Below are 115,343 nucleotides of genomic sequence, written 5' to 3'. Positions count from 1 at the left end.
CCTCCGAACGCGGTCAGAATTCCTTTCGCGACTTTCATTCCGCGAAGGTCTTCAGGGCTTGTTTCGCGACGAACGAGGATCAACTGCTTGTCGTTGTCTTCGTTGTATTGAGCTTCCGCATCGGATGCGTGGAAGACAATCTGCCCGGAAGCAGCACCTGGACCGGCGTTGATACCTTTGGCGAGGAGTCGCGATTCTTTTTCGGCATCTGCTTTCGCAGTTGGATCGAAAATTGGCTGGAGCAACTGGTTCAAATCGTCAGCAGGAATTCGACGTTTTTGAAGAGCGGTCTTCGCATCGATGAGGCCTTCGTTGACCAGATCGACAGCGATTCGCACAGCTGCGAAACCGGTTCGTTTGGCGTTTCGAGTCTGGAGCATCCAGACTTTGCCTTTTTGAACCGTGAACTCGATGTCCTGGACGTCTTTGTAGTGATTTTCCAGCTTCTTGCCGATTTCGTTCAGCTCGGCGTATGCAGCAGGAGCGTCTTTTTCGAGCGATTCTTCAACACGCTTTGGAGTTCGTGTTCCCGCAACGACGTCTTCCCCTTGTGCGTTGATGAGGTAGTCACCGCAGAAGCCAGGAGTTCCGTCGGAGCAGTTTCGGGTCAGACCAACACCGGTCGCACAATCGTCACCGAGGTTTCCGAAGACCATCGCCTGAACGTTGGTCGCGGTTCCCCAGCTGTGAGGAATTCCGTACTGGCGACGATAAACGACAGCTCGGTCGTTTGACCAGCTTCCGAAGACGGCGCTGATGCAGCCTCGAAGTTGTTCCATCGGGTCAGTTGGGAACTCGATGCCAGCGTGCTTTTTGATCACAGCTTTGAAGTCAGCCACGATCTGCTTGAGCTGATCGACTGAAAGGTCTTTTTCGTGCTCAACTCCGGTCGCTTCACGGGCTTTGTCGAGAATGTCTTCGAAGTGGTCGGGATCGTTTTTGCTTTCTGGCTTCAATCCCAGCACGACGTCGCCGTACATCTGAATGAATCGGCGGTAGCTGTCCCAAGCGAAGTGCTCATTGCCGGACTGCTTGATGAGAGCAGCAACTGTCTCTTCGTTGAGTCCGATGTTGAGGACGGTGTCCATCATTCCCGGCATCGATTCGCGAGCACCGGATCGGCATGAGAGTAGGAGAGGATTTTCAGCATCTCCGAACTTCGCGCCCATCACTTCTTCGGTGTTTTTCAGGCCTTCGAAAAGTTGGTCTTCGAGGCCAGCCGGATAGGTCTTGTTGTTGTCTGTGTAGTAGTTACAGACTTCAGTGGTGATCGTGAAACCGGCAGGAACCGGAAGTCCGATCTTGTTCATTTCCGCCAGGTTTGCCCCTTTTCCACCCAGAAGATTTTTCTGTGTGGCATCGCCTTCTGCTTTTCCACCACCGAAGGTGTAGACGTACTTCGACATATGACCTATTTCCTCGTTCGTTGAATGGCTCACGCCTGCGTTCTTAAAACGACTGCGTTTACATTGATAGCCTGACGACGATCATGTCGCAGACTGTGATCCAGAGCATTTCGTATCACAGAAAGGGGCACACTAGCAGTCCCCCACATTGACTTCAAGCGATGGCGTGCCGCAGGAGTTGGAGCTTCCCCGGCATGCGACCTCTTTCGATGATCGCTGTCAGGCAATTCGTTGTCACAACAGAAGACTTACGAATGTTTGAAACTATCGCCGATTCCATCGAATCAGCGTGCCGTACGCTTACTTCTTCTTATCTGCCTCGACCTGATCAACGGTGAACGGCTCTCGGACGACCGGGCGTTCGACCATTCCGGATCGGATCAGGCTCACTGGAACGCGACGGCGGACGACTTTTCCGTCTTCGATGACGCGAATCCGCTGCAGGTTCTTTTTGAACTTACGTCGGGTGATTCCGGTTGTTTTACGTCCGTTACCACCGAGGTACTTTGCTTTACCACGCTGTGACAGACTATTTCCAAGCGCAGGCTTGTTCTCACCGTAAGCCTTGTGCTTCTTTGCAAGTTTTGCCCGTTTGTTTTTCTTCAATGTGCTCATGGCAACAGCCTTGTCGACTTAAAAAGTCCAATGTCCGCGTGAAATTTCGAGCCCGAAATAGTAGTCGGTTCGACTCCTGAGTTCAATTCGACGTCGGAAAAATCTCTGTCACGGTGTCCGAAATCAGGTTCGTGGAGTGTAAAGCGTTACTGAAAAGTGGTTTACGCCACTTCGGCAGGTTGTGCGAGGTGGAACTCGGTCGCGGTTTCGAACATTTTCGCCGCCCGCAACAGCCGGACTTCCTCGTACGCCGGAGCGAGGAGTTGCATTCCGACCGGAAGGCCCGCGGTTGTGTGGCCAGCCGGAATTGAAATTCCAGGGATGCCAGCCAGGTTGGCTCCAATGGTGTAAATGTCGTTGAGGTACATCTGAAGCGGACTGTCCGAAAGTTCGCCGATCCGGAAAGCAGGGGTTGGACTTGTGGGCGACAGGATGACGTCTGCTTTCTCGAACGCCTGCTGATAATCCTGAGCAATCAGTCGTCGGATTTTCAGTGCCTTCAGGTAGTAAGCGTCGTAGTACCCGGACGAAAGTGCGTAGGCTCCAATCATGATTCGACGTTTCACTTCCGGACCAAAACCCTCTCCGCGCGAAGCTTCGTACATTTCGGTCAGGTTTTCGAAGCTCTCTGCTCGGTGCCCGTAGTGAACTCCGTCGTATCGAGACAAATTGCTCGACGCTTCTGATGGGGCGATGATGTAGTAGGCAGCCACACCATATTTGGCGTGCTTCATCTCGAGTTCGACGATTTCCGCACCAAGGTCTTTGTAAGTCTGAATCGCGTTGTTGATCGCGGTTTGGACTTCTGGGTCAAGCCCCTCTGCATAGTGCTCGGGGACAATCCCGATTCGCAATTTCTCAATCGGAGACAATTCCGATGCGCTCAGTGAGGGGAACTCGACATTCACTGACGTTGAATCCCGGTCGTCGTGTCCCCAAACTGCTTGCAGCAGTGCAGCTGCATCATCGACTGACCGAGCGAACGGGCCGATTTGGTCGAGTGAGCTGGCAAACGCAACGAGACCGTATCGTGAGACGCGGCCATATGTCGGCTTCATTCCGACAATTCCGCACAAGGAAGCTGGTTGCCGAATCGATCCGCCGGTGTCTGAACCGAGTGCAATGGGGGCCATCCGGGCTGCGACTGCCGCTGCCGATCCGCCACTCGATCCTCCCGGGGCGTAGTCTGTGTTCCATGGATTTCGGGTCAGTTGAATCGCTGAGTTTTCGCAGGAGGAACCCATCGCGAATTCATCAAGATTGGTTCGTCCGAGCGGAATGGCTCCCGCATCGAGGAGTTTCTGCACAGCTGTCGATGTGTAGAGAGAGCGAAAACCGGACAGCATTTTGCTCGCGCAGGAAGTCATCTCACCCTGGATGCACAAGTTGTCCTTGATCGCGACAGGAATGCCAGCGAGCGGTCCGAGCGACTCTCCGTTCTGACGCTTCTCATCGATCTGATCGGCCAGTTTCAGGGCTGACTCGTCGAATGTCTCGAGAAATGCTCCGACTTGCTCATTTTGCTGAGCGATCGCGTCGAGGTGGGCTTGAACGATCTGTCGACTTGTCGCTTCGCCGCTGGTCATGAGCGACTGAAGTTGTGCGACGTTTTGTGTGTGAATCACTGATCAAGCTCCTTCGAGAATCTGTGGAACGAGAAAGTATTTTCCGTCGGTGCTCGGAGCGTTGCTCAAGGCATCTTGTCGATCGATGGATTTCTGCAACTTGTCTGTTCGGAAGACGTTCGTCAGCTCCGCAGTGTGAGCCATCGGAGCGACGTTCTCGGTGTCGACCTCATTCAACTGTTCCACGTAGCTGAGGATGTTTCCGAGTTGGTCGACGAACAGCTCTTCTTCCTGTGGAGTGAGCTTCAGTCTCGCCAGCTTGGCGACTTTTCGGACGTCTTCAATTGTCAGTTGCATCGTCGTTGTTCCGGTCGAGAACTCGGTGTCTGCAGCGAACTTCTGTCGCTTGGATTTTGAGAGGAGGGCGAGACCCTCGGTCCGAATTCTAATGACCCGACATAAAAAAACGACCGACGTCCTCAAAGACATCGGTCGTTGTATGTAAATTCGACGTTGAAGAACGTCGCGGTGTTCATCCTCTGGCTTGAGGAGTCACACTTCAATGAGCTTGTTCACATCAACACAAAGACAATTTTGGTGATTCAAAGCGAATCAGCTTCAATTCACCGATCGGTGTTGCGGTCCCAGTGTTGGAAATATCCAGTCAAATTCGAGCAGCCGATTACGGTGACCTGCCTCAGTTTGTTCGATCAGAACTTCGAGGCGATCAGCTGCGAAAGATCATGTGTCACTCGTTTCTGTCATCTGGCGAGCATCGAGATTTGTCAATCCCATGGCTGTGACAGAAACTGCCATTACTGAAGTCCAGCGACTAGCGAATTCGATCCAGTTCAAGGTCTTTCTGGCGCATCTCGTCGAGAATAATCGGGTGCCATTCTTCTTCCCGTTCTTGTTCGGGAAGGTAGTTTTGACGAGCCCACGTTCGTAGACGAATCTCTTCAATGGGGTCAACCATGGTTTCGGGATCGTCGAGCAGGATCGCAGCGTTCATGACTTCTACTCCAGATCTGGAATGGATCCAAAAGGGGGACGACTTCGTGTCGAGTGAACATTTTGGAAAAGATCGCACCGCCTCTATGCGGATTTATGCTTCAATCGTTGAAGCTATCGTCATTTCGACGTCACATCAAGCAATTCTGTGATGTTTTTTGCCAATTCCGGGAATTCCCGCACAGCATCAGCAGCGAGCGTTTCCTAAACTGAGCGGCTTCCCATTTTTGACTGATTGGAAGAACTCTTGCGACGTGCGGAGCCCGAGCTTCTTATTGCTGGATCGGGTAAGAATCTTCATAATGAAGCCTTCTTGCCATCGCATCAGTTGAACTGGCGTTGAATCTCCCAGAGCGAATTTCCCGAGATGTCGTATCGTCGTTTTAAGAAACTGCTCGGAGAAACCAGCCTCGAACGAAAATGTCGGTTGATGTTCGCTGGAGCTCTGCTGCTGCTGATTGGAGCCAGCTTCTGGGTTTATGCTCGGCTCAATCAACGAGTCGTTGAAGAACAGCAACGTGATTTGGCGCAAGTTCTGATTGCTCAAAACCTCACCGTCACCCATTGGGAAAAGACGCAGTCACTCATCGATCCCGAAACGATCGAAATCGTCACCGACCTGAGCCGCACCCTCAAGCCAGACGACCTCGCTGAGGAGAAGTGGAGGTTCATTCCCCAGGATTACGAAAACTCCGACGCGACTCGCCGCCCGACGGAGACCTACGATCACGACGCTCTCAAAAAGCTCCTGTACGGCGGAGAGAAATACTGGGTGTACGTCGATCCCGAAGAGCAGTCGTATCACTACTACGAGCCGATCATTGCGAAAGAAAACTGTCTGCTTTGCCACCGGGATCGCCAGTTCGAGCCGCAGATTTCTGAACTCGACGAAATGATGGGCATGGCTCGGATCACTTTCGATCTGAAGAAGACCCAACATGATATCGACCGCAACAACGCGATCCTGACTGTGATGGCGATCGTCACTGCAGTGCTGGGAATGGGAATCGCCTATCTCATCGTCCGGTATGTGATCGTGAAGCCGGTCATGCACCTCAAGGACGTCAGCGATGCCATCGCTCAAGGAGAACTCGATCAACGGGCTGATATTCAAACCGGAGACGAATTCCAGGAGTTGAGCCACGCGTTCAACCGGATGCTGAGGCACCTCGTTTCGACTCAGGAAGAACTCCGTCAAACCAATGTCAGCATGGATCATAAAGTCGACGAACTCGCGCAAGCGAACTTGCGACTGCATGATATGAACCAGATCAAGAACGAGTTCCTCGCGACGATGAGCCACGAGCTGAGAACTCCGCTCAACAGTATTCTCGGCTTCAGCGACGTATTGACGGTTTCGGAGAATCTGACCGACAAGCAGAAGAAGTACCTGCGAAACATTCAGTCTTCGGGCAAGAACCTGCTGGTGCTGATCAACGATATCCTCGATCTGGCAAAGATGGACGCCGGACGGATGGAAGTTCACTCCGTTGAATTTTCGATGGTCGATCTTGTCGAAAGACAGGTCCTCTCGATGAAGCCGCTGGCGGAAAAGAAAAACATCGACCTGAGTTGGGAGATCGACGAAAACTTTCCCATCCTCAATCAGGATGCAGGAAAGATCGAGCAAATTCTCTCGAACCTGCTTTCGAACGCAGTCAAATTTACTCCGGAAGGGGGGCGCATTCGTGTCGATGTTTCAACATTTGACGAAGACCTGTTCGATCTCGTCGTCGCCGACAGCGGAATTGGAATCCCGCTCGAAGATCAAAGCATCATCTTCGAGAAGTTTCGTCAGGGACGGAGCCAGGTTGGAAGCGACTTGACGACACGCGAATTCGAAGGAACCGGCCTCGGACTCTCAATCGTCAAAGAGCTGTGCCGTTTGTTGGGAGGACAGGTTCTTCTCGAAAGCGAATTCGGAAAAGGCAGCACGTTTACCGTCCGCCTGCCGCTCAACTTCGTGTGCCTCAATCCACAAATCCCCAGCAACGGAATGTCGTCGATGCACTCTTCGAGCAGCTTTTCCCAAACACTGGGACGATCACGAGCAACTTAGACGATTCTCTCCGTTTCTGGCTTCTAATCAGAACATCTTTCTCCCGGCGGAATTCGTGTTTGCTTCCAAGCCTTGGCTGCAAAAACTGGGCGATCACCTTGAACTTCTCGCCGAGATTCACGCACGCGTTCTTCGCGAGTCGAAACCTTGTGGATTCGGTTCACTCGAAACGCTGGATTGACCGCGATCCGTTTGCTATCCTCCGCCCACATTCGCCCAAAATACTTCCTCCCTTCGCTGGACACGAAGTATTCTAAGAAGACAAAAGCCGAAGTGGCGGAACTGGCAGACGCGCTGGATTCAAAATCCAGTGTCCCCAAAGGACGTGTGGGTTCGAGTCCCACCTTCGGCATTATGAAAACTTTGGATGGTGTCCATCCAAAGTTTTTTCTTTGCGCCGAGTCGAGTTTAAGTCGCCCGGAAGACGGTGGTCTTCGATCTGCAAGGTCCGGAAGCCCTTTTCAAAACTGTTTTGCGATCGCTTCTAAAACTCGCCGAGGATTTCGTTGCCGTTGCGGGTACCGAGTGCCCACCAGACGTCCATGCCGATCGATTCGTTGATGAATCGAACGGCTCCGTCGCCCATGAGTGCGTTGACTCCGCCGGGGTGGTAGCTGCCTGGGGTGGCCATGTTCATTCCGTAGCCTTCTCCGCCGTAGAGGTGGCAGTTGCGGTCATTGATTGGCATTGTGTGCAGGTAGTGGTTAGCGGCGAATGTCCAGCCTGAGATCCAGCTTCTTCCCTGGACGATGGAGTAAGTGGGGTCCGGGTAGTCGACGCTTCCGCAGTACTGAACCCAGAAGGAGAGCGAGCGGGCTGAGCCGGTGTTGGAGCCACAGTAGGAGAGGGCGTTGACTGGGGAATTTCCCGTTCTGAACTCGATACCAAAGGGGCCTTGTGTCGTTGCGAGGCTGTTGATGAGCCGTTCTGAAACGGCCGTTGTGTTAGATAGTCCGTCGGTCACGCTGCTGAACGAAGTTCGTGGGCGGTTCCAACGTTGAGGAAACTTCGGGTTCATCATGCCGATGAATCCGTTCTGCTGTTGAAGCGGAGGAAGTTCGCCAGTGGGGCCGGTCGTTAACTCGGGCCAACCGGAATTGGCTGTGTAGCTTCCCGGAGCTGCGCCAACGGTTCCGAAAGATTCCGAAGGGCCAACCGGATCGGACGGGCAGAGAAAGCTTGTGATTGTCGTCGAAGCTGCCTGTGCATTCGGGTGAGTGTTGGAGATCGAAAGGCGAGCGTAATCGGCAGGCACTGATTGATCGCATGTGTCCATCATTCCAACATTGAAGTCGATTGCACCGTAGACGGTCGTTTGGTCCATCTGCGGCAAGATCAATGAAAGCCAGCTGTAAAAACCATTGCCGCAACTCGATCCATTCAGTTTGCTTCCAGTCGAACTGAACGGAAGTGTCTGATGAATATCGTGGTAATTGTGCAGGGCGAGGCCGATTTGCTTGAGATTGTTGCGGCACTGCGTTCTGCGCGCAGCTTCTCGCGCCTGCTGAACGGCGGGCAGAAGCAGCGCGATCAGGATGGCAATGACCGCAATCACAACTAGAAGTTCGATCAACGTGAACCCGCGTCGTTGGAAGAATTGGCCAGGTGCAGTGCTCTGTGAGGGGGACATTTCGTCGCTCCATGAACGGAATCTTTAGCTTGAACTCTGTTCAACAATACGAAATAAGAATTTTAATTGCAAATCGATTGCATGTGGTCAGGGTTGGGGATATCGTCCTGAAATGCACAAGGTGTGCAAAAGTGGGTGTTGTGTTCATGTTTTTGAGAGAGAACAAATGAGAGTGACGATTGGGAAACTTTTTGCGGGTGTCTTGGCTGGTCTCGTCTGGACAACTAGCGCGTCAGCCGGCTTGGTTGAGTACAGCGCGGGGCATTCCGATATCGGCGTCGAATACGTCGATCATGGCGATCACGGACACCTGCACCTTCACTACCACTTTGGTGGCGATGCTGTGCTTGATGGGGCTACAACGGGAGGCGGAGAATACGGACTCGATGAAGCTTACATTCGCGTCAGTGACAGCCTGATGGTCTCCGGTGCACCGCTCAATAGTGTCGGTCTCGGTGCTGGTTCTGGCGACGCCTGGGTTCTTCCGCAAAACAATGTTGCAGGTGTCCCGTTCGTCGGGTTGGCCACGGAAGAAGTTCCAGCGAACTTCGGTAATGTGAAGTTCAGCCTCGAAGGTGTTACCGGGCCAGGTGAATTCTCACTTTGGCAGTCCAATGGCCTCGGCGGTTTCGACATCTTTATGTCTTCGTTCCTCAATGGAATTGACGCTGGTGATCAGGTGACACTTCCTTCGCTGGCGCATTCCCACTTCAACTTCGGTTTTTCAGCAGCTGGGATGTACTACGTCGACATCCGCGCAGAATCGGTCAATGATCCATCTCTGTACGATGTTGGAACTCTGATCTTCGCCGTTGGCGATTCAACATTCCCTCCAGTGACAAATCCTGTTCCAGAACCAGGCAGCCTCGTGCTGATGGGAATTGGAACTCTTGGGTTCTGCGGTTCACGACTGAAGCGACGTAACAAGCAGGCTGACGCTGCTGCTTAATGTACGTTCGCGACCTGGTGCAAAGAGTCAAAAAACTCTGGTGGGAAGGATTCCCCCAGAGTTTTTTTCATTGAGCGATGAGTCTCTGTCTGGCGATCGATCAGGCTTCGGTGAAGAAATCGATCTTTCCGCTTTTGACATCGTAAAGAGCCCCGACAACCATCGCCTGTCCCGATTGGACAGCTTTTCGAATCGGCTCGCTGCGAGCAACGATTTCGTCAGCGGTTTTCAGGACGTTTCTTCTGGCGACTTCATCAACGAATGATTCTTTCGAAGTGTTATCGAGTCGGTTGAATTTTGTCGCTTCCTCGCGTGACACGCTTTGATCAATTTCCTCAAGAACTGAATTGAGATGTGGACATCCCGTGGCTGCCATGACGTCTTGCTCGTTGGCCAGAAACTGAACGGAAGAGGTCACTGCTCCGCAGCGGGTATGCCCCAGAACAACAACAAGTTTGACGCCGGAGACAGCGACTCCATATTCGATGCTGCCCAGTGTTTTTGTTCCGATCACATTCCCTGCGACGCGGACACTGAAGATATCACCAATACCGACATCGAAAACAATTTCGGCAGGGACGCGGGAGTCGATGCAACTGAGGATCACAGCGAGTGGATTTTGACCAGTGGAGGTCGCATTGACTTGGCGGCCGAGATCGCGTGACAGACGACGTCCTGACTGAAATCGTTCGTTGCCTTCCTGCAGAATCTTGAGAACTTGATCGGGCGTGATGCGGTCCTGTAATTCGCGAGATGAATAATCGGCGAATTGAATGTCGTCCTCAAGCAGATACTTATCACGGAAACCGCGAAGGCTCACAGTCAAACCGCGGACTGGGGCCTTATTGTCTTTGAAGTCGCGGATCAGGCCGAGAATATCCGGGTCGATGTAATCTGACTGGCTGGCATCTATGAGAATGTTTGAGCCTCGCGGCGCTTCGTCGAAAACATTCTGCAGGGCTGCGCGATTCAAGAAGCTGACCTGATTGGCGAGTTCGATCATCATCACCTGTCCGTCGAGGTGGGTTTCGACGACCCTGCGAATTGGTCGACGCAGATTGCTGTTGAGAATGAAGAGAATGCTGACGAAGAGTCCGACCAGAATCCCAATCAACAGGTCGGTGAATACGATCGCCAGAATCGTCACGATGAACGGGATGAGCTGGTAGCGACCGTCAGCCCACATTTGTTTAAAGACTGTTGGACTGGCCAGCTTGAATCCTGTCACCAGCAGAATGGCGGCCAGTGCAGCCAAGGGGATCTTGTTGAGATAGGTCGGAAAGAACGCCACACAAACGAGCAACAGGAACCCATGGAAGATTGCCGAGAGCTTGGACTTGGCTCCGGTATTCACATTGACTGAGCTGCGAACAATCACCGAAGTCACTGGCAATCCGCCGATCAAAGAAGAGCAGACGTTTCCGACTCCTTGTGCGACGAGTTCGCGACTCGGGGGAGAATTTCTTCCCTCTCGATCGAGTTTATCGACTGCTTCGAGGTTCAATAGAGTCTCGAGTGAGGCGACGATCGCCAGCGTAACACCGCCGATGTAAATGGCTGGATCAGCCCACTTGGAGAAATCAGGGAACCGCAGGAAGTTCCAGAGATCAGATGGAGTTTCCGCGACGGGAATTTGGACGAGGTGGCTGGGATCAATCGCCCACGGTTTGCCGAGTCGCTGCATGAAGAGATGAATGGCGACTCCGATGACGACAACGATCAGCGGAGCGGGAACTCCGGTTTTCTTGAGTGGTTTCGTTCGCTCCCAAATGACGAGAATCGCAATCGAGAGCAGGCCGATGATTGTGGCCCCGTAGTGAATTTCTCCTGAAAAGAGTGTGGAGAATTCCGAGAAGGTGTTGTGATCGTCGGGTTGCTGAAAGGACATCTCTCCTTCGGGATCGGAGTCGTGCCCGAAGACGTGTGGAATCTGCTTGAGGATCAGCAGCACTCCGATCGCGGCCAGCAGGCCTTTGATCACGCTGGTCGGAAAGAAGGCCGAAAGCGCTCCGGCTTTCGCGATCCCGAGGCCGATCTGCAGAATGCCTCCAATCAGGAGAGCGAGCAGAAAGGCGTCAAAGCTTCCGAGTGAGTTGATTTGCGCCACGACAATCGCGGCCAACCCAGCAGCGGGGCCACTCACGCTCGTATGTGATCCGCTCAGCGTACCAACGATGAGCCCACCGATGATCCCGGCAAGTAGCCCGGAGAAAAGCGGAGCCCCGGATGCGAGGGCGATTCCCAAGCAAAGAGGTAATGCCACCAGGAAGACGACAACGCCTGCCGTCAAGTCTTTGGTTAAACCTGCCGGCGAAAGCGCAGACGTTTCGGAATTGGGCATTGTGAATCTCATTCCTCTCGGACATCTGTCGCGACGCAGTGAAGTGAATACTTCGCGGAAAAGCGTACGACACAATGTCTACCAGAACTGAATTGCGAGTCGTTCGTGATTCAGGGCTTCTTGAAGTGAGAAGTCAGTCGCTTCAAATTGTCTCTGAGTTTGTTCGCCTCCGTAGTCTGTCTGCTTTGTTCAGAGGGGACCGATCACATCTCCTTATCGATCGGGCTAAGTTCTTCAACGTTAAGTTTACGTTCTCTTTAGGGGCGAGTGTAGACCGGAGCTTTCCAGTCTTTCGGGAGTCTGCCTTGCGGCCGGACTCCGTATGCTCCGTCCGGGATGGGATGATCTTCCGGTTGAAGGATTGGAAGATCGTCTGGCAGGTGTTTGATTTTGAAGTCCTTGTATTGAATCTTCATCGCTGGCCCAACGTGAACTTGGACGGCCAAAACTCCTTCGAGGGCACGCCCCGATTCATCGAGGTCAATAAGGTCGGCGGTTTTGACTCCGTCAATCCAGTGCTGATGATGATTGCCTTCAACGAGCACCCGGTAGTCATGCCACTCGTCCGGGGCAAACGTTTGGACAGGCATTTTCTCGATCACCCAAGGTTGACCTTCGGAATCGATGATCACTTTTTCCCCGGTGTGCGAAAGGATGCGTCGCCCCTTCTCTTCGTAAAGCATCCCGTTGTATTCAGGGATGTTGGCCACAACATCGCACTGATAGCCGGTCACAATATCGAGACCCAGGTCCGGACGAGATGTGCCTCGATACTGGATTCCGCTGTTGCCTCCGGCAGTCACCTTCACTTTGACTCGCAGGTCGAAGTTGCGAATCGTTGAATCTTTCCAGGTGATGAAGCGATTCATTTTGAGCGAACCGTCTGTGACTCCAGTCAATGCTCCATCTTCTACGGACCAATACGCATCGTCCCCAGTCCAGCCGCGAAGCGACTTTCCGTCAAAGACTGAGACGAAGCCATCTTTGTCGATACGAGCTCCGACCTCTGCCGAAGCTTCCGGATGCGGGACAGTTGACGGGGCGAAGTGTTTCAGGGGATCGAGTTCGCCTCCGTAGGCTTTCACGTATTCGTCTGTTTGAGCCCGGAGTTCTTTGAGTGTCTCCTGATGCTGTGGATCGTCAGCAAGGTTGCGGAGTTCGTCGGGATCGCTCTTTAAATCGTGGAGGAATTCTTTCCCGCCATGATCGAAGTATCTCGCATACTTGAAGCGATCGCTGCGAACGCCTTCGAACGCTGGAATTCGCGAACGGACAGCAAAGTGTTCGTGAAAAGAATTCGTCCGCCAGTCTGCGGGTGTCTCATCACCAACGATTGGTGCCAAGCTGTGACCTTGGTAGGTCGCGGGAATCTCAACACCTGCCCAAGACAAAAACGTTGGGGTCAGGTCGACATTCAGAGCGATTGCTGAAGTCGTTTGCCCCTTGTGTTCGGCGGAGACTCTTGGGTCGGAGATGATCAGTGGAACACGCAGTGCGTTGTCGTAATGGGACCACTTCCCGGCCAGTCCCCGGTTCCCCATGTAGTAGCCGTTGTCGGCGGAGTAAACGATGATGGTATTGTCTGCTAAGCCAGCTTCTTCGAGTGCTTTCTGAAATCTCCCGATGGCCCCATCGATGCCGCTGACCATGCGATAGTAAGCTCTCATGTTCGTTTGATATTTGAGGTCAGTATTCCATCTCCAGAAAAAACGCTCGCGGTTAATCGTTGTTTGAAGGAAGTCGGGAAGGGCGTCGAAGATGGCGGGGTCACTGAGTCGAGGTGCCGGAATGGTGACGTCATCGTACATACCGTCGACCGCTCGTGGCCATGGGAAGTGACCGATTCCCGGGCGTCGGTCGGAGTCTTCCGCGTGACAGGCGTTGAACCACATATTCAGTGCGAAAGGTTTTCCTTCAGGCTGTGATTTGATGAACTCGATGCCACGATCGACGATGACTTCAGTTTCGTGACGAAGGCTGCCATCGGGTTGCTTCTTGTAAAACGGATTGCGTCCGATCGCTTCAAAGTCGTCGAAGTGATCCTGCGGGCGATAGCCTTGCGGCATCTTTGCATGCCACTTTCCGAAGTACCCGGTGCGGTAGCCATTGGCTCGCAGCAGGTCGGAATAGAGAGTTTGAGCGACATCCGCGCGAGTCGATTCGGGATCGCTGGGCGTTCCGTAGCTGCGACCGACTTGACCGGTGAGGATCGTCGTTCGACTCACCCAGCAGATCGCCTGACTGACGAACGCGTTTTCGAAACGAGTTCCCTGTTGTGCGAGCCGATCGATGTTGGGAGTGTGAACAATCTCGTTTCCATAACAACCGAGCGTGCTGATTGTTTGATCATCTGTGAAGAAGAAAACAATGTTCGGCCGGTCATCCGCTAGTAGCGACCCGCTGAAGATGAGGAGCCAGGTTCCCAGACAAAGTAGCGACTTCATAGAATGATCCACGATTTTTCAGCAACAACATGAGAAACGCAAACAACTTATAAACGACGAGTTGTGTGACGTTCAATGATGACAGTGCGGAAAAGGTACTTGGATTCAAGCACGCGACTTAGAAAGCTCGTTGTTGAAGTTGTCTGTGCAGTCGTTGAAATTCGCTATGATGATTTTCGTTGTGTTTGCCGGTGCAAACTTGCGAAGGCATTTCCGTTTCTGCCCAAGAACTGAATCCATGAAAACGAAACTGCGAAGTCAAAGAGCCTGTCAGGCGTGTGTTTTATTGATCGGTCTCAGCTTCGTTGCCTGTACGATCTCGGTTGATCAGGCCGTTGCGGAAGAATTCAATCCGGCAATGCTCACTCCGCAGAGTTGGGTCTACACAAAGCCTCTCGTCACTCCCGAAAAACGTGATGACGAACCGAGTCGTGCTCAGAAGGATCCCACCATTGTTTTTCACGATGGAGCGTGGCACCTGTTCATGACGGTCAAACTCCCGGGCCGGTCGGCGATTGAATACTGTTCTTTCTCGGATTGGAACGACGCTGATTCCGCCGAGCGGACGTTGATCGACGTCAGTGACAGCGACTACTTTTGCGCAGCTCAGGTGTTCTACTTTCGGCCGCACAAGTTGTGGTATCTCATCTATCAGGATGCGAATCCCTCGGGAAACAAGATGAGAGTGGCTTACTCGACGACCCGCGAGATCAACGATCCACACTCCTGGACGAAGTCAAAAGCAGCACTCGATGGTGGGCCTGATGATCCACGACAGGTGGGTGGACTCGATTACTGGATCATCTGCGATGACACACACGCCTATCTTTTCTTCACAAGTTTAAATGGCAAGATGTGGCGGATGAAGACAAGTCTTGAGGAGTTTCCAAACGGATTCAACGACTGCCAACTGGCTCTTGAAGCACAGATTTTCGAAGCCAGCCACACCTACCGCATCGATGGGACGAATCAATTCCTCACGCTCATCGAAGAGAACGGGCGTCGATACTTCAAAGCTTACCTTGCTGACCGGCTCGATGGAGAATGGACTCCGCTTGCCGATTCTGCGGACCATCCTTTTGCGAGTTGGAAGAACATTCGACCAGCCGACGGCGTAGCTGCCTGGACGGACAACGTCAGTCACGGGGAACTCGTTCGCCTCACAAATGACGAGACATTGACGATCGATCCGAACAACCTGCAATTCGTCTTTCAAGGAATGTTCGACCGTGACAAGAACTTGAAAGGGTACGGTGACTTCAACTGGAAAATCGGAATTCTGACCCCGGACACCGATCGTCAATAAGTCTTGTTTCTCAAGCTTTCGGAGTGTCCGGTGAAGAAGTGGAGTTGTAAATCACCGGCATCTTTCCTTTCCAAGTTTGCCAAAGGTCATCGTCTTCGATCAGTTCAGCCATGAAGTTCGCAACGTTGATCCGACTGGTTTTCCCGGCATCGAAGATCGCACTTCGAATGGGCGATGCGTGAAGCGAGTAGGGGCTGACGTTCGCTTCGTCGATCAAGGTGTCTGGTCGAACGACGACCCACTCGAGTTGGTTGTTCGAATGACCGATCGCCGATCTCAAAAACTCAGCAGCGTCTTCGTTGTCTGCATGAGGAGGGATGACGTATCGCAGCAATCCCACGATGCAAAGCTGCGCGAACGAAACTTTCTCATTGAGGTCTCGATTGCGATTTCCAGTCGTGTTCATCAACACAAACTTGAACGTCCGTTCCGGCTTGGTGTTCTGAACTGCTGAGCAGACTCGTCGCGCTGCCTCGGTGACCAGTCGATACGGAGGACCGAAAATCCCTCGTAGCGAGAGATTGTGTCCCAGGCAAGAAGTAGCGGCATCACAATCTGAAATGAGTTCTTCAAGCGTCGTTTCATCGAGATCAAGGACGCTCGCTTCTGTCAGAGTAAGGTTCTCATTCTGGACGAGTTCATTGGGCAGACTCGTGATTGATCGCACGACGGCGTGTACTTCGTGCCCTTTTTCAAGAAGCTGAATGAGGAGCTGTTTTCCAGTCGCTCCTGTTCCTCCCAACACCAAAACTTTCATCAGCGATCCTGCTGTGCGAGTGCGAACGTCGAGTTCGCAGTTTTCTTGAAGAACTGAGCCTCGACCATGAGGCTCAGGCCGCTGTATCTTGATCGGAGTTGGCTGCCAGCATCAACCCATGAGTGCTGTGGAAAATCAACTCCCTCGAAGACCTTCACAACTCTTAACACTTCTCAAGGCAAAGCATGCAATCGAAACGGTCTCTCTTCCTTTTGGGCTGTTTCATTGTGGTGGTCGTCTTTGTCAGTTTCTTTCTCCTCTCCCAAACTGCGGATATTCGTTCTGCGATGTTGTCTGCTCGTTGTAACGAGCGAATGCGTCTGGCCTACGCTTCGCTTGCAGATTTCGTGGAACGCACCGGTGATCTTCCGAGGGATGAAGAAGGCAACTTCTCGCCTGAGTTGTTGATTTGCCAAGCTGAGAACGCGGACGGCTGCCTGACTAAAAGTGACTGCACTTGCTCGCTAGCTCCCGGCGAATCTGAACCGTTCGAGGGAATCTTGTGGAATCGCCACCTGGATATGGAGAGCTTTCGACCATCACAAGCGGGTCAACTGAAACCGAAAGATGTTGTTGTTATCTGTCACGACATCCAGCCCACACACTTCATGAATCGATGGGTACCCGGAAGTCCTGGACGATGGTCGTTCGTCATGGGCGATGGAAGTCTGCACACAGTGATTTGTCCTGTCGACGAGTACGAAGATTGGATTAACGAGTCGTTTGTGAAGGGCAACCCACGGTTTCCTGAGCAACTCGACACATCAATCCAATAGCCACAGCGATGAAGAAATCGTCATTCGTTTCACTGTTGAGCTTGCTTGAGTTGCGAAGCCGAAGTCGACAAAGATTGGCCCGCATGATCGCCATTCGATTTGTGAACTCCGCAAGAAGTCTCGTGCTGATTGTTGTAGTTTTGACAAATTGGTTCTAGAAACGTAGTTAGGAACTGTCTAGAAACGAGGATACGCATTCTTCCTTGAACAGATCAGATTGGGAACTCCTTCGATATTTCAGAAACCGAGAGGTTCAAGTAACTGTCGTTGAAGAGAAAGCTGTGTGTTCGTTTCTCTTTCCTATCACACTCCATTCTTGTCCATCGTTAGCGGTCAGTTCTGACTGTCACGAACTGACTGACAGCGATCATCACTTCTGTCATCTTCAAAAGAGGCATTCTCATGAGACTGATAACGCGTTCTGCGTTGACACTGTCGCTGGTGCTGAGTTGCGGGCTGTTCGCTCAGGCACAGGACAAACCTAACTTTCTGGTCATCTTTGGTGATGACATCGGCCAGTCCAACATCTCCGCTTACACGAGAGGGTTGGTGGGTTATCAAACTCCCAACATCGATCGGATCGCCAAAGAAGGGATGCTCTTCACCGATTACTACGCAGAGCAGAGCTGCACAGCTGGACGATCGACATTCATTACTGGGCAGTGTACCTATCGCACAGGGCTCTCCAAAGTTGGTCTTCCGGGGGCGGATCTTGGTCTTCAGAAAGAAGATCCAACCATCGCTGAACTGCTGAAGCCACACGGTTACGCAACCGGCCAGTTCGGAAAAAATCATCTCGGAGACAAGGACGAATTTCTTCCTAGCAATCATGGTTTTGATGAGTTTCTCGGCAACCTGTATCACCTCAATGCTGAGGAAGAACCAGAAAATCGGAACTATCCGAGAGACCCAGAGTTCCGCAAGAAGTACGGGCCTCGTGGTGTGATCAAGTCGAGTTCCGATGGAAAGATCGAAGACACCGGTCCGCTCACCAAAAAGCGTATGGAGACTGTCGATGACGAAACCTCCGATGCTGCCGCTGACTTCATGGAACGTCAGGTCAAAGCGAAGAAGCCATTCTTCTGCTGGTTCAACTCAACACGTATGCACTTCCGAACACACGTCCGTGAAGAGCTGCGTGACGAGCCAGGTTTGACCGCTCGCACTGAGTACGCTGACGGAATGCTCGAACACGACGGTGACGTCGGGAAGCTTCTCGACAAACTTGACGACCTTGGAATTACCGAGAACACGATTGTCATCTACACGACCGACAACGGTCCTCATAAGAACACATGGCCGGATGCTGCTGTCAGCCCGTTTCGGAATGAGAAAAACTCAAACTGGGAAGGTGCTTTCCGAGTCCCCGCGATGATTCGCTGGCCAGGAAAGATTGAGGCAGGCAGTGTCTCGAATGAAATTGTCAGCGGTCTGGATTGGCTGCCAACACTTCTCGCCGCCGCAGGGGAAGATGATATCAAAGAGAAGCTTCTCAAAGGTCATGAAGCGGACGGTAAGTCATTCAAAGTTCATCTCGATGGATTCAACATTCTGCCTTACTTGACCGGAGAAGAAGAAGAGTCACCACGGAACTCCTTCTTCTACTTCAACGATGATGGCCAGATTGTTGGTCTTCGCTTTGAGAACTGGAAACTCGTCTTCCTGGAACAACGTGCACAGGGAACGCTCAAGATCTGGGCGGAGCCGTTTACAACGTTGCGACTTCCGAAAATGTTTGATCTCCATGCCGACCCCTACGAGCAGGCAGATATTACTTCAAACACCTATTACGATTGGTTGCTCGACCACGCATTTCTGCTGGTTCCAGCTCAGCAATATGTCGGAACATTCCTGGAAACGTTCAAAGAGTTTCCACCCCGACAAAAACCTGCCAGCTTTAATCTCGAGGACGTGATGGACAAGTTGCAGGAAGGTGTCAATCACTAATGCCGAAGTGATCGATCACTGAACTGTCTGCGAACTGAGCGGGGCATCAGGAATGATGCCCCGTTTTTCATTTGCTAACTCGAATTGTCAAGGCTTTCGTTTTGAGAGAACAAAGTGAATTGCGAAGGAATGCTTTCGGAACCAGCTTCCTGAACGATCGGAGAAGACAAGCATGTTCGAACTCGATCCAAGTCAATTGACTCAACAGCAGAGAGACATGGTTCAACTCTGGGAAGATCATGTCGTTGCCGAATTTGAAGATAAAGATGCAGCCGCTTCTTGCGGAACGATGGTTGATGAACCTTACGTGAACCATGTTCCAACTTTGGCTGGCGGCAAGGGGCGAGAGCATCTCGAACATTTCTACGCGAACTACTTCATCCCTCACAATCCGCCGGATGTCGAAACGGAACTCATCTCGCGAACGGTCGGTCAAGACCGCATCGTTGATGAATTTGTCTTCCGATGCACACATTCCCGACAAATCGATTGGCTGCTGCCGGGCGTACCGCCCACGAATCGACGCCTCGAACTTGTGATCGTTGTGATCATCTCATTCGAAAACGGAAAGATGAAAGAGGAGCACATCTACTGGGATCAAGCTTCTGCACTTGTGCAAGTCGGTCTGATCGATCCGTCAAAGCTTCCCGTCGTGGGTGCCGAAGCTGCGCAGAAAATGCTCGATCCAGATTCGGTTCCTTCAAACGGGTTGATCAAACGCTACGTCGACGACGACAAGCTGTAGCGGCCTGGGCTGTTCATACTTGCCTGAGTTTCTTGATGGATGAGCGGCAGTTACACTCCCCGCAGATTCCAATGTTTTCAGTCAGGTATTGATCAATGGCCAAGTCGAAAGTCGTCGTCACGGATTTCATTCACCCTCCACTCACGCACGAGGAAAAGATTCTCGGTGAAGTGGCCGACATTGTCGCGCTTAATGCGTTCTCAGAAGAAGATCTCGTTGGCAAGATCGAAGACGCGGACGCGATCATGCTTTACCACTTCATCTCGCTGTCAGAGAAGACGATTTCGCGTTTGGAAAACTGCAAGCTGATCGTCCGCTGCGGGGTTGGCTTCGATAATGTCGATCGAGTTTTCGCACGCTCTCGCGAAATCGACGTGGCCAATGTTCCCGATTACGGAACCGAAGAAGTCGCCGATTCTGCGATCGGGATGATGCTGACGCTGGCTCGCGGCGTGCATTACATGAACAGCCGATTGCAGCGAGGAGAAGGTCCTTGGGTTTATGAACAGGTGAAGCCGACGCATCGCCTGCGTGGAAGAGTCTTCGGAATGATCGGAGCCGGAAGAATTGGAACAGCGACCGCTCTCCGGGCGAAGGCTCTCGGAATGCGTGTTGTCTATTACGATCCCTACGTGCCGGACGGTCGAGACAAGTCGCTGGGTATTGAGCGGATCGAAAATCTCTCAGACCTTCTCACCATCTCAGACGTGGTCAGTGCTCACTGTCCACGTACTGAGGAGACTCAGCACATCCTGAATGACGAGACCATTGCCCAAATGAAGCAAGGATCGATTCTCGTCAACACCGCTCGGGGAGGAGTTGTCGATGCTCACGCTGTCTTGCGAGCCATCGAGTCCGATCATCTTCGGGCTGCCGCCTTAGATGTGCTGGAGACCGAACCGCCCGACGAAAACGATCCGCTGATGAAGGCATGGCGAGATCCATCCCATCCCGCTTTCGACCGGATCATCATCAATCCACATGCTGCGTTTTACTCCGAAGAGGGGCTGGACGATATGCGAATCAAGGGGAGCCAGAACTGTCTGCGAGTGCTGACAGGCGAGAAGCCCCGAAACGTCGTGAACTAAATCATCGAACTGTTCGGATGTTTACTGTGTCGGCGGTCGTTATTCCCAATGAAGATCGCCAGCAGAGAGTTTCTGGCAAATTCGATTTGGAGAATGCGAAGAGACTTGACGGTCAGGGTTTTAACTGACATGATTCTCGTTTCCCCAAATTCTCTGGGGAAATGTCTGTCGTATTTTGACGTAAGTTGAGGCAAGTCAGGAACTAAAGTCCATGGGACGATACACCGGCCCAAAAGCCCGAATCAATCGCCGCTTAGGTTTTCAAGTCTTTGAAAACGCTGGAGCTGTTCGTGCGTCTGAGCGAAAAGAATATCCTCCAGGGATGGCTCAGCGGCGTCGCAAGACCAGCAACTACGGGTTGGCTCTGGTCGAAAAGCAGAAGATCAAGTTCTATTACGGGTTCCGTGAAAAGCACTTGCGTCGCTACTTCGATAAAGCTCGTCACACCAAGGGGAACACCGGGGAAAACCTGATGATCCTCTGCGAACGACGTTTGGACAATGTCGTACGTCGTGCAGGGTTCACGTTGACTCGTCCGCAAGCCCGACAGGGAATCGTGCATGGGCACTTCCTGGTCAACGGCCGCCGAGTCGATCGCCCTTCATTCATCGTGCGTCCAGGAGATGTTGTGACGATCAAGAATCGTCCAAACCTGTCGCAGCTCTACAAAGAGTTGAGCGAAGCTGCTGGTGAGCCAGAATGCGGCTGGATCAACTTCGATCGCAGCGAATTGAAAGCGATTGTCACCTCTCTTCCAACATTCGAGGAAGTCAGTCTTCCAGTGAACGTCGGACAGGTCGTGGCCTTCCTTTCACGATAGTCGAAAAGTCCAAAGCCACTTCGACGCTTTGGTTTTCGCATACGAATCAATCAACAGGTGGTTGGAATGTTCCAGCCACCTGTTTTTTGTTGCCCGGGTAGAACTTCCGATGGAAACAGATCGGCAAATCTAGATCGATCGTTCACATTCGGACGACTGACTTTTAGCTGACAGCCTGGTGTTGCTAATTTAAAGCATTTTTGATTTGGTGTGCACTCCCTCGCACGAGCAAACACAGCCGTTTATCTTATGAAACAGAGCAAGCGAGTGCACAGGAAAGAGCAACTTGCTCTCAGTCGACGTCCTTTCAACCCGGAGCTGTTATGAGCGAACGAAAACTGTCGCGTCGAGATCTCATTGCGTCATCTGCCGCCGGAACTCTGGCTGTTGTCGGAGGAGCCGGTTTCGATTCTGCTCAAGCAGCCGAAGAGAAAAAGCAGCCCAGTCGAACACCGCGAATTGCAACGTCGACGTACTCTTACTGGCGATATCGCCCGGATTCAAAGCTCTCTATCGTTGATTGTATCGATCTGGCTGCTGAAGCGGGCTTCGATGGTGTCGAAGTTCTTCATGTGCAGATGACCGATGAATCGAATTCCGCGCTGCAGGCGATCAAACAGCGAGCCTTTCGAAACGGTCTCGACCTCTGCGGGTTCTCAACTCATCAATCCTTCGTCTCCCCTGATCCGGAGAAACGTAAGGAGAATGTGGAGAAGACCAAACATCAGATTGAATTGGCCTATGCCATGGGAATTCCGACGATTCGTGTGAATACCGGTCGCTGGGGAACCATTGGAAGCTTTGACGATCTCATGGCGAACAAAGGGATCGAGCCGATTCTCGATGGCTACACTGAAGACGAAGGCTTCAAGTGGGTCATCGACAGCCTTGAGCAGTGCTTGAAGAAAGCTGAAGAGTGCGGAGTGGTTCTCGGCCTCGAAAATCACTGGGGATTGGGGCGAAATGCAGAAGGAGTTGTTCGCATCATCGACGCGATCCAATCGCCCTGGCTGCGAGCAACTCTCGATACAGGGAACTTCCTCGAACGACAATACGAGCAGTACGAAATCCTCGCCCCATATGCGGTCTTCGTTCAGGCGAAAACGTACTACGGAGGCGGAACGTGGTACACAATTGATATCGACTACGATCGCGTCGCCGAGATTCTTCGCTCCGTCGACTATCACGGATACATCTCACTGGAGTTCGAAGGACAGGAAGGGCACGAGTCAGCGATTCCGAAGAGCCTGAACATGTTGAGAAGAGCGTTCTCGTAATCAGCTCGCCTTCCAAGCTCTGAGCAGCAACAAGCTATGGATTCAGGAGTTCAGTGATCTGCTCCTGAATCCATTCCTCGTCCCCCGGTTCGTAGTTGACGAAATACCCGACGACGATCCCTTCTGAATTGATGAAGAACGTTGTCGGATTGTGCCACACTTGTAGCTGCTCGTCAGTACTCGCCTTCAAAATTGAAACGACTGAGAACTCCCATTTTGTCTTGGAAGCGATCTCGGTGACTCTCTCGTTCGGCAACGAAATCGCAGCTGCAATGACGTAGCCTACGCCGTCGAGTTTGTTGAGTGCGTTGGCCAGCTTTCGGCACTCCTGATCAGCGTTTGACCAGACAGTGAGTAAACCGGATGTGCCGTTTCGAAGCTCGTCGAAAGTCTGAGCGGCTCCATCATTTGAGACCAGTTGGACCGGCGGGAGCGGTTTGCCCAACAGCTTTTCTGGAGCCCCACGTCCGGGAGAATGCCGGAAGTTCATTTGCTCAAAGCCCAGCTCTTTCGCAAACACTTCTGCCGGAGAGACTCCTGCAATTTGACCGAAGAGATGGTCAGCATTGTCCCGCGCAAAGTCGGTACTGCGAAGGTCGAAGATCAGTCGGTTTTTCTGCGGGAGATTGAGTCCTTCAACGTTCGCCTTGATGGAATCTCGAAGTGGGCCAGACAAGTCCTTGGTAGTTGTATCGATCGGCTGTCGGATTCGTACGAAACAGTCGTAATCACCAAGCAGATATCGCGACAGCCGTGTCCGCAACGGGAAAGCTCGCGAATAGAAGTCGCCGACTCCATCCTCGCTATTGTCTTCAGGCTCTTCGAATTTTGAGGCTGGTCCGAAACGGTCATCCCAGGACACAGAGGTCCATGTCTTCGATGTTTTTACTTCTTCGAAGCCCGCGTTTCGGCAAATGTTCTCCAGTGCCTGTTCGAGAAAGTTTTCCGAGTCCTTATTGTTTTCGAAGGACTCGAATCGAATGAACATATGGATCGACGTGTGGCCATCTTCGCGAAATTCCCGGAGTGACTTCAACAAGCCCAACAGCCCTAATTCCGCCAGGTCGACCTGTCCTCCTTCCAAAGAATCACTACAGTTGACGACCGCGTATAATGAGGCTTTCGACGAAAGCAGTCGCTGATGAAGTTCGGTTGTGATCGGCTCGATGAAGTAGGTTTCTGCGAACGATTGTTTCGGCGAGAAGGAAAGCACTAATGCGGCAATCAGGCCCAACTGCATGATGGACCGCACGGTGAATCGTTGACTTCTCGAGCGCACAAGCATGATTGATCTACTCCACGGATTGAGCGATTGTTTCCGCTCATGATGCCACTATGGGCAATCTGACTGCAACCGATGAGAGTGATTCAGGCACACTGAGTTCATGGACGACATTCAAGAATTCCTTCCCGAAGATCAGCAAGTCACCGCACTTCGGCGAAGACTGAGAACATGGTTTCGCAAGCACGGGCGGATTCTTCCGTGGCGGGAGACGCGTGATCCGTATCAGATTTGGGTCAGCGAGATCATGCTTCAACAGACGACGGTGAAGGCGGTCGTTCCCTACTTCGAACGGTTCTTAAAACGATTTCCGACTGTTGAAGCACTGGCAGCTGCGAGTGAGGAAGAGGTTCTGCAAGCCTGGGAAGGACTGGGATATTACAGCCGCGGACGAAATCTCAGGCGGGCTGCCATTGAGATCTGTGAGACTTTTCACGGTGAATTTCCCAAGGCACTTGAAGATCTCCAGTCGTTGCCGGGAGTTGGTCGCTACACCGCCGGAGCGATTCGTTCGTTTGCCTTCGACTTACCTGCACCGATCGTCGAAGCCAACACTCTCCGGTTATATTGCCGTCTGCTGGGCTACGACGGAGATCCTCGTGATCGAACCGGTGAGCGATTGTTGTGGAGTTTTGCCGAACGTTTACAACCGCAACGCAACGCTGGTGAGTTGAATCAGGCACTGATGGAACTTGGCTCTCAAGTTTGCACACCGGCGTCTCCGGATTGTGCGAAGTGTCCTGTCAGTTCACATTGCCGTGCGTTCGAAAATTCCAGTCAGGACTCCATTCCCTGGAAGCGAGAGCGACCCAAGGTCACACATCTCGTCGAAGCAACCGTGGCGATTCGTTCGGGATCGACTTATCTCGTGCGGCAACGCCAGTCCGATGAACGTTGGGCCGGCATGTGGGACTTTCCACGATTTGAAGTTCCCAGTCTCAACTCGCGATCGCGCATGACGCCACAAAGTTTGAACAAACTGATCGCGGCGGTTCAGGATGAGCTTGCTCAAACCCTCGAAATCGAAGTGGAGAACCTGGAACTCGTGACCGAGATTCGACACTCCGTCACGCGCTATCGAATTCGATTGCTCTGCCTGAAGTGCAATTTAGTTGATTCGAGCAAGTCGGAAGGAATCGTGGCTGCGAGCAACGGCGACATCCAATGGAAAACGCTTCAAGAACTGGGAGAACTTCCGATGCCTCGCACCGGACGTCAGTTTGAGAACATTCTCTCCGGGAAGAATTCATGACACCGCAGGCGGCTCCGTCTGCACAAGTTCCTTCCGTGACCCGCCGAGGGAGATGGCTCCTGTCGGGGCGGGAAATGTGCGATTTGGAAGTTCAATCTCAAACATGCAGCCCGGATTTCCGTTCAATCGATCTTTGATTTGAATCTTCCCGTGAGACTTCTTCACTAGAGTGTTCACGATATACAGCCCGAGCCCGGTCCCTTTGCGGCGTCGTTCGAGTTCACTTCCGCCGCGATAGAAAATCTGGAAGACATCTTTGCGATCGTCTGGAGAGATCCCGGTTCCATTGTTCGCCAGTTGAATCATGACACGGCTTCGACCGTGCGGTTTAACTCGAATCACGACCTCGGGCGGCGTCCCGGCGTACTTGACGGCATTGTCGACGAGATTGGCGAAGACGAGATCAAGCACGATCTTCTTGGCTTTGACGCGAACCTGTTCAACTTCGAAGGTGAAGACGTCTTCGAGGTTGACGTTCCAGTTCAAGCAAGCTGTTTCTGCGTACTGTCGGAGAAGCGGCCCAATTTCAATGTTCGCGGGTTCGTCATTGTCGCCGAGCGCGTCGAGTCTGCCGACCTCCAGAAGCTGGCTGATCAAGCTGTCGAGACGCCGCAATTCGTTGGCCATCACTCCGTGAAACTCGTCCCGCTTTTCTTCGGAGAGATTCCGCATTCGCAACGTCTCCAGATAGAGCTGCAGAGAGGCGATTGGCGATTTGAGCTCATGGGTAACACTATCAACGAAGTTGGCTTGTCGGTTGTTGAGGCCGATTTCTTTTAAGGTCAACACGAGCCAAGCGGAGAGGCCAGCCAGAATCAACGTAAACGCGACGACGCCGATCGTCAGTGCTCCCCAGAGCGAACGCTGAGCAAGCACGATGATCCAGCAGATCATGAGAGTGACATTCAACACCATCAAGCTGACACTCAGCGTGATGGGAAGATGAATCTTGCTGCGTCGGCGGAAGTACGTAGCCATAGAATTGTCAGTTGGGTCTGTGGGGGAGTCGTCCCCCTCAGAGTTGCTGGCCCAATATCAGCTTATGGAGCAGGCGGAAGCAGGGGACCGTTTCCTGAATCATCGGATGCTGGTTCGGGAGAAGACGTTTCAACCGGGTCAACTTCGTCCGGAAGTGGTGGAATAATACTCGAGTTCTCTTCTGCGGGGAAACTCAACGAGTCGGAGTCTGTCTCTGAAACAGGGGCTACGGTCTCGGGCTCGTTCTGCGGAATCGCTTCCTGATCGGCCACTGCTGCCGCGGGAAGATTAGGAATCTGTTCCGCTTGATCAAGTTGAGGAAGCAAAAAGGCGACGAGGTGTTCCTGACTTCCGTTAAATCGGATCGCGGATTCGATGAGGTTCTTCGATCGAGAATCCCCATCTAGGTAAAGCAATCCTCCGAGCAGGAAGAGTCGGTTTGGATCGCGTACATCGCGGCTCGCCCATTCTGCCACGCGTGTTTTGACTCTCTGTTTTTCCCCTTCATTGTGCGGGCCGAACATTTCGTCAAGGGTGACGGGAGCGTACAACCAAGTGGAGTCGATCGAGATCGCTGATTTCAGCTCCTCGACTGCCTCATCGAACCGACTTCTCGCTGCCAACGTGATGGCGTTGCGGTAGCGAGGAGATGCCAGCCCGGGTGCTTCGCGCATGGCGTTCTCATAGTTCTCCGACGCTCCCAGGTAATTTGTGAGTGCAAACTTCTGATCTCCGCGTGCTTCGAAGCGACGACTCCGCTCGAGCTCGATCTCGGTGAAAGGTTTCGCGACGATATGTCGCTTCGGACCCTGAGCGTTTGCCTGATTGGCGTTGAGAACCTGATCGATCGGGTCTTGTTGTGGGATTGGCTGAAAGAGCGGAACGTTTCCGTTGGCGTCTGCAATGGCATCATCAACGATCGTTCCTGACTGTCCGAACTCTGCGACACTGGGAGGCTGAGCGTAAGGGTACGCCGACTGATAGGAGAGATAGCCCCACGGAGCAAATTGCGGGTAAAAGAATCCGTTGTACCCACCCCATGAGACACCGAATCCGGGAGCACCCCAGCCGTAGTAAGCGGGGACGTAATACGGATTCCCGACATAAAACGAGTAACCGGGATAGGAAACTGCTCGGCCGCTCGCTGAATAGACTCGTCCCGAACCGCCGCCATACCATGGGCGACCGTATCGAAGCTCGTATTGATAGTGTGCTTGAGTCGGACCGTAGGGTCGACCGGTTGCGCCGTAGACAAGCGGGTAGCTGCGACCTCGTTTTCCCGGCGGGCCGCTCAGGCCTGTTTCCGCGCAGAATGCAACGATGGAGCAGATGATCAGGAAGTACTGGATGCTTCGAAACATGAAAATCTCCAATCACGGCGTCGACTTTCATTATAGTGTCGCCAAATGCGAGTGGCATCCCTTTTCCCGAATGATCAACGAAAAGCCACCTCTCCGATTCCATCACGTGAATTGGGAGGTGACGTGTCAGCGAAAAACACTCTGATGAACGAATTGTCTCGCACCGAGACCCCGATCAACTCGATAACCTCTCGACTTCAGAGACTCATTGCGGTCTTCTTTCTCGTTCAGTGTGCGTTGACGTGGCCACTCTGGGTGTGTCCCGGCTTTCCACAGATTCCGTGGTTTTCTTTGCTGACGGGCGTTCCCTTCTGGGTCGACTACGTTTTCTTAGCAGGTATCGTGATTGGAGCTTTGGGAGTCATTGCGAACGGGACTGTTCGCGGGCGCGACATCTTTCCGGGGCTTCTCTACTCAGCTGCAGTGGGGCTTGTCCTGTTCGACCAGCATCGGCTGCAACCGTGGACGCTACAGCTGATCGTTTCCGGTTTGTTGCTTTGGTGGGCTCCCAATTCTCGCGGGCTGCAATGCAATCGATGGTTCGTCTGCAGCATCTACATCTATTCAGCGATCTCAAAACTGGATCTGACATTTTTGGATGCGCACGGTCAGCTCTTGTTGAACGCAGGCTTGAACAGCTTCGGAGTGGAAACCAATTACTGGTCACCGGAGTCGCGTCGATGGATGGCGTTGTTGCTGCCCGTCGGCGAAATGTTGATTGGTCTCTTACTTCTGTTTCGGCGGACGAGAAGTCTGGGACGTTGGGCGTCGTATATGATGCATGGGCTACTGATCTGGATGCTTGGACCAATGGGGCTGAATCACGAGTACGGAGTTCTCGGATGGAACCTTTACTTCATCCTCCAAAACCGATTGCTGTTTGCTTCAGATGTGGAGACCCCTCAAAGCGTTGAAGAACATGTAAGCATCAACCCATGGCGGGGCCGAATTGCTGTCGCGATGACGGGGCTGGTCATCGGTTTGCCAATATTTGAAAACTGGAACCTGTACGATCATTGGCCCGCCTGGGCTGTCTACTGTTCGCGACCGGCGAAGGTTCGCGTCGAGTTGGTTCCCGCTGAAGGAGATCAGATTCCCGAAGAATTCAAAGACTTTGTCACACCAGGACCGGTCTTCAGCGAGTCCGAAGAGCTCTCGATCGACAAGTGGTCGTTTCAAACTCGGTATTGCCCAGTCTATCCACAGCTACGCTATCGACTCGCCGTCTCGAAAGCACTTCTCGATCGTCTTCCCACAGAGTCATTTCAAATTGAAATCGAACTGACCCCCGATCGATGGACTGGAGTTCGAGAAGCGGTCAGCTTATCGAACCGCCAGGAACTGGATGAGTATTGCGAACGATTTTGGATCAACACTCGACCGCGTGCAGCGGAGTAAGCGTGAGGTCATTACCACTGATCGTCGCGGGGGAACTGTGGATTGAGCATCGCAAATTGTTCGATCAGGTCGCGAGACTGATCGTCGATGTCTTTCGGAACAACAATCTTGATGACCACGAATTGATCGCCGGTCGTTCCCGTTCGAGGATTACGAAATCCTTTGCCTCGCAAGCGTAGCTTTGCTCCCGAAGAGGTTCCCGCCGGAAGTGTCACGCTAACCTGTTCACCTGTCAGAGTTGGGACATCGATCTTTGCACCGAGGATCGCTTCGGTCACCGAAACCGGAGCTTCGACCGAGACGTTGTTTCCATCTCGGCGGAAGTAGGGATGCGGAGCCACATTGACTGTCACCAGTAGATCCCCGTTCGGTCCTCCGTTTCTTCCGGGTTCGCCCTGACCAGCGAGGCGAATCGATTTGCCGGACTCGATTCCGGCAGGGATTTTCACCGTCAGTCTTTCAACTTTTCCGCCACGCTGCATCGAAAGATCGTAGTCTCCGCCGGATGCGGATGTTTGGAATGGGACCTGAATGGATGTCGTGACGTCCTGCCCCTTCATCGGCCGAGCTGATTGACGAGCCCGTCCTCCACCACCACCGAACATGCCGCCGAACAGACTTTCGAGATCGACTGCTCCGCCTCCGCCGAAGATGTCTCGCAAATCGACATCGACGGGGCCTCCGCTCCGGAATGGATTCCCTTGCTGCGGACCTGCTCCACCTTGAGCGTGTTTCCAGTGTTCACCGAACTGGTCGTATTTCTTGCGTTTGTCTTCGTCACCCAGAACGTCGTAGGCTTCTGCTGCATCCTTGAATCTCTTGGCTGCAGCGTCGTCATCCGGCTTCGCGTCCGGGTGATTTTCACGGGCAATCTTTTTGAAAGCTTTGCGAATTTCGTCCTTGGTTGCCGATCGGGAAACACCTAAAACTTGATAGTAGTCCATCTTTCGTGGGCAATCTTCTTGAATTCTTTGTGACAGTATGAGTACTTGATAGGCGAAGAATTTTCGGCGAACGAAACGTCATTGTTCGCCCTTTGTAGAAAAAAGACAACCGAACGATCCATGCCAGTTCAATTTGAATACCGAAGCCGAACGCAATCTCCGCTTTCCCCTCTCATCGGCTGTCTTCCCGTCTTTCTGATCCTGATTCTGATGTGCCTTCTGCCGTCTCTGCTTTTCGATCTGGGGCATTCGATTCTGACCAAACTCGGCCTCTCATCAGCAGTTGCTGGATTGACCGTGATCGGAGTCTTTTTCGGATCGTTTATCAATGTCCCGGTGTACGAATTTCGACGAGACGACCTGCAACCGGAGTTGCGGTATGGTCCCATTGGTCAGGCATTTGAGCGGGACTATCAGCGAGTCTCTTCACGAACTCAAATTGCGATCAATATCGGGGGATGCCTGATTCCGGTCCTCCTCGCGATTCATCAAGCGGTCCGAGTCGCAGGCTTTGGAAACTCCGCGATTCTCGCGACGCTGATCGTGGCGGGGCTAAGTATCGGAGTCTGCTACAAAACAGCACGTCCGGTGGAAGGGATTGGAATTATGATGCCCGGTCTCGTTCCGCCGATCCTGTGCGTTGTTTCCTCATGGATTCTGCTTCCCGAGGGAACTCCGGAAGAACGGACAGCTGCGGCATTTATTGGTGGAGTGGCGGGGCCAGTCATCGGAGCTGATCTGATGCACCTGAGAGATGTTCTGAAGACCCCGGTCGGAATCATGTCGATCGGCGGAGCAGGCACCTTCGATGGAATCGTTCTCTCAGGCATGCTGGCAGCTTTGTTGTCCTGAAGACGCGACGGTGACGAATGAATCGGCGTTCTCCAAGCACTCAGACAGACGAGAGTTCGTGGGCTTTTAGAATCCCTGTTGGTCGATCAGCTGATCGGAAATAGAAAAGTCCGCAGTTGATGACATCAACCGCGGACTTTTTTCGATTCGACTTCTTCAGCTCGGAACGAGTGAATGGCACATCCTATCCGAGATTTCAATCACACTTTGATCTAGTTTGAAGGGCCGCCGATGACGTTTGGTTGGTCGAGTCGGAAGCTGTCGACGCACTTTTTCAGTTTCTCGCCAGCTCGTTCCCACTGTGATTCAAGGGCGGTAGCTGTGACGAGGTAGACCTTATTGTCGCGCTTGTGAGCAGCTGTGTACCAGTGCAGGGTCTTGCTCTGAGTCGTTCCGGTGTATTCCCAGAGAGCCATGTTTTCGTTGACGTTCTCTTTCAGCACTTGAAAGTTGAGCTGCTCGAACTGTCCTTTCGAGAGGTCAGAATACTCCTGCATCGTTCCGGGGTAGGGTTGAATTTGCACGTTCACATTCGGGGCAAATCCTTCCGAAGCTGCCAGAAACATGATCAGTGACTGATACGGGGTTTCGCCGACTGGAGCTTCCAGCGGTGTCATCGAATAACCGTTGACTGGAAAGGTCATTCGCGGTTGCAGGCCGTCTTGTCCGAAACTGATTTGTGCAAACATGATCGTCAGCACACATGTCATCATCCGAGTCATCACGGGGTCCTTCATAATCGTCGAGATTTCAGGTGAGAATTTTTGGGTGGGTTGAGTCTGTCTCTCAGGGTGAGGAGGGCGTCCCGCTACCCGAAACAGCTTCACACACTTTAAACCCGATTCTATCCGTTCTTCCAGCGAACAAGCGAATTCGAATCGAAACCGATGAATTCAGTTCGTGCCAACGGTCACGCTATCGAAGTTGTCGCTCGAAGCTTTGCGAGCAGAGTTTCTTCTCTTCGACATTCTCAATTGCCTTGGCGATTGAGCGTCCATTGCAAGAATTGGGTTCCAGCGAATGCGCTGAAATCAAGCAAAAGGTCTAGCCAATTGCCTCGACGATGCGGCTTCCGAAGAGGATGAGCAGCACGATGATCGCAGAGACATTTGTCGCGACGACGGCTGCTGTTCCGAGCCTGAGAATCTGATTGAGATTTTGCCCGATATGATGCCGGAACTCGTGAACAATCAGTCTCAAAAGCTGATGAAATAGCTCCACCGAGAGGGTAAGCCCCAGCGTGAGTACGAGAATCGTCCATTCGATGACGCTCAGTCGGAAGACGAAACCCGAGAAAAGAACGCCAATTCCGACGAACAGATACATGAAGAGTGTCGAGTCGGTCCGGAGTCCGATTCGAAAGCCGGTTTCCGCGTCGACCAGACGCTGTCTCCAGGCGGGGCGATTCGCTCTTGAAATCTGCATGACGGATTTTCGAGAAGGGATCTGGGGAAAAGGTGCACGAACGTGACCTCGGCGAAAATCTAATCCGATCCGCGAAATCAGGTCAATTGCAACCTGATGAAATCGGCCGGTCGTCTCTTGAGCGGGCGAAAACAGGTTGGTCAGTCCTGTAATTCATGCAAAATCTGTGGAAAAGCGTTCAAAAAGCTGAACATTCGTCGAATGTCTTCATCGTGTTTCTGATTGTGACCGATAAAAACGGTACCAGACAGCCTCGAGGATGAGGCGAAGTTCACACCAATAGCATGATGCCGCGATCCACGCGAAATTCAACCAGGACGGTCGTTTAGGAGAATCTCCATGCGACTTGCATCCACAACTGTTCAGACCGTGTCCTGTCCATCAGTTCTGCATTCAATGGGACATTGCTTTAGCAAGTTCTTGATGATTGGCACTTCACTCGGCTATGATGAAGGCATGAGACGTTCAAAAACAGGTTCCACTTCCGACCAAAATGAATCTGGGAGCGAGCGGTCAGTGTCTGACGGTCCACAAGAACGAGTTGACCGACCGGACTCTATGGCTGGTCACAATTCTCAAAGTTCTCCTTCGCAGTCTGTCGAGCGTTCCGGAGAATCTCATGCCGAGCGATTGGCACGAATTAAATCGGAAATCGAGTCAGGAACGTATGACACTCCAGAGAAACTTGATCTCGCGATCGACCGTATGCTCGGTCGAATCATGATGGATTGAGTCTCGTAAGTCTGAATTGAAAGGAGCGATCGTGTCCGATCTGGAATCGGTCTCGGTAGCCATCTCCCCGAAGGAGAAGTATCGCGAGTATCTGGCGACGCAGCGACTGCGCATGACGCGCGAGCGCTCAATCATTGTGGAAGAAGTGTTTGCTTCCCACGAACATTTTGACGCCGATCAACTGATTCAGCGACTCGATCAACGGAGTGATGGCAAGCGAGTCAGTCGCTCGACTGTTTACCGCTCGATCAAACAGCTTGAAGACGCTGGCCTCATCCGCAAAGTGGCCCGGCAAGATGATCGTGATCTTTACGAGCACGATTATGGATACCCACAGCACGACCACTTAATTTGCAAAAAGTGCGGAGAGCTGACGGAGTTCCACAACGAGCAGATCAAAGAAATTCTGGACACTGTCGCTCGAGAACTCGGGTTTCGAATCGAAAGCCATCGCCTTGAAGCTCACGGTCTTTGCAAAGACTGCTGTCGACGGCCTCAAGACCGTCCGAGCAAGTTGAACCTTATCTGACTCGGATCTGTCGACTTTCAAAGCGGGTTGTTGCTGCGTTCTTAAAGCCGTTTCAAAACGGTCAAGAACACAACGTTTCGATGACGGCATCTCCATTCGTTGCCTCTCTTTGTCGTTCAGCGATGCGCTGATTGATCAAAGTTGACTTATGGGGTGCTGGCCTCGTTTCGTCTCTCAGGCTATGCTGAACTCTCGCCCTGCGGCCGGAAATTTCTTCGGTGAATTCCCGCAAGTTTTGCGTCCCCCCTCGGAAGAGTCAGCATCTTTGGAGAGTACATCGTGAGAAGCTTCCCGGAGCATTGTTCGAAACAGCCTTCGCTTTGGATTCTCTTTCTCTCCAGCTTCTCGTTTCTGGGTACTCCACTCACTGCATCGGGCAGCGACTTCTCGAAGCAGCAATTGACCGATCGTTACTACTGCGATGGTGTCGACACCGGAGATATCAACGGAGATGGCCACGTCGATATCGTCGCTGGCCCTTTCTGGTATGAGGGACCGGAATTCACGAAGGCTCACGAATTTTATGAAGCAGTCCCGTTGCCTCCGGAAGAGAGTCCGAGCAACAGCATGTTTTCGTTTGTCCACGACTTCAACGACGACGGACGCCCGGACATTCTGGTCCTCGGCCGCGTTCACAAGCACTCCGCCTACTGGTACGAAAATCCGGGCGATGACTCGGGACTTTGGCCACGGCATTTCGTCTTCGAAAGAGTTCGAGGAGAGTCTCCGTCACTTGTCGACATCAATCAGGATGGCTTGCCTGAATTGATCACGCATTGGGATGGGAAGTGGGGATTTCTCAAGCCGGACTCAAGCGATCCCGGAGCACCTTGGATCTTTTCTCCGATTGGGGACAACGAGGATTGGCCGCAGTTTTATCATGGTCAGGGCATCGGCGATTTGAACAACGATGGTTGTCTCGATTACATCATCAACGACGGTTGGTACGAACAGCCAACAGACTCAAAGCAGGCGTGGCCATTTCATCGGCTGCTCTTTTCGGCTGATCGAGGCGGAGCTCAGATGGGCGTTTTCGATGTGGATGGCGATGGCGATTCCGATGTCGTCTCCGCAGTCAATGCCCATGAATGGGGACTCGCCTGGTACGAGAACACCGGAAACTCAGAGTCTTTTCGAGAGCACTTGATCATGTCCGACCATTCCCGGGAGGACGAATTCGGAGCCGCCTTCACTCAACCGCATGCTTTGGATTTTGCGGACATCAACGGCGATGGTTTGACCGATGTCATCACCGGAAAACGCATGTGGGCACACGGACCAGATGGCGACATCGAGCCCAACGCTCCGCCGGTTGTCTTCTGGTTTGAGTTAACTCGAAAAGATGACGGCAGCGTTCGGTTCGTTCCCCATCTCGTCGATTCAAACTCCGGCGTCGGTGTCCAAATCCTCGCGGAAGATGTCAACGGCGACGGGAACATCGATATCCTGACAGCTTCGAAGCTGGGCGTATTCGTGTTCCGCAATCTCGGTATTGCTTCCGAAGATTCACCGGCAGAGTGATCGAATCATCTTCGTGAATCCCTCTCACACAAAGAGGGGAAGCACGACTGAGCGTGCCTTCAATCGAGGCTCGTGACGACGCCATCGATCGTTTGCCACTCCGCTCTTCCGGAATCGAGATCGATGTCGATCGACAGACTTTCCTTGCGAGTCACTCGTGGTTGTGAACACGACCCTGAGCAGTCTCGAGGATGTCCATCCGTCAGATTGATTGTCACGATGGTAGTGAGCGTTCGATTCTCTATTGAGACGTGTTGAATCTCTTTCAGCGACGGGTCAGCCGCGACTCCGCCACAGCGCGTGAGTCGTCGCACATCGAAGCAGGCGATGGCAGCACAGAGTTCTGACTCGAACTCCGATCGATCGTCAGAGCCTTCAGCGATTCTGAGACGGGTCTTTTCGAAGGCCAAATGAAAGACTCCTCGACAGTTTCACAGACCGACTGACGCCCATTGATCTGTTATGAGAGTGGTTGAGTCTGGGAATCTCGCTGCGGATAGACTTCACCGATGAACTGATCGATGATCTCGTTTTGCTCATTCAAAATGGCGACTCGCGGATCGTGCTTGCGTGACTCTTCTTCTGTGACGGACACGAAAGCGATAATGATGACGCGATCGCCAATCGAAGACGTGTGGGCCAAAGCACCATTCATTTTGATGACTTTTGATCCGGGTGGGCCCTCAATCACATAGCTTTCAGCACGCTGGCCGTTTTCGCAGTTTGCGATCAGGACTTTTTCATAGGGAAGCAGCCCAACGGCATCCATTAATTCGCGATCGATCGTCACGCTGCCATGGTAGTGCAACTCCGTTTCAGTGACCGCAGCCATGTGGAGTTTGGATTTCAACAAGTGAAGCAGCATTCGAGTCTCAGTTTGGGTAAAGTGATCCGTGAAACGAGTGTAAGAGTTTTTCGTGGAGTGAATCCAGTCGATCTGCAACTGGAGTGATGATTCTATTCTTCGCCAAGTGATGTCCAGTCGACAATCTCAATTTCCGGGCGAATCACAGACTGAATGCCGGTTCGCTGGCTCGTTTTGACTCCTTTTCCACCGCGTCCAGTCACGTTGTATTTCATTTGACCGAAGCTGAGCTCCTTGCCGTTTTCGTTGACAACTTTTAACACGTCACTCGGGCGACTGAGACGTTTGGCAGCCAGAACCTGGTCTCCTTCGTCTGTCAATTTCAGACCGCGGACACCTCGTCCAGCGCTGTTCAGAATGGGAACATCCGAGACAGCGAAGTGAATTAACCGTGCTTCTTTGGAGATGAGAAAGACAGTTTCTTCTTCGTTCATCACCTCAACATGGACAACGCGGTCGCCAGCTCCGAGTCGACAATATTTTCGACCGTTCTTCGTGGACGGAGCCCGGAACTGCGAGAGCGAAATCCGCATGACCTGTCCATGGGCTGTTGCGATGAACAGGTATGGCTCAGGCGGGTAGTCTTCGTACTCAACATCTTCAGGTGTGAATCGTGGATCAGTCGTCAGACCCGCGATGATGGCTGCTCCATCGCTCAGCTTGAAGTGCTTCGAGAGAGGTTCCCCGTAACCGGTCGAGGGTGGGATTTGATCCATCGGAATCGTGTAAGCGGTTCCGTCGGAGGAGAACATAATCACGTTCTCTAATGTCGATCCCGGGTAGACCCCCAGAATTTCGTCCCCGTCGCGGACGCGAAGCTTCGCTATGGATGAGATTTTTCCCAGTCGTCGAACCCAGCCTTCGTTCGTGATGACCACATTCGTGTTCTCACGGACGATGTAGGCTTGCGGGTCAAACTCGGTGATTTCTTCTGAAGAACCGAGAGCTGTTCTTCGCTTCGATTTGAACTGGTCCCCCAACTCCTTGAGTTCGGACTGAACCTCTTTCCATAGGCGCGCATCGGACTTGAGAATCTTGCGAATTCGTTCTGCTTCCGCCTGCTTCTGTTCGAGCTCTTCTCGAATCTTGTCGATTTCAAGCGTCGAAATTCGGTACAGCTGCAGTTCGAGAATGGCCGTTGCCTGTTCTTCGTCGAGTGGAAACGCTTTCACGAGTTTCTGACAGGCATCCTGCTTGCCGGAGCTTTTGCGAATAATCCGAAGGGCTTCTTCCAGGCCATCGAAGATGATGACGAAGCCTTCGAGAATATGAATTCGCCGTTCCAGCTGCGCGAGCAGGTATTCGAATCGCTTGCGAACTGTAACGAAGCGGAAGTCGAGAAAGTGTTGCAGCAACTCGACGAGTGAGCATCGATGCGGAATCAACACGCCATGCTCATCCGGGACGAGACAAGTCGCATTGTATGAGAAGTTTTCTTCGAGTCGGGTATGTTTATAGAGGTACGACATCACCGTATCAGGATCGGTTCCTGACTTGATGTGCAGCACAATCCGCAGACCTTGTTCTCCGTCAGACTCGTCAGCCACATCGACGAGCTGCGGGAGTTTTCGCGAATCGCGAATGTCGCCCAGTGAGTTGACCAGCCCTCCGGTTTCGACTCCATATGGAATGGAATGAACCACGAGTCGGTTCTTGATTTCCTTCTTCTTCTCAGTGTCGAATCGCCACTCGCCACGAACTTTGATCGCTCCACGACCATCCTCGTAGATCTTGCGCAGCTCGACCGAGTCTGTGACAATTCGGCCGCCCAATGGGAAGTCCGGTCCTTTGATGTATTTCCGGATGTTCGCGACTGTCGATCCGGGATTGTCAACGAGATAGATCGCAGCTTTGATCACTTCGCCAAGGTTGTGAGGTGGCATGTTCGTCGCCATTCCCACCGCGATTCCCTGAGATCCGTTGACGAGTAAATTCGGATACTGCGAAGGAAGAACGGTCGGTTCGTCTCGAGTCGCGTCGTAAGTTGGACGCATTTCGACGGTCTCGTACCGCAGTTCGGACATCAGCCTTTCTGCGATCGCCGTCAATTTCGCTTCGGTATACCTTCGAGCGGCGGCGGGAAGCCCCATCACGTTTCCGAAATTACCTTGACCATCGACAAGGGTTTCTCGATAGGTGAAGTCTTGAGCAAGCCGCACGAGCGCATCGTAGACCGCTTCGTCTCCGTGAGGATGATAATTACCCGTTGTATCACCGACGATCTTGGCGCACTTCCTGTACTTTGCATCTGCGGTCAATCGCAGGTCATGGTACATGGTGTACAGAATTCGCCTTTGCACCGGCTTCAGCCCGTCGCGGACGTCGGGCAGCGCACGAGACATAATGACCGACATTGCGTAGTTCAGATACCGGCGGCGCGTTTCACCGCTGATGGAGACGAACTGCAACTGATCGCCGTTTTCTGATCCGTCTGCGTCGGCGTTGGAACCATTCCGTGCGACCACACTTGTCTCCTTAAGGCGTATTTCGATTGAAAGTAATTGATCTGATTTGAACTGACACAGTCATCGACATTCGCGACGACTTCTCATGATCTGCGGAGCGTTCAGCATCAAGTTCGATTCTCAAGACAACTGAAGCTCGAGGGACGAAAACGCCCGCAAACAGGACTCATAGCGGATGAGCAGTGAACCATCAACGGTTTTCGGTTTTCCGTCGGTTTCTTCTCGATTCCCGCATTGGCTTCTTAAAAATCGACCCGGCATGTCGCCCATTGGCCGAAATTTTCCTCGACTTTCACCGACAGACTGGTCAACGGGGACGTTTCGAGAGTCTCGATTAACTGGTCGGCAATCCAGTTGGCGAGAAGTTCCGCCGTCGTCTGTTCGATCGGGAGCAGCACGCATTCCTCGAGTGGGAAGACCCATCTCCGGTCGTCATATCGGACGTGAACTTCGTTTTCCTTCGTCTCGACGGAAATCTGACGATGTTGGGTCGGCAACAGCATTCGGTGGTCGAGTCGATCAACCCACTTTTGTAGTTCATCACGAAGAGCGATGAAGTCGAAGACAAACCCATTGCTGTCGAGTTCACCCTCGACACGGGCAGCGACTCGCCAGTTGTGTCCATGCAGCCGTTCGCAAAGATCGTCCCCGATGGTGATAAAGTGCGCAGCTGAGAAGACGAGATGATCTTTGGTGACATCAACGGCGAAAGAGCGTGTCTGTGACATGAAAAACTCGTTGCAGCTTACGTTTCTGAAATCGTGATGTGCGAAGGAGGAGACCAGTACCTGTCGCGAGTGGCTGCATACAATATCGCTGCAATCAGGTCTGCGGTAGTTCCGGGGTTCCGGCGATGACCATCTGCTCGCAGCCACTGGTCAAATTCGACAAGAGCTTTCTCGCCCTGCCGGGAGTCTGGCCACCCGCGATTGAGGACCTCACCCGCCATAAGAGCCGAAGTTTCGCCGGTCTCAGGCCCGCACTTTCGAATGATGAGAGTATCGGGAACCCGGTGCATCAACTCCAGTTGAGTTCCAATCACACTCGCTTCCCAGTCTGACGTCCGCTCCCACCAGCGACGGAATAGATCTCTTCCCTGGCCAAGAACCAGAGAGAAATCTGTAGCGTATTGCTGGGCGATGGTGTCTTTCCCAGCAGCAAGAGCCATGCAGTCGACGAGTGATTGAGTCGGTGCGGAATTGACGTCCTCCTGCTGAGCAGTTCCCATCCCCCCGGGCTGTGATTCGCGTATTGCCTGATAGACAGTCGAAGCTTCGCGAGCATCGAGAGCTGCGAGCACATCCTGGATTCCTTCTTCCAGCGAGAGGTGATCTTCAACTGCTGCCAGCGGCGCCAGGAGAAGTAGAATCCCGAGATTGACGTTGGATTGAACATGCTCCCGCGTCTTTCGAACTGCGACAAGAATCTGCTGAGCGACGGTCAAAGAAGTTTGATCCTCTCCAAGTACAGTGCCCGTGATCTCTGCTGCTTTCTCGAAGTCTGAGAATGTCAAATCGCTGAATTGAGCCTGCGGATGCACATTTCCCGGTTTGCGAGCAGCTGCTTCAAGTAGGCAAGCTGTCGTAATCTGCAAGGATTTTGAGTCGATGGGCAAATTCAGCCGGCGTGACATTCGTCGAAATTCCGTGTTGAGATGTCTTTCGAAACCGGTCCAAAGACTTACGAATTGAGGAGTTTTCGAACTCACAACCCGTTTCGAGGCAATCTGAGGATGCCTGAATCCCGGAGTGGCCCAGCTGAAGAGTCAGACTGTGTTAAACGAGGCGAGATAGGGACAGGGTACCGGATGTAGCAATCTTATTGCATTCTACTCAAGCTGTTCGACGATTCTATCCAGTGCAGGACACCTCAAATCTCGAAGTCCTCAATTCGGTGATTTCTCTCAGGCTGCCACTCCTTTCCGACAACAGGTCTTAAAATGCTCACTCAATCCCAGTCAGGACAGGTCCTGAGAAGAACGAGTGCTGTGTTCGCAGGTGTCTGGATTCTGTTGTGCGTCTGTGAAACTGGACGGGCGGGGGACGCCTTTTCAGACGAGTGTCTGACTGCCCTAAGTGAACCAGCTTGTTCGCCATACGTTGCGTGCGATGCTCATTCCGTGCCGCCTGTTCTGCGCTCCGGAAAAGTTTGCTTCCAGGGAGAGAAATCCTACTGCGTTGCCGGTCCGTCGCCAGCGGCTCTGGCGTGTTGTCCGTACATGGGGCAGCCAAATTCGACCGGTGCCGGTGGTTCAACTGAAGTCGGCCATGAGGCGGGAGGCTGCTTCGCTGCCTCTGAGACTGAGTTCAAACGCTGGGTCGATTGTTATGAAGCCACTCACGGAGAAAAGCCATCTCTGTTGTGTCGCTGGCAGTACAAGTATGTGAACTGGCGCTACAACAGCATGTACCTCGAAGGTTGCATGCCGAATGGATACTCGTTGAGCTACTTCATTCAAACCGTTCCGGGAACAGAGTTTCACGGCGGGCTGTTGAATTCCTCGTCAGCCGTTGAGCCAGGTGGATCGATGGAAGAAGCTCGAACGGTTGAGGGAGACTCCAAGCTCGCGCTGAGTCAAATTTCCCTCGATATCACTCCTCCACAGGGATCGCTGCCAGAGAATCGAGCCGAGGTCCTGTTTGCTGAAATCAACGAACGGGCTCATCCGCCGGGAACCTCACGTAACTGGTCGGCAACCACAGAATACTGGAATGCGTCGCTGTTGAATCATCAGCCGCTCTACTTCGAAGACGCCAATCTAGAGGCCCACGGATTCTCTCATGGGATCTGTCAGCCCGTTTACTCAGGTGTTCGTTTCTTCGGCACGGTTCCAATTCTTCCGTATCTCATTGGGGCAAACCCTCCATACGAAACGGTTTACACTCTCGGCGAGACTCAACCAGGAGATCACGCGTGCTACACGTGTGAGTATCCACCATTCAGTCTGCGAGGTGCGACCGCTCAAGGGTTGGCGACTGCGGGACTCATCTTGCTCATTCCCTGACTTCGCTATCGACTGCACTACGCGGGCAGATTTCTCGCTCAGGTTTATTTGCATTCAGCAAACCACAAAGTGTTCGAGATGACAGGTCCGACTTGCGAATGCCATTCGCACGTGGATTTGAGACGAGCGACTGTTTACCTCGCTGAGTCGATAGCAGCAGCTTGCCAGCGCGAATTGAGCCTCGATTCTTTGGATCGACTACGAGCGAGAATATCGGCAGCCTCAAAAAAAGCCCTGATTGACTTCGAATGCGAGATCGCTGCCCGATGAAATCGTGTGAACTAGTCCCTACTTGTCTGTTGAATGCGATTTCAGTACCGTAGAAGTAGACAAAATTGGGTAAAATTACTGTTTGGAAAGTGGGTTTCAGGAAAGGAACGGATTATGGCTTCTACTCGTGCTCCAGCTGTCGCAGAGGTTCTTTGGGAATTGAAGCGAGCAGATAAGATCGCAACTTATTCAGCCGTCGCAAACCGAGCTGGATTCAGTGCTGGAGCCAATGGCCGCGCTATGTTGACCTGTCTCAAAACAATCCGTCGTGACTGGCCTCACCTGCAGTGGTGGAGAGCAGTCCGCGACGATTTCACCGTTGTCGCTGGAGAACATGGCGATGAACTCGCCGAATGGGGAGCTGTCATCGAACCAGCGGAAGACGATCGAGCATCCGTTCAGGTTGACGATGAGCGCGTGATGTCCTGGGAAGATGAAGATGCAACCAAAGTCGCTGTCGGTGGAGACGAAGAGGAGTAGTCGACCAACTGTTCCGGAGCGCGAGCGACCTGATTCATGATCAGACTTTCGATCTCGCGCCGGAAATGAGTTTGTCTCGACTCGGTCGGTGAGTCGTCACCGAATCTAGACTACCAGGGAGGGCAGATGTCTCAGATGGCTCGCAATTCGATCTTTTCCTCGCTGCTGAACAATCTGCGTTGGAAACCGACGCAACTTCAAGCCGCGGTTGCGCTGACCTGTGTCATCTTCAGCGGGACATTCTGCCCTGAAGTGCGGGGCGAAGCGATCTCTTTAAAAGAGTCGTATCTGTCCGAGAAGGCCTTCAATTGTCAGGCTCAGATCGAAACGGTCGGATCTGTGGTGACAGCCAAATCCCAGACGGAAAAAGATCGCCTGCTCCTCAAAGCTGAAGCCGGTTTTCAGTTTCTTGAGAAGCTGTTGCCCCCGGCAGGCCGCGATGCCTTTTCCCTGCGAGCCTTGAGAATCTTCTCACGTGCTGACCTCGTTACGGACGTCAACGAGTATCGAACCGAGTCCACACTGCCTGCGAATACGCGGAAGATTGTGGCTGCCGGCCGAAGGGAAGGGGTGCAAAACTATCCCCTCGATGGGAACTTGACTCGCGACAGCCTGGATCTGCTGGAGCTCCCGGGAGATCCGCTGGCGGTGATTGGCTTGCTCCCGGATACCGATCAGGAAATCGGTGACGATTGGACTCCTCCCGATTGGGCGATCCAGATGCTCACCGGCATCGAGGCAGTGAAAACCTCGGACTTCCAATGCACTCTCAGCGACGCCAACCGAATCTCTGCCAAAATCAGTTTGAGCGGAACGGTTGAAGGCGAACGGCTCGGAGCCAAAACGAAAGTCGAAGTCAAAGGGACCGTCATTTATGACCGTCGCACTTCTCATGTCGCACAGACTCGCGTCATCTACGTGATCCTGGCCGACATCGGAACGGTGAATCCTGGGCTCGATGTCAAAGTCACCTCGAATCTCGTTCGAAAAGTGGCTTCCACTCAGGACGAAATCACTCCCGAGTTGCTGGAGTCGATTGGCTTCGAGCCAGACCCAACTCAGCTGAAATTGACGTTCAAAGTTCCGGAATGGGGCCTGCAACTTTCGCATCTTCGAGATTGGCATCTCTTCCAAACGGTCGCAGGTGGATCAAACCCGGTTTCAATTTTGCGGCTCGTCGAGCACGGCAGCCTCGTTTCCCAATGCAACGTATCACCTCTGCCAGCCGCTGCTCCCGGGGAACGTATCCCGCTTGAGCAGTTCGAAAGCGACATTCAAAGTTCGCTTGGCGACAAGTTTCAGGAGTTCGGAGAACGCGAAGAGATTGAGACCGGTGATGACCGCAAGATTTATCGAGTCGTCGCTAATGGTCAGTACGAAGTGAAAGGGGCGAGTGCCTCTGCTCAGATTCCGATGTCGTGGATCTATTACCTCGTTGTGAACCCTCAAGGACGCCAGTTCTCGTTCGTCTTTTCCATCGAGCCGACGTTGCTGGAACAGCTGGAATCGAAAGATCTGGACCTAGTACAGAGTTTGCGATTCACACAGCCTCTGACTCCAACCCCTCGATAGATCTTCTCAATTTAGAACGCCATTCACTGGGCCGTTGCGAGCAATCTTAGCGATCGCTCGTCACTCTGCGAATCAGGTTGCGTTCCATGGATGCTGATCGCACTTGAGAGAGAGGTGCTGCCATCCTAGACCGGAGTTGCTCCAGAGAACGTCAGCCATTGCCGCCGACTTCGTAGGTCGCTGCCATCGAGACCAATTCTCTCTCTTGCTGATGATGCGATACGAACGCGGTCATCCAATCTTTCAGATCGATTGAGACCTGCTTGGCCACTCTTTGGAAGTCGACACCGAGAACGACTTGAGAACGCAGCTGTCCCAGTCGTCGAAACAGGCGGAAGTATTCGTCTTCCAGCGCCGTCACTCGGTTATCCCACTCAGGGACGGACTCAACAACATCGGACAGGTATCCCTGCCGAGTCTTGAGTGAATATTCTTCAGGGAGGGCCTCCAGCAGAGCATCCAGCACAGCGACGAGCCAGCGAGCAGTTTCGTTATCAGCTGGCTCTTCCAGGAGATCTCGCAAGTCACCGAGAAGTATGTATTCCAACTCGGTACATCGTCGCAATTGAGGGTTTTGGTTCATTCCGACCTCCAGGAATGGGTCTTATAACGGGATGTTCAGAAATGGCTCTCCTGCGGGTGTCCGCGTTGAAGTGTCAATGGATCAGCGTACACTGATTTGTCTGGTTCGTCAATCTCAAGTCAGCGTTAGCGAGCCACGCGTGGCTGGTTGCGAACGAAACGCTGAGGACCAGAAGACTGTGAAAGCGACGTCTGCTGCAGGGATGCTGTTCGTCCGGAATAGCGAAGTCCCTTGGCCACGACGGATGAAGAATCGGTTTCCGAACGAAGTGGTCGGGAGATCGCCGGAACTGGAGTCGTGGAGGACATCATCCGTCCCTGCTGTGATCCCACTGGATCGAGTTCTCCATTGAGATAGGAGAGAAACTTTTCGCTGGCGTCGTGGATAATCACAACCCGGTTCGATCCTTCTGGGTTCGATGGATCGCGAATGATCACGACAACTTCCTGACGTCCCGCCTGCAGGTCAACTGGACGAGATGGAGTTGACGATGGTGTCGCGGCTGGATTCGTCTGTTGAAGGGCGACGGGAGCGGTCGGTGCATTGTTGGGCATGTGAGCCATTGGCTGCGAATCTGAGAAGGCAAATTCGGATGGCATCGGCTGAGCTTGATTCAGGCCATTTGACAGGGGAGCGGAATCGGCGAGTTGAATCGCTGGAGAGTCCTGTTTCACAGGCTGATAGAGGTGCGCCAGATGGCACTCGTCGAGAATCTGATGAACCGCATGCAGCCCTGAATAGAGGCCACGCTCACGTTCACGATCGGCAGCAATACAGACTCCGACGACCTCACCATTGCGATTGAACAATCCGCCTCCGGAACGTCCCTGAACGGGAAGTCCGGTGCACTCGATGTTGTTTGGACCTTCGTAACGATCGATGGCAGTGATCTGAATATCGTTTCGAGTCGGAAGATCGCCTGCGCTGCATCCAATTCCGGAAACGGAATCTCCAATATCTGGAGTGTGCGGAAGCATCGCGATTGGTGCGACTGGCATGGCCTGATCGGTATTCACGACGATGATTCCGAGATCGGATTCGGTGTCAAATTTTTCGACCGTGGCAACGTGCTCGATCGATTTTCCATCCCGAATGAAATCGACTTCGATCTTCGAATCCTGTTGGAAGTTTCGGAAGATGTGCCCACAGGTCAGAATCACAGTGTGGCCGGGCTTGCTGGCGATGACAGTTCCTGATCCCAGATTGATTTTCCCGTCGATAAATACGCGAATCCGCACGCTGGCCTGCATGGGATCTTCAGCTCGCTGAGAAGCTCCTTCAGCTGAGCTGCCAGCTGGAGAGTCATTGCCACGCACGAGTGACTCGGGTGTCGCGTCTTTCTTGCGGAACGGATTCAAACGTGCGAGGGCAGATGGTGCTTCATCTTGCTGGGCAGCGGGTTGCGACGTTTCAGCGGAATTCGTCGCAGGTGTTTGAATCGATCCAGGTGAACCGAGATCAATTCCGGAGGGTCCATTCGACTGGTTTTGTGCCAGCATCGCACCTTGTGACTGAGCTGAGCTTGATTGTGGAATTTTTCCGGCGAGTCTTCGGAGGTCGGTTTCGGACATGTAGCCCGAACGTCTTTCGACTTCTTTTCCGTCGATCACGAGAACGAATGTGGGGACAGCTTTGATGCCGTATCGGGCAGCGAGGTCGCGTTCCTGATCGATATCAACTTTGCGGACGGGAAGTCCTTCTCGATGCAGGCGGTCAACGACGGGAGCGACTTGCTGACAGGGTCCGCACCACGTGGCACTGAAGTCATAAAGAACGTTTTGATCGTCGAGGGAGAGAGCGGTTGAACACGTCAGGCTTAGGATGCAGGCCATCGCTGTACGTAACATAAGATGTACTCCAGAAGTCGATCCTGTCAGAGAGCATTCTCAGACTGAAGCGAGCAGGGTGGTTCCAATGGTCAGGTTCAGCGGACTGCAGCACACAGCTCCGAGAACCCGATCCTCCGTGGCGGTTTGATTAAGAGATTGGTCGTTCCGTCAGTTGTTGGAAAATTCGTAGAAGGACGACAGCGGTCCTTTGAAAGAGTGTGATTCCATTCATTGTGTTTGGCTTCATGCCGATTTGTACGAATTACAAGCCGGGATTGTCGAAACCACAACTGAACCTGTCAATACTCGAATCGCTGTTTCTCATGAACTGCGAAATCACCAGTGTTTTGACTGCCTGAACGCATTGGCAAGGACTGTTGTGAGGTCTCTTTGAGGGAGGATGTGGCGACAGAATTGTCGAATCGCAATAATGCAGTTTGCGTGCCGCAGTTCTTGAAATCCTCTGAAATAGCGGGGCTGAAAAGTCCCGAGTTGACGTAATGCAAAAAGCCATATCAGCTTGCGTAGTCGCGCTGTTCGCGGTCGGATTGACATGGGTATTCTGGTGGCCGCTCTGGGAGGGAGGAGGGGTCATCGGCGGGGACTTATACCCGTACTATTTCCCGCAAAAAGCTGTGCTTGCGGACGCGCTGGCGGAGTCAAGCATCCCATTCTGGAACCCGCTCGTCGGTTTCGGTTATCCCATTCTTGGGGAAAGCCAGACGGGAGCACTCTATCCTGTGTACCTCGTTCTCTACCGACTTCTCGATATCAACTCCGCCTACAATTTCTCACAGCTTCTTCACTACGTCATCGCGTTCGTTTCAACCTATGGAGTTGCGCGGCGCATCGGATTGAGTTGGTGGCCATCTCTGCTGGCTGCGGTCACTTTTGTCTACGGTTGGTTCCCCGCTCGGATTTGCCTGGAATGGGCGATCGTGGGCGGAGCATGGAGCGTCGCGTTCCTGTGGGCGGAAACAGTTTTCTTGCAGTCGAAGAATCGCCGGTCTCTGGCAGCGATGAGTCTGATCCTCGGGCTGAACTTGCTGGCTGGGCACTACAATCTGGCCTTCATCACCATTCTGTTAGCAGCTGTCTGGCCATGGCTCATTCCAATTGATAGTGACGAAGGAAAAGCACCTCTCACTGTTTCGTTGCTCGCCGTTGCAGGTTCGCTGCTGTTGGGGTTTGCGATTGCAGGCGTTCAGATTGTCCCGACCTGGGAATTGAAGACTGTCAGTCAGCGGCAGGAGGAAGCGATTGCCTTCACTCCGACGTATGGCCATTTGCCTCCGTCTGCCATCTCCCAGTTGTGGATGCCCTGGAGTTGGCACGCAGGCGAAATGACGACCGATGAATATCTTGTCGAAGCCAACTGGCTCTCCGTTCCTGACTCGACCAATCAAGTGGAAGCTTACATCTACGTCGGAATCCTTCCGCTTGTACTGGCGATTCTGGGAGCCACACTTCCGTCTCGAGGTCAGCTATCAGGAGTTCAATGGCGATGGTGGCTGATCTGTGTTGTTGGTTTATTGATGGCGACTGGCTGGCCCACTTACTGGTTGGCAGATGTTCCGGGAATCGGGTTTTTCCGCGGTCCTGGGCGGTATTCGATGATCTCCGCATTCGCGATCGCGATCCTCGCTGCCAATGGATTTCAATCTCTGATTGAGGCGCGAAATCTATCGAAGCGCTCAACGAATGTCGTTGGTTTCATCATCGTGCTGATGGTTGTCGGCGATTTGTGGGCAGCGAGTCGGAAGTTTCAAATCGGAAGCAATCCGTTCTGGATGAGACAGGTCTTCTACGCAACGCTTCTCGATGATCCTCCGATCAAACATCGTGAAGAGAGCGAGTTGCGAGAGTACTTTGGACAGCATGATGACAATGTCCGCCTGTATGCACCCGGACAAAATGTTCCCACGCTGCTCGATGTCTCTTCGCTTCCGGTTTATCTCGGCCTTGGACCGGCGATCTATGAAACAGAAGCAGTCCGCATCGACTTCATGGAATCATCTACGGACGAAATTCAGAAGGAGCGTCAGCGACTGGATCAACTGGGAGTCACTCATCTTCTGCTGGAACATTCTATTGATGAAACCGCGTGGAATGTGAAGCTGGAATCTCGATCGGTCGATGCACTCTTGAATCGTGCTTTTGGGCGACGAGACCCGTTCTATTTCTATTCGGTCACAGATGCCTCAGGCCGCTGCCATGTGTTGGAAAACCCGAATGCAGTCGTCACTCTCAACGTCTCACCAAACGAAGTCGTCGCCGAAGTCAGCAACTCTGCAGGAGGAACTCTTGAACTGCGAGACCTCAACTATCCCGGTTGGGTCTGCACTTCACACGAGGAACTCGAATCGGAACTGTATCGCACTGTAAAGTTGGACGGAGCAGAGGACGGTAGTCCCGAATTCGTTCGCTGGGAGTTCCGACCGCGAAGCATCTTGATCGGTTCAATTCTCTCAGGGCTTGGTTTGATCGGCGCAGTTCTCTTTCCGATATGGATCGGTCGCTTTACCAGAGACGAAGCTGTCGATGGCTCGTCAGCTCAGGGTGAAAAGACGAGCCATTCGGACACAGAGTGAAACTCAACCGTTTGAGGCTCAAAGCGATTCATCTACGCGAACTGTTGTCATTCAGCCCGGTGTTCATGAATGGAGACGAGAGGAAGCGAGCGCGGAAGATCACTCGAAGTGATTTACCCGCCAAGCTGCGCGAGTTGCCAGGTGATGGCAACCAGTAGGCCGACCACGATCCACGAAATGATGAATCCGACCATTCCAACCACCGAAGGTGAAGGAATTTCGAGGTCGGAGAGTGGGATGAGTTTGCCGGTCTCCTTCGGTAGCGGATTCTCGGGCAGCGTACATGGCTCATCAACTTTTTCACCGAGACGCACGGGCGTGCGGAGAAGCGTGAAAAAGTGATCGAGTTTTTGTGTGCTTGTGCGCGTCGACAAGAAACTGGTGACGATTCCCGCGATTGCTCCGCCTCCGAGGTAAATCGCGTATTGCCAGGGGATACTCGTTGAAGTGTGCGTGGTCGATACTTCGGTTGCGACGCCGTCGACGAAGACTTGTTTAACAACTTCGAGTTCGTATTTCGTCTGCGGAACAACGGACCACAGCCATTCACGGAACAGCCCGGGGAAGTAGTCAATGTTCCGCTGCAAGATTGGAGAGTCTCCCATTCGAGAGATCCAGGCGAGGGGAGTGTGACCGGTTGTGAGGAACCACAGCCCGGCAGCGACGAGAGTCGAAACCCAGACCGCCTTCGACGTATATCCGCGCCACACAATTCCGAACCAGAAGGCGAGGCCGATGAACGCAGGGATGGCGTTCACGTAGCGGGTTAGCACCTGAATGACATCGCGAAATTGAGTCATCAGCAAGAGCGCCAACACCACGATCCCGATTCCGGAAATTCGACCGACCCAGACAAGTGTTGTTTTGGAAGCACTCGGATGAATGAACTTCTTGTATAGGTTTTCGGTGAAGAGTCCGCTTCCCATGACCATGTGAGCATCACATGAACTCATGATGGCTGCCAGCAACGAAGCGAACAGCAGACCGACCAGTCCCGGGCTGATTCGCGGGAGCAGATCATGAGCTGCATATCCGAAGACGCTGTCAGCAAAGTCACGCATCTTCGCTGGATCCGAATTCAGTTCGGCCATCCGTTCTGCGGTAATGAATTGGCTTTCAGGTGTGAGGTAGATGATGACGCACGCCAGCCCGATGAAAGTCCAGGCGATCGTGCAAAGCCGCTTCATGAAGTTTCCGACAGTGAATCCGAAACGTCCTTCGAACTCGGTTTTACCTGCTCCGCAGACACCCATAATGTGTGGTTGCACAACGATTCCAACGAGCGCATTCACCGACATCATGATGATGTAAAACCAAGTGATCGGTTCTTTGCCGAGCTTCTGAGCGAGTTCTGTCGTGAGTGTCAGGCTTAGCATTTCATCGCCGGAGAAACCTGGAACTCCCTGATGAAGTGCTGCGAAACCGGAATCGAGTCCTGTGACTTGAGCGGCATAGTAAAGTGCAAAGGGGAGCAGCAGGAATGAGAAGATGATCGTCAGGATTCCCTGAACGAAGTCGGTGATCACCGCCGCTCCCAATCCTCCAGCGAGCCCATAAATCACGAACAGCACCGTCATACCAGCGACCGCGAGTTCCACCGGAAACGCTCCGCCGGTGAGGCCTGTCACCATCTTGGCCCCGAAGAACAAAGAAGCGGAGATGAACGTGATCGACATGCAGATCCCGAGGATGCAATACAGCACAGATGTCGAGACGTTATAGCGTGCTTCGAAGAAGTCGCTGGTCGTCAGGGCCCGCATCCTTCTCATCACAGGGGCGATGATCCAATAAAACGGCGTCGCCCAAAGCCACAAGAATTGGTACCAGATTCCAGCAAGCCCGTTCAGAAATGAACCGGCCGAAACGCTCGTCGCGTGTTCGCTGCTTGTTCCCGCACCGAAAGCGAAGAACATCATGAAGACTTTTCCGAACCGCCTGCCTCCCATGAAGAAATCGGTCGCGTCGTTCACTTTACGATAAGACCAAACGCCGAGTGCAGTGATTCCGACGAGATAAACGCCGAGCACAGCCCAGTCGATCCAATGGAGTCCGAGGTAACTTGAAGCCACGGATGCGAACAGTGGATCAACGGCATTGCTCATCTTGAGCCCCATTTTTCTAGGTTGTCATGAGAATCAATTGCTCGGCAAAGCGATCCGTGTTTTCGAATGCTAAGGCGGGGGACGCGTTGCGCCGGGGTTTGTGCAGCTTGGAAGGGGGGAGAGTCGTAAGACCCTGAAAGCAGGAGTGTCTCGAAACGAGAATCGGAGACAGCGAGGCGTTGATCTCCGATTTTCTGGGTCAGTCGTTTTGCTTTGAATCCAGATTGTTCTGGGAATCTTCTTCGTCGCCTTCTTTCATTCCTTTTTTGAAGGAGTTGACTGACATTCCCAAGCTTCTCATCGCTGAAGGGAGTCGACTTCCGAAAAGCAACAACACAATCACTGCCAGAACAATCAATTCCGGTGTACCGAGGCCAAACATATTACGTATCTCGTCGTAGAGGGAGTTTCATCACGTCAGAGCGTTCCGCTGATCGGAGTACCGATGCTGTGATGCTCAATTATCAGGTGATTTGAGTGTATCGAGCGCGTGGAAGAGACTCAAACTGGCCTGAAGAAATTCTGAAAGTGGTTGTTAGAGCAAGTTGCTCTTTCCTGTGCACTCGCTTGCTCTGTTCCATGAGGTAAAAGGCTGTGTTTGCTCGTGCGAGAGAATGTACACCAAATTAGAAAATGTTTTAGAAGCGAGTTGTCGTCGGTGAGACTTTGAAAGCTTGACGCATTTCCCCGGTGCTTTTCGATCGACCCGATTGCGGATCGTGATCAGGCAACAGTTCAATGGGCTCCACAAAAAAGAGAGCCGTCCACATTGCGGATGACTCTCTTGATCACTCGATGTCTCGGTCTCAAGCAATCTCAAAGTTCGTCGATTGCGATGATTTGAGTACCGCTTGTTAACCTTGCCATTGCAGGAAGCGTTGGTTGAGGTCTTCTCGCTGGTATTCGAAGTTCGGATCTTCCCAAAGTCGCTTGAGCGGATAGTCCTCAGGAATTGGTTCACCCAGAAGTTCAAGGACCTGTCGCCAGATCAGCATTGCTTTCAGGGCTTCTTCAACGGTGTCACCTTCGTCGATGATCATCACGTTGTAGCCTTGCTGAGTGTCGTACTGCTGGAACACAGACTCCAGAAGAGCAAGACCTTCTTCCAGGTACTTCCGCGACCCTTCGAAGTCCTGAATGTTGCGATACAGCCGACGCCCTTCCGCCAGGTAGTAACGGGCACGGGTCATTTCATCACGACGTTCAATTTCGCAATGTCGTTTCCAGTATGGATAGGAAGTCGTCTTGCGATACCGGTCACGCCATCGAGATTTGTCCTCGAAGGTCATGTCGTCTTTTTCAGCGAGTTCTTCGAGCACTGAATCCGCATCGTCGTCGATCTCGAGGACAATTGTTCCACCGCCGCTCGATTCGATCCGTTTCATCCCGTAGATGTTGGTCCACTCGTCGTAGGCATCCGCCCATTTCTGCTGGCACTCCGCTGCCCAGGCATTGTAGGTTTCGTCGCGCTGGGCTTGTGACTGCTCACCTTGAACTGTGGTGTCGTCATCGAGTTGCGATGCCACACCGTCCTTCTGAAAGTTCTTGGCGTGGTCGATCAGAGCCCGGTATGGGTAAGCCAGAAACAGCGCGAGATCCATACGATGCTGTTCGACTCCCGGTTCTTCGAGGGTATCGTTCGCTTTCAGATACCAGTCGCGGGCCACGAGATAGTTGTCCTTGCCTTCCGGGTTCAGCTCTTCGTCGGGACCACCACCCCAGAGGTCTGTGTCAGGATCGCTGACAAAGAACTTGCGGTAGACGTCGCGTTCGTCCGCTAGACCGAGTTTGGAGCCGATGAACTGGCCGGTTCCGAATTGGAGCTCAGGAACTTTCTTGTTTCGTTCAGTTCCGCGAATCAAAAACTTCGCGCCCTGTTTCACCCATCGATATCGATCGGAGACCGCATCACACTCGGCAGAAACGTTGTACGCGAGGTTCCACGCCTGAAACTCCCACACAGTTTTGAAGTGGGGCTGCAGTAGGATGATTGACTCGACGGTGTCGCGTAGCTGGGCGAAGTTTTTCGTCATCTTGTAGTGCTCGGCTTGCTGCCAGAGATAGCTGGCGGCAACTCCTCGAAATCCGAGCAGGACGAGGTTCATTGTGGCACTGGTTGGGTCCACTTTGCCGAGGCTTGTTTCACCAAGTTCGTAGTCGTAACGAAGTTGGGAAATCTTTCCACCGGATCGAGTTTCTTCGCCAGCGGGGGCGCCGAGAAACACGATCGGAACGATGAGAAGACCAGCCACAACGGCATAAACCATTTTCCGTTGGCGAACGGTGAGTTGGTTCATTTGCTTTCAAGCTCCCGCAGTTGAAGACTGAAATAACCGAGAATAATGAGAGGAATCAAATAACCGACCGTAATCAAAAAGCTCGGAACCAATGCTCCCATCCAGGGGACATCGAAACCGTTCGCGGTGTACTGATTGGTATTAAAGTACGTGAAATTCGGAATCACCGCGTTCACGACGAAGAGCAGATTGAAGACTCGTTCGTCGAGGAATTTAATAATATCCGTTCCGACATTGTCGGGAAGTGGTGATTGCATGTTCATCTGGGTCACGAGCCGGTACATCGACTCGAACATGCCCCCACCCAAGACTCGTCCCTGCACGACTTTTTGGCTGTAGACGTCTTTGACGAACTCGTAGAAAACATTTCCGAGAACAATCAGGCTGCCTGTCAGGAATGTCGACACAGGACCTTTCAGGAAGCAACTTGCCGTCGTTCCGAGTCCGACGACGAGGATCAACATCAGGCCGAGTCCGACGATCGATTTGATATATGAGACGTAGAACTTTCGGTCCGGCATCCGGACGAATAGGTCGCCCCGGGCAACCCCGAGGTACTGCTCGTTCTCGATACAAGCGATTTCGACAGTGAGTGAGTTGCCGTCGAAGACATCGTCAAAGAGATTGACGGTCTTCTCTTCCGCGTCGACGTCGTAAGATTCGACGTAGGTGAGTTCTTCCGGAATGATCACGACCGATGCTTCCGGGTCTTCGCTGAACTCGTTGACGTCATAAGATTCGGGCATCGGGACTCGCAGCCCGGATTCCGGGTTGAGGAGTGTGATTCGATAACGGACCTGCTCCGACACGTCGCCTTTGAATGTTCGAAATGCCTCGAAAGACTGTTCCAGGCGGACATATCCTTGTCGTCGAAGTTCGGAGACGTTGAGGTTGTCAAACTCCCAGATCGCACGGGCTTGTGTGAGACCTTCCACGTAGGTTCGGTAGTCCCACAAATCTCCGACGTTGGTGAGCGACTTAGCCGGTTGACCGGAGCGGCTCAGGAAACGGATCTCTCCGTAAACCGGGACACGAGCGATCAGCTGATCCTTGGCGCGCTCAGGGACCTGTCGTTGAATCCAGAAGTACCCGAAGATCGACGTGACCGCCAGGACGATCAGGACGACGGTTGAGTATCCCATCATTCGGCCAAGAACAATTTCGCTGCGTCGCACCGGTTTTGTAACGACCGTGTGCAGCGAACGAGCTTTGATATCAGCAGGCAGGCCCCAGCAGGCAATCAACAGGGCCATGATGTTCAGAAGGAAATAAATCGCGGACATCACGAAGGTGATGTAAGGCATCGCAGGCTTTTCAACATTCGATTCCGAGAGGAACCAGCCTCCGAACATGAAGAGCAGAATGAACAGGAAGCCAATCAGAAATGCTTTCCGACTGGTGGCTTCCTTGAATGTGAGCGATGCGAGGGCCTGACAGCGTTGCCAGGAAACTTTCACGAGATCCTGAAAGCCGCGGTACAACGTCGAGCGAAAGACTCGCGGACCGTTGCGGCCATAGGAGACAAGTGATGCAACGAAACCGACAAGCAGTCCCATCACGCAGCAGGAGGCGAACGCTGCCAGCCAATACAGCAGGGCCAGCCCCAATTGAAATGTTGGTGGTTCAACAGCCATGATTAACTCTCTGCGAAGCGAACGAGGAGCGACGATTCAGGTTCAAGAAGACTGGACTAGGATTCCGTGGTCGCTGATGGACGTTCCCCTGGTTCGAATCGACGACCAGGACGGGCTTCGCTCTCCTTGACGGTTCGCAGGAAGAGTTCTTCGAGTGTCGAGGTCGGGTGAGAGAAACTCTTGAGGTTCGCTCCGTGTTTCTGAAGAACACTTTCGACTTCGCGAATTGTGGCATCGTCGAGCGAACTGGTGACGAGTTGGGTCTCTTCTTTCGCTTCGAGAAGCTCTTGAACGCTTCCGATCACTTTCAGTTCGCCGCGGTACAGAATCGCGATTCGATCGCAAACGTCCTGGACGTCCGCGAGAAGGTGACTGCACATGACGACAGTCTTGCCTTCGTTTTTCAGTTCGCGAATCATCTCTTTCATGTCCGCTGTTCCGAGCGGGTCGAGACCACTGGTCGGTTCATCGAGCAGGACCAGATCCGGGTCATTGATCAAAGCTTGTGCGAGACCAATTCTTCGCGTCATTCCCTTAGAATATTCTTTCAACTGACGTCGGCGGGCGTGTTCGAGTCCGACTCGCTTGATCAGAGCGTCACGTCGTTCGCGTCGCTCCGCTTTGGTCATCTTGAAAAGCTTGCCGTAAAAGTCGAGTGTTTCGTCGGCGTTCAGGAAGCGGTAGAGGTATGACTCTTCCGGGAGGTATCCGATGCGCTCGTTTTTCTCCACGTCGTGAGCGGGCTCACCCAGAATTCGCACTTGGCCTTCTGTCGGAAAGAGAAGTCCCAGCAAGAGCTTCAGCGTGGTTGTTTTTCCCGATCCATTGGGACCGAGTAAGCCGAACACTTCGCCACGTTTGACGTCCAGGCTCAATGAGTTCAACGCACGAACTTTTGCACGACCCCAAAAGTCGCGGTAGACCTTCGAGAGATTGCGAATCTCGATGACAGAATCTGACATTGGATTTCCTGGCAATGTTCGGGAGCCTGAGCTCCTCACAAACCGAATGAGTATGAAGAAGGCATGAAGACTAAAAAAAGATCCTTCGTCGTGTGGTTCAACTGACCACTCAGCCAGTCTTTAATCACGACTCAAAGTTCCTGTTCGCTGGGAAAAAATGGAATATTCGAACAAGAACTCATCTGAGCACTGTATGTATCTACGGTAGTAGTTTCAACGAATTCGAGAGGAGTTGATCAACTCTCGCTTTGAAATTCTGAACGCCCCCTCATAGCCAATCAATTCAGCACGGCTTATACTCCGCTCCATCGTTCAGCGTTCCCTGCCAGATTCTCCGAGATAGTAAAGTTTCCCCGTGCTTGCTGGTCCCATTGTCACACGAGAACTGACGACCGCTCCCCGCAAATATCAGCACTTCGGATTGAGAGCTGGCTACGCTGCTGCGATGTGTGTCTTGATGTTCACCTGTTCACAGAGCACTTTCGCGAGCGAAATTCCTCGCGGAATCGGTGACATCTCTCGGTTTTCGGTCTTCGTTTTCGACCTGATTTGCTTTGTGCAGCTGCTCATCGTCACGGGAGCATCGTTGCTGTTCGCTGCGGGAAATGTCTCGCAGGAGAAAGACCGACGCACGCTGATTTTGTTGCTGATGACCGATTTGAAGAACACGGAACTCGTCATCGGTAAGACGCTGGCGGGGCTACTTCCGGTGTTCACGATGATTGCGGTTTCGATCCCGATCCTCACGTCACTGACAATTCTGGGCGGGATTACGATCGATCAGATCGTCTGGTTTGAGATCTTGTGCGTCGTGGCTGCTCTCGCTGCCGGAAGTTGGGGAGCACTGGTTGCCTTCTGGAGAGACAAGACCTTTCAGACGATTGCGATCACACTGATGGGTGCCGGAATCTTTCTGGGGACCGTTCAGATTCTCGGAACACTGATCGGAACCGAGACAGTGATCGGACGGTTCTTTCTGAGCTTCAATCCATTTCACGCACTGTCCACACTGTTGCGCCCCTTGGCATCCAGAGTGGATGGAGAAAGTGCGTCGAGTTTAGCGATTCATTCATCGCTGAGTCTGTTGGGACTGGCGACTGCTCTGTGGATTTATACCTGTCTGAGAGTCCGCATCTGGAATCCAACGAGAGCGGTCTTCCAGACCACGGTCGAGGAAGAAGTCGCCCCCGGCAATCAGAACACTGATGCGTTGACGGATGTTCAATCTGTCGCTGAGAGAGTCGAAGCACAAGAAGTCGAAGAAGAACTGGACCGAGCAACGACAGCAGTTCGAGCTTCCCGGACGATTTGGGAAACTCCGATCATCTGGAGGGAAATCTGTACACACGCCTATGGAAACCGAGTTGGTCTGATTAAGGCTGCCTATTTTCTTGTGGCCGTTGCGTGTCTCGTCTGGCTGCGGGGAGTTCCGGAAGATGCTCCTCTCATCCGAGGTGTGATGACCGCTTCCGGGGTCGCATTCGTTTTGCTCTCCCTGCTGGCACTCTTCCTCGTCAACGCACAGGCAGTGACTTCGCTGACGTCCGAACGCGATGGCCAGACGCTCGAGTTGCTCCTCGTGACGGAAGTGACCGCGAAAGAGTTCATCTTCGGCAAACTCGGCGGTGCGTTGTTCAATATGAAGGAAGTTATCGTCGTCCCAATCGTGTTCGCCGTGATGGCCTGGGCACAGGGGCAGTACAACTTGGAAGGTCTGATCTTCCTCCTTCTCGGATATCTGACACTTGTCGTCTTCGCCACCACGTTGGGACTTCATTCTGGCCTCACGTTCAGCAATTCGCGGTCTGCGATCATGAACAGCTTGGGAACACTCTTCTTTCTGTTCGTCGGAGTGTTCGTGTGCATGCTGTTGATTGTGGAAGCGAGAAAATCGTTCGCGCTTCAGTTCGTGCCGTTCTCGTTCTTCATGTTCGGCGGCGGTCTTGGGCTGTGGTCTTCGTTGACTCATAAGAATCCATCGACAGCCCTGACGACGAGTGCCTGGTTGCTGCCATTCCTGACGTTCTATGCGATCGTCAGCTTCCTGCTGAACGACACTGCAGCAGTCTGCATGGCTGTTGTTGTTCCCTTCGGATTCACCGTCGCTGCGATGCTCGTTCCAGCGGTGAGTGCGTTCGACGTTGCTTTGGGGAGGACAACGAACGATCGTGGATGAGCGAGTTCCTGAACACATCATCAATCTGGACACCCGGCGCCATCCTGATGGGGCTGTTGATTCTCGGTTCTGGATTCTTCTCTGGAAGTGAAACAGCACTCTTCTATCTGACGCGTGATGAGATCAGGCGTCTCAAAAGCGGAGGTCCCAGTGCACGTTTGGCTGCCGCTCTGTTGCGGCAACCCGACCGGCTATTGACGGTCGTCTTGTTCTGGAATTTGATCATCAACCTGACTTACTTCGCGATCAGTTTCGTGACTGCTAAGAAACTTGTCGCTTCAGGACATCCGACAGCTGCTGGGGCATTGAGTCTGTTTGCTCTCGTGGGAATGATTCTGTTTGGTGAGATTTTTCCCAAAAGCATCGCAGTCAATCTGCGGAATTCAATTGCGATCGCAGCGAGTTGGCCATTGGCACTGGCGGTCAGAGCGATCTCTCCGATTCTCCCCGCCTTGGGCACATTGACACTCGCGTTCCGCCGAGCAATCGCACCATCGCTGAAGATGGAGCCATACCTGAACGTTGAGGATATCGAACGTGCGGTCGACTCGTCAGAAGTTGGTGGAGATCTGGCTTTGCTGGAACAAAAGATTCTCGGGCGAATTCTCGAGATGTCGGAAATGCGAACCGAAGAGCTCATGCGTCCGCGAGGCACATTCGCGACCTGCCATCCGCCTGTCGACCTCGCTCAACTCAAGCAGTTCGGTCCCGGTACTGAATATGTCTTTCTAATGGACCCGGGCACTGAATCGATCAGCCGTTTCATTCCGCTCGGAGACGTCAGCACGATCCCTGAGAAAAACCTCGAAGCAATTTCCGAGGAAGTGGTCTACGTGCCGTGGTGTGGCCGCGTCTCCGCCACGCTTTCAACTCTACGAACTCGAATCCTGAATGCCGCCGTCGTGGTCAATGAGTTCGGCGAGACGATTGGCGTGATCACAGAGGATGACATCGTCGATACGCTCTTGAATCCGGAATCGAGTCGCGCGCGACGACTTCTCGATCGTGAACCGGTTCTTCAAGTCGACGAGAATCGATTTCTCGCTGAGGGGCTGACGACGCTGCGATATCTCGGCCAGCGAGTCGGGTTCGACTACGAAGATCGCGACGACGGGCTGTTGACGATCGCGGCGCTTCTCTATGAAGAGTTCGAACGCTTCCCGGAAGTCGATGATGAATGCCAGTGGGAGGGTTACCAGTTCCGTGTCGTCGAAGCCAATGGCCCGGGCAAATCGATTCAGGTCGAAGTGAGCAAGGTCCCTGAAACGACCGAGGAATCAGATGAAGAGCAGTAGCACGATTCTCCGCTGAAGCGATCTTCGTTGAAACGGTTTTCTCGCCTCAGCTTCAATCTGTCCAGCCGGCGTGCGGCTGCCAGATGCAACCGCAATGTGACAGTTTCTACTGAGCGTTTGCAGCAGGCTGTTTTGAGTCGGGCTGGTACGTCCACATCGGTTGTCCGACGTACTGGAATTCGACGATGCTCGGGTCGAATTCGTCACCAGGACGGTAGAATTCCTGGATGATGACCTTCCGCCACAGTTCTGGATTCTCAGGATCGTCGGATCGGTTTTCGTACCCGTTCGAGAATCCCTGCAGAATGACTTTGAAGAAGTCGGTGGTCGGGTCGACTCCGGTCCAGGTGGCAACGCCATAAATCCAAGGCTGATCATCGGAATCTGGTTCAACAATCGATGGCACATCCTGAACTGCGGAAACAGTGTTCAGGAGGGTCGAAGAAGTGCGTCGTTCGAGTTGTTCGATCTTCTTCACAGCCATCGGCAAGACAGAATCAACAATGATCTGGCTGGGGACTTCCGAGTCTTTGCTGTCGTAAGTGACGAGTGTGAACTGTGGGATGAATTGCATCGGTCCTGGAAGAGGATCGAGAGTGTTCACTGCCTGCGAATCGTCGGTACGTCCTGGTGGAAGCGGTCGATTAATGGCTCGCCAGACCATGTACCAGACTTCCGTCGGTTTGACTTCGCCGGTCACAGGATCTTTGGTGTCGAGCCAGACCATGCGAATGGGCTTCAGTTGAACTTCCATGACCCACAAGCTGGGCTGTCGAACGACTTCAGCGAACAACGCGTTTGCTTCGACGGTTCTGTCGAATCCTCGCGAGACTTGAGCTTCCGAGGTTCGCATGAGACCGGCGAATGAAACGACGGCCAGACAAGCGATTCGAATTTTACTGGAAGCAATTCTCTTCATCGGATGACCAGTTGTGCGAAAGGGCGTAAATGCAAAAGGCGCCGGCTGCACCATGAATGGACGAAAAATGTCCGTTCATGACTTTAAGGAGCGCTCCAACCAAAATCAATTCGTGAATCCGCGAGCCACTGGATGCACGCACCCCATTGCTCGGCTGAGTCTTCACTGTCCCTTATTTCGTTGAGAATGTTGACCCGCAATGAGATTCTCGACAGGGAATAAACTGATCATTTCAAAGCTGAGAATGCACTGACAGTTTTTCCGAATATGCGACGTCCAGTTCTTCAGAATTTTCGGTGGAGAACTGTTAGATCTGCTCTATTCCTCAAAAACGGTCCTTTCAGGATCATCGCCCGTATGGGCTGAACGGTGAGGCACTGACGACTGGTAAGACGACGATGCTTCACCGAATTGGGAACCTATTCACGACGTCCGCCTTGCCAGCCGGGATCATCGCGAAAACGTTCTCCATCGGGATTCTGCGGATTGATGATCCAGGGATCGCCGTGAAGGTGATAGCCAACCTGCTCCCAATACCCCGGCTTGTCCTCCGCGAGAAACGTCAATTTCTTAAGCCACTTAGCGCTCTTCCAGGCGTAAAGCTTCGGAACAACCAGTCGCACGGGGCCGCCATGATCTGCGTCCAACTCGAGTCCGTCGTGACGATCGACCAGCAACGCATCTTCGACATCGAAGTCAGCGAGCGGCAAATTGGTCGTCCAGCCTGAATCGTAGCCTGTCGCGATCACAAATTTCGCAGCATCCTGAACTCCGGCAAGCTCCATCAAATGGCGAACGGAAACACCTTCCCACAGATTTCCGATTCGCGACCACCGCGTGACACAATGAAAGTCAGAAAAGACTTTCACACGCGGCAAACTCTGAAACTCTTCCAGCGTGAACGTCAGCGGGCTGTCGACCAATCCGTCAATTTGAAGCCGCCACGTCTTCAAGTCAATTTTCGGAACATGTCCATAGTGAAGCACCGGCCACTTCTTTGTTCGCGTCTGACCGGGTGGGATACGATTGTCCCGACGAGTGTCCGAACTGATGATGACATCGCCCCATTCGTGAACACTCGGATCGTCTGGTGCGCCCGACTGGTATTTGGGATCAACAGAGTCTGACACGTGTTGTCTTTCAACCTGGTGGATGGAAACTGTAAAATCGAGGAACTCGAAAACGCGGTTTTCAAACTCGACAGAACTCCACGATGGAGAAGCTGTCCCTCATCGATTCGTACGGAATCATTATACAGCTGGCGCTCGGAACTCGAAGCAATCCGAAAGAAATGGAAGACAATTGCGTCGCAGATTCCTATGATGAAAAGCGATTTTATTCAGACATCTCCCCAAACTGCATCGTCATTCCATGAAAAGTGTGTACTCCCTTTTGATTGCGACGATTGTGGTCAGCTGTCTGCTGCTGGCTGCCGTCCTGGCTCCCACTGGTTCGAATGCGACGACACGCAACGACGATTTTGGCGCTGAACCGCCCGATGCACCTGCCGCCAAGGCGAACTCTTCGAAACCGGAACCTGTCCAATCGAAACCTTCGGTCGACACGAGCCCGCTCATTGTGGAAGCACCACGACCTGCACCAGAGGGAATGGTTTGGGTCCCGGGCGGACGTTTCCGCATGGGCATCGATTCCTTTCCCGAACCGGGAGAAGAAAACCCAAATCGGATCAAACCGGATGAGTATCCTGCTCACGATGTCGAACTCGATGGGTTCTGGATGGACACCACACCTGTCACCAATCGACAGTTTCAGGAATTCGTCGATGCGACAGGCTACGTAACATTCGCCGAAAAAGTTCCGACTCGCGAAGACTTTGCCAAGAGCGGAGCGGATGTCAGCCTCATCCCGGATGAAGCATTGAAAGCTGGCTCGATGTGCTTCAATTCCAAGTTCGATGCCGACTCACTCGTCACCGGTATCCCCAACTGGGAGTATCAGGTGTGGATGGTCGTCGACGGAGCCAACTGGAAACAACCCGGCGGACCGGACACGAATATCGATGATCTCATGGATCATCCGGTTGTTCACGTCACTTGGGACGATGCCGTCGCTTACTGCAATTGGGCAGGGAAACGTCTCCCGACCGAAGCAGAATTCGAATACGCCTCCCGCAGCGGGGGCAAAGAGGTTCTTTATCCGTGGGGAGATGAACTCGTCCCGGACGGGGAGTACATGGCGAACTTCTGGCAGGGCGAATTCCCGACGAACCGTCTCAATGAGGATGGGTATCTGACAACCTCGCCCGTCAAAGCGTATCCACCGAACGAACTCGGGCTGTACGACATGGCGGGGAACGTTTGGGAATGGTGCCAGGATTACTTCCACATCGACTACTACTCCAACTCGCCTCTGCGAAATCCACAAGGCCCTCCGTTCAGTGTTGATCCTCAAGAACCTGGGATTATCAAGCGAGTCCAGCGCGGGGGATCGTTCCTGTGCAACATCAACAGCTGCACCGGTTATCGGACTGGAGCACGCATGCGGGGCGAAATCACGTCCAGCAGTTTCCACAATGGATTCCGTTGTGTTGTCGATACCACCATGGTGGATGAGTTTGAAGCAGCGAGCTCAAAACGAGAGACCGCTACAGCCTCTGAGTAGACTTTGGCGATGACTCGTTCTCGAGAAACGTGTGTGATTCCGCTTGCGATCGCTGAACGACACGCGACGGTTCGAAAAATGCCGTCGCAGTCTCAACAAACGACGTGACTTCTGCTTCCTGGAAGCCGTAGAATTGCCACGTCATGGAACGAGAAAACAGCGATCAAACCAGTTCACCGGTACCCCAGCCGATGACTCCGCCCCACGATAAAGTCAGGACATTTCCGCAGAAGCCGGGTGTGTACCTGATGAAAGATCGGCTCGGGCGGGTCATCTACGTCGGCAAAGCGGTCAATCTTCGCAGCCGCGCGGGAAGCTATTTCACGTCCGCAGCTGCGACGGAAATGAGAACGGCGAACCTCGTTCCTGAAATTGCCGACATCGATTTTCTCGTCACCGATTCCGAAGTCGATGCGCTGCTGCTGGAATCACGACTCATTAAGGACATTCAGCCAAGATTCAATCAGGAGCTGAAAGACGACAAGACGTTCCCGTATCTTCAAATCCGCATCGGCGAAGAGTTTCCGCGAGTCGAATTCACTCGGAAGCCGGAGTCAAAGGGCGTCAAGCTTTACGGGCCATTCACTTCGGCCAAGAAGCTCAGGGGCACCATTGCGGTCCTGCAGAAGATCTTCAAATTCCGGACCTGCCCTCTCGACATCCAGGAAGAAGACGAACGTTGGCGCTGGTTCCGTCCGTGTCTGCTGGCCAACATCAACCAATGCACCGCTCCCTGCAATTTGCGAATCTCCAAGGAGGAGTATCGCGAGGACATTCGTCGGCTGCGGATGTTTTTGGATGGCAAAAAGACTCGCCTCATCGCAGAACTGCGACGAGATATGCAGGCAGCATCGAAAGAACTGAAGTTTGAGAAAGCTGCCCGGATTCGAGACGAAATCCATGCTCTCGAAAACCTCAACCTGCGAGGCAACCTGGAAGACCATCAACAGCCTGAAGTCTTTTACATCGATCCTCAGAAAGGATTGAGAGGTCTGAAGAAAGTCTTCGACCTGCCAGAAGTCCCGCGTGTGATTGAAGGCGTCGACATCGCTCACCTGCAGGGGGGCGAAACGGTGGCTAGCCTTGTGCAGTTCATCGACGGGTTACCGTTCAAGCATGGGTATCGGAGATTCAAAATCAGAACGGTCGATGGCGTCGACGATTTTGCGTCGATGAGAGAAGTCGTCAGTCGCCGGCTCTCGCGGCTTTCACGAGATGGCGATGCCTTTCCGGACATTCTTCTCATCGATGGAGGTAAAGGGCAACTGAATGCAGCCCTGCAAGCGATGAAAGCCCTCGATATCGATCCACCGTTCACGATTTCGCTGGCGAAACGAGAAGAGGAAGTCTACGTCCCGGGAGAATCGGAACCTCATCGACTCAGTCGGCACTCGTACGCACTCAGATTGTTGCAGTATGTTCGGGACGAATCGCACCGGTTCGCACAGGCATATCATCACACGCTGCGCAGCAAGTCGACATTCAAGTGATCCACTTTTGAGCCGCGTCGAGTATGGGGCAACCGAACTGATCAAAGAGTTGGTGAGGTTGTAGCGGTTGAAGCAAACATTCCGCTGGATTCCACGACTCTTCCAGCAACTCTGCCTGCGAGAAGTGTTTCACGAATTAGAGTTGAGAACACTTTCCCCACATGCCTTGCTTCGAGCCACAACGATGCATCTCATTCTCGCCATGTCGATCGGTCAATATCTGCGCACCTACAAGCGCTACGCGTTCGACTTCTGGGAAAACCTGACGCCCATGCAATACGGGGCGGTTCTGCTCACGGTTTTCGTAGCTGGCTTCCTGCTCATGAAATCTTCACGCTGAAGTTCGCGAAGAACCTTCGACAGAAAACGCACTCACTCGCACGATCAAACTCAGCCTTTTATCTGATCAAAGAGTTCAAGCGAGTGCACAGGAAAGAGCAACTTGCTCTAGGAATCGAGTGACTCAAAAGATCCGCCTGAGGGATCGTCTCGATGCAGTGCGAGTGATTCTTCGTTCATCGCAGCTTGCTTCTGAGAAAGCCGGTAGAAGGTAACAGCGAAGACGGTGAAGATCGTCGCGGGCATCGAAAGCATGAAGAGAATGCTGTACATGTAAGCACGGGGACGAGCGTTCGCCACTTCATCTTTTCCGTCTTCATTTGCAACGGCACACATGGGGCAGGCTTCTGCTGCACGCGAAGCACCCAGACCTCCGACGAGAACCAGTGCGATGAGCATTGCTTTCAGAAAACGAGTCATGACTGTGGCTCTTCCGTTTCAAAGTTGGAGATCACCAAATTCGGTTGGATCTGATGATGTCCCCACAAGTGATCTAAGTCGCGTCGATTGTCAGTAATCTCAAGCGGGCTGTTCACTAGGTGTTCAGTGCTCTGCGATCAATTGAGCTGATGGAATCAGCTTCGTTCGAATGGCTCGCTGCCCACCAGAGAATGTGATCTCTAGAGGCGGTAAAGCATCCAATAAATGATAACACCTGTCACAGAGACGTACAGCCAAATCGGGAACGTAACACGCGCCCACCGACGATGAGAATCCCAAGAGGCTCTCAGCCCCTTGATAATGGTGACTATTGCCAAAACTGGGACAAGTGCAGCTAAAATGACGTGGCTGATCAAAATCGAAAAGTAAACGGTCCGAATCGTCCCGGTTCCTTCAAACGGCTTCCCGGGAGAGTCTGCGTAGTAGTGCAGGGCAAAGTGATAAGAGAGATAGCAGGCCAGGAATGCGACTGAAACTCCGAAGGCAAAGAGCATCGACTTCTTGTGGAGTGACGTGAATCCAGCTTTGATGAAGATGTACCCGAGAATCAGCAAGACTGTGGCCAGCGAGTTCAGCATCGCGTTCACGCCCGGCAGTCGCTTTGCCCATTCCGGCAACTTGTCGAGCGGGTTCGCTGGTCCAGGCTGATCGCCTTCGAGGAATTCACGAATTGTGACGCTGTCTTCGTCGTGACCGGAAACTGCTGTCGGTCGGTGTTCCTCTGGAGTTTCGATGTCTCCTTCGAGGACTTTTTTGAGTGTCGTCATTTCGTCAGCCACGACGGAGTCGTAACGCCCCAGAACTTCCCCGTCGGCGCTGATGTGGATGATGTTATTGTCGTGGGCGAACTCCATTCCTGGAACGCGTTCTGTCCCAACATTCTCCCAAGCTGTGATTTTGAAGCCCTTACGAATGAGATCCCACACGACCTCCGGTTCTCCGGTTGCAAAGATCCAGCGTTCCGGATCAGCCCCCCAGATCTCCGAATAGATCTGCATCCGCTCGACGTCATCGTGTTCCGGATCGACAGTGATCGTGACGATGCGGCAATCGACGTCGGAGATACGTTTGTTGAACTCCATCATCGTTTTGCAGGTCAGCGGGCACTGATAGCTGCAGCGTGTGAACACAAAGTTGACGATCCATGGTTTCCCGAGGAGATCTTCGTTCGTGAATGGAGTTCCGGTTTGGTCAACGAGCGTAAAGTCATCGACCTTTTCAGGATTCCAGACTCGGTATTCCCCGTCTTTTCCATCACGAAAAGTGAGAGGCAGCTTTGTCCCGGGTTCGATGACAATTTCTGCAGGTGTCTCTTCCGGCTCTTGTCCGCAAATCGTCTGGCACGGACCGAGAAGAGCGACGAGCAACACGAACGCTTTAATGAAAAACTCTGTATGCGATGGGGAAGTCATGATGCAACTGCGGGATCACGTCGGGTAATGAAAACGTCCACAGACAAACAGATCGCTGCAAACAACAGGGTCACGCTGAGGCAGACCCAAAACGGTGGGAGCACTTGAAGCACTGCTGGGTCGGTGACAAGGCAGCGTCTCAAACCTGCCACTCCGTAGGTCAGTGGATTGAGGCGGATCAGCCAACTCATCCAGACGCTCCCGGTCCCCGGAAAAAACGCACCGGACAAAAGCCACATCGGCAGAAGAACCAAACTCATGACGCCGTGATAACCTTGGACTGAGTTGATCTTCCAGGCAAACAAGTAACCCAAACCAGTCAATCCTATGGCGATCAGTGCCAAAAACAAGGTGGCTCCGACCATTCCGGAAATTGACGAAGCCAGGTTCATCGCGGGTGCCAGACCGATCCAGTGAAGCAGCGGCGCGATAACGAGGAACAGAGCTGCCTGGATCATGGCTAGGATAGACCCGCCTAGCACTTTTCCCATAACGATTGCAGAACGCGGGACCGGCGCGACAAGGACCCCCTGAAGAAATCCTTCGTTGCGATCCTGAATCACGGAGATTGATGAAAAGATCGACGTGAACAGGACAATCAACACCGCGATTCCCGGCAGGAAGTATTCCTGAAAGGAAATGCTCTGCGTGTCCTCAACTCCCGGAAGCTGAAACGCTCCGTGAAGCCCAGCTCCAAACAGAATCCAGAACACAATCGGTTGTCCGATCGCACCGATCAATCGTGACCGCTGGCGAACGAAGCGAATGACTTCTCGAACGGCAAGTGTCCAGCTCGCCAGCCAGAAAGATGATTGTGGTACCTCATTCGAGTTCTGATCGGAACTCATGAAACCTCTCCCGCTTCGACCAGTCCGCGTCCTGTCAGCTTGACGAAAACATCCTCCAGGGACGGTTTTCCAAGCGTGAGCGAACGAAATCTGCCCGGGTATTCGATCGCAATCTGTGCCAGAAGTTCGTGGCCATTTTCATGCTCAATCCGAAGTCCCTCATTGAGAACCTGAACCTCGCACGCGAACTTTTCCCGAAGCTCATCCGCCAGCGACTCGATCTTGTCTCCCTGGATCGTGACCGAGTCGCCGCCAACTTTCGATCGAAGTTCATTCGGCGTTCCGAGAGCGATCATCTCTCCGAGGTCGATGATTCCCAGTCGGTCACAGCGGTCTGCCTCTTCCATGAGATGAGTCGTCACGAGAATTGTGACGTTCATTTCCTCTCGCAAATCGAAGAGGGTCGCCCAGAGATCGTGTCGAGCACCGGGATCCAGCCCGGTACTCGGTTCGTCGAGCAGTAGAACTCTGGGAGAGTGAAGCAGCGTTTTTGCAATTTCGACGCGTCGTTTGAGTCCGCCAGAGAGCGTTTCTGCGTAGTCGCGTTCGCGGTCAGCGACACCCAAACGAGACATGACTTCGCGACACCTCTCGTTGAGAAGATTGCCGCTCAGCCCGTATAGCTTGCCGTGATGTTTTAGGTTCTCGCCGACCGTCAATTTGAGATCGAGACTCGGCGATTGGAATGTCACTCCGATCGAGCGACGGACGTCATCAGACTGTTCTGAAACGTCAAACCCGTTGACCGTTGCGATCCCCTTTTGCCGGGGGAGAAGCGTGGAGAGGACACGAAAGAGTGTCGATTTGCCGCTTCCGTTTGGGCCGAGGAGGCCGAAGACTTCCCCTTGTTCGACGTCAAAACTGACGCCCGCAAGCGCATGACGATCGCCGTAGGAATGCTCCAACTGTTCAACGTGGACAATCGACATCATCACTCCTCTGAAGGCTTTGCCAGATCAGATGCAGGCAAAGGGCCGAAAGCGGGTCAGTTCGAGAGGAGCTTTAGCAAACTCGACAGGACAATCTCTCGACGGTCCTTAGTGGTCGCTCGAATGACTTCCGTGATCTTCCTCGTCGTGATGGCCTTCCTCGCCATCTTCAGAGTGATGTCCGTCTCCGCCGTGAGTGACGACAACCATTTTGGATTGAGGTGTGTCTGTTGTGTAGTAATGCATCGCCATGTCAGGAGCGAGCGCGATCATGAGACCAACCGCGAGAACGGCTGTGGGGGCCAGAACCACAAACTTCCATCGCCCCTCAAATTTGAGGTGCATGAAGTAAGTCATCACAAACAGCGCTTTGGCCAACGCAATCGCCAGCACGAGCACCACCAACAGGATTGGTGAGATCTCGATCAGGTCGAAAGCGACTGAAATCGCTGTGCAGACACACAGAGCGAGAAAGACGCCGAAGTAATTAACGTGTGGGTGGGAATCGTCGTGAGCGTGATCCATCAGACCGCTTTCAAGTTGTTACTGGCCAATGTTTCCGGGAATGATGTAAAGCAGCGGGAACAAAAAGATCCAGACCAGGTCCACAAAGTGCCAATACAGTCCACTGTTCTCCACCCAGTCGGTCCACTTTTCGTCCAGCTTGGTCCCGACCGCAAGAGCCGCTCCGAACAGCATCATTCCAACGATGACGTGGATCGCGTGAAAACCTGTCATCAGGAAGTAAGTCGACGAGAAAAGATTCCCGTAGACAATCGGTTCGTAAACACGAAGTCCGGAGACGATATGTCCGTAGGTTTCATCCTCTTGCAATTCTTTGAGCTTCGTTTTCGCTTGCTCCATCGACAGCTTGTCTGCCGAAATTGCTTCGCGAATCTGCAGGAACTCTGAATGCAGGGCTGAGTAAGCTTTCAGTTGAATCAGTCGTTCCCCTTCTGCGTCTTGGATCGCAGTTGGAACTTCGAGTTGCTTGATGTGCAGAGGAACATCGCCGGGGATCAGATCATTCAATTTTCGGTCGAGTGTGTCGCTCAGATTGTTCTGAAACTTTTGAACCGACTGCTCTGCCGTTTCCGGAATGTGACCAGGGAGAATGTCGTAATGGATTTTCCCGTAGTACTCATAAGACTTAATTCCCAGGAACACGCACGCGAGTGCGAACGTCATCCACAGGAACTTGCGGGCTTTCACAAAGTCTTTGAGCGTCATCGCTTCGTGTGCGACAACCACGAAGTAGCTGGAGACGATCAGAATGAACGTGTTCAGTCCACCAGCGAGAATGTTGATGTGGGTGACGTGAGTGTCTGTAGGCCACGCGCTACGACCGTTCGCGTCCACCGATCCAAAGTACAAAACGATGTATGTACCAATGAATGCGGTGAAGAACATGATCTCTGTGCCGAGGAACAGCCACATACCAAGCTTGGAATTGGGAATTGGCAATCCCATTTTGAGGGCAGGTGGATGATGTTCGTGAGACATGAATCATTACCTCAATCGCGGAACTCAAGTCCGCATCAATTTCAGACAACTCGTACTAACTCAACAGCCGGAGGTGATCGAAGGCCAGGGCCAGCAATACTCCCGGAAGATAGAACAGCGATGCAAACAGAACACGACGTGCCTGCTGCCGTGACTCATCCATTGCAAACTTCAGTGAAGAACCTGCATAAATGAATCCCAGAACCAGAGCGACCGCCGCATAGAAGTCTCCCGCCAACCCGTAATGGTGTGGAAGAAGACTGATTGGAATTAAAACCAGTGAATACGCGAACGCGACGCGTCCGACCATGTGTTCCCGACCTGAGCCCGGAACCATTTTGAGGCCAGCACGCAGGTATTCATCGCGATACATCCAAGCAATCGCCAGAAAGTGCGGGAACTGCCAGACAAACAGAATTGCAAACAGCGAAAACGCAACCATGTTCAGTTGCCCGCCTGCTGCCACCCAGCCCAACACTGGCGGAGCAGCTCCGGGAATGGCACCAACTGCTGTGCACAAAACCGAGTAGCGTTTCAGCGGTGTATAAAGAGCTGCATAGAGAACCGTTGTTCCCAGGGTGAGAACCGCAGTCAACATGTTGACCGTGAGTGCGAGATACAAGAAGGAGACAACCGAACAGACACTTGCGATCAAGTAGACCTGTTGGACGGTGACCTTTCCGGATGGGATCGGACGGTTTCTCGTTCGAGCCATTCGGGAATCGGTTGTGGCTTCAATCGCTTGATTGAAACAACTCGACGCGACGACGGCCAGAAAAACACCAACGCTGGCATTTAAAAGTGGCCAAAGCGTCCATTCTCCGGCAGAGCCGAGCAGGTAGCCGACTCCCATGGAGAACAAAACCATCAAGGCGATTTTGGGCTTGGCCAGATCGCGATAGTTGGCCCAGAGTTTACTCAGGGAGAATTGAACGTCCACGTGTTCCAAGTCGGCAGCGGACTGTGAAACTTTTGAAGGAGCAACGGGATTCGCGACAGAAGTGCTCATTTAGGACCTCCCTCTGTCACGAGTTGTTGATCCTGACGACGAAGCACGACAGGTTCTTCTCGGTCAAAGATCGAAAGATGATCAACGCGAAGGACACGCAGCAGGTGAACAATCGCATATTGAAATGTCACGATACCCCAAACTGTATGAACGGTTCGTAGCGTGACCTGTTGAATCGAATCGGAAACGGCAACGTATCCCATCGGGGCAAACCCAAATCGAAAGATCCAGGCGCCGGCACCAAGCACAACCTGACCGAACGCGATAAGTGCCAGAATCATTGCGGATCGGCGGAGCCACCGGCTCGATGATCCTCCGCAATTGATGAAATTGAAGAAGATCAACGCCAGGGACAGAATCCCAAGGCCAAGGTGCTCGTGAAGACCCGTTCCGCGATGGCGAATGAGTCCTCCCAGCAGATATTGCAACGCAAGAATGATGACGATTGCGATCGCGAGGATTTTCATCATTCGCATTTGACCGCTTGATGTTTCAGTCTCGGGTGAATTCCAGCCGGGACTGGTGATCACGATCGCTGCTCCCATGAGCGAAAAAACAATCGCAGCAAAGGAGCCGTGAAGCATTGCCAACCCACGTTCGTCAAGCTGGACGCGAAATCCGCCGAGCAATCCTTGACAAATGACGCCGATGAGAATCGCCACTGACAACATCTTGACAGGTCGACTTTGATTGAATGAGTAGGCTGCACTGACCAATGCAATGGACCAGACACCGATCAACATTCCAGCGAGTCGATGTCCATGTTCGAGGAACTTGTCCCAATTGCGGGCGAAGTCCGACAACCACGGATAGGTGAGCATCGCCTGACCATCTGAAGTTGGCCAGTCTCGAAACGCCATGCCTGCATTCTTGGACGTGGTTAAAGCGCCAAACACCAGCGTCACCATCGCCACGCACAGCGTGGAGATCGCGAAGCGATGAAATCGGGTTGACGCGGACGATTCAGCCATGAAGACAGTTTTGAGTTCGTAATGCTTTAAGATCAGTGGGTGATGAATGAAGCTGAGCCAACTCGAAGTCGACCGGGAATTGTTGAGCCGATCTTATTCAGCGAGTTGGGCTGGTAATTCGACTAAGCCGGTGCTGGCTCTGGGTCTGGTTGGGGAGCAGGTTTCGGAGCTGCTGGCGGTTCTGTTTGTGGCCAGAAGTCGGAATCACGATCCGGGTGCGAGTACTCGTAAGGGCCGCGATACACGATCGGTGGAACATCAAAGTTTCCGTGGCCGGGAGGCGATGGAGTCGCCCATTCGAGGCCATTCGCATTCCATGGGTTCCGTCCAGCCTTCTTGCCGAAGAACCAGCTCAGGATGATATTCCCAATGAGAATGAACTGAGCGAAGCCCATCACACAAGCACTCATCGTCATGAACTGGTTAAGCGGCAACAGGTGTTCAAGATATGGGTACAAGTAAGGGTCCGCGTAACGACGTGGCATCCCTGCGACACCCAACATGTGCATTGGGAAGAAGGTTCCGTTGAAGCCAGCGAACGTCAGGAAGAAGTGGAGTTTGCCCCAGCCTTCGCTCATGTACCGTCCGAACATCTTCGGATACCAGAACTGAATCGCTCCGAAGACTCCGAAGAGCGTTGCTCCGAAGAGCACATAGTGGAAGTGGGCGACAATGAAGTACGTGTCGTGGATGTAAATGTCGACCGGAACAGCTGCCATGAAGATTCCGGACAGTCCACCAACGATGAACATGCTGATGAATGCGACGCAGTTCAGAAAGACCACGTTAAACACCGGCCGTCCGCCCCAGATTGTTCCAATCCAGTTGAAGACTTTCACGGCTGAGGGCAGGGCGATCATGATTGTCGAAACCATGAACGTCATTCCGAGTGCAGGATTCATCCCGGAGATAAACATGTGGTGGCCCCAAACGATGAAGCCCAGTCCAGCAATCGCCGCCAGCGAGTAAACCATCGGCTTGTAACCGAAGATCGGTTTACGGCTCATGCACGAGAGCATGTCCGAAACCATACCCATCGCAGGCAAAACCATGATGTACACAGCAGGGTGTGAGTAGAACCAGAACAGGTGCTGCCACAGTAGAGTTTGACCACCACCAACAGTCGGGGCGGCATTGTTGACGACCAGACCTGAAGGGACGAAGAAGCAGGTTCCCATCGCACGGTCAGCCATCAGCATGAAGCCAGCAGCTGTCAAAACGGGAAGAGCAAACGCCTGCAAAATTGCAGTGATGAACATTCCCCAGATCGTCAGAGGCATCCGGAACAATGTCAGTCCGGGAGCTCGCATATTGATGATCGTGGTCATGTAGTTGACCGATCCCATCATCGAGGAAACCCCGACGAAGGTCACACCGAGCAACCACCAGAATTGTGCCCAGCCTGAACCAGGAGCAGCGTCAGCAATCGCAGAAAGTGCTGGGTAAGAAGTCCAACCCGCAGCAGGTCCGGCATTTGGTCCAAAGCCTTCGTTGAAAACGAAACTCGCTCCAAAGCAGAAGATCGCTGGCCACATGAACCAGTAGCTGAGGGCATTCAACAGTGGGAATGCCATATCGTCAGCACCGATCATGAGCGGGATCAGAAAGTTTCCAAACGCTCCAGCGAGGACGGGGATGATCACAAGGAAAATCATCACAGTCGCATGCATCGTGAAGAGCATGGTGTAGAACTCTGGAGAAACCTGTCCACCAGCATCGGCGAACAAAGCACCCAGGATCGGCATGTTTTCCCAAGGAAACGAGAGTTGCCATCGAACTCCCAGTGCCAAAGCTCCACCGACCATCAACATCAGAATGGTGGTCAACAAGAACTGGATGCCGATCACTTTGTGATCAGTCGACCAGAATGGCACTGCTTTCAAAAGCGCAAGACGGTCTTCACCATGGGCGGAATGACCATGATCGGAAGAACCAGCTGTGGCTGCGATAGAACTCATCGCATCACTCCAATACTAATCTCTAAGTAAACTCGAGAAAAATCCGTTATTCAGCAGCGCCGTCGTCTGTCTTCTCAACCCGGTCGTAATTCTGCTCCTCATGGAGTCTGCGGAGGTAGTTGAGAAAGTTTTCTTCAGATTCAGCGACAAATCGTGCCTTCATCTTGTAGTGACCCCAGCCACAAAGCTCGGCACACAACAACTGGTAAGTCCGCTGTTCCTTCGCTTCCAACCAAATCGGAATGATCAATCCCGGGACGGCATCTTGCTTGATGCGAAGTTCGGGAAGGAAGAAGGAGTGCTGGACATCCATCGTTTTCAAGTTGATCATCACAGGCGAACTTGAGGGCAAGTGAAGATCGTTGACAGCATAAAGATCTGTCGCTTGTGGTTCCGGCATCAGCGGAAGCAAGTCACCAGTTTCAGGATCGAATCCTGGGTAGCGAATCCGCCACTCAAACTGTCGTGCGGTGACTTCAGCGAGTGCGAGACTCGAATCCGCTTCTCGTTCCTGACCAAGACGATCGAGAACCGATTGCATCTTTTGCTGTGGGAATGCGTCTTTCACACGATACTCAGCCCAGACGTCCATCTGGTACAGAGCGATGAAGAGCAGGATGAAGGCCGGCACAACACTCCAGATCACTTCCAACTCGTGGCTTCCGTGTGAAAACCAAGCTTTGTGGGAAGCATCTTTGTCGGTGTCAGCCGCACCCCGAAAGAGCACGTATGCCAACCCAGCTTGTGTTCCGATGAAGGTGATCGTGGAGATGATCAGAATCATGTAGAACAAGTCGTCAATTCGTTCACCCAGTGGAGATGCAGACTCTCCCGGGAACCACCATCCCAAGCTGGGGGATGCCAGACAAACGATGACGGCCAAAATTGGCCAGAATGTAAAGAAACAACACCAAAACCACTTCACGGCAAGAGCCTCTGCAAGATTGTAAGCAAACTCTTATTCGAACGAATGAACAGCTACGCCTTCTGATTCAGAAGCTGATGCTCCTGGATCTTGACCGGGTAGGTACCCATCCAAAGGAATGCTGTAGATGTAGTTGACCAGATCCCAGATGTCTTCATCCGTCAAAGGAGAGGAAGGATCATCCGGATCGGAGCGTCGTACCAAGGTTGCAAAGGGAGGCATTGGAGTCCCTTTGATGCCAGCATAAATCCGGGAGTACAAATCGATCGGGCGACGACCTCCTCGGTAAATCCCGGTGTGGAGGTTTCGCGGCTTGATCAAGTTGCCCCAGTCATCATGAAGGCCAGGGACAGGATAGTCATCGCCATTTTTCATTTTGGCGACCGCATAGATTTGCGATCCGTTTCCGTAGCCTGCTTCGCCGTGACATTGAGCACACTTCAAACTCTCGTTGAGGTAAAGCTCACGCCCTCGGGCGATCGATTCCGGCGTGTATGGGACACGTGGCGAGATCGGATGAATCAAGGCTTCTTCGGTCTGGCTCGATTCCCAGTCGTTCACGATTCGACCCACGATCGAATCGACCTCGTAGTTGAACTCGTCGGGGTTGTCGACACGCTCAATGAATTCTTCGCGAATCGACTGGTAGGTCTCACCGTCGGCCACACGTTCTCGGATCGCTTTGATGGAGTATCCTTCATCGGCGATGAGTGAGATCAACTGATACTCAAGTTCTCCACGCATTGATAACCAGAGGACGTATTCGACGATCGAAGTCATTTCCTCTTGAGTCAGCAATTTGAACGATGGCATGTAGGTGCCAGGAATTCCGTCCTCAATCACGCGACTCAAGTCTTCACGGGCAGCCCGGTTTTCTCTTTTGGTCGTCGTGAATTTGAAGACGCCGAGACGGTAGTCTCTCGGTTTTGGATTGAGATACGGTGCAGTTGAACCGTTTCCATCGCCAGTCACACCATGACAGTGTTGGCAGTGTTCTGCATATAGCAGACGTCCCTGAACAAGAACCTCGCCTGGGCCGAGGAAGACCTGGTCACCGTTGTTAGGAGCGTCATGCAGTGGGGTTTCCAACCGAACTGTTTGTGTTTCGGCGTCCCACTCGGTGACCCAGCTGCTGGGAGAACCTTCGAGTGGACCATTCAGCCACAGCAGTTCTGTCCCTTCAGCGATGTCTCGGTTCTGGCTCTTCAGATCGAGTGAGAGCTGACGGATTGAGACCGGACCAGTGATTGAAGTCTCGGGTGTTCCGGCAGCTTCCTCTTCTTCTTTGACGGCTTCGTCAGAAGGGATGTCGTCGATAACAACCGTGGCTGTGGCAGTGTGTTCCTTGAGTGGAAGACGGTCCCAGACAACCATGTCCGTCGGTTCTCCGAAATGTGATTGGAGAACTTGATTGACATAGTCCTGAGCGTAGGGAGCCAGGTCTTCAAACTCAGTACGGTGCACGAACTTCGGTTGTTCACCGCAGCCAACGCAAAGACTGATCAACAAGACTGTGAAAGACGTTCTCACAGGAAAGCCTCTACTTCTGAAAATTACTGCGCCAACTTCGACGCATCGACTTCGAAATTGATTTCAATTGGCGGCGAATTCGGTGCTGCCTTGATTTTGACTGATCGTTCAACGTATCCGACAGCTTCCTGCCAGACGACGAATTCCCATTCCCCCTCGGGAAGGTTCTCGATTTCGAAGTAACCATCCGCATCGGTGACAGCACCCCAAGGGTGATCCAGTGGAAGCACCCAGGCACTCATCCAGTTGTGGAAGTCACAGACAACCTGAGCGGGAAGTCGCTCAGCTGCCTGAAATGAATACTCCTGATCGCTTCCAGGCGGGATGGTGTTGTTGAACTGGTTTGCAAAACCCTTCACGTTGACGTTATGAGCCACCGGGTCCGAGTTTTTCAAGTTGACTTTTTGACCGACACGCAGAATTGCCGCATGTGGGAGAAAGACACAACCTTGTTGGTCGATGACTGCTTTGTCGTCACCACCTTCGGGAATTCCACTTCGCGGTGGTTTCTTCATGTACACAAAAACATTGGCCAGTCCACCACTCTCGGATGCGACGACTGTCTCATTTGGAACTGCTACTTCTGAACAGACCTGATCTTTGGTGGAAGCTCCTTGAGCCAACAGTGGTGGCAGATTCGGAGCCGCTCCGTTAACAGTGACTCGTCCGATAAACTTGGCTGGTCCCTCAACAATTTCTGCACTGGCGGCAGGCGGGTTCGCGGGAGCTGCCTCTGGTGCAGCGGTTGTCGTTTCAGGTGCAGCCGATTCAGTGGAATTTGTCGTCGCAGCCATCTCCGTGGTCGCTGGTGGAGCACTTGTCGCTGCCGGTGTTTCCGAGGCAGCAGGTGCTTCTTCTGGCTCCGGAGTCTTCTTGACTTCTCCGACTGAAATCTCGATGTCCGAGGCGTTCTTTACCTTTGTCGATCGATGGTCAGCTTGTGGAACACATCCCACCGTGAACGCGAGCATGGCGAACAGGCTGCAAGCGCTCAATGTCGAGATGTGATGACTGTTTGCGTATTTCATTTATTCAGTTTCCAACGACTATCAACCAGCCAGGTCGGCGGCATCGACAGACAATTCAAGAGGAGCCGATTCCCCTCCGGCTGGGATGTCAACTTCAACCGCACGTTCAATGTAACCGAGTTTTTCGTGCCAGATAACAAACTCCATCTTCCCAGCGGGTACATTCTCAATTGTGAAAGACCCGTCAGGATTTGATGTCGTTGCCCACGGATGATCGACTGGAAAGACGTAGGCCTGCATCCAGTTGTGGAAATCGCAAATCACACCGGCCGGAACTTTTTCAGCAGCACTGAAGGTTGTTTCGACGTCAGACTGATTATTCGGCGGAACTGTACTGTTGAACGATCCCGCAAAGCCTTTGACGTTCACGTTGTGTGCAACCGGGTCTGAATTCTTCAGGATCACTTTCTGGCCAGTCTGAACAACTTGAGCGTGCGGAACGAAGACACAGCCCTTCTGATCGAAGATGACAGGTTCTTCTTTCGGGGCTGGAACATCGACATTTGGAACTCTTCGCAGGTAGACGAAGACGTTTCCGAGTCCGCCGTCACTACCGACGACAGTCTGGTTCGGAACTGCCTCCGCACTGCAGATCGCATCTTTGGTCGCCGCGCCCTGTGCGAGAAGAGGAGCGAGAGTCGGAATCGATCCGTTGACTGTGATTCGACCTGACAGCGTTCCGAATTCAGTAATCTTCGGACCGCCGCTGGATTCACTCTCTGCTTCGTCTGAGCCAGAGCCTGCCTCTTTCAGCAGGGTGACTTTCACTGGAGAGAGTGCTCCTCCTCCAAGTCCCTCACGACGGACTGAAGTGTCGCAACCGCACAGAATCAGCGAAGACAACAGAAAGCACTGGATTCCATTTGGAACAACCAGGTGAAATTTGCAAGACATGTGCATTACTCAGCACCTCCCGTGGTCGTTGTGGGTGGTGTCGACGTTTCTGGGTTGTAAGTCGTCGGGCCATTCTCTTCGATCAGCCGCGTGTAGTTGAACAACGCATCGATCACGGATTGAGCCTGACGTGGGTTGTCACCACCGAAGAGATCCTTCATTTCCGCAGGTTTGTCAGCCGGGAAGTTTTCCGGCATCGCGGTGTACGGATAGATCCAGTTCGGTTTGTAGATCCAAAGTTGTGTCCATTCCGGACGAAGTCGCTGTTCAACGCGTTGGAGATTCGGGCCTTTCACCTGTTTCGGATCGTTGACCACGTTTCCGCCGACGTTGTGACATTTTCGACAGAGAGGACCATTCAGCACATACCAGGACGCTGTCAGGTAATCTTCTTCGGCGTCTGGGTAATGCGCTTCGTAAATCTCCTGGTGAAGTTCCTGATAACCGAGCTGATTCTGCGGAACCAGTTGGTATGGGAATGGAACACCATCTCTTGCGGAGAAGTAGTTGGCCAGCGTTCGTGCTTCTTCATCAGACATGTTGAAGCGAGGCATTCTCAAGACTGTTGTTCGACGAAGTGGTTCCGGGTTCTTCAGGAACTCGAAGAGCCACGGTGTGCGGACTTTGTGTCCTTCTGCCACAAGTGTCGGGACAGATGCCTGCCATGCGGCGTTGAAGTCATTTCCGCCGGGTGTCTTGCTGAGTTCCGGAGCCAGTTTGTTCACCAGCCATTTTCCGAAGTCTCCGCCACGGCCGTCGATACGACCACGGAACTGTCCTTCGGTGACAGGTACGGCTTCACCTGGAAGGATGTATTTTCCTTCCTCAGCTTCGAAACCATCCCAGAACCGCAGCGAGTAGATGCGGAACTCGGGGTCTTCTTCTTCAGGATCAGGAACACCTTGAACGAAGGCAGTGGCTCGATAAACCGCTTCCTCGTCTCCGTAAGAGTTAGTGACAGTTTCCCCGGTGGCACCCTGTCCGCCGACACCCATTGGTTTGATGTGGGCCAGAAGATCAAATGCTTCCAGGTAATCTTCCATCAGTGATTCGCCACTGACCGCTTTGGCGTTCAGCAGGTCCGGATTGATGGAGAACTCAAGTGAGTCCATTTCGAGGACGTGGCAACCGGTACAGTTGTACTTCGCGAGGAGACGTTCTCCCTCGAAGATTGCCTGTCCTGCTTCATCCGGGCGGAACTGATATTCAGGAGCTGGAGGCTGGGCCACTAGTCCGAGGACGAATGTCGAGACCGCTTCGATCTGGTCGGAGTCGAACGGGAACTTCGGCATTCGAAGACGTTCGTCCCAGTTCTTGGTTTCAGTCTTCTTGTAATCGTAGCTTCGTGGCTGTCGTAGTTTCTGCCACAGGAAGCCGGGACGACCGTGAGTGATCGCACTCTTGTAGAGAAGGGCTTCGGTCAGATCGCTTTCGTCCACATCGCCACCAGCGAGGGAGTCTTTAACGATCTGTTCCATTCGTTCCGCAGTGCTGGTTCCCAGAGCACTGTCGTGACCGTGGGAGTCGGCACCATGGTCATGTCCATGGTCTTCTTCTTCGTGGCCATTCTCTTCTGAGATTTCTCCATGATGGTGGAGATATTCGTGGATGTGTTCGAAGGCGAGCTTCGAGGTGTCCTTGCGACCCCAGTCATTCAATGCAGCACCGATTGGGCGAGCATCTTCAAATCCTGGGATGTCGTGACAACCGTAGCAGCCATATCGTGAGATCGTACGGCGACCGACGTAAACGAGTTGTCGTTCTCTCCACTCTTCTGGAGTCACATCCTCACCAAACTCAGCCGGAGCGAGTTCGATTTCGTCTCCTTTGAAGTAGTCAGCGAGAGAAACGCCCTCACCGTACATCGATTCGGTCACGTCCAGTTTTCGGTTTTCGAAGACCCGACTCACTCCCGACTGGCCGACGACTTTCGAGAGGTACAGGCGGACGAGATCGTCAAGCGGAGTCGCTGCAACGAGTCGTAGAATGACTTCACGGCCGTTTCGCAGGATCTTGGCTTGAAGTTCTTCACCTGATTCCAGGTTGTTGAGGAGTTCGTGGTAATCATCAACAGAGCCCACCGAATTCCCAGCGACTGAAATCAGGATGTCGCCAGGTTGAATTGGAGACGGTCGCCAGCTTTCGCCCGATTGAGCTTCTGCTCGACTTGCGGGGCTGCCCGCAACGATTTCTTCAACGAGAACTCCTCGGTATTGCTCTTCTGCGAGGCCGAGTTGCTGAGCGTCTTCTTTGCTCAGCTCGACGACGACGAGACCGAGGTCGATCTTGGCTTGAGGAAGCTCAGGAAATTCTCCGGGGCCACCCTGAAGCAGGTAAGCGGTGATGTCTGCAGCGGGATCAATGTGATCGCCCGAAAGTTCATCTGTGTACGGATCGAGGTAGAGATCCGGCATGCGGGTTCGAGTGTGGTAGCGACTTGGTTCTTTGATCCAAGTGTACATCCACTGGAAGCCTTCTTCGCCTGGTTTGATCTTCTCGTGAATTCGGGAAAGGTCCGGGCCGAAGTTCGCGTCGATGCCTTCGAAAGCTTCGCCAGTTTTACTGTGACAAGCGAGGCAACCTCGATTTGCGAAGAGGTCTTCTCCTCGCTTTGGATCAGGTGTGTAGTCCGAGGCTGGCTTTTCGACTTTGAACTCTTCGGATTTGTCGAGGAGGTAACGCGTAATCCCGGCGATTTCGACAGGCTGGAGAAGTTCAGCCATCGCATCATGTTGGTTGGTCAGATCGAAGAACTGTGGCATCCGCGTTGTTGGTCGGAACCGCTTTGGCTCTTCAGTCCAGTACGCGATGAATTCTTCGGTCGTTTTCGCAGCGATGTAGCGCAGCGATGGACCGACTTTTCGCATTTCGCCAGCGATTTGATTCGGATCGGCTTCGATCGCTGCCAGCTCTTCAGGTGTGTTCGGTTCCAGTCGGAAGTCAGGACCAATGGGAGTCGTTCCATCGTATCCGTTGATTTCGTGACAGCCGAAGCAACCGTAGTCGCGGATTGTTTCCCAACCCTTGAAGAGTTTCGGAGCGGTCTCACCGTACTTTTCGTTGATTCCGAGCTCGACGACGCTGTGGTGACACTTCAGGCAGCTTGATTCGATGAACTGCTCTGGGCGCATCGGATCTTCCCAGAAGTGGTTCGAGTGCCAGTCGTACTCGTCTGCCCACTTCTTCGCGATCGCAGGGTTCGAGGGAGTGTGCTCGGCGTTCTGGAAGCTTGTTCCGGAGCCGTCTCCGCCGTGGCAAACAGTACATCCGAAGTCGTTCACTGGATGTGGACTGGTTGCGGTCAGATAGATCTCTGGTGATGGATGTGAACAGAAAGGCTGTTCGTAATTTTCACTTGAGTAAGTCGGCGTCATTCCGACGACTTGTCCGTTCTCACGGATCACACTGAAGTCATCAATGTTCACGTGACAAGTTCGGCAGCGGTCGACACGTTCGACGGTTACCATGCCGAGTTCTTGCTCCAAGCCGGATGGCCAGTCGTACTGAATCTTCAAGTGCGGATTGAAGCCGTTAATAATCGGAAGTTCTTTGAAAGATCGTTTCAGAGAGACAAACCAACTCTCTGGACGAAGCTGATTTCGCTGTTCAGCGAGGCTGTCTTGGGCAGAGCGAACTTCACTCAGTTCAGCAGCAGCTTCATCGAGTTCCCGACGTTCAGAGGCGATTTGGCTTTTCAGAGCGTCGTATTCAGCCTGTACTGTCTGGTATTCGAGAGCTGCTTCACGGGCAGCTTGCTCAGCAGCGTCGAACGTACCTTTGAACTGAGCGAGAACGTCTGGAGCGCTTTGATCACGGACTTTGATGTCGTAATCCGCACGGGCTTTGTCTCGCTCGGCGTTACGAGTCTTCGACTCGGTCGCGAGGATTTCGACGCGGCCTTTGAGAGTGTTGGCTTTTTCTTCCAGCTCAGCAATTTCATCGGATCGGCTTTGCCAATCGCTGTCGAGAGATTCGACTTCAGCAGTCAGAGACGCAATTTGAGCCTGGTATTGCTCGTCGTCATATTGCTGTCGCTGTTGGTCGATCAGTTCGACTTTGAGACGTTCCGCTTCGCGCTGATAATCGCGCCATGTGCGGTTCTCGTCTTTGTACATCATCAGCAGCGTCGCACCCAGAAGCGCGACTGCGCTTCCGGCGAACACCTTGTGCATTGTTGGCAAATTACGCCAATACTGTTCAGTTGCTGGCATTGCTATTCAGTGTCACTGCTGCGCCCGGAATCGGGGAATGAGACCTTTGGGCGTTCACAAAAAACTAGATATTAAAGAACCACTCTGGAATCGCGACGATGTATTTCAAACGAAACACCCATCGCAGGACCATCTTCAAAGGAAGTGAGGCCATCAGCAGAACCAGATTGGCCAAAACCATGTACCGCACGAAGCCCATCTTAACGTAGAACTTCTTGAAGACCGTGACCGCCATGAGCGGAGGCAATACGAACAGGTAGGCGAGCGTCAAAATGATGCCGAGCCACTCACGACTGAGAATCGTTCCAACTTGTGAAAGGGCCGAGCCTTCCGGGTTCGGTTTCGGCAATGGTTGCCCTAATCCGTGCCAGAAGTACTCTGACAGGTTCACGTTATTGAGAACTTCCAGTTTGTGGACATCCCAATATTCGTAAAGGCCGAACATGTTCCAGTTGGGGCCACGAATAAAGGTTCCCAGCACGATCATTCCGACCCAGAGCGGTAGGAAGCCGAAGAGGAACGTGATGATGGCAAATTTACGCTCATCAAATGTGTAGTAACCGTTCCCTTTGGTGTTGAAGTCGATGTAAGGAATCGCCATCAACCCGACCAGGATCACACTCGGGAGGACCACACCGGCCATCCATGGATCGTAGTAGACGAGCATTTCCTGAAGACCGAGGAAGTACCAGGGAGCCTTCGAAGGGTTCGGGGTTTTCACTGCTGAGGCAGGTTCTTCAAGCGGTGCTTGAAGTGCCACTCCCCAGACGATGAGCAAAGCGGTGACCAGAATCATGCAGATCATCTCGGAGTAAACGAGATCCGGCCACACGAGGACTTGGTCAGACAGTTCTTTTTCGGCCAGCGGGCGACCTTCAGCAATTCGTTCGTCGTTGTCGTTGGCTTTGTAGAAGTACAGCCAAGTGGTGAATCCGACGAGATAAAGCATCCCGACAATCGGAACGTTGTCCGGTTTGCCGACGATCTGTCGGAAGTCGTAGTCGGTCATACTGACAGCCAGGAACAGGACGCTCAGGTTGAAGAGAATCCAGGCAACCGTCGGTTGGACCCACCATTTTCGGAGGGCGACAATCGCGATGAAAATCACGATCGATAGACAGAAGAAGCTGATCGGGTTAGCGATCACCATGTCTGCTGCGTTTTTAAACCACAACGGAAGTCGCAACAGGAATGACGACGCATTGGCCGAAAAGACAAGGTGAACGGCCGCCAAAACCAACAGCAAAGCGGAGTAGATCGCCCAAAACATCGATTTTGGGAGATGGTCGATTCCGAACATGCGATTGTAGTAGCCATCACGCTTATGGCTGCGGAATGTCCAGCAGATGTTCAGTAACGACATCAGCAAGTACAGCCAGCCAAGGCCACGAATCACACTAATTGTTAAGTCAGGATGAGGTTCCATAGTTCCCAGTCACCACAAACAATAAAGGGCTCAAAAATCCCGATTTTGACAGACCACTTAAAGAGGCTGACTGATTCCACCGTCCTTACGAACCCTCCAGAAGTGAATGGCGATCAGGCCAGACACGACAATGGGAATAGCGACGCAGTGCAGAATGTAAAAACGATTCAGTGTTTCTTCGCCAACGGTTCGTGCTCCCAGCAACAGGAAGCGAGCATCACTGGCGTTTGTAATCAGATCGAAACCACCAACATTCAAGAGCTGGAAACCCGGACCTTCATGCCCGAGGAATGGAGTGGCACGTGCCATGTTGGAACCCACGGTGATGGCCCAAATGGCCAACTGATCCCAAGGGAGCAGGTATCCGGTAAAGGAGAGCAACAGGGTCAACACAAGCAGGAGGACCCCGATCACCCAGTTAAATTCCCGCGGAGGTTTATAACTTCCCGTCAGGAAGACTCGATACATGTGGAGCCAGACGGTGATCACCATCGCGTGAGCCCCCCACCGGTGAATCTCTCGCATGATTCCGAGCGTGTTCACGTCTCGGAGTGCTCGAATATCGGTGAAGGCCCATTCCAGAGTTGGGCGATAGTAAAACATCAACAGCACTCCGGTGAGTGCTTCAACCAGGAACAGGAAGAATGTGATTCCGCCCATACACCACGTGTACGAAAGAGCGATTCCGCCTTTTTTCGCTGACACGGGATGCAAGTGCAGAAAGAAGTTCGTCAAGACGACGACCGCACGATTTCTGCGATCATACGGAGCAGGGTGGCGAAAGATGCTTCGCCAGATCTGTGACTTCCGAATGTATTCCGTAACCGACATACCAGTACCCGGTGAGGACCATCAACCGTGAGGAAATAGCGCGCACAACTGCACGCCCGACACTAAGCCAATTCGAAGGACTTGGGGTCAACCCACTGTCCGAGTTCTTCCTGAAACTTCACACTCTTGTCCACCTCGAGCAGACCATCAGGAGCGACTGCAATCCCGACGCGTTCGAGAGGCCTTGGAGCTGGGCCCTCAAAGTTGATTCCGGTGATGTAGAATCCAGAACCATGGCAAGGACACTTGAACTTCTGCTCTCCCTCGAGCCAGTTTGGTGTGCATCCGAGATGCGTGCAGACTGACGCGAGAGCATAAATCATCCCGCGACCGTCATATTGATCTGTATTGACGATCCAGATACCACGGCTCGCTTTGAACTTCTCGGAGACCGTTCCTGGTGGGAAGTCAGATTTTGGACCGACTTTGAATCGCGAAGGCAATTCAAGCACCATGTTCGGCATCATGAATCGAGCCACGCCAAGGGCCCAAAGGCCTGCGATGGCTGAAACGGACGCCCATGCGAACATGAAGGGTGTAATCGCCACCGCTGCAAAGATTCCCCAGAATCCACGACGCGTCGTCGTTTCTGCCTTCTTGGGAAGTTTTGGCTTTCCAGCAGCTGGCTTTGAAGGATCGACCTTCGGTTTGACCGGGGCTCCGGATTTTTTGGCTTCGGCAACTGCCGCCACCATGTCTTTCAGAGCAGGGCGATCGCCAGCTTCTGTCGGCTTGGCAGGAGCTTTCGCCTTCGGAGCTGCTTTGGCGGGAGTCGCTGCTGCGCCTCCTGATCCACCCTTCTGGGCACGGGCTGCTGCGAGGATGTCCGCTGTTGATTTCGGAGCTCCACCGGCAGGAGCGGCAGCTTTTCCGCCACCCTGTTTTCGTGCTGCAGCGAGGATATCGGCAGTCGATTTGGGAGCGGCCGGCTTGGCACTCTCTTCTGACTCCTTCTTGCCTCCACCTTGAGCACGAGCCGCAGCAAGGATGTCTGCTGTCGACTTTGGCGCTGCTGCAGGCTTGGATTCAGAGCTGGCTGGAGATGACTCGGCGGAGGCTTCTGCGTCTGAGGCAGGAGCGTCTGCAGAACCACCTTCGCTCTTTTGTTTGCGAGCGAGTGCCAGAATCTCTGCTGTGGTGAGCTTCTTTTTTTCGTCCGACATGATCTGGAGAGCTGAAGAGTTGATCGTGAATGTACGAGCGCGACCAGCTACGAGGAGGGTCGACTCCATAAAGCGCCAATCATGTCATGTCGTTCTAAAACCAGCAACCGATGGATGTTCGGATGTAAGTGATTTCTCAGAAGAAGGAAACGTTCGGAAATTGGTCTTCCTGACCATGGGAAGTGGCTGAAAAATCGCTTCAACCATGCGATTCCCTCAGGAAATTTATGATCGCAGACTGAACGATTTCGTCGGTTTCTTCTCGTTCATGGAGTTGAAGTGCTGCGATCGATTTGACTGTTCCAATTTTCGCAAGCGCCCAGGCACATGCTTCCCGCACGATCGGAGAATGGTCTCTCAATCCGCGTATCAGGACGTCTTCAGATACGGTGTTCCCGGTGTTTCCAAGGACGATCGCAGCATTCCTCGCCATCCCGACTCGGCCCGGACGAGAGAATGGCGTGTCCCCGAATTCAGCCTGAAACTGTTCTTCGTCAACTTCGAGGAAGTGGGCTGCCCTTCGATCAGATTGTATGGTATCTCGGAACTCCGGGATGTCGGCCTCACTCGATTTTCGATTCCATGGACAGACATCCTGACAGACGTCGCAGCCGAAGAGCCAGTCCCCCATCCCCGATCGAAGTTCCAGCGGGATCGGGCGGTCGCGAAGTTCAATCGTCAGGTAAGAAATGCATTTCCGGGCATCGAGTGAATAAGCGTCGGTGAATGCGTCCGTCGGGCATGCTTCCAGGCAGCGGGTGCACGTTCCGCAGTGAGAATTCAAGTGTGGCGGGTCAGGTTCGAGTTCAACATTTGTCAGGAGAGCAGCGAGAAAAAAGAAGCTGCCGATGTGCTTGTTGATGAGGAGCGTGTTCTTCCCAAACCACCCGAGACCCGCGAGCTTTGCAAAGTCACGCTCAAGAAGCGGGGCGGTGTCGACGACGATTCGAGTCTTCGCTCCGGGGGTTGATTCGTGAATCATCGATTGGAGCGGCTTCAGCATGATCCGCAGCACATCATGGTAATCGCTTCGAGATTGGGCGTACTTCGCAACTCGACCGATTGTTTGCTGGCCTGAGCCCTCGCTGCCATATGTCGCTGCGACAGTGATGATCGACTTCACGCTTTGGAGCACGTTCGACGGGTGTTCATAGGCAGACTCTCGCCGCTGCATGTACCCCATTTCGCCGTGAAAACCGGAATCAATCCACCTCTTGAAGAATTCGAGTGTGTCTGGACGAGCTGCCGGTGCAATCCCCACAAGCGGAAAACCAAGTTCCCGAGCGGTTTCGCGGACCTTGTTGGAGAGCTCACCTGACTCGATCATCTCGTCATGCCGCCCTTGAATGAGACTTCGCCGGTTCGGCTTCCGGCGAGTGAGTTACGAGAGGCCAACTTCTCGTTGCAGTCGGACAGGAGAGTTCAGGCGTGGGCTGAAAGTCCATCAGAGTGGTCAACAGGTGAGGGTGCTCTAGCTGCTGGCGCTGCGGTAATTTGACAAAGACCATTGGAAAATTCGTCGCGAGATCAAGACCATCACGAGAGTCGATAGGGGAGCGATCACGAGGACAGTCCAATTTGGATCGAGGGCTTTCCGCAACAGAAAACGTGATGGAACAGTTACGACGAGCAGGATCGGGACAATGAATGAGAAGCCGAACCACAGCATTTCTCCACCGAAAGACTGCTTGTAGAAACCTTGCGGGTAGCGGGCGAAGATCGTGATGTAAAACCAGAAATCGTAAAGTCCCTGATTGCGTCCAAACCAGACGGAAGTGCTCGCCAGCGCAATCATCAAGCTGTAGAAGAAGGCAACACCGACCAGAATCAGCATCAGGTAAGTGATCACGCGACCGATCGAGAGTTCAATCCCAGTCCGCGAAATTGAATACCAGAGAAGTGCCACCGCAAGGAGCACCTGATTGATCATCGCGAAGTTGACCTTCTCAAACGAGATCAGAAACTGCGTGTCGATCGGTTTGAGCAAGGCAAAATCAAGGTCACCGGTGCGAATCAGTTCGCTGAAATTCGCACAATTTGGCATGAAAAACGCCTCGACGAGAGCGTTGATCAGCATTCCAGTCGCCATAAACGCGAAGTACTCTTCTCGCGACCAGTCCTGAATCGTCGGCACGTGACGATAAATGAGATCGAACAAGACGAGTTGGGCTGAGAACCAGAACGCACGAGTCACCAACTCAATGACGAAATTGCTGCGAAAGGTCATTTCGCGAATCAGCGAGTTCCGGAAGAACATTCCCCAGACCGCGAGATAGTTCGGGCGAAATGTCTGTTGAGAAGGTGAACTGTCGTCGGTCATAGCAGAAGTTGAAACTCGATCGTTCAAAAAACGTCAGGGAGTAATTTATCAATTGGAGCCACTAGCTGTTGCCAGTTGTGCAGTGTTCGCGAGCGGAGGAAGCTGAGGCTCGAGGACTCCTTTGACTTTCGGCCAGAGCAGAAATCCTTCGACAATCATCCATACTTGAAGACCGAGCACGACCGTTCCGAAGCCAACGAGCAGGTAATCACCGCTTCCCCACCAGCCGTACATTTGGTATCCCAATGCCAAAGCTGGCATGAGAAGCATCATCAACATGGGCAACACGGCAAACAGGACAGGCTTGCTGCGACGCCAGAGATAGAACACCAGCACCATAAAAGCCAGCCCGGCCAGTAACTGATTGGTTGCGCCGAAGAGCGGCCAAAGTATCAGTCCGCCGGTTCCGGGAACCCCTGTTGGTCCGGGGAGAATTGCAACAGCGAGTCCCAGCATGACCGCTGTGGCCGTCGCTCCGAATTTGTTTTGTAGCGGCGGAACGGAGAATGTTGCGCCGAGTTCCTGAATGACATATCTTTGTAGTCGCGTGGCGGAATCCAGGGTTGTGGCTGCGAAGCAAGCGACGAGCGTTGCGATGATTCCGATTCCGAAACGCAGTGGAATTCCGATCGCAGCGAGGAAATTTGCTCCTCCTTCCACAAACGCTCCGACAGTGTCAGCGAGGCCAAATTTTTTCCAGTCTCCCTCGGAATTGTATCGAGCTTTCCAGGCGGAATTGCCGGTGATCGGGGTGTTATCGGCGGCCATCGACTGCTGAAACGTTCCGTTTTCCAGCTGAGTGAATTTGCCCATTCCGACTCCAGCGGTGCAGGCGAGAATCACGAGGACAGCGAGTGCTCCTTCCAGAAGCATCGATCCGTAAGCGACGTATTGGGCATCTTTCTCGTTTTCAACTTGTTTACTGCTCGTACCGCTGCTGACGAGACAGTGAAATCCGCTGCACGCTCCGCAGGCAATTGTGATGAACAGGAACGGGAAAATTGGTGGTGCATGGGCAGGGAGGTCACTTTTAGCGACCACTGCTGGGGTGCTGGCAACAAGGTCTGCCTTACCAGTCAATCCAGCGAAGCACAATCCGCCAACCAATAAGATCAGTGCGACGAAGAGTTGATGGCTGTTCACATAGTCGCGCGGTTGCAAGAGGAGCCATACAGGCAGGACTGAGGCGAGGAAACAATACGCCATCAGAATCACTGTCCAGGCGACCGTGGGGTTCACCAGGGGGAGTGCGACCGGGAGTGTTGTCTCGGCAACTTTCAATTCAACGTTACTCGAATCCGCAACTTGAACGAATTGAATTGGGAAGTACTCGACGCCGACGAAGATCGCTCCGTACAGCGTGAGAAGGGCTGCGATCGATGGGATGAGCAGGTCACCGTTTCGCTTGTAGGCCCAGTATCCAATCGCCATCGCAATCGGCATTGCGATCCAGACCGACAGGACCGAAGCTGGATACATGTCGAAAACTTTTGCGATCACCAAACCGAAGATTGCGAGCACAATTGTCAGGGCAAAGAACAGAATCAGTAGGAAAAGAACACGCGCCCGGCGATTGATCAATCGGCCTGCCACTTCTCCGACAGTCTGCCCTCGATTTCTCATCGACACGACCAAAGCTCCCAGGTCATGTACGGCTCCAATGAAAATCGAACCAAGAACAACCCAGAGCAATGCGGGCAGCCAACCCCAGAAAACGGCAATCGCCGGGCCGACAATGGGGCCGGTTCCAGCAATGCTGGTGAAGTGGTGACCGAAGATGATCTGCTTCTTCGTCGGGACGAAATCGACATCATCCCGCAGCTGCTTGCTGGGAACGTCGGCGTTCGGGTCAAGGTCGAAGATCTTTTGAGAGAGCCATCGGCCGTATGTGTGATAGGCAACGATGAATCCGAAAAACGAACCGATTGCAACCAGAAGTGTTGTCATTGAACAGAGATCCTTGACGACGTTCGAACGCTTGTCCCCAACTTTTCTGCCAGAGAATCATAGTCGTAAATCATAATCGAGGCGTGATGCGATCTTGAAGCGACTTCCGCCATGGCTGCGAAGTGGCGGTCGAACTTGGATCAAGTGATCAGGTTCGGCAGTCGTCGCAAGCTTTCTTCGGAAAGTGCTCTCGCTCGTGCTAAACGGTCATCGCGGGCCGATCACAGTGTTTGAGAGGACACCTAGGCCTGAGACTTCGACTTCCACCGTGTCACCTGGTTTCAGCCAAACCTGTGGATCGCGCCCCATGCCAACTCCGGGCGGGGTTCCGGTGAAGATGATATCTCCGGGCTGAAGCGTGACGATCTGTGAGATGTACGCAATGACTTCATCGATTCCGAAGATGAACTCGCGAGTGTTCCCGGTTTGCATGCGTTCGCCATTCAAACGCAACGCAAGTTCCAGGTTGTGCGGATCTTCGATTTCGTCGGCAGCGACCAACCACGGGCCAATCGGAGCAAAGGTGTCTGGAGTTTTTCCGAGAAGCCATTGCTTTCCGGGTTTTCCGATCTGCCAGTCACGAGCGGAGACATCGTGGCCGTTGCAATAGCCCGCGACATGCTCAAATGCCTTCTCTTGCGGAATCTCATAGCCAGCCTTCCCAATCACGACGACGAGTTCCGCTTCGTAGTCGACTTGTGAAGAGACTCGCGGAAGCCGGATCGCTTCTCCGGGGCCGATGATGGAGTTTCCAAACTTGCTGAAGCAGACCGGTTCTTCCGGGATTGCCATTCCCGACTCTTCTGCATGGTCGCGATAGTTCAGGCCGATGCAGATGATTTTCCCCGGGTCAGGGATGGGGGCCATCAAGGTTCCGTCGATGCTCAGTTCGGTTTGAAGCCCACGTTCGAGCGCAGCTCGACACTTCTCCAATCCGTTTGCCTGTTGCAACAGCTCGCGCATGGAATTCGGAATGGACGGGTCAATTTGCGTCAGTGGGAGAAATCGCTGTTGGCCTTCGGACTCAACAACAGCCACGACGACAATCCCCGAATTCGTCCTCAGAGTCCCCAGCTTCATAATGTGTCCGTTCCTGCCTTATTATCAATTGTGGTCGATGCAAAAACTCTTGAAATTGACCATACTGTATCGGGAAGAATCGAATCCTTCTTGTTTCCGTCACACTCCCTGTAAGCGACTGGTCTGCAGAGTATAGCTGTTTGATTGCGATTCGTTGAGTTCACAAAAGGCTTCATTCATGGCATTTCCCCGTATGGTGCGGATTCGACAAGACTTCGAACGCGTTCGAGTCGATGATGTCGCCGCTACGACCGTGCAGCAGCTTCAAGCACAAAACTTGGGCGAAACGGTTCAGTCGGGGCAAACGGTCGCCATTACAGTGGGAAGTCGTGGCATCGCGAACATCGCCACAATCACCAAAGCTGTGGTCGATCATGTGCTGTCGCTGGGTGCGATTCCTTTCATCGTGCCTGCGATGGGAAGTCACGGAGGAGCCACCGCAGAGGGGCAAAAGCGGGTCCTCGAGGGATTTGGGGTCACTGAGGAATTTCTCGGCTGCGAAATTCGCTCCTCAATGGCAACAGTCATCGTCGCGGAAACTGAGCACGGGATTCCCGTTCACTTCGACAAATACGCCTCCATGGCCGATCACGTGATCATTATGGGACGCGTGAAGCCTCACACTGGTTTCGTCGGTGCGGTGGAATCGGGGCTCCACAAGATGATGCTGATTGGGCTCGGCAAACACGATGGAGCATTGATCTATCATCGCGCCATCAAAGACTACGATTTCGAAACGATCGTTAGAGCTGTCGGTCGAGTCGTCATCGAAAAGTGCCGCGTGTTGACTGGAATTGCGATTGTCGAAAACGCTTACGATGAGACAGCACTCATTGAAGCAGTAGCTCCGACCAATTTCTTTGAACGCGAACAGGTACTCTTGAAACAGGCGGTTGAATGGCTTCCTCAACTCCCATTCTCTGAAGTGGACCTTCTGATTATCGATCAGATTGGCAAGAACATCAGCGGAACTGGAATGGATACGAATATCATCGGCCGCAAGTACAACGATCACGTCGCGACCGAGAAAGACTCAACTAATTGCAAACGGATTTTCGTGAGAGGTCTCACCGAGAAGACAAATGGAAACGCGACCGGAATCGGCATCGCTGAATTCACACTTCAACGCTGTGTCGATCAGATCAATATGGAATCGACTCGGATCAACTGCATTACGAGCAGTCATCCCACCGGGGCGATGATTCCTTGTGTCTACAACAGCGACAAAGCTGCCATCGAAGATGCTTTGAAGACGATTGGTCTCACAGAACCTGAAAACGCCAAGGTCATTCACATTCGTGACACGCTTCATCTCGGAGAGATGGAGATCAGCGAAGCATGCCTCCAGCAAACGTCGAGACGACCATTCACCGTCATCGGAGATCCGGAAGAAATGGACTTTGATGACAGCGAGATGATGCAAAGCATCGAGACATCCAGCATTGACGTTTCGACTGTTTGATCAGTTCGCTTACTCGTTTTGTACTGTCGCTGTTGAAAGAGCGAATTCGAGAGCGGTGATCTAAGGTGACGATCCGGTCGTTGTGTCATGCCTCCTATCAATCGGTCGCAGAGCAACTGAACGTGCCATTGAGGCAATGCCAAACGAAATGGCCGCCGAAGCGAGTGCTTCGACGGCCATTTTCAATCTTGATTTCGTGGGGTCGCTACTGATGAGAGCAGCGAATCACGAACGAAGATCCTTGGTGATTACGCATCGAGGTATGATCCGTAGTCGCCGCGGTATTCTTTCTTCACGACGTTCATGACCTCTGGAGCGTTTTTCGCTTCGAGATTCTTCGCATCCCATTCGATCTTCTTGCTCTCTCCGCTTGCAGCTGCCCAGACAGCCAGGTTGCCGAGGAGGATTGTTTCGGTCAGGGCACCAGCGTATTTCTGGAAGTTGGACATCGCGTGTTCACGTTGTCCGATAATCGCTTCGTGGAATTCGGTGAAGTGACCAGGTGATTTTTCGAACTCGACTTCTGGGGCGTCGACGGTCTTTCCGTCGGCATCGATCAGAATCCAGTTTTCGCCGTAGTCGCCGAACGAGTACAGGGTGAGATCTTCACCAACGATGATCGACCCACTCTTGTGCTGGAACTTCTGGCCGTTGAGGAGACTTTCGTCAGCCTGGTTTCCTCCGTCGTACCAGTAAACTGGCATCATGCCTTCGCCGCTCGGGTGATCGAACTCGAAGTCAATCTTGGACGCTTGTGGGTAGCTGTCCATGTTGTGGCCAGTGCAGACTGCCTGAATCGTTTTTGGATTCGCGAGGTTCAGACCTGCAAATGGCATGTTGAAGGTGTGGCAAGCCATGTCGCCGAGAGCTCCAGTACCGAAGTCCCACCAACCGCGCCATGCGAATGGGTGATATCCATCGGCGTAGGGGCGTTCTGGGGCGGCGTTCAACCAGAGATCCCAATGAACGTGAGGCGGAGCCTGTTGTGGTTCTGGGCGTGGTCCACCTTGTGGCCAGATCGGTCGGTTGGTGAAGATGTGAGCTTCTTTCACGCGTCCGATTTTACCTGCTTTCAGCAGTGCGGCGGCGCGGCGAAGTCCATCGAACGAGGTTCCCTGGTTGCCCATCATTGTGGCAACGCCGGTTTCGTCCGCGATTTCCTGGAGGCGACGTGCTTCCCAGACTGTGTGCGTCAGTGGTTTCTGACAGAAGCACGCTTTGCCCATTTTCATGGCCATTGCGGCGGCAGGAGCGTGGGTGTGGTCTGGAGTTGAGATGGTGACGGCATCGATTTTGTCGCCCATCTTGTCCAGCATTTCGCGGAAGTCGTTGAACTTCTCTGCTTCTTTGAAGCCCGGACGAACACCGGCTTTGGTCAGCGTTTTGTCGTCGACATCACAAATAGCAACGATGTCTCCATGCTTCGATGCGTCTGCTGAGTCGCTGGCTCCTTTTCCGCCGACTCCGACACAAGCGTACGAAACGCGTGCGTTTGCGGAGCGTTCTTCATCTTGTGCATTGAGTGTTGGGTGTCCGACATATACGGCCGCGCCAATTGCGGCACTCGTCTTCAGGAAGTCACGGCGATTTGAAGGTCTTGGCATGAAAGTTCCCTAGTTTTATTGATGAATATTTCGTCCCCGAGGTGGGAGGAGCCATCGACAGCTGCGTCGTCCTGCTCCGAGGGGAGGAATGATGAACTCAGTCATCAAAACATTATGATAGGTTATCGAATACAAAAGGGAAATTCACGCGACCGAAATGAATGAAGCCGACGCAAACGGAGATCCGTCTGTGTCGGCTCGTGTGCGATGTCTGAAATCGCCGTGAATTCAAATCGTCGAAACTTGTTTTCAGCGTTGAACTTGGGCGATCAGGTGCTGTTGGTATTCCTGGAATGTCATCCACCGAACTTCTTCGCCCTGAAGGGTTCGTTCCCAGCGGCTGATGCTTTGGCGATCAATTGATTGAAGTTTGTCCGAGTAGTCATGGACAGCTCGCAGCTTGACGCGGGGTTCGACGTGAAGGGTCACTTCCACAGTTCGCGGCAGAAGATTGTGCGTGCGAAGTGACTCGTTGAGTTGCAGGCGGGGGTGTGGAAGTGTCGGCTGAGGATGCAGGACGTAATTGAGTCGTTTGGTCCAATCGGCATAGTCGAGGTACTCGCGAGTCACTCTCGAGTCGTTCATCTGTGTGCCGGTCACCCGATAGTCGAGGTGAGTTCCGGTCAGCGTCAATTGAGTGTTCCCGTTCGAGACTTCTTCCTGAAAGTTCGGATTCAATTGGAACTGCAGCAGCGCTGCGTTTCGCAAAGCTTGCGGTTCGGTCGATTTCGAAAACTCACCGATCAACTTCTGTGCTTCCTGTTCCGCTGACTCAAGGAAGTGATTGACTTCAGCGAAGGAGACTTCGGTCGCCATGTAGTTGTTGCCGAGAATGATGAATCGATGGTGATCAGGCTCGAAGATCACGACTTCACCCAAGTCCGGCATGTAGTCGTAAACCCGTCCAGCATGAAAGTAAGTGACGCTGTGGGACAACGGCTGAGGTTGTTCGGGCTGTGAAACGTCGGTGACTTCAGTGAAAACTCGAATGCTCTGCGCTGAAGCGGGGAGAGCGCACAACAGAATTGTGGCTGTGAGTTGACTGAAGACGACGAGACGGATGCGAAGTGACACGGCGTACTCCGTTGGGAATGCCCGTCTGCTCGCAAAATTGGAGCACGGGCAGCAAACAGGTGGGGAAGAAGAACGAAGATGTGGAATCGGAAGTGAATTCAGAAGGGATTGGAAAGTTAGCTTCGAAACTTTGATTGCGACAAGACCGCTTCGCCGGCTCACTCGAGTCGACTTCTTGAGCTGACCATTTCAATTGCTGTGAGGGTGCAGATCGGAGAAGGGCCTGTTACGCTTTTCAGTTCCGAAAAAAGCATGCTTCTTGCCAAATTCATTCACACACATTGATCGACCTTGAATCACCCTGTCCCCAAAAAATCGCAGAACGTATTTTTTACAAAACAGATGTTGCACGTGATGGCGAAACCCATCGGGCCGATTTGCAACCTCGACTGTGAGTACTGCTATTACCTCCACAAAGAAGAGCTGTATCCCGGGACCGGCAGTTGGAGAATGACTCCGGAAACGCTCGAGACGTACATCGGGCAATACATCGACGCACAACCTGCCGACGCCGAAGAGATCACATTCGCGTGGCAGGGGGGAGAACCGACTCTGCTGGGGCTGGAGTTTTTCGAGCGAGTCGTCGCGATCCAAAAAAAGCTGGCACGACCGAGACAACGTGTCACGAATGCTCTGCAAACCAACGGGGTCTTACTCGATGAGAGCTGGGCAGAGTTCCTGAAGCGTCACGAATTTCTCGTTGGGATCTCCATCGATGGGCCTGCTTCGCTGCACGATCGCTATCGCTACGACAAGAAGGGGAAGGGGACCTTTCAGGCTGTCTTGAAAGCTTTGCAGCTGCTCAAACGATTTGAAATTGAGTTCAACGCACTCGTCGTGGTGAATCGGGAGAACAGCCAGCATGGAAGACGTGTCTACACGTATCTGAGAGACACCGGTGTCGAATTCATTCAGTTCATTCCGATCGTGGAGAAGCGTGGGGTTGGAGAACACCCGGAAGCGCCCGTCGCGGAATCTGTCGATCATCCGTGGGAGCATCTGGTCAGCTCACGCTCAGTCCTCCCGGAGGACTTCGGGAAATTTCTGACCGATGTGTTTGATGAATGGCTCAAGCGTGACGTCGGCAAAGTCTTCGTTCAGATCTTTGATCAGGCACTGGCAGCCTGGATGGGAATGGAGCCCAGCTTGTGTGTGTTCCGCAAACAATGCGGAAGAGCGTTAGCGATCGAACACAATGGAGACGTCTATTCCTGTGACCACTTTGTCGAGCCGGACTATCGACTCGGAAACATTCATGAGCTTCCGATACTTGAACTGGCGAATTCGCCTCAACAGGAAGACTTTGGAGTCGCTAAGGAATCGACACTTCCAACGTATTGCCGGGAGTGTGAGGTCCAGTTCGCATGCAACGGAGAGTGTCCGAAGAATCGGTTTATCGAAACGCCTTCCGGAGAGGCCGGCCTCAATTACCTGTGCGCTGGCTACCGGGCATTCTTCAATCACATCGATCCAGCAATGAAAGAAATGACTCGCCTGGTGAAGGCTGGCCGTCCGGCAGCGAGTATTATGCATAAGTCTCGTCGCTCGGATGAACAAGCATCGGCACCATCCCGTCGCACTGGAAGAGTTCCTCTGAAGTCCATCGGGCGAAATGATCCGTGCCCATGCGGATCGGGACGTAAATACAAGAAGTGTTGCGGAGCAAGGTAAGTGTTCCTATGAAATCACCGAACCGATTCGTATTCGTGACCAGTTGCTGACTCGGTCCTCACTCTTGTCTCAGATTCTCAACATCTGTCCGAAATAAGCGCCTCGACATGGACGAAATTGCGGAAGGATCACCCGACTCGAAGGCTGCCCATTTTCTCATCGCCTGGCTGCAGGATTGGGGAGGCTGGGTCGCTGGGATCTCGCTGTTGGTTTTCGTTTTGAGTCTTTGGGGCGTTTCGTGGCTGATTTTGAATCTTCCGACTGACTACTTTCTCCGCGAGCGACCACGATGGGGGCACGCGCATCCGGTTGTGCATATCGTTGTTCTGATTCTTCGAAACCTGATCGGCGGAATTCTGGTCATCTCCGGAGTGGCAATGCTTGTGTTACCGGGGCAGGGGATTCTGACGATCCTGCTGGGCATTTCGTTGATGAGTTTCCCGGGGAAGAAGCGGTTGACTGATTGGATTCTGAGACGAAAGAGCTTGCAGAAAACGATGAACTGGATTCGAAAATCTCGAGGGCGTCCACCCCTGCAATTCTCGGAGAAGTAACGCTTCATTGGTCGACCACAACCGGTAGTTCGCTTGAAACGTCGGCCTCGGACTTTGCTGGATGTTCCCCAAGTCTCGACGGATTGAACGTTTCCGCAAAGGGGGATGGAAAACGTGATTCGCTCCACTTGCATGCGCTCGCGAACTTCCCCATACTTCCGTGTGTCCAGTGATGAAACACGAACGCGAGAGTGGCGGAACTGGCAGACGCGCTGGATTTAGGTTCCAGTACCTTCGGGTGTGCAGGTTCGATTCCTGTCTCTCGCACTTTTCTTTTCGACCGTATTTCCGGAGTCGGGCTCCTTCGGAGGGTGTGCGTTCGTTGTGGCTTTGGGAACGCTTTTCTCGTCTCACCATCTCAATCAGTCGGTGGAGTTTTCGCCGCTTCCGATGGGTTCTTCGGGCATCGGACGAAAAAACTTCTAAGCGAGCGCTGAGTCAATTCCGTAACCTTCAAGCGTGAAGCGATCTGATCGTGTCAATGAAAAACGCCGCAAGCTTCAGGTGATGAAGCCTACGGCGTGAACTTTGTCGATCGAACTGATCAGTCTTTGAATCGCGTTCAGTCGTTCAGTTTCACGGTGACTTTGGAAATGTCTCCGGGGTAAGTGAACGGGACTTGATAGTCGTAGTCGTCGACGGGAGTCCGCGTGTCCGCTCCGATGTCGAAGGATTCGTCGATTGTCATCAGGCTTGGAATGGTGTTTGGAATCGTATGGGCGTCGACTTGTTTTCCGTCGACTTTCAATGTTCCAACTCCTCCCTTACCAAACCCTTCGCCGTCGTATTTGAAGTCAAATTCGAGCGTATGTTTACCGGGTGTCAGGGCTGCGCCTTCCCATCGGTATCGTTGAAGTGACAGCCGGTTGTAGGTGAAGACAGGTTTGCCTTCGAGCAGGTACAGGCCATAGCCGCCGAAGCGACCGCCGTCGGTGACGATCATTCCCGAAGCGCCATTGGGTGGGACGTCGATTTCAGCAGTGATGGTGTACGACTTGTTGAGAATGTTGGGGGCGTTCGGGTTAGGAAGTCCCGTCATTTTTGTTGTGTAGGTAAATTCGTTTCGCCCAGCTGTGTAACTCGGTCGAGGTGTGAGGATTCGAGGTAGGATCGAGTTATCGAGCGGGAAGACCTGATACTTTGTGCCTTCAACGAAGAAGAGTTCCGTCAACTCCTGAAGCTTTTCAGGTTCCTTTTCAGCGAGATCGTTGGACTGAGAGAAGTCTTCGTCGATGTTGTAAAGCTCCCAGGTGTAACCGTTCACGACAGGAGGAAACTCGCCGCCCAATCCCATCGCCCATGATGGTTGTGGTGGACGCGTACAGGCCATCCACCCTTCGTGGTAAATCGCCCGGTTTCCAAACATTTCGAAGTATTGGGTGTCGTGCGTCGTAGGAGCGTCGGCGTTCTTTTTGTCGAATGTGTAAGTCATGCTCACACCTTCAATTGGCTTTTGAGCAATTCCGTTCACCATGTCCGGAGCGGGAATTCCAGTGGCTTCCAGAATGGTCGGCACGACGTCGATAACGTGATGGAATTGATGTCGAATTCCACCTGCGTCTTTAATTCGGTCCGGCCACGCGACAACCATTCCTTGCCGTGTTCCTCCGAAGTAGGAAGCAACTTGCTTCGTCCACTTGAACGGAGTGTCGAATGCCCAAGACCAGGCAACTGACATGTGCGGGCCGGTCATTGGTCCACCCCACGCATCGTAGTACTCGAGTTGTTTCTCGACTGGCATATCGATTCCCTGAATCGCTGCCAGCTCGAATGGAGTTCCGACCGTTGAACCTTCCGCACTCGTCCCGTTGTCACCGGTGATGTAGATGATGAGGGTGTTGTCGAGCTTGCCCATGTCTTCGACTTGGTCGATGACTCGGCCGATCTCGTGGTCTGTATATGCTACGTATGCTGCGAATACTTCCGCCTGCCGCGCGAAGAGCTTCTTCTCGTCAGCGTTGAGCGTATCCCACTTCGCAAGCTTGGCTCCGTTGTATTCCTCTTGTCCGTCTGGCCATGCGGTGAGCTGAGTATTCTCGGGAATCACGCCCAGTTTCTTCTGGTTAGCGAAAATCTGCTCGCGAAGTTCGTTCCATCCCATGTCGAACTTCCCTTTGAACTTCTCAATCCACTCACGAGTCGGTTGGTGAGGAGCATGAGTTCCGCCGGGGACGTAATAGAGGAAGAAGGGTTTCTCCGGGGCAGCTGCATTGAGTTCATTCAGGTATCGAATGGCATCGTCTGCCATGCCGGTGATCAGGTTAAATCCAGGTTCTTCCTTCCAGGGGAAGATCTGCGTGTGATCCCGGAACAGCCACGGACGCCACTGGTCGGTCTCGCCGCCCATGAATCCGTAGAAGTAGTCGAACCCCATTCCGCTCGGCCATTGATCGAATGGTCCCGCGATGCTGTAAAGATAGTCTGGTGTGTTGTGATTCTTTCCGAACCAGGAGGTCGCGTAGCCGTTTTGTTTGAGGATCTCACCTATTGTGGCGTTATCGACACCGATGGTCGAATCGTAGCCCGGATAACCGGTCGCCATTTCCGAGATCACGCCGAAGCCGACGGAGTGGTGATTCCGTCCAGTGATGATTGCAGCGCGTGTGGGGGAACAGAGAGCGGTCGAGTGGAATTGCGTGTAACGCAGCCCCATGTTCGCAATGCGGTCCATTGTTGGTGTCGGAATGACTCCGCCGAATGTGCTGGAGACGCCGTAGCCAGCATCGTCAGTCATAATCAAAAGAACGTTGGGAGCACCCTTGGGCGGCACAATTTTGGGTGGCCAGTAGGGAGTCGAATCCTTCGCACTGAGCCCAATCTTTCCGCCGAATTTCTTAGCGGGGTTCGGAAGATAATTCCCGTCGACCGTAGTGGTCGCTTCCGGTGATCCGGGCTTAGGTGTTGTTTCCTGAGCCCTCGCGAAGTGTGTGGTTCCGACGCCTAGACAGACCAGCGTCGTGAGGACAGTGATGTGGTTCCTCATTCGTGCTCCTAAAGAAGTGTGAGATTTGCCAATTCAGCAGTACGAGCAGAGTCGAGTGTAATGCAGTCGGGGGCGATGTCTACTCACTTGCAAAGCTTGATCAGAGATTAACGGTTTGCTCACTTAAGTCCGAATTGGGACGACGGAACTACACGTTTCACGACTGCATCATCTGATGCTACCGCTTGACATCACGTCGTATGAACTCAACGCATTTCACGGCAACATTCATTCGATTGGACGTTGTGCAATCGATCGTTGGCCGGGCACCTGTCGAGCGTGCTGTGGAGTCTTTCGCGAGACGCGTTTCTTGTTGAGATTGAAAGTGTCGGTTGAGAGCGATGCCCGGCAAAAGGATTGGCATGACATCTGATCGTTCGGAGAATCACTTTTCTTCCTGAGGTCGAATGTGATTCGGGGAAAGGGTTTCAACCAAGCAGCGAGAAGCAACAAACGAACCGATGGCCAGACCGGAGTGTCAACCTGACGGCTCTTTGCAACTCCCAAGTCTCGGTTCTGAAGAGGATTGCGTCACCGCAGTCTTAGCGAAACTCTAGTTGGTCATGCGTTTGCCTCACACAACTCGATGTTCGAACGAAGTGAGGTCACTTTTCGCTGAAGAGTCGTTGTGAGGCTGATTTCGCGTCTGGTTGGCCGAGCTGTGGGGTGAATTCTCATTCCACCATCTGGAAATCGGATCGAATTCATCGTACAAAGTAGCATTCGAAGAATTTCTTGGGCAGGACGCATCTGCGCCGCCCGATGTGATTGGAAAGCAACTCATGAGTGACAGGAAGAATCTGTTCAACAAAGTCTGGGATCTGCACACCGTTGATACGTTGCCATCGGGGCAAACGCAGCTATTCATCGGGCTGCATCTCATTCACGAGGTGACGAGTCCGCAGGCTTTCGAAATGCTCCGCGAACGGAATCTTTCGGTTCTTGCCCCCGAACGGACCGTGGCGACTGTCGACCATATTGTCCCGACCGACATTCAGGCCCGACCGTTTCAGGATGGTTTGGCAGAGCAGATGATGTCCGCGATTGAAAAGAACTGTCAGGAGTTCGGAGTCACGCTGTTCGATATCAGCGATGAACGGCAGGGGATTGTTCATGCCGTCGGGCCAGAGCAGGGTCTCACCCAGCCAGGGATGACGATCGCTTGCGGTGACAGCCATACATCCACGCATGGAGCGTTCGGAACGATTGCATTCGGAATCGGAACATCCCAGGTGGCTCACGTTCTGGCAACTCAGACTCTTGCGATGAATCGCCCGAAAGTCCGGCGCGTTGTGGTCAACGGCGAACTGGCACCTGGTGTCTTCGCGAAAGATGTGATCCTGTACATCATTCGCAAGCTGGGCGTTAAAGGGGGAATCGGTTACGCGTATGAATTTGCGGGCGAAGTCTTCGATCGGATGACGATGGAAGAGCGGATGACCGTCTGCAACATGAGCATCGAAGGCGGAGCTCGTTGCGGTTATATCAATCCCGACTTGACGACGGTCGAGTATCTTCGAGGACGTCCACACGTTCCGGAAGGGGAAGCATTCGAACGAGCAGCGGAATGGTGGCTGAGTCTTGCCTCCGGGGAAGATGCCGAGTTTGACGACGTCGTCGAGTTCAATGCCGCAGACATCGAACCGACCGTGACTTGGGGAATTAATCCGGCTCAGTCTGTCGGGATCGGTGAGTCCATCGGCTTGGTGAGTGACTTTCCCGCTGAGGAACGAGACGGTGTCGAAGAAGCCCTCCGGTATATGGGCCTGGAAGCAGGTCAGTCGATGAAGGGTGTCAAAATTGACGTCGCTTTCATCGGATCGTGCACGAACGGCCGCATCTCAGACCTTCGTGAAGCTGCCGCCATCGCGCAGGGGAACAAAGTCGCTGCAGGAGTGAAAGCGCTCGTTGTTCCTGGCTCACAACAAATCCTGAAGCAGGCTGTCGCTGAAGGTCTGGACAAGATCTTCTCTGAAGCTGGTTTTGAGTGGAGAGCCGCTGGTTGCTCAATGTGCCTGGCGATGAATCCCGACAAGCTGCAGGGACGCGAGATGTGCGCATCGTCGTCGAATCGTAACTTTAAAGGTCGTCAGGGTTCACCCACCGGACGAACTCTGCTGATGAGCCCGTCCATGGTGGCAGCTGCTGCAATTCGTGGTGAAGTGACCGATGTTCGAGACTTTGCAGCTGTCGAAGTTTGAGACCGGTTCGTTCTCCTGCAGAGCGAACTATGACACGTAGCGATCAATCGCGTTGATCTACCCATGTGATTGGGCAAATCAACGCGGTTTTTTTGTGTTGAACCTCAGTGAATGTGAGAGATTGCAGAGTTTCTTCGGCGAAGTTGAAGCGTCGAACAGGTCGCAGATGACTTCCAAGTGGTCCCGTTGAATTGTTCGAGAGTGGATCTTTTACGGGACCATTTCGACGCGATAATCTCGATACCGCGAACACTTCGCGGAGCGGAACTTCACTCGTTGAGAGCAAGCACAAATACGGTTCTCGTGACCGACTGCGACGAGTGCATGGAATCCGCGAGAGTGGTTAACGATCCTCAAGGAGCAAGTCATGAGCGGCGAACGGATTAACTACTACAAGCATCTTGGTGAAGCTGTAGCACATCTTTCGAAAGTGGAATCCATTCTGGCGGACGGACAACTGAGTCCTGAATTGCTTGAACTGGTGAAGCTCAGAGTTTCGCAGATTAATGGTTGTTCATTTTGCGTGAACTACCACACACAGGTTTTGCGGTTGCTGGGGACGAGTCAGCTGCGGATCGACCTGGCTGTTGTTTGGGAAGAGTCCTCATGTTACTCGGATGAAGAACGGGCTGCGTTCAGGTGGGCTGAGGCGGTCACGCAAATTGCTGACACTCGCTTCATCAATGATCGAATCTTTGAAGAGGCACAGGGAGTCTTCGGTGATGCGACTCTCTGCGAACTCACGTTGGCAATCGGCATGATCAACATCTGGAACCGTATGGCCATCGCGTTCCATTCAGACCATGCGATGATCGATCAACTCCTCGCCAAAAAGCGGAGCGAAGTGAAGGTGTAGCGGCACTTCGTTTCTCGTACTTAATGACCGTCACTTTCGACGGAAGCCGTTGCATCGAGGGGCCACCTCGTGTGATGGCATAAGAGTCAAGGTTTCTGCTTAGGCATGGCGGAGTGCGGGAACGACTTCGGTGTGGGCTGCGTGCCAAGCCGGGGCGATTCCCGCAAGGATTCCGGTAATACTTGCGACGATCATGCCTTCCAAGGCGAGACGAAGTGAGGGAGTAAAGGCGATGGTGACTGCTTCGGCTCCGACAGATAAGCTGCTCAATGCCAACACGACCATCGCCGTCCCAATCCCAATCGCTCCTCCTGCAATACTGAGCAAAATGGATTCGGTCATGACGAGTCGAAAGATTCGGCCGCCGGTGAATCCGAGTGTTTGAAGAACGGCGTGTTCTCGAATGCGATCTTCAACAGACATAATTGTCGTCGTTGCAACAAGTGCCAGCACCAGACCGACACACGCATACCCGAGGTAGTGGGCAAAACTGATGAGCTGTGTGAGATCTCCGAGAGCTTTGGCTTGAAAGACCCCCTTTGGTCGGGTGTCTGTTTCGACTGGTCCTCCACGAAATTTCTCATCGATCGTTTTACAAGTTCCAGCTTGATCGACTCCTTCGTTAAGAAGCACTTCGATTTGAGTCACAGTCCCGACAAGGTTGGTCCCTTTGCTGCGCTGCAAGAAGTCGAGGTGTGAGTAGATATAATTCTCCTCAGCCGGATCATTGCTTTCGAAAATTCCGGCAACGTTGACGCTGAGATCCCCTATCGAGAATTTCTGGCCGACTTTGATTTCTCTGCGAGCAGCGACCGCGCTACCAACGACTGCGGCATCTTGATGGTTTTCAAATTCTGGCCAACTTCCCGAGAGGAGTTGAAAGTCACGAGCGGTGCGCAGCTTCGTCGGGGGAACGCCGTAAAACACAACAACGTCGAGACTCGCTCGGCAATTGTTGGTGAAGACCTGTACCGGAACAACATCTTTCACCCCACGAATGCGAGCAATTTCCTGGCTGTAGTCTTGGGGGAGATGACTAGTCGCTGGGCAAAACTTATTCGCCTGAAAAGTAATCAAAGATCCCTTAGCAGCTTGACGCTTCTGGAGATCATTCATCCCTTCCTGAATCGCCGCAACGAAGCAGAAGACAAACAAGGCGACTGCCGAACCGCTGACTGTCAACAAAGTGCGTGAACGATGTCTCCAGAGAGTCTTCAGAGTGTATGGGAGGAATTTCAGCATGTCGGTTCTTTCAGTTCAAATCTGCTTTAGCCTTCGGTTGAAGTTACGTCGTGCAGTGCAAAGTGCAGTTGATGAATTCTCTGTTCCGTGTGTCAATTTGTCGGTGAATCCCGGATCAGTCCGAAGCACAACTTGTTAGTTGTTCGAACGCTGTTTAGTGGATTCATATCGCAGCGTCTGCTCTCTCAGTTTGTATGAGATGTCCATGATCAAGGCGGAACTGTTTATCTGCGACCAAGGCAGCTTCAGTATCGTGCGTCACCATCAGGAGAGTGACATTTAGTTGCTCGTTGAGTCTCCTGAGTAGATCGAGGATCTGTCGCGAAGTGACGGGGTCAAGGTCCCCAGTCGGTTCGTCCGCGACGACAACTTTCGGGTGCGACACGATCGCGCGAGCAATTCCGACTCGCTGTTCCTGACCGCCAGAAAGTTGCCGCGGATAGTGGTCCGCCCGATCAAGCAGGTCGACGGCCTGGAGCGCGATCTCGATTCTCCGTTTTCGTTCGCTGGAAGAAATGGGGAGTAACATAAGCGGAAGTTCCACGTTTTCGTAAGCGGTGAGGACCGGAACGAGGTTGTGTGTTTGAAAGATATAGCCGAGGTTTTCCGCTCTCCATCTGGCCAACTTTGTTCGCGAGAGTGAAGTGATTTCGGTCCCATCGATGGTAATCCGACCGCTGTCTGGTTTGTCGATACTGGCAATCATGTTCAATAGGGTCGACTTCCCAGTGCCGCTGGAACCCATCAAAGAGATGAACTCTCCCTCTTCAATTTCGAGCGAAACGGAATCGAGTGGAGTGATCGACTCATCACCCTTTTTATATCGTTTCGTAACATCAATGATTTCGATTAGTGGCATTGGGAATGCCTCCTTTCGTAGCGACTTTTGTATTGCGTTTAGCGTCCCATTGATAAGTCTTCGTGCGTGATACGAATTCTCTCTCGATCGCGTAGATTGTCGGTTCCTGTCGTCAAAATACGACTGGTCGGGCTGAGGCCGGATTTAATTTCAACAAGTCCGTTGCCAGTCACTTTTCCGGTTTCGATCATCGTCTTGTGTGCCACTCCCTCTGATTGATCAGCAGTCCATACGTATGAGCCTGCTTCATCCTGCTCAATCAATTGTTGAGGCAGATAGAACTTAATCTCGGTGAGGCTGGCAAGTTTTTCGTTGTCAGTCGCTGGGGCGATGAATGTGACATCGACGAGCATTTCCGGTTTGAAAACTGCAGGTGGATTGGGAATGGCGACTTTGACCTGTAGTGTGTTCTTTTGAATGTCTGCCTCTGAACTGATAAACAGCACGTTTCCATGAATCGGGGCGGTGAGAGTCGGATTGTTGATCTCAACGGGTTGGTCGAGTTGGATTTTCGGGACATCTTCGAAGCGCACATCAACTCGAACTTGCAACATGTTTGGGTCGTACATTGTCACGACAGTGCTTGAGTCGTGCCCCGCGTTCTCACGAGAACTTCCGCCGATTCGAGTTCCGGGATGAGCGATCAGCCGGTAGATGCGCCCATCAATTGGAGCCCGGATCGTCATGCGATCAAGTTGAAGTTTGGCCTCAGCCATGGAGACTCGCGCTTGTTCAAGTCGGGCTTTGGCTGCACTGAGTCGAGCTTCCGATTCCTGTTTGGCTTTGGTCTCTTCGGTGAGAAGTTCCAATTGTTTGCGTAGAGCGTCTCTCCTCTTCTGGAGGGCGGATTGCTCTTGTTGAAGTGAGTCTCGACGGTGTTCCAGTTCGTCGACGAGCGCCTGAGCGGAGTCGAGTTTGCCTTTGGCGATGTCGATGTGAATTTCTGCGACGACATCGCTGGCCGAAGATTTTCCGAGGTGATCCTTGCGGGCAACTTCGAGGTCAACGAGAGCACGACGGAGTTCGAACGGCAGATTTCTGAGTTCTGTTTCGACTCGTGCCAGCATTGCCTCTGCTTCGCCGAGTGCTGCTTCCAGGTGAACCGGGTGATTGAAACGAGTAATCGCTGCTGTCAAAGCTGCTTGAGCATCAATGACTTCTGCTTCACGAAGTTGGAAGTCGGCAAGCGACCGTTCGTATTCAAGCTGAGAGTCGGCTTGAACCAGTTCCGCGATCACTTCACCTTTCGCCAAGAGTTGATCTTCGACGACAAGTAAGCGATCGACAACACCCGGTGCGAGTGCAGCCACACGCACCGGGGTTGGACGCGGTTCAATCCATCCGGCAGCTTTAAAGAGAGGAGTTCCTGCTTGTTGAACTTCGGAAGACATCGACAGAACGGGCATCACCGTCACTTCTCGCGGAGGGAGAATGAAGTCTCTTGAAGCCCAAAAGACGAGTGCAAGAAACCCAGAAATCAGACCGACCGGTAACACGTACCGCGTCACGATATTTCTACGGGCTCTGATCGAGCTTTTGGCTGGAGCTTCACGATCGATGGCCAGCTCTCGAAGATCTACAGCGGAACTCATCTCGTCACTCACTTCTTCACGTAAATTGATGATGCGAGAATCGTCAGGTTGCCGGCATCGTCGCGCTGGGCGTTGCCTTTCACGATCACTGACGTCAGTTCTCTGACGCCCAGAAGTTCGCGAGCATCTGTTTTGACTGGTTCTCCGTTGGCATCGACGACTTTTACCAGAGCAGTCGCCCCTTTCAGCTTGGGAGTTTCACAGCAGTAGTCCCAAGGCGTTGGGCAACTGTCACCAGGGATTTCGTTACACGACTCCAGCGAATCATCGACGACGGTAAACATCGCTCGACCATCGACAAACGGCTCGTGACTTCCTCCGATTTGACCAAACACGACGATCTCACTGTCTGCTTCGGTCGATTCTCTCGCTTCGATCACATTCAGAGCGTCGGCGGGTTCCTCGGTCAGAACATATTGTTCGCCAGCTTCCGATGGATTTACAGGAGCTTCAATCTTCGCTGGTCCATCTCCGTGATGATGTTCGTGGTCATGAGCTGTTGTAGATCCTGATTCCGTTCCCGGTTGCCCGGAGCAGCCAACAGAGAAAACAACGATGGCATAGCTTGTCAGGACGAAGAATTTGAGATTCATTTTTTTAATCCTTTTCAATTAGTTTGAGCTATTAAACAGTCTTGGAAATTAATTTGAGTTGCCGATCGATCATGTTTAAACAGCCTTCAATCCATCGACAACAGTCATTCGAAGTGCTTTCACAGCTGGCGGAATCGCACCCAGAAAACCAAGTGAGATTCCAACACCGCATCCGACAAGGATTGCAATGTTGTCGATGCGGAGCGTAAAGGCTCCCATCGTAAATCGTATGGAGGCATCATTGACGAACAGCAATGAGATCATGGCTGCCAGCAAACTTGCGGTTGCCGACAGAAGGACCCCTTCTTGAATCAAGCTGATTACAATCGCCCGTCGTGAAAATCCGATCGTTTGCAGGGCGGCTAGTTCCGGGATACGCCCCACGACTGATCCGTACATTGTGTTGAGGCCGGCAAACACTCCGGCTCCTGAAACGAGTACGACGACAAGCCATGCCAGCCAGCGAATCGGGCCGTAGTCCTTTTGCAGCGACGCGTAGTAGTCGATCTCTTTCATGGCCTGAAGTTCCAGATCCAGTCGTTCCTTACAGAAGACATCAAGGTCGGCAAAGTCACCATCGGGCATGATGGAGACAGCCACGATGCTTAGATCTTGCCGTTTCAATGCCTGCTGCATTTCATCGAGGCGACACCAGATTTCCGACTCGTAGGCGGCACCAGCTGCGGAAAAGATTCCACTGATGCGCCAGGATCTCCCTTCGAATTCCAAGGTTCGTCCCACAGAAACTTCTTCAGGAGTGACGCCCAGCTTGGTCGAGACCATGCTTCCAATCATGATTTCTCCGGTGTTCGGCCAGTCACCTTCTTCCAACTCAAGTTGCCGCCGGACAAGTCTTGCGGAGCGGTTCACTCCTCGCACAAGCCCCATGGAAGGGACTCGTTCTCCGACCTGAACTTCGGTTCCGAGAAAGAGTTCTGGAGAGACGTACTTCTGGCCGTAGCGCTCCTGGATTCCGGGAACGCTGGCGGGAATGAGATCGCTGGTCCTCATCGGAATCGACGAGTATTCCAGGTTTTCACCCATTCCTAAGGAGAAAACGATTGCAGTTTCCGGGTCACCGCTGACTGCTAGTGAACGTTCCATTCCACGAATGAAGCCAACAACGACCAGCACTAGGATGACCACCGTCGTCAGTCCAAGGAACGTTAGCGAAGTCCGCAGCGGACGTCGGAACAAGTTTCGGATTGCGTACTCCCACGGGAGCAAACGAAGCAACATTGCGAGAGATTCTCTGATGCAGACTGCGAGTCACGAACAGCGACTTCGCGGAGATCGAAGAGCGACGTCAGCATGGAGAGACGCTCAACCTGTGACTTAGCGCAGGCAGTTTTCTGAGCGATCACTACACGAGACGACGATTCACAGCGCAGCTGCGATGACTTCAAGACATTGACGACCGTCGAAGAGACGAGAATCACATGCGAGAAGCCAGAAATGGCTGCGCGAAGCAGAGAGTCCTTAGCAGATCAAGGACATAAAGAGTGTGCGCAGGCTTATGCCTCGATAGCAGTCTTTGTCTTCCGCAATTCTCAAGCGGAACTTGGGAGATTCGTAAGATGCTTGCGGAAGCACAACTGGTGAGAGAACGCAATCTGAAGCTGTATGGTGAGTCAATTCTTCAGAGTCAGACATCTTGTGGGGAACGGCACCACCGCAAATTCCCTGACACTCCGAGTCGTCTGCTGGTGGTTCCGGTTGCTCACTGTCGTCCGGTAACTTCTTATCGTTTCCGCAGCAGCAACTCTTCTCATTCTCAACACTGTCAGGAGTTGTATTCGTTGTGATTGATTTTGTGTTCGCTCCATCGATTGCGCAGCATTCCGCTGCCTGACAGCTTCCCAAGCTGCACGCAAGCGGGCAGATTAGAAGTGCCAAGGATAAAACGATGGAAACGAAGCGATGAGCCATTGAATCTTTCTCCGAAGAAAAGCGTATCTCGCCATTGGAACGCGATCAAGATCCAATTCTTCAGAATAACGAAGCGAACGAGTGCAACGACAGAAAACTCGACGATTGTTCTTTCTGTGTTTTGATAAGAGCTACTGAATCAGATCAGCGTGTCGCGTCAGGCGGGGCCTGGAAGTCTGGTTCGTCAATCGCTTCGTTTTCGATTCCATCGTCGATCATTTGGGGTTCAACTTTCAGATCGTAGAGATCATCGAGCCGAATGCTGCGATAGATTGACCAGCCCAGCGAACTCCCCATTCCGCTATCGCATTTGATTTCGAAGACTTTCTCGGACTTGTCTCCGTCTCTCGTCAATTCGAAAATGCGGGCCCATTGTCGTTCTCCGGGGACGACGCCATGCGGTGTTCCATCTTCAAGTTCAATGTGACCTCCATCGGTGACGAGGATGTTTCCGGTTTGGGGAAGCCAGTCTGCCTCACAATAAAATGGGCAGAAAAACTCATCGCCAGGCTCTCCTTCGTATTCCCAAAGCTGTTCAACAGTCCGGTTGTCTTCATCAATCTTGTATTCCACGACTCTGCTTTCATTGTGGATTGCTGACACCGGTTCGTTGTGTGGGACAGTTCGAAAGTTTCCGTTGTCGTAGAGTAAAACTGTTCCATGCGGTGTGAGTTGTGGGGCGTGATGGTGATACGGCCAACGCATGGACCCATCTGGAGTGAGAAGGTATTTCTGAAACTCCTCGCTCCAGCCGCGATGATCCCCGAAGATCCAGTCGATCTGTTTCGTCTTCCGGAAGACTTTGATCATGCAGTCCAAATGCCTGAATGACACGATCACTGCATCTTCTTCCGGCAGGTAAATCATGGCATTCGCGTGTGACCAGTCGTAAACCGGCTCTCCGACTTTCTCTTCGTACTTGTCTTTCCAAAACCCAGTCAACGCCATGTATCCATAACGTTTTGGATCCAGAAATTCTTTGACCGGAAGCCGCCAGACAATCTCTCCGGTGTCGGGCACAATCTCAACGAGTTCGTCAACCACTGCATAAGCCGGGAGCCAGGGAGCGTCAGGGTCTCTTTCGTTCGACGGGAATTCTTCGAAGTGTTCCAGGATTGTTGAGATCGTCAGAAAGTTGCCGTTGGGCATTTCAATGATTTCATGATGGACCGTATCCATGTCGACTGGAATCGAATTCTCGTTTGGCGGATCAGTGAGGCGAGACCCGTGCCACTGGCGAACGATATTGCCCAGTAAATCGACTTCCAGAAAAGCTCGATAGCTGGCGTGGATGTAGAGCAGATGCCCATTCGACAAGATTCGAACGTCCGCCGTGCGATGTCCGGATCTCAAATACCAGACCACTTCACCGGATGAGTCCAAAGCCATCAGGTAGCCGAACTGGTTCTCAGAGCGGTCGTTGATCCAGATGTTCGGGCAGAAGAGTGTGACACCGGGTTCCATCTTCTCTGGCTCAGAGATGAGCACTTCGAGTGGTGGAAAAGATTTCGGTAACTTCGGAGTGTCAAAAGTCATTGGTTCGCTCGTTTGTTCTTTTCCCGTTTTAGGATCACGAATGGCCACGCGAATCTTGTGAGTCCGATTCGGACGCATTCCGAGGGCTGCGATGACGTGATCTGTTCCAAGTGGGCCGACATCTTTCTTGGTCCACGTTCGCTCTCCGTCATCGAAAATCAAGCTGGGGATGACCGGCTTGGTTGATTCGAATCGAACCAGGGCGACCAGCGGGGCGCGAGTGATTGGATTCGGCTCAATCGTCGGAGCGTTTGAGAATAACGAGTCGGACTGCGACTCAGCGGAAACATTTTCCGCCATCGAGAGGCGTGCTTCTGTGGCTGAAAACGCAAAGAGAATCAGGGCCGACAGGAAAACTCGCACACGTTCACCGCTTGCGGTGTGGAATGATTCAGCCATTGGTCGTGCATCTGAAAAAGAATGACATATCGAAGAAAACCAAAGCGTAACATGTTGTCTTCAAAGTTTCAGCGAAACACAAGTCGCGCCCTCATGAGCGTGATCGTTGCTGCGTGTTCAAGTCTCATTTTTTGAGATGACCGACAATTTCGCATTGGCGTGTGCTCAAAAACCGCCGTTTCGACGAGTTGAACAGACTTCAGCAAACTTCGGTGATCCACTCGTCCAATGTAACAATTGCAAAGAATCGAAACCCTTCGGCAGAATTGTCCGTTCATCTTGACCCTATTCGGGGAATTGCCGTAAAAAACCACCCCCACGACATGAGGCAGATTGCTCCCCGGATCGCCTCGCCACTCTCCATTCGGAAACCTCCTCTCTCAATCTCTTTAATGATCAGGAACATTCACATGTTCGCAACACGCACACTTTCAGGAGCAGCTTTGCTGTGTCTTGTGGCTGGATTCAGCACAACCGCAAACGCTCAATTCTTCGGTCCCAACTACTGCTGCACTCCGTACATGCCTCAGCAGGTCATGGCGGCGCCGATGGCCTACGCACCGACAATTCAAACGGCGTCGGTCAGTGACTGCCCGTGCATGAAGCCAGTCACGAGCACTGTCTACAAAGATGTCGATGTCGTCGAATATCGAACTGTCGAAAAGCAGGCACAAGTCCCGAAAGTTGTCACCGTGATGGAAGATCGCGAAGTGGTGACCTACCAGACAATCAACGAAACAAAAACTGTCGACGTCCCGACTTACATCAATCAGACGGTGACCGAAGTGCAGCCGATGACCCAGAACAACAGCTACTGGCGGACAACATGGCAGCCTGTGCCGAAGATGTCTCCTTGCCTCTACGATGGTCGTCCAGGTTTGGTCGGAGAACTGAATCGCCTTGGGTACGCATTCCGGAACACGATGACTCCTAACGCAGTTGCTCGCCGCGAGTACATCCCGAACGTCGTGACCTATAATGTTCCTGTTCAACGTGTCGTTCAGGTTCCGACAACTCGCCAGGTCACCTACAACGTCGCGAAAGTGATTCCTGTCACTACAACTCAAAAAGTCGCTGTTCAAAAGACCGTCTGGGAACCAACGACTTACACTGCTTACGAGCCTTACACGACCAAGAAACGCGTCGCTGTCGGAACTCAAACTCGAATGGTCTACGTCGACCCAACCGGCGGAACCACAGCAAGATCCAACGAACCAACCCCAGCGACAGCAGGCGGAAACGACAACTCTCAGTCAGCGAATCGTGACAAAGGAACTTTGAATCTTAACTCGGTTCCAACTGGAAGTGAGATTCCTCTTCAGTCTCCAGTTTACCGCAAGTCGCCTGAGCCAACTCCTTCACAGCAAGAACTGGAACCAACACCAAGCGGTGGACCAGTGGCCACTCAGCCTGAAGGGACTCCTTCGGTGATTCAGGTTGCTGGCTGGCAAACTTCTCGAGCCACACAGAAGGCAAGTCCAGAAACTCCACCATCACTGATCGTTCCAACACTTGTTGCAAAGCAGTAGCCGATCGATCGACAAAGAGCACGCCAAAACGAAACAGGCACTGGAATTAATCCAGTGCCTGTTTTTCTTTTTGAATCGCTCAGCAAACGCTCAGTCTCTAGTTGGAAGTCGGCTCACAGTATTTGAGAGCCATGAGCGAATAACCTGTGACCAGGTTGGGATCTCCCTCGTACCAGCGATCTGTCGGATTGACCCAGCTTCCATTCTCTTTCTGAATCGAGAAGAGGTGTTCGGCCAGTTCCTTCCGCCAGTCATGCCGAGTCGAGTCAGCTTCTTCGAACTCGTTCACGTTCAGGACAGCGAGAGTCTTCGCGAATGTGTGGTAGTAGTAGAAGAGTCCCTGCTGTCCCATCCCAGGATTTTCTTCAAGCGTATAGAAGTCGCGAATCCAGTTCCGGGCAGCTTGGACACGCTCATCATCTTGAGCGACACCCGCGTAAATCATGCTCTTCAAACCTGCATAAGTCATGCTGGCGTAAGACCGCAGTCCGCCATCCGGAGTTGTCCCAGCCTGTGAAGATCCACCCGCAGCAGGCGTGTAGTAGAAACCGCCGTCGTTGACTTTCGCAGCGAATTCCGTGGTGTTGTGTTCACTTTCGAGATTCTGGCAGCGTGAGATAAAGATCAGTGCGTTCTTCATCGCAGGATCGTCGTCAGCGACTCCGGCAGTCTTCAAAGCTTCCACAAAGAAGGTCGTGTTCGACAAATCAGGCCGTTGGTGACGTCCATAGCCCGCTCCGCCAAACGAAGTGTGAGTCGTCGAGCCGGTTTCTTCGTCATCCCATTGGAGCTTCTTCAGAAACTTGACAGCTTCGGCAATTCTCTCGTCGTACCGACCGTCTGTGTTGGCTGAATCGAACGCCAGCAGTGCAATGGAGGTTTCATAGTTTCTGTGGGTGGAATCGACATCATAGATTCCGCCGTCAGGCTTGATGTGACTCTCAAGGTGCTTCAGAGCCAATGCCACAACTTCGTCGTCGGCGGTCAATCCGCTCTGCATTAACGAGTGAGCGACCAGCCCCGTAATCCCTGGAGCATGTGGCGACGTCCAGCTTCCGTCGCTGCCTTGGGAGATCGAAAGGAATTCGATTCCCTTTTGTCGCGACTCCTGCAGTTGATCAAGATCCGGGCCGACCGCAAAAACTGCTGTCGCTGTGAACACGAACAAGGCACATGACAGCCAGCTGGTTGCTGTAATGCCGGGAAATCTTCGTCCTGTCATTGAATGATCCTTCTGACACGTAGGTCCTGAAGTGCATCGCGTGCGTGAGACGTCACGTCTCAAGCGGGTGCGAAATTGTAAGAATGACATTCTACCGGCTGAAATGGTGAGATCCAAATCATCGAAGCAGCCCAACTGCATAGACGTGCATCCATCTCCACAGACGAAGAGGCTTCGGTTTGACCGACCATCAGCCCTCACTCTTCAAACGGCAGGTCGAAGTGCTGCAGAGTCTGCCGCGCGACACCTCCCAAACGAGAATGGTCTTGCGGCGTTTCTTGAATTCAACGAGAGTTCTGACCTGTCCATCCTATCTACACCGAGTCGCGAACGGTGCATCGAATTCTTCCCCTCCTACTTCTGTTGCTTATTGTTGGAAATGGATGTGCTTCAGCACCCTTCCACGGAGGGGACGTGCGCGGACAGCAGCCGATTGGCGGAGCGATTTACGTTGCGACAACCAACGATGAAGTTGTTTGGGAACGCGCGATTGACGTGCTTCACGAATTCAACTTCGAGATCGAACGCGAAAACCGTCTGGCGAAAGTGATTCGCACCGCACCGAAAGTCGGAGCCAGCATCTTCGAACCGTGGCACAAGGACGCCGTCGGTTTTGAGAATCGGATCGAAGGCACCCTGCAGTCCGTCCGCAGAATCGTCGAAGTCAGCTTTCAACTCGACGACCAGGGCCGTGGCTACGTCGTCAGCGTCGCAGCTTACAAAGAAATCGAAGACCTTCCTGGCGTCGCAGCCAACTCCCCCGGAGCTGCCACCTTCCAGGAAAGCTTACCACTCTCAGTCGACCTCGACCCCGTCGTCGGACAAACATCCCCCTCTCTCTGGATCCCCGTCGGCCGCGACCCCCTGCTGGAACAATCCCTCCTAGCCAAACTCCGCGCCGCTTATTCTTACTAAGCAGTGCTCACGGCTCCGAAGCACTCGCTTGTTTTCGTTGATTTTCATCGACCCTGAGCTGCGGAACTTTCGAATTCGGTCGTTGGTCGATAGTTGAACACCTCGCTACTGACGGTATTCATCTTTTATGACGGACCATCTGAGCGGGAGTGTCGAAAACTTCCCATTCGTCTTCGTGGATGGTGAATTCA

The 115,343-nt window shown here is 52.9% G+C and carries 94 protein-coding genes and 2 tRNA genes (2 of these 96 running past the window's edge); 34 read left to right on the top strand and 62 right to left on the bottom strand.

The features are described from left to right. The 5 genes from ppdK to AB1L42_RS13085 form a co-directional block, all read right to left on the bottom strand. Positions 1-1,406, bottom strand: partial view of a pyruvate, phosphate dikinase gene (ppdK, locus tag AB1L42_RS13105; protein ID WP_367056025.1) — the 5' portion only. 1,318 nt of this gene lie to the left of the window's left edge; 1,406 of the gene's 2,724 nt are visible here — the first part of the coding sequence; it begins with the start codon at positions 1,404-1,406; the stop codon falls past the left edge of the window. A gap of 300 nt (positions 1,407-1,706) precedes the next feature. Next, a complete protein-coding gene (locus AB1L42_RS13100) occupies positions 1,707-2,021 on the bottom strand; it encodes a 50S ribosomal protein L28 (protein WP_367056022.1) in 315 nt (104 codons plus the stop codon). A gap of 161 nt (positions 2,022-2,182) precedes the next feature. Next, positions 2,183-3,646: an Asp-tRNA(Asn)/Glu-tRNA(Gln) amidotransferase subunit GatA gene (gene gatA, locus AB1L42_RS13095; protein ID WP_367056019.1), complete on the bottom strand. Its 1,464-nt coding sequence runs from the start codon at positions 3,644-3,646 to the stop codon at positions 2,183-2,185. Positions 3,647-3,649: 3 nt separating this feature from the next. Further along, positions 3,650-3,943, bottom strand: a complete 294-nt coding sequence (gene gatC, locus AB1L42_RS13090) for an Asp-tRNA(Asn)/Glu-tRNA(Gln) amidotransferase subunit GatC (RefSeq protein WP_367056016.1) — start codon at positions 3,941-3,943, stop codon at positions 3,650-3,652. Between the two features lie 475 nt (positions 3,944-4,418). Continuing rightward, positions 4,419-4,598, bottom strand: a complete 180-nt coding sequence (locus tag AB1L42_RS13085; RefSeq protein WP_367056013.1) for a hypothetical protein — start codon at positions 4,596-4,598, stop codon at positions 4,419-4,421. A gap of 366 nt (positions 4,599-4,964) precedes the next feature. Between AB1L42_RS13085 and AB1L42_RS13080 the strand changes: the two genes are divergently transcribed. Both AB1L42_RS13080 and AB1L42_RS13075 read left to right on the top strand, forming a co-directional pair. Beyond that, positions 4,965-6,656 carry an ATP-binding protein gene (locus tag AB1L42_RS13080; RefSeq protein WP_367056010.1) on the top strand — a complete coding sequence of 564 codons (1,692 nt, stop codon included), beginning with the start codon at positions 4,965-4,967 and terminating at the stop codon, positions 6,654-6,656. Between the two features lie 267 nt (positions 6,657-6,923). Further along, a tRNA-Leu gene (locus AB1L42_RS13075) sits at positions 6,924-7,008 on the top strand. Between the two features lie 132 nt (positions 7,009-7,140). On the opposite strand, the gene AB1L42_RS13070 is transcribed toward AB1L42_RS13075, so the two are convergent. Then, a complete protein-coding gene (locus tag AB1L42_RS13070; RefSeq protein WP_367056007.1) occupies positions 7,141-8,286 on the bottom strand; it encodes a DUF1559 domain-containing protein in 1,146 nt (381 codons plus the stop codon). A 166-nt stretch (positions 8,287-8,452) separates the two neighbouring features. Between AB1L42_RS13070 and AB1L42_RS13065 the strand changes: the two genes are divergently transcribed. Then, positions 8,453-9,235: a choice-of-anchor M domain-containing protein gene (locus AB1L42_RS13065; protein WP_367056004.1), complete on the top strand. Its 783-nt coding sequence runs from the start codon at positions 8,453-8,455 to the stop codon at positions 9,233-9,235. Between the two features lie 100 nt (positions 9,236-9,335). On the opposite strand, the gene AB1L42_RS13060 is transcribed toward AB1L42_RS13065, so the two are convergent. Further along, positions 9,336-11,576, bottom strand: coding sequence for a SulP family inorganic anion transporter (locus tag AB1L42_RS13060; protein ID WP_367056002.1), 2,241 nt, complete (start codon positions 11,574-11,576; stop codon positions 9,336-9,338). A gap of 257 nt (positions 11,577-11,833) precedes the next feature. Beyond that, positions 11,834-14,020, bottom strand: a complete 2,187-nt coding sequence (locus AB1L42_RS13055; protein WP_367056000.1) for a sulfatase-like hydrolase/transferase — start codon at positions 14,018-14,020, stop codon at positions 11,834-11,836. Positions 14,021-14,258: 238 nt separating this feature from the next. Between AB1L42_RS13055 and AB1L42_RS13050 the strand changes: the two genes are divergently transcribed. Continuing rightward, complete coding sequence (locus AB1L42_RS13050; RefSeq protein ID WP_367055997.1) at positions 14,259-15,326, top strand: non-reducing end alpha-L-arabinofuranosidase family hydrolase; 1,068 nt, start codon at positions 14,259-14,261, stop codon at positions 15,324-15,326. A 10-nt stretch (positions 15,327-15,336) separates the two neighbouring features. Here AB1L42_RS13050 and AB1L42_RS13045 read toward each other — a convergent pair whose 3' ends face one another. Next, the gene (locus tag AB1L42_RS13045; RefSeq protein WP_367055994.1) at positions 15,337-16,083 is read right to left on the bottom strand and encodes an NAD(P)H-binding protein; all 747 of its coding nucleotides are present in this window, start codon (positions 16,081-16,083) and stop codon (positions 15,337-15,339) included. A 185-nt stretch (positions 16,084-16,268) separates the two neighbouring features. On the opposite strand from AB1L42_RS13045, the gene AB1L42_RS13040 reads away from it, so the two are divergent. The 6 genes from AB1L42_RS13040 to AB1L42_RS13015 all read left to right on the top strand — a co-directional run bounded on the left by AB1L42_RS13040 (position 16,269) and on the right by AB1L42_RS13015 (position 22,736). Beyond that, positions 16,269-16,859, top strand: a complete 591-nt coding sequence (locus AB1L42_RS13040; RefSeq protein WP_367055991.1) for a hypothetical protein — start codon at positions 16,269-16,271, stop codon at positions 16,857-16,859. Between the two features lie 402 nt (positions 16,860-17,261). Further along, positions 17,262-18,806 carry an arylsulfatase gene (locus AB1L42_RS13035; protein WP_367055988.1) on the top strand — a complete coding sequence of 515 codons (1,545 nt, stop codon included), beginning with the start codon at positions 17,262-17,264 and terminating at the stop codon, positions 18,804-18,806. Between the two features lie 172 nt (positions 18,807-18,978). Continuing rightward, positions 18,979-19,551 (top strand): ester cyclase, encoded by a 573-nt coding sequence (locus AB1L42_RS13030; protein ID WP_367055985.1) that lies wholly within the window; start codon positions 18,979-18,981, stop codon positions 19,549-19,551. A 95-nt stretch (positions 19,552-19,646) separates the two neighbouring features. Further along, entirely contained in the window at positions 19,647-20,639 is a 993-nt protein-coding gene (locus AB1L42_RS13025; RefSeq protein ID WP_367055982.1) for a C-terminal binding protein, read from the top strand. 211 nt (positions 20,640-20,850) lie between these two features. Continuing rightward, on the top strand, positions 20,851-21,459 hold the full coding sequence (gene rpsD / locus AB1L42_RS13020) for a 30S ribosomal protein S4 (RefSeq protein WP_367055978.1): 609 nt from the start codon (positions 20,851-20,853) through the stop codon (positions 21,457-21,459). Positions 21,460-21,782: 323 nt separating this feature from the next. Beyond that, positions 21,783-22,736: a sugar phosphate isomerase/epimerase family protein gene (locus AB1L42_RS13015; RefSeq protein ID WP_367055975.1), complete on the top strand. Its 954-nt coding sequence runs from the start codon at positions 21,783-21,785 to the stop codon at positions 22,734-22,736. Between the two features lie 34 nt (positions 22,737-22,770). Here AB1L42_RS13015 and AB1L42_RS13010 read toward each other — a convergent pair whose 3' ends face one another. Beyond that, positions 22,771-24,021, bottom strand: coding sequence for a hypothetical protein (locus AB1L42_RS13010; protein ID WP_367055972.1), 1,251 nt, complete (start codon positions 24,019-24,021; stop codon positions 22,771-22,773). A 100-nt stretch (positions 24,022-24,121) separates the two neighbouring features. On the opposite strand from AB1L42_RS13010, the gene mutY reads away from it, so the two are divergent. Continuing rightward, a complete protein-coding gene (mutY, locus tag AB1L42_RS13005; protein WP_367055969.1) occupies positions 24,122-25,270 on the top strand; it encodes an A/G-specific adenine glycosylase in 1,149 nt (382 codons plus the stop codon). On the opposite strand, the gene AB1L42_RS13000 is transcribed toward mutY, so the two are convergent. Both AB1L42_RS13000 and AB1L42_RS12995 read right to left on the bottom strand, forming a co-directional pair. Continuing rightward, positions 25,265-26,248, bottom strand: a complete 984-nt coding sequence (locus AB1L42_RS13000; RefSeq protein ID WP_367055966.1) for a HAMP domain-containing sensor histidine kinase — start codon at positions 26,246-26,248, stop codon at positions 25,265-25,267. The two genes, mutY and AB1L42_RS13000, sit on opposite strands and share 6 nt — an antisense overlap. A 62-nt stretch (positions 26,249-26,310) precedes the next feature. Continuing rightward, positions 26,311-27,609: a hypothetical protein gene (locus AB1L42_RS12995; RefSeq protein WP_367055963.1), complete on the bottom strand. Its 1,299-nt coding sequence runs from the start codon at positions 27,607-27,609 to the stop codon at positions 26,311-26,313. Positions 27,610-27,753: 144 nt separating this feature from the next. Between AB1L42_RS12995 and AB1L42_RS12990 the strand changes: the two genes are divergently transcribed. Then, a complete protein-coding gene (locus tag AB1L42_RS12990) occupies positions 27,754-29,007 on the top strand; it encodes a MauE/DoxX family redox-associated membrane protein (RefSeq protein ID WP_367055960.1) in 1,254 nt (417 codons plus the stop codon). A gap of 11 nt (positions 29,008-29,018) precedes the next feature. Here AB1L42_RS12990 and AB1L42_RS12985 read toward each other — a convergent pair whose 3' ends face one another. Continuing rightward, complete coding sequence (locus AB1L42_RS12985) at positions 29,019-29,951, bottom strand: DnaJ C-terminal domain-containing protein (RefSeq protein ID WP_367055957.1); 933 nt, start codon at positions 29,949-29,951, stop codon at positions 29,019-29,021. A gap of 120 nt (positions 29,952-30,071) precedes the next feature. Here AB1L42_RS12985 and AB1L42_RS12980 point away from each other — a divergent pair, with 120 nt between their 5' ends. Beyond that, positions 30,072-30,803, top strand: coding sequence for a DUF1614 domain-containing protein (locus tag AB1L42_RS12980; RefSeq protein ID WP_367055954.1), 732 nt, complete (start codon positions 30,072-30,074; stop codon positions 30,801-30,803). A 212-nt stretch (positions 30,804-31,015) separates the two neighbouring features. On the opposite strand, the gene AB1L42_RS12975 is transcribed toward AB1L42_RS12980, so the two are convergent. Beyond that, positions 31,016-31,525: a hypothetical protein gene (locus AB1L42_RS12975; protein ID WP_367055951.1), complete on the bottom strand. Its 510-nt coding sequence runs from the start codon at positions 31,523-31,525 to the stop codon at positions 31,016-31,018. Positions 31,526-31,847: 322 nt separating this feature from the next. Next, a complete protein-coding gene (locus AB1L42_RS12970; RefSeq protein ID WP_367055948.1) occupies positions 31,848-32,228 on the bottom strand; it encodes a diacylglycerol kinase in 381 nt (126 codons plus the stop codon). A 516-nt stretch (positions 32,229-32,744) separates the two neighbouring features. Between AB1L42_RS12970 and AB1L42_RS12965 the strand changes: the two genes are divergently transcribed. From AB1L42_RS12965 to AB1L42_RS12955, 3 genes are all read left to right on the top strand, one after another. Next, positions 32,745-32,960, top strand: coding sequence for a hypothetical protein (locus AB1L42_RS12965; protein ID WP_367055945.1), 216 nt, complete (start codon positions 32,745-32,747; stop codon positions 32,958-32,960). A gap of 31 nt (positions 32,961-32,991) precedes the next feature. After that, positions 32,992-33,489, top strand: coding sequence for a Fur family transcriptional regulator (locus tag AB1L42_RS12960; protein WP_367055942.1), 498 nt, complete (start codon positions 32,992-32,994; stop codon positions 33,487-33,489). Positions 33,490-33,768: 279 nt separating this feature from the next. Then, the gene (locus AB1L42_RS12955) at positions 33,769-35,010 is read left to right on the top strand and encodes a VCBS repeat-containing protein (protein WP_367055939.1); all 1,242 of its coding nucleotides are present in this window, start codon (positions 33,769-33,771) and stop codon (positions 35,008-35,010) included. 59 nt (positions 35,011-35,069) lie between these two features. Here the strand turns inward: AB1L42_RS12955 and AB1L42_RS12950 are convergent, their stop codons facing one another. The 5 genes from AB1L42_RS12950 to AB1L42_RS12930 all read right to left on the bottom strand — a co-directional run bounded on the left by AB1L42_RS12950 (position 35,070) and on the right by AB1L42_RS12930 (position 39,973). Then, positions 35,070-35,420 (bottom strand): hypothetical protein, encoded by a 351-nt coding sequence (locus AB1L42_RS12950; RefSeq protein WP_367055936.1) that lies wholly within the window; start codon positions 35,418-35,420, stop codon positions 35,070-35,072. Between the two features lie 50 nt (positions 35,421-35,470). Next, the gene (gene panD / locus AB1L42_RS12945) at positions 35,471-35,875 is read right to left on the bottom strand and encodes an aspartate 1-decarboxylase (protein WP_367055932.1); all 405 of its coding nucleotides are present in this window, start codon (positions 35,873-35,875) and stop codon (positions 35,471-35,473) included. 92 nt (positions 35,876-35,967) lie between these two features. Further along, positions 35,968-38,340, bottom strand: a complete 2,373-nt coding sequence (locus tag AB1L42_RS12940) for a DNA topoisomerase (ATP-hydrolyzing) (protein WP_367055928.1) — start codon at positions 38,338-38,340, stop codon at positions 35,968-35,970. A gap of 242 nt (positions 38,341-38,582) precedes the next feature. After that, on the bottom strand, positions 38,583-39,068 hold the full coding sequence (locus tag AB1L42_RS12935; protein WP_367055925.1) for a 6-pyruvoyl tetrahydropterin synthase family protein: 486 nt from the start codon (positions 39,066-39,068) through the stop codon (positions 38,583-38,585). Between the two features lie 17 nt (positions 39,069-39,085). Beyond that, positions 39,086-39,973 carry a triphosphoribosyl-dephospho-CoA synthase gene (locus AB1L42_RS12930; RefSeq protein ID WP_367055922.1) on the bottom strand — a complete coding sequence of 296 codons (888 nt, stop codon included), beginning with the start codon at positions 39,971-39,973 and terminating at the stop codon, positions 39,086-39,088. A 306-nt stretch (positions 39,974-40,279) separates the two neighbouring features. On the opposite strand from AB1L42_RS12930, the gene AB1L42_RS12925 reads away from it, so the two are divergent. The 3 genes from AB1L42_RS12925 (at position 40,280) to AB1L42_RS12915 (ending at position 43,666) form a co-directional block, all read left to right on the top strand. Next, positions 40,280-41,344: a hypothetical protein gene (locus AB1L42_RS12925; protein WP_367055919.1), complete on the top strand. Its 1,065-nt coding sequence runs from the start codon at positions 40,280-40,282 to the stop codon at positions 41,342-41,344. A 384-nt stretch (positions 41,345-41,728) separates the two neighbouring features. Continuing rightward, a complete protein-coding gene (locus AB1L42_RS12920; RefSeq protein ID WP_367055916.1) occupies positions 41,729-42,094 on the top strand; it encodes a hypothetical protein in 366 nt (121 codons plus the stop codon). A 126-nt stretch (positions 42,095-42,220) separates the two neighbouring features. Continuing rightward, positions 42,221-43,666 carry a hypothetical protein gene (locus AB1L42_RS12915; RefSeq protein WP_367055913.1) on the top strand — a complete coding sequence of 482 codons (1,446 nt, stop codon included), beginning with the start codon at positions 42,221-42,223 and terminating at the stop codon, positions 43,664-43,666. 151 nt (positions 43,667-43,817) lie between these two features. Here the strand turns inward: AB1L42_RS12915 and AB1L42_RS12910 are convergent, their stop codons facing one another. Both AB1L42_RS12910 and AB1L42_RS12905 read right to left on the bottom strand, forming a co-directional pair. Next, positions 43,818-44,249 (bottom strand): hypothetical protein, encoded by a 432-nt coding sequence (locus tag AB1L42_RS12910; RefSeq protein WP_367055910.1) that lies wholly within the window; start codon positions 44,247-44,249, stop codon positions 43,818-43,820. A 125-nt stretch (positions 44,250-44,374) separates the two neighbouring features. Next, positions 44,375-46,096: a thioredoxin domain-containing protein gene (locus AB1L42_RS12905; RefSeq protein ID WP_367055907.1), complete on the bottom strand. Its 1,722-nt coding sequence runs from the start codon at positions 46,094-46,096 to the stop codon at positions 44,375-44,377. A gap of 482 nt (positions 46,097-46,578) precedes the next feature. Here AB1L42_RS12905 and AB1L42_RS12900 point away from each other — a divergent pair, with 482 nt between their 5' ends. After that, entirely contained in the window at positions 46,579-48,669 is a 2,091-nt protein-coding gene (locus AB1L42_RS12900; protein ID WP_367055904.1) for a hypothetical protein, read from the top strand. A gap of 113 nt (positions 48,670-48,782) precedes the next feature. Here the strand turns inward: AB1L42_RS12900 and AB1L42_RS12895 are convergent, their stop codons facing one another. The 5 genes from AB1L42_RS12895 to AB1L42_RS12875 all read right to left on the bottom strand — a co-directional run bounded on the left by AB1L42_RS12895 (position 48,783) and on the right by AB1L42_RS12875 (position 55,664). After that, positions 48,783-50,771, bottom strand: a complete 1,989-nt coding sequence (locus AB1L42_RS12895; protein WP_367055901.1) for a sodium:solute symporter family protein — start codon at positions 50,769-50,771, stop codon at positions 48,783-48,785. A gap of 199 nt (positions 50,772-50,970) precedes the next feature. Beyond that, a complete protein-coding gene (locus AB1L42_RS12890) occupies positions 50,971-51,153 on the bottom strand; it encodes a twin-arginine translocase TatA/TatE family subunit (RefSeq protein ID WP_367055898.1) in 183 nt (60 codons plus the stop codon). Between the two features lie 472 nt (positions 51,154-51,625). Beyond that, a complete protein-coding gene (locus AB1L42_RS12885; RefSeq protein WP_367055895.1) occupies positions 51,626-53,068 on the bottom strand; it encodes a hypothetical protein in 1,443 nt (480 codons plus the stop codon). Next, complete coding sequence (locus AB1L42_RS12880) at positions 53,065-54,702, bottom strand: hypothetical protein (RefSeq protein ID WP_367055893.1); 1,638 nt, start codon at positions 54,700-54,702, stop codon at positions 53,065-53,067. Before AB1L42_RS12880 ends, AB1L42_RS12885 begins: the two co-directional genes overlap by 4 nt. A 56-nt stretch (positions 54,703-54,758) precedes the next feature. After that, positions 54,759-55,664, bottom strand: a complete 906-nt coding sequence (locus tag AB1L42_RS12875; protein ID WP_367055891.1) for an ABC transporter ATP-binding protein — start codon at positions 55,662-55,664, stop codon at positions 54,759-54,761. A gap of 355 nt (positions 55,665-56,019) precedes the next feature. Here AB1L42_RS12875 and AB1L42_RS12870 point away from each other — a divergent pair, with 355 nt between their 5' ends. Further along, positions 56,020-57,840 (top strand): ABC transporter permease subunit, encoded by a 1,821-nt coding sequence (locus AB1L42_RS12870; RefSeq protein WP_367055888.1) that lies wholly within the window; start codon positions 56,020-56,022, stop codon positions 57,838-57,840. Continuing rightward, positions 57,837-59,135 (top strand): CNNM domain-containing protein, encoded by a 1,299-nt coding sequence (locus AB1L42_RS12865; protein ID WP_367055885.1) that lies wholly within the window; start codon positions 57,837-57,839, stop codon positions 59,133-59,135. The genes AB1L42_RS12870 and AB1L42_RS12865 overlap by 4 nt, the downstream gene beginning before the upstream one ends. A gap of 106 nt (positions 59,136-59,241) precedes the next feature. Here AB1L42_RS12865 and AB1L42_RS12860 read toward each other — a convergent pair whose 3' ends face one another. Further along, positions 59,242-59,988, bottom strand: a complete 747-nt coding sequence (locus AB1L42_RS12860; protein WP_367055881.1) for a hypothetical protein — start codon at positions 59,986-59,988, stop codon at positions 59,242-59,244. 485 nt (positions 59,989-60,473) lie between these two features. Beyond that, on the bottom strand, positions 60,474-61,184 hold the full coding sequence (locus tag AB1L42_RS12855) for a sulfite oxidase-like oxidoreductase (protein WP_367055878.1): 711 nt from the start codon (positions 61,182-61,184) through the stop codon (positions 60,474-60,476). 83 nt (positions 61,185-61,267) lie between these two features. Here AB1L42_RS12855 and AB1L42_RS12850 point away from each other — a divergent pair, with 83 nt between their 5' ends. From AB1L42_RS12850 to AB1L42_RS12835, 4 genes are all read left to right on the top strand, one after another. After that, positions 61,268-61,429, top strand: a complete 162-nt coding sequence (locus tag AB1L42_RS12850; protein WP_367055875.1) for a hypothetical protein — start codon at positions 61,268-61,270, stop codon at positions 61,427-61,429. Beyond that, the gene (locus AB1L42_RS12845) at positions 61,426-62,676 is read left to right on the top strand and encodes an SUMF1/EgtB/PvdO family nonheme iron enzyme (RefSeq protein ID WP_367055872.1); all 1,251 of its coding nucleotides are present in this window, start codon (positions 61,426-61,428) and stop codon (positions 62,674-62,676) included. The genes AB1L42_RS12850 and AB1L42_RS12845 overlap by 4 nt, the downstream gene beginning before the upstream one ends. 143 nt (positions 62,677-62,819) lie before the next feature. Then, a complete protein-coding gene (locus tag AB1L42_RS12840; RefSeq protein ID WP_367055868.1) occupies positions 62,820-64,166 on the top strand; it encodes an excinuclease ABC subunit UvrC in 1,347 nt (448 codons plus the stop codon). Positions 64,167-64,233: 67 nt separating this feature from the next. Beyond that, entirely contained in the window at positions 64,234-64,506 is a 273-nt protein-coding gene (locus AB1L42_RS12835) for a hypothetical protein (protein ID WP_367055863.1), read from the top strand. A 107-nt stretch (positions 64,507-64,613) separates the two neighbouring features. Here AB1L42_RS12835 and AB1L42_RS12830 read toward each other — a convergent pair whose 3' ends face one another. From AB1L42_RS12830 to AB1L42_RS12730, 21 genes are all read right to left on the bottom strand, one after another. Then, positions 64,614-64,925, bottom strand: a complete 312-nt coding sequence (locus tag AB1L42_RS12830; protein ID WP_367055860.1) for a hypothetical protein — start codon at positions 64,923-64,925, stop codon at positions 64,614-64,616. A 200-nt stretch (positions 64,926-65,125) separates the two neighbouring features. Continuing rightward, positions 65,126-66,358 carry a DUF420 domain-containing protein gene (locus tag AB1L42_RS12825; protein WP_367055855.1) on the bottom strand — a complete coding sequence of 411 codons (1,233 nt, stop codon included), beginning with the start codon at positions 66,356-66,358 and terminating at the stop codon, positions 65,126-65,128. Next, positions 66,355-67,206: an ABC transporter permease gene (locus AB1L42_RS12820; RefSeq protein ID WP_367055849.1), complete on the bottom strand. Its 852-nt coding sequence runs from the start codon at positions 67,204-67,206 to the stop codon at positions 66,355-66,357. The genes AB1L42_RS12825 and AB1L42_RS12820 overlap by 4 nt, the downstream gene beginning before the upstream one ends. Further along, positions 67,203-68,138, bottom strand: coding sequence for an ATP-binding cassette domain-containing protein (locus AB1L42_RS12815; RefSeq protein WP_367055844.1), 936 nt, complete (start codon positions 68,136-68,138; stop codon positions 67,203-67,205). Before AB1L42_RS12815 ends, AB1L42_RS12820 begins: the two co-directional genes overlap by 4 nt. A gap of 105 nt (positions 68,139-68,243) precedes the next feature. Beyond that, entirely contained in the window at positions 68,244-68,660 is a 417-nt protein-coding gene (locus AB1L42_RS12810) for a cytochrome C oxidase subunit IV family protein (protein WP_367055840.1), read from the bottom strand. Between the two features lie 18 nt (positions 68,661-68,678). Next, complete coding sequence (locus AB1L42_RS12805) at positions 68,679-69,638, bottom strand: cytochrome c oxidase subunit 3 (protein WP_367055837.1); 960 nt, start codon at positions 69,636-69,638, stop codon at positions 68,679-68,681. A gap of 55 nt (positions 69,639-69,693) precedes the next feature. Then, entirely contained in the window at positions 69,694-70,647 is a 954-nt protein-coding gene (gene cyoE, locus AB1L42_RS12800) for a heme o synthase (RefSeq protein ID WP_367055832.1), read from the bottom strand. Continuing rightward, positions 70,644-71,618 (bottom strand): COX15/CtaA family protein, encoded by a 975-nt coding sequence (locus AB1L42_RS12795; protein WP_367055827.1) that lies wholly within the window; start codon positions 71,616-71,618, stop codon positions 70,644-70,646. Before AB1L42_RS12795 ends, cyoE begins: the two co-directional genes overlap by 4 nt. A 122-nt stretch (positions 71,619-71,740) precedes the next feature. After that, a complete protein-coding gene (locus AB1L42_RS12790; RefSeq protein WP_367055824.1) occupies positions 71,741-73,576 on the bottom strand; it encodes a cbb3-type cytochrome c oxidase subunit I in 1,836 nt (611 codons plus the stop codon). 46 nt (positions 73,577-73,622) lie between these two features. Next, positions 73,623-74,501: a cytochrome c oxidase subunit II gene (locus AB1L42_RS12785; RefSeq protein WP_367055820.1), complete on the bottom strand. Its 879-nt coding sequence runs from the start codon at positions 74,499-74,501 to the stop codon at positions 73,623-73,625. Between the two features lie 33 nt (positions 74,502-74,534). After that, entirely contained in the window at positions 74,535-75,965 is a 1,431-nt protein-coding gene (locus AB1L42_RS12780) for a cytochrome c (RefSeq protein ID WP_367055815.1), read from the bottom strand. A gap of 89 nt (positions 75,966-76,054) precedes the next feature. Further along, positions 76,055-77,059: a hypothetical protein gene (locus tag AB1L42_RS12775; protein WP_367055809.1), complete on the bottom strand. Its 1,005-nt coding sequence runs from the start codon at positions 77,057-77,059 to the stop codon at positions 76,055-76,057. Positions 77,060-77,080: 21 nt separating this feature from the next. Continuing rightward, positions 77,081-77,953, bottom strand: coding sequence for a hypothetical protein (locus AB1L42_RS12770; protein WP_367055806.1), 873 nt, complete (start codon positions 77,951-77,953; stop codon positions 77,081-77,083). Between the two features lie 5 nt (positions 77,954-77,958). Then, positions 77,959-82,164 carry a c-type cytochrome gene (locus AB1L42_RS12765; protein ID WP_367055803.1) on the bottom strand — a complete coding sequence of 1,402 codons (4,206 nt, stop codon included), beginning with the start codon at positions 82,162-82,164 and terminating at the stop codon, positions 77,959-77,961. Positions 82,165-82,228: 64 nt separating this feature from the next. Further along, on the bottom strand, positions 82,229-83,590 hold the full coding sequence (locus AB1L42_RS12760; protein WP_367055800.1) for a hypothetical protein: 1,362 nt from the start codon (positions 83,588-83,590) through the stop codon (positions 82,229-82,231). Positions 83,591-83,647: 57 nt separating this feature from the next. Next, positions 83,648-84,421, bottom strand: coding sequence for a cytochrome b N-terminal domain-containing protein (locus AB1L42_RS12755; RefSeq protein WP_146507156.1), 774 nt, complete (start codon positions 84,419-84,421; stop codon positions 83,648-83,650). 62 nt (positions 84,422-84,483) lie between these two features. Further along, positions 84,484-85,584: a Rieske (2Fe-2S) protein gene (locus tag AB1L42_RS12750; RefSeq protein WP_367055795.1), complete on the bottom strand. Its 1,101-nt coding sequence runs from the start codon at positions 85,582-85,584 to the stop codon at positions 84,484-84,486. 199 nt (positions 85,585-85,783) lie between these two features. After that, positions 85,784-86,911 carry a tRNA epoxyqueuosine(34) reductase QueG gene (queG, locus tag AB1L42_RS12745; protein ID WP_367055792.1) on the bottom strand — a complete coding sequence of 376 codons (1,128 nt, stop codon included), beginning with the start codon at positions 86,909-86,911 and terminating at the stop codon, positions 85,784-85,786. 144 nt (positions 86,912-87,055) lie between these two features. Then, positions 87,056-87,904 (bottom strand): ABC-2 family transporter protein, encoded by an 849-nt coding sequence (locus AB1L42_RS12740; protein WP_367055788.1) that lies wholly within the window; start codon positions 87,902-87,904, stop codon positions 87,056-87,058. 48 nt (positions 87,905-87,952) lie between these two features. Continuing rightward, positions 87,953-89,851 carry a carbon starvation protein A gene (locus AB1L42_RS12735; protein WP_367055785.1) on the bottom strand — a complete coding sequence of 633 codons (1,899 nt, stop codon included), beginning with the start codon at positions 89,849-89,851 and terminating at the stop codon, positions 87,953-87,955. A 207-nt stretch (positions 89,852-90,058) separates the two neighbouring features. Next, entirely contained in the window at positions 90,059-90,931 is an 873-nt protein-coding gene (locus tag AB1L42_RS12730) for a fumarylacetoacetate hydrolase family protein (protein WP_367055782.1), read from the bottom strand. A gap of 178 nt (positions 90,932-91,109) precedes the next feature. On the opposite strand from AB1L42_RS12730, the gene AB1L42_RS12725 reads away from it, so the two are divergent. After that, the gene (locus AB1L42_RS12725) at positions 91,110-92,393 is read left to right on the top strand and encodes a lactate racemase domain-containing protein (RefSeq protein ID WP_367055779.1); all 1,284 of its coding nucleotides are present in this window, start codon (positions 91,110-91,112) and stop codon (positions 92,391-92,393) included. 248 nt (positions 92,394-92,641) lie between these two features. On the opposite strand, the gene AB1L42_RS12720 is transcribed toward AB1L42_RS12725, so the two are convergent. Together AB1L42_RS12720 and AB1L42_RS12715 are read right to left on the bottom strand one after the other, a co-directional pair. Beyond that, positions 92,642-93,997 (bottom strand): Gfo/Idh/MocA family oxidoreductase, encoded by a 1,356-nt coding sequence (locus AB1L42_RS12720; RefSeq protein ID WP_367055776.1) that lies wholly within the window; start codon positions 93,995-93,997, stop codon positions 92,642-92,644. A gap of 249 nt (positions 93,998-94,246) precedes the next feature. Continuing rightward, the gene (locus AB1L42_RS12715; protein ID WP_367055773.1) at positions 94,247-95,071 is read right to left on the bottom strand and encodes a hypothetical protein; all 825 of its coding nucleotides are present in this window, start codon (positions 95,069-95,071) and stop codon (positions 94,247-94,249) included. 354 nt (positions 95,072-95,425) lie between these two features. Between AB1L42_RS12715 and AB1L42_RS12710 the strand changes: the two genes are divergently transcribed. From AB1L42_RS12710 to AB1L42_RS12700, 3 genes are all read left to right on the top strand, one after another. Beyond that, positions 95,426-96,742 carry an anaerobic sulfatase maturase gene (locus tag AB1L42_RS12710; RefSeq protein ID WP_367055770.1) on the top strand — a complete coding sequence of 439 codons (1,317 nt, stop codon included), beginning with the start codon at positions 95,426-95,428 and terminating at the stop codon, positions 96,740-96,742. A gap of 107 nt (positions 96,743-96,849) precedes the next feature. Beyond that, the gene (locus tag AB1L42_RS12705; protein ID WP_367055767.1) at positions 96,850-97,296 is read left to right on the top strand and encodes a PGPGW domain-containing protein; all 447 of its coding nucleotides are present in this window, start codon (positions 96,850-96,852) and stop codon (positions 97,294-97,296) included. Positions 97,297-97,481: 185 nt separating this feature from the next. Further along, positions 97,482-97,563, top strand: a tRNA-Leu gene (locus tag AB1L42_RS12700). 295 nt (positions 97,564-97,858) lie between these two features. Here AB1L42_RS12700 and AB1L42_RS12695 read toward each other — a convergent pair. Further along, the gene (locus AB1L42_RS12695; protein ID WP_367055764.1) at positions 97,859-100,279 is read right to left on the bottom strand and encodes an arylsulfatase; all 2,421 of its coding nucleotides are present in this window, start codon (positions 100,277-100,279) and stop codon (positions 97,859-97,861) included. Positions 100,280-101,061: 782 nt separating this feature from the next. On the opposite strand from AB1L42_RS12695, the gene leuC reads away from it, so the two are divergent. Both leuC and AB1L42_RS12685 read left to right on the top strand, forming a co-directional pair. Continuing rightward, on the top strand, positions 101,062-102,480 hold the full coding sequence (gene leuC, locus AB1L42_RS12690; protein ID WP_367055760.1) for a 3-isopropylmalate dehydratase large subunit: 1,419 nt from the start codon (positions 101,062-101,064) through the stop codon (positions 102,478-102,480). 367 nt (positions 102,481-102,847) lie between these two features. Further along, the gene (locus AB1L42_RS12685) at positions 102,848-103,336 is read left to right on the top strand and encodes a carboxymuconolactone decarboxylase family protein (protein ID WP_367055757.1); all 489 of its coding nucleotides are present in this window, start codon (positions 102,848-102,850) and stop codon (positions 103,334-103,336) included. A 99-nt stretch (positions 103,337-103,435) separates the two neighbouring features. On the opposite strand, the gene AB1L42_RS12680 is transcribed toward AB1L42_RS12685, so the two are convergent. The 7 genes from AB1L42_RS12680 to AB1L42_RS12650 form a co-directional block, all read right to left on the bottom strand. Continuing rightward, on the bottom strand, positions 103,436-104,578 hold the full coding sequence (locus AB1L42_RS12680; RefSeq protein WP_367055754.1) for an ABC transporter permease: 1,143 nt from the start codon (positions 104,576-104,578) through the stop codon (positions 103,436-103,438). Between the two features lie 163 nt (positions 104,579-104,741). Continuing rightward, positions 104,742-105,437 (bottom strand): ABC transporter ATP-binding protein, encoded by a 696-nt coding sequence (locus AB1L42_RS12675; RefSeq protein ID WP_367055751.1) that lies wholly within the window; start codon positions 105,435-105,437, stop codon positions 104,742-104,744. Between the two features lie 38 nt (positions 105,438-105,475). After that, positions 105,476-107,029 (bottom strand): efflux RND transporter periplasmic adaptor subunit, encoded by a 1,554-nt coding sequence (locus AB1L42_RS12670; RefSeq protein ID WP_367055748.1) that lies wholly within the window; start codon positions 107,027-107,029, stop codon positions 105,476-105,478. Between the two features lie 8 nt (positions 107,030-107,037). Continuing rightward, positions 107,038-107,622, bottom strand: a complete 585-nt coding sequence (locus AB1L42_RS12665; RefSeq protein ID WP_367055745.1) for a hypothetical protein — start codon at positions 107,620-107,622, stop codon at positions 107,038-107,040. A 75-nt stretch (positions 107,623-107,697) separates the two neighbouring features. Beyond that, complete coding sequence (locus tag AB1L42_RS12660) at positions 107,698-108,861, bottom strand: ABC transporter permease (RefSeq protein ID WP_367055742.1); 1,164 nt, start codon at positions 108,859-108,861, stop codon at positions 107,698-107,700. A 240-nt stretch (positions 108,862-109,101) separates the two neighbouring features. Continuing rightward, positions 109,102-109,551, bottom strand: coding sequence for a hypothetical protein (locus tag AB1L42_RS12655; protein ID WP_367055739.1), 450 nt, complete (start codon positions 109,549-109,551; stop codon positions 109,102-109,104). A 144-nt stretch (positions 109,552-109,695) separates the two neighbouring features. After that, positions 109,696-111,486 (bottom strand): aryl-sulfate sulfotransferase, encoded by a 1,791-nt coding sequence (locus AB1L42_RS12650; RefSeq protein WP_367055736.1) that lies wholly within the window; start codon positions 111,484-111,486, stop codon positions 109,696-109,698. A gap of 410 nt (positions 111,487-111,896) precedes the next feature. Here AB1L42_RS12650 and AB1L42_RS12645 point away from each other — a divergent pair, with 410 nt between their 5' ends. Next, the gene (locus AB1L42_RS12645; protein WP_367055733.1) at positions 111,897-113,015 is read left to right on the top strand and encodes a hypothetical protein; all 1,119 of its coding nucleotides are present in this window, start codon (positions 111,897-111,899) and stop codon (positions 113,013-113,015) included. 97 nt (positions 113,016-113,112) lie between these two features. On the opposite strand, the gene AB1L42_RS12640 is transcribed toward AB1L42_RS12645, so the two are convergent. Beyond that, complete coding sequence (locus AB1L42_RS12640; RefSeq protein ID WP_367055730.1) at positions 113,113-114,237, bottom strand: prenyltransferase/squalene oxidase repeat-containing protein; 1,125 nt, start codon at positions 114,235-114,237, stop codon at positions 113,113-113,115. A 414-nt stretch (positions 114,238-114,651) separates the two neighbouring features. Here AB1L42_RS12640 and AB1L42_RS12635 point away from each other — a divergent pair, with 414 nt between their 5' ends. Then, positions 114,652-115,152: a hypothetical protein gene (locus AB1L42_RS12635; RefSeq protein ID WP_367055727.1), complete on the top strand. Its 501-nt coding sequence runs from the start codon at positions 114,652-114,654 to the stop codon at positions 115,150-115,152. 118 nt (positions 115,153-115,270) lie between these two features. On the opposite strand, the gene AB1L42_RS12630 is transcribed toward AB1L42_RS12635, so the two are convergent. Then, positions 115,271-115,343, bottom strand: the 3' portion of a protein-coding gene (locus AB1L42_RS12630; RefSeq protein ID WP_367055724.1) for a hypothetical protein. It continues 230 nt past the right edge of the window; 73 of the gene's 303 nt are visible here — the last part of the coding sequence; its start codon lies beyond the right edge, outside the window; the stop codon is at positions 115,271-115,273.

This window comes from Thalassoglobus sp. JC818 (genome assembly GCF_040717535.1).
GTDB lineage: Bacteria > Planctomycetota > Planctomycetia > Planctomycetales > Planctomycetaceae > Thalassoglobus.
This window is presented reverse-complemented; position numbering and strand designations above follow the sequence as displayed.

What these genes read in the sequence shown, in the direction of transcription:
- AB1L42_RS13100 (WP_367056022.1), bottom strand. Translation starts at nt 2,021, where the DNA reads ATGAGCACATTGAAGAAAAACAAACGGGCAAAACTTGCAAAGAAGCAC.
- gatC (WP_367056016.1), bottom strand. Translation starts at nt 3,943, where the DNA reads ATGCAACTGACAATTGAAGACGTCCGAAAAGTCGCCAAGCTGGCGAGA.
- AB1L42_RS13085 (WP_367056013.1), bottom strand. Translation starts at nt 4,598, where the DNA reads ATGAACGCTGCGATCCTGCTCGACGATCCCGAAACCATGGTTGACCCC.
- AB1L42_RS13080 (WP_367056010.1), top strand. Translation starts at nt 4,965, where the DNA reads ATGTCGTATCGTCGTTTTAAGAAACTGCTCGGAGAAACCAGCCTCGAA.
- AB1L42_RS13070 (WP_367056007.1), bottom strand. Translation starts at nt 8,286, where the DNA reads ATGTCCCCCTCACAGAGCACTGCACCTGGCCAATTCTTCCAACGACGC.
- AB1L42_RS13065 (WP_367056004.1), top strand. Translation starts at nt 8,453, where the DNA reads ATGAGAGTGACGATTGGGAAACTTTTTGCGGGTGTCTTGGCTGGTCTC.
- AB1L42_RS13060 (WP_367056002.1), bottom strand. Translation starts at nt 11,576, where the DNA reads ATGCCCAATTCCGAAACGTCTGCGCTTTCGCCGGCAGGTTTAACCAAA.
- AB1L42_RS13055 (WP_367056000.1), bottom strand. Translation starts at nt 14,020, where the DNA reads ATGAAGTCGCTACTTTGTCTGGGAACCTGGCTCCTCATCTTCAGCGGG.
- AB1L42_RS13050 (WP_367055997.1), top strand. Translation starts at nt 14,259, where the DNA reads ATGAAAACGAAACTGCGAAGTCAAAGAGCCTGTCAGGCGTGTGTTTTA.
- AB1L42_RS13045 (WP_367055994.1), bottom strand. Translation starts at nt 16,083, where the DNA reads ATGAAAGTTTTGGTGTTGGGAGGAACAGGAGCGACTGGAAAACAGCTC.
- AB1L42_RS13040 (WP_367055991.1), top strand. Translation starts at nt 16,269, where the DNA reads ATGCAATCGAAACGGTCTCTCTTCCTTTTGGGCTGTTTCATTGTGGTG.
- AB1L42_RS13035 (WP_367055988.1), top strand. Translation starts at nt 17,262, where the DNA reads ATGAGACTGATAACGCGTTCTGCGTTGACACTGTCGCTGGTGCTGAGT.
- AB1L42_RS13030 (WP_367055985.1), top strand. Translation starts at nt 18,979, where the DNA reads ATGTTCGAACTCGATCCAAGTCAATTGACTCAACAGCAGAGAGACATG.
- AB1L42_RS13025 (WP_367055982.1), top strand. Translation starts at nt 19,647, where the DNA reads ATGGCCAAGTCGAAAGTCGTCGTCACGGATTTCATTCACCCTCCACTC.
- rpsD (WP_367055978.1), top strand. Translation starts at nt 20,851, where the DNA reads ATGGGACGATACACCGGCCCAAAAGCCCGAATCAATCGCCGCTTAGGT.
- AB1L42_RS13015 (WP_367055975.1), top strand. Translation starts at nt 21,783, where the DNA reads ATGAGCGAACGAAAACTGTCGCGTCGAGATCTCATTGCGTCATCTGCC.
- AB1L42_RS13010 (WP_367055972.1), bottom strand. Translation starts at nt 24,021, where the DNA reads ATGCTTGTGCGCTCGAGAAGTCAACGATTCACCGTGCGGTCCATCATG.
- mutY (WP_367055969.1), top strand. Translation starts at nt 24,122, where the DNA reads ATGGACGACATTCAAGAATTCCTTCCCGAAGATCAGCAAGTCACCGCA.
- AB1L42_RS13000 (WP_367055966.1), bottom strand. Translation starts at nt 26,248, where the DNA reads ATGGCTACGTACTTCCGCCGACGCAGCAAGATTCATCTTCCCATCACG.
- AB1L42_RS12995 (WP_367055963.1), bottom strand. Translation starts at nt 27,609, where the DNA reads ATGTTTCGAAGCATCCAGTACTTCCTGATCATCTGCTCCATCGTTGCA.
- AB1L42_RS12990 (WP_367055960.1), top strand. Translation starts at nt 27,754, where the DNA reads ATGAACGAATTGTCTCGCACCGAGACCCCGATCAACTCGATAACCTCT.
- AB1L42_RS12985 (WP_367055957.1), bottom strand. Translation starts at nt 29,951, where the DNA reads ATGGACTACTATCAAGTTTTAGGTGTTTCCCGATCGGCAACCAAGGAC.
- AB1L42_RS12980 (WP_367055954.1), top strand. Translation starts at nt 30,072, where the DNA reads ATGCCAGTTCAATTTGAATACCGAAGCCGAACGCAATCTCCGCTTTCC.
- AB1L42_RS12975 (WP_367055951.1), bottom strand. Translation starts at nt 31,525, where the DNA reads ATGACTCGGATGATGACATGTGTGCTGACGATCATGTTTGCACAAATC.
- AB1L42_RS12970 (WP_367055948.1), bottom strand. Translation starts at nt 32,228, where the DNA reads ATGCAGATTTCAAGAGCGAATCGCCCCGCCTGGAGACAGCGTCTGGTC.
- panD (WP_367055932.1), bottom strand. Translation starts at nt 35,875, where the DNA reads ATGCTGCTTCACTTGTTGAAATCCAAACTCCACATGGCTGCGGTCACT.
- AB1L42_RS12935 (WP_367055925.1), bottom strand. Translation starts at nt 39,068, where the DNA reads ATGTCACAGACACGCTCTTTCGCCGTTGATGTCACCAAAGATCATCTC.
- AB1L42_RS12930 (WP_367055922.1), bottom strand. Translation starts at nt 39,973, where the DNA reads ATGTCACGCCGGCTGAATTTGCCCATCGACTCAAAATCCTTGCAGATT.
- AB1L42_RS12925 (WP_367055919.1), top strand. Translation starts at nt 40,280, where the DNA reads ATGCTCACTCAATCCCAGTCAGGACAGGTCCTGAGAAGAACGAGTGCT.
- AB1L42_RS12920 (WP_367055916.1), top strand. Translation starts at nt 41,729, where the DNA reads ATGGCTTCTACTCGTGCTCCAGCTGTCGCAGAGGTTCTTTGGGAATTG.
- AB1L42_RS12915 (WP_367055913.1), top strand. Translation starts at nt 42,221, where the DNA reads ATGTCTCAGATGGCTCGCAATTCGATCTTTTCCTCGCTGCTGAACAAT.
- AB1L42_RS12910 (WP_367055910.1), bottom strand. Translation starts at nt 44,249, where the DNA reads ATGAACCAAAACCCTCAATTGCGACGATGTACCGAGTTGGAATACATA.
- AB1L42_RS12905 (WP_367055907.1), bottom strand. Translation starts at nt 46,096, where the DNA reads ATGTTACGTACAGCGATGGCCTGCATCCTAAGCCTGACGTGTTCAACC.
- AB1L42_RS12900 (WP_367055904.1), top strand. Translation starts at nt 46,579, where the DNA reads ATGCAAAAAGCCATATCAGCTTGCGTAGTCGCGCTGTTCGCGGTCGGA.
- AB1L42_RS12895 (WP_367055901.1), bottom strand. Translation starts at nt 50,771, where the DNA reads ATGAGCAATGCCGTTGATCCACTGTTCGCATCCGTGGCTTCAAGTTAC.
- AB1L42_RS12890 (WP_367055898.1), bottom strand. Translation starts at nt 51,153, where the DNA reads ATGTTTGGCCTCGGTACACCGGAATTGATTGTTCTGGCAGTGATTGTG.
- AB1L42_RS12885 (WP_367055895.1), bottom strand. Translation starts at nt 53,068, where the DNA reads ATGAACCAACTCACCGTTCGCCAACGGAAAATGGTTTATGCCGTTGTG.
- AB1L42_RS12880 (WP_367055893.1), bottom strand. Translation starts at nt 54,702, where the DNA reads ATGGCTGTTGAACCACCAACATTTCAATTGGGGCTGGCCCTGCTGTAT.
- AB1L42_RS12875 (WP_367055891.1), bottom strand. Translation starts at nt 55,664, where the DNA reads ATGTCAGATTCTGTCATCGAGATTCGCAATCTCTCGAAGGTCTACCGC.
- AB1L42_RS12865 (WP_367055885.1), top strand. Translation starts at nt 57,837, where the DNA reads ATGAGCGAGTTCCTGAACACATCATCAATCTGGACACCCGGCGCCATC.
- AB1L42_RS12860 (WP_367055881.1), bottom strand. Translation starts at nt 59,988, where the DNA reads ATGCGAACCTCGGAAGCTCAAGTCTCGCGAGGATTCGACAGAACCGTC.
- AB1L42_RS12850 (WP_367055875.1), top strand. Translation starts at nt 61,268, where the DNA reads ATGGAGAAGCTGTCCCTCATCGATTCGTACGGAATCATTATACAGCTG.
- AB1L42_RS12845 (WP_367055872.1), top strand. Translation starts at nt 61,426, where the DNA reads ATGAAAAGTGTGTACTCCCTTTTGATTGCGACGATTGTGGTCAGCTGT.
- AB1L42_RS12840 (WP_367055868.1), top strand. Translation starts at nt 62,820, where the DNA reads ATGGAACGAGAAAACAGCGATCAAACCAGTTCACCGGTACCCCAGCCG.
- AB1L42_RS12830 (WP_367055860.1), bottom strand. Translation starts at nt 64,925, where the DNA reads ATGACTCGTTTTCTGAAAGCAATGCTCATCGCACTGGTTCTCGTCGGA.
- AB1L42_RS12825 (WP_367055855.1), bottom strand. Translation starts at nt 66,358, where the DNA reads ATGACTTCCCCATCGCATACAGAGTTTTTCATTAAAGCGTTCGTGTTG.
- AB1L42_RS12820 (WP_367055849.1), bottom strand. Translation starts at nt 67,206, where the DNA reads ATGAGTTCCGATCAGAACTCGAATGAGGTACCACAATCATCTTTCTGG.
- AB1L42_RS12815 (WP_367055844.1), bottom strand. Translation starts at nt 68,138, where the DNA reads ATGATGTCGATTGTCCACGTTGAACAGTTGGAGCATTCCTACGGCGAT.
- AB1L42_RS12810 (WP_367055840.1), bottom strand. Translation starts at nt 68,660, where the DNA reads ATGGATCACGCTCACGACGATTCCCACCCACACGTTAATTACTTCGGC.
- AB1L42_RS12805 (WP_367055837.1), bottom strand. Translation starts at nt 69,638, where the DNA reads ATGTCTCACGAACATCATCCACCTGCCCTCAAAATGGGATTGCCAATT.
- cyoE (WP_367055832.1), bottom strand. Translation starts at nt 70,647, where the DNA reads ATGAGCACTTCTGTCGCGAATCCCGTTGCTCCTTCAAAAGTTTCACAG.
- AB1L42_RS12795 (WP_367055827.1), bottom strand. Translation starts at nt 71,618, where the DNA reads ATGGCTGAATCGTCCGCGTCAACCCGATTTCATCGCTTCGCGATCTCC.
- AB1L42_RS12790 (WP_367055824.1), bottom strand. Translation starts at nt 73,576, where the DNA reads ATGAGTTCTATCGCAGCCACAGCTGGTTCTTCCGATCATGGTCATTCC.
- AB1L42_RS12775 (WP_367055809.1), bottom strand. Translation starts at nt 77,059, where the DNA reads ATGAAATACGCAAACAGTCATCACATCTCGACATTGAGCGCTTGCAGC.
- AB1L42_RS12770 (WP_367055806.1), bottom strand. Translation starts at nt 77,953, where the DNA reads ATGTCTTGCAAATTTCACCTGGTTGTTCCAAATGGAATCCAGTGCTTT.
- AB1L42_RS12765 (WP_367055803.1), bottom strand. Translation starts at nt 82,164, where the DNA reads ATGCCAGCAACTGAACAGTATTGGCGTAATTTGCCAACAATGCACAAG.
- AB1L42_RS12760 (WP_367055800.1), bottom strand. Translation starts at nt 83,590, where the DNA reads ATGGAACCTCATCCTGACTTAACAATTAGTGTGATTCGTGGCCTTGGC.
- AB1L42_RS12755 (WP_146507156.1), bottom strand. Translation starts at nt 84,421, where the DNA reads ATGTCGGTTACGGAATACATTCGGAAGTCACAGATCTGGCGAAGCATC.
- AB1L42_RS12750 (WP_367055795.1), bottom strand. Translation starts at nt 85,584, where the DNA reads ATGTCGGACGAAAAAAAGAAGCTCACCACAGCAGAGATTCTGGCACTC.
- queG (WP_367055792.1), bottom strand. Translation starts at nt 86,911, where the DNA reads ATGATCGAGTCAGGTGAGCTCTCCAACAAGGTCCGCGAAACCGCTCGG.
- AB1L42_RS12740 (WP_367055788.1), bottom strand. Translation starts at nt 87,904, where the DNA reads ATGACCGACGACAGTTCACCTTCTCAACAGACATTTCGCCCGAACTAT.
- AB1L42_RS12735 (WP_367055785.1), bottom strand. Translation starts at nt 89,851, where the DNA reads ATGACAACACTTCTGGTTGCAATCGGTTCGTTTTTCGGATTCATCGTT.
- AB1L42_RS12730 (WP_367055782.1), bottom strand. Translation starts at nt 90,931, where the DNA reads ATGAAGCTGGGGACTCTGAGGACGAATTCGGGGATTGTCGTCGTGGCT.
- AB1L42_RS12725 (WP_367055779.1), top strand. Translation starts at nt 91,110, where the DNA reads ATGGCATTTCCCCGTATGGTGCGGATTCGACAAGACTTCGAACGCGTT.
- AB1L42_RS12720 (WP_367055776.1), bottom strand. Translation starts at nt 93,997, where the DNA reads ATGCCAAGACCTTCAAATCGCCGTGACTTCCTGAAGACGAGTGCCGCA.
- AB1L42_RS12710 (WP_367055770.1), top strand. Translation starts at nt 95,426, where the DNA reads ATGGCGAAACCCATCGGGCCGATTTGCAACCTCGACTGTGAGTACTGC.
- AB1L42_RS12705 (WP_367055767.1), top strand. Translation starts at nt 96,850, where the DNA reads ATGGACGAAATTGCGGAAGGATCACCCGACTCGAAGGCTGCCCATTTT.
- AB1L42_RS12695 (WP_367055764.1), bottom strand. Translation starts at nt 100,279, where the DNA reads ATGAGGAACCACATCACTGTCCTCACGACGCTGGTCTGTCTAGGCGTC.
- leuC (WP_367055760.1), top strand. Translation starts at nt 101,062, where the DNA reads ATGAGTGACAGGAAGAATCTGTTCAACAAAGTCTGGGATCTGCACACC.
- AB1L42_RS12685 (WP_367055757.1), top strand. Translation starts at nt 102,848, where the DNA reads ATGAGCGGCGAACGGATTAACTACTACAAGCATCTTGGTGAAGCTGTA.
- AB1L42_RS12680 (WP_367055754.1), bottom strand. Translation starts at nt 104,578, where the DNA reads ATGCTGAAATTCCTCCCATACACTCTGAAGACTCTCTGGAGACATCGT.
- AB1L42_RS12675 (WP_367055751.1), bottom strand. Translation starts at nt 105,437, where the DNA reads ATGCCACTAATCGAAATCATTGATGTTACGAAACGATATAAAAAGGGT.
- AB1L42_RS12670 (WP_367055748.1), bottom strand. Translation starts at nt 107,029, where the DNA reads ATGAGTTCCGCTGTAGATCTTCGAGAGCTGGCCATCGATCGTGAAGCT.
- AB1L42_RS12665 (WP_367055745.1), bottom strand. Translation starts at nt 107,622, where the DNA reads ATGAATCTCAAATTCTTCGTCCTGACAAGCTATGCCATCGTTGTTTTC.
- AB1L42_RS12660 (WP_367055742.1), bottom strand. Translation starts at nt 108,861, where the DNA reads ATGTTGCTTCGTTTGCTCCCGTGGGAGTACGCAATCCGAAACTTGTTC.
- AB1L42_RS12655 (WP_367055739.1), bottom strand. Translation starts at nt 109,551, where the DNA reads ATGGCTCATCGCTTCGTTTCCATCGTTTTATCCTTGGCACTTCTAATC.
- AB1L42_RS12650 (WP_367055736.1), bottom strand. Translation starts at nt 111,486, where the DNA reads ATGGCTGAATCATTCCACACCGCAAGCGGTGAACGTGTGCGAGTTTTC.
- AB1L42_RS12645 (WP_367055733.1), top strand. Translation starts at nt 111,897, where the DNA reads ATGTTCGCAACACGCACACTTTCAGGAGCAGCTTTGCTGTGTCTTGTG.
- AB1L42_RS12640 (WP_367055730.1), bottom strand. Translation starts at nt 114,237, where the DNA reads ATGACAGGACGAAGATTTCCCGGCATTACAGCAACCAGCTGGCTGTCA.